This is a genomic window from Micromonospora sp. NPDC048986 (assembly GCF_040649335.1).
Lineage (GTDB): Bacteria > Actinomycetota > Actinomycetes > Mycobacteriales > Micromonosporaceae > Micromonospora > Micromonospora alfalfae.
Genome location: NZ_JBEZFJ010000003.1, coordinates 342,337 through 457,679 on the forward strand (window position 1 = coordinate 342,337; position 115,343 = coordinate 457,679).

General features: G+C 71.2%; 101 protein-coding genes, 1 tRNA gene and 1 other RNA gene (2 of these 103 only partly in view). 33 read left to right on the plus strand and 70 right to left on the minus strand.

The features are described from left to right. Positions 1-64: the start of an aldo/keto reductase gene (locus tag AB0B94_RS09430; protein WP_357270661.1), read on the minus strand. The gene continues 917 nt to the left of window position 1, outside the view; the window shows 64 of its 981 coding nt (coding positions 1-64); the start codon lies at positions 62-64; the stop codon falls past the left edge of the window. A gap of 70 nt (positions 65-134) precedes the next feature. Here AB0B94_RS09430 and mgrA point away from each other — a divergent pair, with 70 nt between their 5' ends. After that, positions 135-1,130: an L-glyceraldehyde 3-phosphate reductase gene (gene mgrA, locus AB0B94_RS09435; protein WP_357270664.1), complete on the plus strand. Its 996-nt coding sequence runs from the start codon at positions 135-137 to the stop codon at positions 1,128-1,130. A 27-nt stretch (positions 1,131-1,157) separates the two neighbouring features. Here mgrA and AB0B94_RS09440 read toward each other — a convergent pair whose 3' ends face one another. Continuing rightward, positions 1,158-2,072 carry a lytic polysaccharide monooxygenase gene (locus AB0B94_RS09440; protein ID WP_357270667.1) on the minus strand — a complete coding sequence of 305 codons (915 nt, stop codon included), beginning with the start codon at positions 2,070-2,072 and terminating at the stop codon, positions 1,158-1,160. 124 nt (positions 2,073-2,196) lie between these two features. Between AB0B94_RS09440 and AB0B94_RS09445 the strand changes: the two genes are divergently transcribed. The 7 genes from AB0B94_RS09445 to AB0B94_RS09475 all read left to right on the plus strand — a co-directional run bounded on the left by AB0B94_RS09445 (position 2,197) and on the right by AB0B94_RS09475 (position 10,029). Next, complete coding sequence (locus tag AB0B94_RS09445) at positions 2,197-2,319, plus strand: 50S ribosomal protein L36 (protein ID WP_030490864.1); 123 nt, start codon at positions 2,197-2,199, stop codon at positions 2,317-2,319. Positions 2,320-3,099: 780 nt separating this feature from the next. Then, on the plus strand, positions 3,100-4,848 hold the full coding sequence (locus tag AB0B94_RS09450) for a carbamoyltransferase N-terminal domain-containing protein (protein WP_357270670.1): 1,749 nt from the start codon (positions 3,100-3,102) through the stop codon (positions 4,846-4,848). Continuing rightward, complete coding sequence (locus AB0B94_RS09455) at positions 4,838-6,163, plus strand: MFS transporter (RefSeq protein WP_357270673.1); 1,326 nt, start codon at positions 4,838-4,840, stop codon at positions 6,161-6,163. The genes AB0B94_RS09450 and AB0B94_RS09455 overlap by 11 nt, the downstream gene beginning before the upstream one ends. Next, positions 6,153-7,373, plus strand: coding sequence for a hypothetical protein (locus AB0B94_RS09460; protein ID WP_357270676.1), 1,221 nt, complete (start codon positions 6,153-6,155; stop codon positions 7,371-7,373). Before AB0B94_RS09455 ends, AB0B94_RS09460 begins: the two co-directional genes overlap by 11 nt. Before the next feature lie 50 nt (positions 7,374-7,423). Beyond that, positions 7,424-8,389 carry a hypothetical protein gene (locus tag AB0B94_RS09465; RefSeq protein ID WP_357270679.1) on the plus strand — a complete coding sequence of 322 codons (966 nt, stop codon included), beginning with the start codon at positions 7,424-7,426 and terminating at the stop codon, positions 8,387-8,389. After that, positions 8,382-9,686 (plus strand): ATP-grasp domain-containing protein, encoded by a 1,305-nt coding sequence (locus AB0B94_RS09470; RefSeq protein ID WP_357270682.1) that lies wholly within the window; start codon positions 8,382-8,384, stop codon positions 9,684-9,686. The genes AB0B94_RS09465 and AB0B94_RS09470 overlap by 8 nt, the downstream gene beginning before the upstream one ends. Before the next feature lie 82 nt (positions 9,687-9,768). Beyond that, positions 9,769-10,029 carry a YciI family protein gene (locus AB0B94_RS09475; protein WP_357270685.1) on the plus strand — a complete coding sequence of 87 codons (261 nt, stop codon included), beginning with the start codon at positions 9,769-9,771 and terminating at the stop codon, positions 10,027-10,029. A gap of 130 nt (positions 10,030-10,159) precedes the next feature. Here AB0B94_RS09475 and AB0B94_RS09480 read toward each other — a convergent pair. Both AB0B94_RS09480 and AB0B94_RS09485 read right to left on the minus strand, forming a co-directional pair. Beyond that, positions 10,160-10,232: transfer RNA gene (locus AB0B94_RS09480), tRNA-Ala, on the minus strand. An 88-nt stretch (positions 10,233-10,320) separates the two neighbouring features. Then, entirely contained in the window at positions 10,321-10,911 is a 591-nt protein-coding gene (locus AB0B94_RS09485) for a YqgE/AlgH family protein (RefSeq protein WP_112582369.1), read from the minus strand. 321 nt (positions 10,912-11,232) lie between these two features. Here AB0B94_RS09485 and mdlC point away from each other — a divergent pair, with 321 nt between their 5' ends. Beyond that, positions 11,233-12,828, plus strand: a complete 1,596-nt coding sequence (mdlC, locus tag AB0B94_RS09490; RefSeq protein WP_357270688.1) for a benzoylformate decarboxylase — start codon at positions 11,233-11,235, stop codon at positions 12,826-12,828. Positions 12,829-12,834: 6 nt separating this feature from the next. On the opposite strand, the gene AB0B94_RS09495 is transcribed toward mdlC, so the two are convergent. The 10 genes from AB0B94_RS09495 to pruA all read right to left on the minus strand — a co-directional run bounded on the left by AB0B94_RS09495 (position 12,835) and on the right by pruA (position 21,620). Next, positions 12,835-13,788: a hypothetical protein gene (locus tag AB0B94_RS09495; protein WP_357270691.1), complete on the minus strand. Its 954-nt coding sequence runs from the start codon at positions 13,786-13,788 to the stop codon at positions 12,835-12,837. Between the two features lie 45 nt (positions 13,789-13,833). Next, positions 13,834-14,343: a hypothetical protein gene (locus AB0B94_RS09500; protein ID WP_357270695.1), complete on the minus strand. Its 510-nt coding sequence runs from the start codon at positions 14,341-14,343 to the stop codon at positions 13,834-13,836. Positions 14,344-14,515: 172 nt separating this feature from the next. Beyond that, entirely contained in the window at positions 14,516-15,193 is a 678-nt protein-coding gene (locus AB0B94_RS09505; RefSeq protein WP_357270698.1) for a hypothetical protein, read from the minus strand. A 68-nt stretch (positions 15,194-15,261) separates the two neighbouring features. After that, positions 15,262-15,637, minus strand: a transfer-messenger RNA (tmRNA) gene (gene ssrA / locus AB0B94_RS09510). Between the two features lie 104 nt (positions 15,638-15,741). Continuing rightward, a complete protein-coding gene (gene smpB, locus AB0B94_RS09515; RefSeq protein WP_357270701.1) occupies positions 15,742-16,221 on the minus strand; it encodes an SsrA-binding protein SmpB in 480 nt (159 codons plus the stop codon). Between the two features lie 149 nt (positions 16,222-16,370). Beyond that, entirely contained in the window at positions 16,371-17,246 is an 876-nt protein-coding gene (ftsX, locus tag AB0B94_RS09520) for a permease-like cell division protein FtsX (RefSeq protein ID WP_091393961.1), read from the minus strand. Between the two features lie 67 nt (positions 17,247-17,313). Beyond that, the gene (gene ftsE / locus AB0B94_RS09525; RefSeq protein ID WP_030331491.1) at positions 17,314-17,994 is read right to left on the minus strand and encodes a cell division ATP-binding protein FtsE; all 681 of its coding nucleotides are present in this window, start codon (positions 17,992-17,994) and stop codon (positions 17,314-17,316) included. 118 nt (positions 17,995-18,112) lie between these two features. Further along, positions 18,113-19,234 carry a peptide chain release factor 2 gene (gene prfB, locus AB0B94_RS09530; protein ID WP_091393964.1) on the minus strand — a complete coding sequence of 374 codons (1,122 nt, stop codon included), beginning with the start codon at positions 19,232-19,234 and terminating at the stop codon, positions 18,113-18,115. A gap of 64 nt (positions 19,235-19,298) precedes the next feature. Then, entirely contained in the window at positions 19,299-19,814 is a 516-nt protein-coding gene (locus AB0B94_RS09535; protein WP_091393967.1) for a PadR family transcriptional regulator, read from the minus strand. A 177-nt stretch (positions 19,815-19,991) separates the two neighbouring features. After that, positions 19,992-21,620, minus strand: a complete 1,629-nt coding sequence (gene pruA / locus AB0B94_RS09540; protein WP_238666588.1) for an L-glutamate gamma-semialdehyde dehydrogenase — start codon at positions 21,618-21,620, stop codon at positions 19,992-19,994. Positions 21,621-21,911: 291 nt separating this feature from the next. Here pruA and AB0B94_RS09545 point away from each other — a divergent pair, with 291 nt between their 5' ends. Further along, positions 21,912-23,054 (plus strand): hypothetical protein, encoded by a 1,143-nt coding sequence (locus AB0B94_RS09545; RefSeq protein WP_357270706.1) that lies wholly within the window; start codon positions 21,912-21,914, stop codon positions 23,052-23,054. A gap of 73 nt (positions 23,055-23,127) precedes the next feature. On the opposite strand, the gene AB0B94_RS09550 is transcribed toward AB0B94_RS09545, so the two are convergent. Then, entirely contained in the window at positions 23,128-23,637 is a 510-nt protein-coding gene (locus tag AB0B94_RS09550; RefSeq protein ID WP_357270709.1) for a hypothetical protein, read from the minus strand. 215 nt (positions 23,638-23,852) lie between these two features. Here AB0B94_RS09550 and AB0B94_RS09555 point away from each other — a divergent pair, with 215 nt between their 5' ends. Beyond that, positions 23,853-24,080: a helix-turn-helix domain-containing protein gene (locus AB0B94_RS09555; protein WP_030490852.1), complete on the plus strand. Its 228-nt coding sequence runs from the start codon at positions 23,853-23,855 to the stop codon at positions 24,078-24,080. 224 nt (positions 24,081-24,304) lie between these two features. Next, on the plus strand, positions 24,305-24,901 hold the full coding sequence (locus tag AB0B94_RS09560; protein WP_357270713.1) for an Rv3235 family protein: 597 nt from the start codon (positions 24,305-24,307) through the stop codon (positions 24,899-24,901). A gap of 104 nt (positions 24,902-25,005) precedes the next feature. Here AB0B94_RS09560 and secA read toward each other — a convergent pair whose 3' ends face one another. Beyond that, positions 25,006-27,933, minus strand: a complete 2,928-nt coding sequence (gene secA, locus AB0B94_RS09565; RefSeq protein WP_357270716.1) for a preprotein translocase subunit SecA — start codon at positions 27,931-27,933, stop codon at positions 25,006-25,008. Positions 27,934-28,101: 168 nt separating this feature from the next. Between secA and AB0B94_RS09570 the strand changes: the two genes are divergently transcribed. Next, entirely contained in the window at positions 28,102-29,253 is a 1,152-nt protein-coding gene (locus AB0B94_RS09570) for a GNAT family N-acetyltransferase (protein WP_357270719.1), read from the plus strand. Beyond that, positions 29,250-30,362 (plus strand): GNAT family N-acetyltransferase, encoded by a 1,113-nt coding sequence (locus AB0B94_RS09575; protein ID WP_357270722.1) that lies wholly within the window; start codon positions 29,250-29,252, stop codon positions 30,360-30,362. The genes AB0B94_RS09570 and AB0B94_RS09575 overlap by 4 nt, the downstream gene beginning before the upstream one ends. Positions 30,363-30,428: 66 nt before the next feature. Here the strand turns inward: AB0B94_RS09575 and raiA are convergent, their stop codons facing one another. From raiA to efeU, 8 genes are all read right to left on the minus strand, one after another. Then, positions 30,429-31,064, minus strand: a complete 636-nt coding sequence (raiA, locus tag AB0B94_RS09580) for a ribosome-associated translation inhibitor RaiA (protein ID WP_196921222.1) — start codon at positions 31,062-31,064, stop codon at positions 30,429-30,431. 245 nt (positions 31,065-31,309) lie between these two features. Next, positions 31,310-31,984 carry a ComF family protein gene (locus AB0B94_RS09585; protein WP_357271029.1) on the minus strand — a complete coding sequence of 225 codons (675 nt, stop codon included), beginning with the start codon at positions 31,982-31,984 and terminating at the stop codon, positions 31,310-31,312. 37 nt (positions 31,985-32,021) lie between these two features. Beyond that, positions 32,022-33,836 (minus strand): LpqB family beta-propeller domain-containing protein, encoded by a 1,815-nt coding sequence (locus AB0B94_RS09590; RefSeq protein ID WP_357270725.1) that lies wholly within the window; start codon positions 33,834-33,836, stop codon positions 32,022-32,024. Further along, a complete protein-coding gene (gene mtrB, locus AB0B94_RS09595) occupies positions 33,833-35,590 on the minus strand; it encodes an MtrAB system histidine kinase MtrB (RefSeq protein ID WP_357270728.1) in 1,758 nt (585 codons plus the stop codon). The genes AB0B94_RS09590 and mtrB overlap by 4 nt, the downstream gene beginning before the upstream one ends. Before the next feature lie 12 nt (positions 35,591-35,602). Beyond that, complete coding sequence (gene mtrA / locus AB0B94_RS09600; RefSeq protein ID WP_030331519.1) at positions 35,603-36,292, minus strand: MtrAB system response regulator MtrA; 690 nt, start codon at positions 36,290-36,292, stop codon at positions 35,603-35,605. A 223-nt stretch (positions 36,293-36,515) separates the two neighbouring features. Then, positions 36,516-37,793: an iron uptake transporter deferrochelatase/peroxidase subunit gene (gene efeB / locus AB0B94_RS09605; RefSeq protein ID WP_357270731.1), complete on the minus strand. Its 1,278-nt coding sequence runs from the start codon at positions 37,791-37,793 to the stop codon at positions 36,516-36,518. Between the two features lie 25 nt (positions 37,794-37,818). Beyond that, entirely contained in the window at positions 37,819-38,952 is a 1,134-nt protein-coding gene (gene efeO, locus AB0B94_RS09610) for an iron uptake system protein EfeO (protein WP_357270734.1), read from the minus strand. A 22-nt stretch (positions 38,953-38,974) separates the two neighbouring features. Beyond that, complete coding sequence (efeU, locus tag AB0B94_RS09615) at positions 38,975-39,874, minus strand: iron uptake transporter permease EfeU (RefSeq protein ID WP_357270737.1); 900 nt, start codon at positions 39,872-39,874, stop codon at positions 38,975-38,977. Between the two features lie 138 nt (positions 39,875-40,012). Between efeU and AB0B94_RS09620 the strand changes: the two genes are divergently transcribed. Beyond that, positions 40,013-40,159, plus strand: coding sequence for a hypothetical protein (locus AB0B94_RS09620; RefSeq protein ID WP_167493764.1), 147 nt, complete (start codon positions 40,013-40,015; stop codon positions 40,157-40,159). A 202-nt stretch (positions 40,160-40,361) separates the two neighbouring features. On the opposite strand, the gene ahcY is transcribed toward AB0B94_RS09620, so the two are convergent. The 13 genes from ahcY to AB0B94_RS09685 all read right to left on the minus strand — a co-directional run bounded on the left by ahcY (position 40,362) and on the right by AB0B94_RS09685 (position 54,822). Continuing rightward, on the minus strand, positions 40,362-41,861 hold the full coding sequence (gene ahcY / locus AB0B94_RS09625) for an adenosylhomocysteinase (protein WP_091394012.1): 1,500 nt from the start codon (positions 41,859-41,861) through the stop codon (positions 40,362-40,364). A gap of 279 nt (positions 41,862-42,140) precedes the next feature. Beyond that, the gene (gene manA / locus AB0B94_RS09630) at positions 42,141-43,304 is read right to left on the minus strand and encodes a mannose-6-phosphate isomerase, class I (protein WP_357270740.1); all 1,164 of its coding nucleotides are present in this window, start codon (positions 43,302-43,304) and stop codon (positions 42,141-42,143) included. Between the two features lie 3 nt (positions 43,305-43,307). Further along, positions 43,308-44,309, minus strand: coding sequence for a cation diffusion facilitator family transporter (locus tag AB0B94_RS09635; RefSeq protein ID WP_357270743.1), 1,002 nt, complete (start codon positions 44,307-44,309; stop codon positions 43,308-43,310). Between the two features lie 67 nt (positions 44,310-44,376). Next, the gene (locus tag AB0B94_RS09640; RefSeq protein WP_091394020.1) at positions 44,377-45,573 is read right to left on the minus strand and encodes an SIS domain-containing protein; all 1,197 of its coding nucleotides are present in this window, start codon (positions 45,571-45,573) and stop codon (positions 44,377-44,379) included. Then, a complete protein-coding gene (locus AB0B94_RS09645) occupies positions 45,570-45,755 on the minus strand; it encodes a Trm112 family protein (RefSeq protein ID WP_091394023.1) in 186 nt (61 codons plus the stop codon). The genes AB0B94_RS09640 and AB0B94_RS09645 overlap by 4 nt, the downstream gene beginning before the upstream one ends. Before the next feature lie 61 nt (positions 45,756-45,816). Beyond that, positions 45,817-47,202 carry a phosphomannomutase/phosphoglucomutase gene (locus AB0B94_RS09650; RefSeq protein ID WP_357270747.1) on the minus strand — a complete coding sequence of 462 codons (1,386 nt, stop codon included), beginning with the start codon at positions 47,200-47,202 and terminating at the stop codon, positions 45,817-45,819. Between the two features lie 69 nt (positions 47,203-47,271). Next, positions 47,272-48,327 carry a hypothetical protein gene (locus tag AB0B94_RS09655; RefSeq protein ID WP_357270750.1) on the minus strand — a complete coding sequence of 352 codons (1,056 nt, stop codon included), beginning with the start codon at positions 48,325-48,327 and terminating at the stop codon, positions 47,272-47,274. A 150-nt stretch (positions 48,328-48,477) separates the two neighbouring features. Next, positions 48,478-49,119, minus strand: coding sequence for an endonuclease V (locus AB0B94_RS09660; protein WP_357270752.1), 642 nt, complete (start codon positions 49,117-49,119; stop codon positions 48,478-48,480). Positions 49,120-49,298: 179 nt separating this feature from the next. Then, a complete protein-coding gene (locus AB0B94_RS09665; RefSeq protein ID WP_357270755.1) occupies positions 49,299-49,547 on the minus strand; it encodes a hypothetical protein in 249 nt (82 codons plus the stop codon). Positions 49,548-49,706: 159 nt separating this feature from the next. Then, positions 49,707-49,991, minus strand: coding sequence for a hypothetical protein (locus AB0B94_RS09670; RefSeq protein WP_357270758.1), 285 nt, complete (start codon positions 49,989-49,991; stop codon positions 49,707-49,709). Positions 49,992-50,016: 25 nt separating this feature from the next. Continuing rightward, positions 50,017-53,961, minus strand: coding sequence for a toxin glutamine deamidase domain-containing protein (locus AB0B94_RS09675; protein WP_357270761.1), 3,945 nt, complete (start codon positions 53,959-53,961; stop codon positions 50,017-50,019). 16 nt (positions 53,962-53,977) lie between these two features. Then, entirely contained in the window at positions 53,978-54,310 is a 333-nt protein-coding gene (locus AB0B94_RS09680) for a hypothetical protein (protein WP_357270764.1), read from the minus strand. Beyond that, on the minus strand, positions 54,307-54,822 hold the full coding sequence (locus AB0B94_RS09685; protein ID WP_357270767.1) for a YbaB/EbfC family nucleoid-associated protein: 516 nt from the start codon (positions 54,820-54,822) through the stop codon (positions 54,307-54,309). Before AB0B94_RS09685 ends, AB0B94_RS09680 begins: the two co-directional genes overlap by 4 nt. Here AB0B94_RS09685 and AB0B94_RS09690 point away from each other — a divergent pair. Continuing rightward, the gene (locus AB0B94_RS09690) at positions 54,808-56,049 is read left to right on the plus strand and encodes an SUKH-3 domain-containing protein (protein WP_357270770.1); all 1,242 of its coding nucleotides are present in this window, start codon (positions 54,808-54,810) and stop codon (positions 56,047-56,049) included. The two genes, AB0B94_RS09685 and AB0B94_RS09690, sit on opposite strands and share 15 nt — an antisense overlap. A gap of 18 nt (positions 56,050-56,067) precedes the next feature. On the opposite strand, the gene AB0B94_RS09695 is transcribed toward AB0B94_RS09690, so the two are convergent. Continuing rightward, positions 56,068-57,507 (minus strand): aldehyde dehydrogenase family protein, encoded by a 1,440-nt coding sequence (locus AB0B94_RS09695; protein ID WP_357270773.1) that lies wholly within the window; start codon positions 57,505-57,507, stop codon positions 56,068-56,070. 142 nt (positions 57,508-57,649) lie between these two features. On the opposite strand from AB0B94_RS09695, the gene AB0B94_RS09700 reads away from it, so the two are divergent. After that, entirely contained in the window at positions 57,650-59,086 is a 1,437-nt protein-coding gene (locus AB0B94_RS09700) for a gamma-aminobutyraldehyde dehydrogenase (protein ID WP_357270776.1), read from the plus strand. 3 nt (positions 59,087-59,089) lie between these two features. After that, positions 59,090-60,361, plus strand: a complete 1,272-nt coding sequence (gabT, locus tag AB0B94_RS09705; protein ID WP_357270779.1) for a 4-aminobutyrate--2-oxoglutarate transaminase — start codon at positions 59,090-59,092, stop codon at positions 60,359-60,361. A 47-nt stretch (positions 60,362-60,408) separates the two neighbouring features. On the opposite strand, the gene AB0B94_RS09710 is transcribed toward gabT, so the two are convergent. From AB0B94_RS09710 to AB0B94_RS09775, 14 genes are all read right to left on the minus strand, one after another. Further along, positions 60,409-61,083, minus strand: a complete 675-nt coding sequence (locus tag AB0B94_RS09710; protein ID WP_112622053.1) for a hypothetical protein — start codon at positions 61,081-61,083, stop codon at positions 60,409-60,411. Between the two features lie 57 nt (positions 61,084-61,140). After that, the gene (locus tag AB0B94_RS09715; RefSeq protein ID WP_357270783.1) at positions 61,141-61,818 is read right to left on the minus strand and encodes a M15 family metallopeptidase; all 678 of its coding nucleotides are present in this window, start codon (positions 61,816-61,818) and stop codon (positions 61,141-61,143) included. Beyond that, positions 61,815-62,945, minus strand: a complete 1,131-nt coding sequence (locus AB0B94_RS09720; RefSeq protein WP_357270786.1) for a D-alanine--D-alanine ligase family protein — start codon at positions 62,943-62,945, stop codon at positions 61,815-61,817. Before AB0B94_RS09720 ends, AB0B94_RS09715 begins: the two co-directional genes overlap by 4 nt. Continuing rightward, the gene (locus AB0B94_RS09725; RefSeq protein ID WP_357270788.1) at positions 62,942-63,952 is read right to left on the minus strand and encodes a pyridoxal-phosphate dependent enzyme; all 1,011 of its coding nucleotides are present in this window, start codon (positions 63,950-63,952) and stop codon (positions 62,942-62,944) included. Before AB0B94_RS09725 ends, AB0B94_RS09720 begins: the two co-directional genes overlap by 4 nt. Before the next feature lie 72 nt (positions 63,953-64,024). Continuing rightward, a complete protein-coding gene (locus AB0B94_RS09730) occupies positions 64,025-65,089 on the minus strand; it encodes a HAMP domain-containing sensor histidine kinase (RefSeq protein WP_357270791.1) in 1,065 nt (354 codons plus the stop codon). Then, a complete protein-coding gene (locus AB0B94_RS09735; RefSeq protein ID WP_357270795.1) occupies positions 65,086-65,751 on the minus strand; it encodes a response regulator transcription factor in 666 nt (221 codons plus the stop codon). Before AB0B94_RS09735 ends, AB0B94_RS09730 begins: the two co-directional genes overlap by 4 nt. 395 nt (positions 65,752-66,146) lie before the next feature. Continuing rightward, positions 66,147-66,959, minus strand: a complete 813-nt coding sequence (locus AB0B94_RS09740; RefSeq protein ID WP_357270798.1) for a DUF559 domain-containing protein — start codon at positions 66,957-66,959, stop codon at positions 66,147-66,149. A 287-nt stretch (positions 66,960-67,246) separates the two neighbouring features. Then, entirely contained in the window at positions 67,247-68,002 is a 756-nt protein-coding gene (locus AB0B94_RS09745; protein WP_357271032.1) for a G5 domain-containing protein, read from the minus strand. Between the two features lie 270 nt (positions 68,003-68,272). After that, on the minus strand, positions 68,273-69,454 hold the full coding sequence (locus AB0B94_RS09750; RefSeq protein WP_357270801.1) for a saccharopine dehydrogenase C-terminal domain-containing protein: 1,182 nt from the start codon (positions 69,452-69,454) through the stop codon (positions 68,273-68,275). After that, entirely contained in the window at positions 69,454-70,920 is a 1,467-nt protein-coding gene (locus AB0B94_RS09755) for an FAD-dependent oxidoreductase (protein ID WP_357270804.1), read from the minus strand. The genes AB0B94_RS09750 and AB0B94_RS09755 overlap by 1 nt, the downstream gene beginning before the upstream one ends. Continuing rightward, positions 70,917-71,732 (minus strand): ABC transporter permease, encoded by an 816-nt coding sequence (locus AB0B94_RS09760; RefSeq protein WP_357270807.1) that lies wholly within the window; start codon positions 71,730-71,732, stop codon positions 70,917-70,919. The genes AB0B94_RS09755 and AB0B94_RS09760 overlap by 4 nt, the downstream gene beginning before the upstream one ends. Then, entirely contained in the window at positions 71,729-72,637 is a 909-nt protein-coding gene (locus tag AB0B94_RS09765) for an ABC transporter permease (protein WP_357270810.1), read from the minus strand. Before AB0B94_RS09765 ends, AB0B94_RS09760 begins: the two co-directional genes overlap by 4 nt. Next, entirely contained in the window at positions 72,634-73,785 is a 1,152-nt protein-coding gene (locus AB0B94_RS09770) for an ABC transporter ATP-binding protein (protein WP_357271035.1), read from the minus strand. Before AB0B94_RS09770 ends, AB0B94_RS09765 begins: the two co-directional genes overlap by 4 nt. A gap of 5 nt (positions 73,786-73,790) precedes the next feature. Continuing rightward, complete coding sequence (locus tag AB0B94_RS09775; protein ID WP_357270813.1) at positions 73,791-74,975, minus strand: spermidine/putrescine ABC transporter substrate-binding protein; 1,185 nt, start codon at positions 74,973-74,975, stop codon at positions 73,791-73,793. Positions 74,976-75,189: 214 nt separating this feature from the next. Between AB0B94_RS09775 and AB0B94_RS09780 the strand changes: the two genes are divergently transcribed. After that, positions 75,190-75,702: an Lrp/AsnC family transcriptional regulator gene (locus tag AB0B94_RS09780; protein WP_091394101.1), complete on the plus strand. Its 513-nt coding sequence runs from the start codon at positions 75,190-75,192 to the stop codon at positions 75,700-75,702. Positions 75,703-76,798: 1,096 nt separating this feature from the next. Beyond that, positions 76,799-78,145 (plus strand): aspartate aminotransferase family protein, encoded by a 1,347-nt coding sequence (locus tag AB0B94_RS09785; protein ID WP_357270816.1) that lies wholly within the window; start codon positions 76,799-76,801, stop codon positions 78,143-78,145. Between the two features lie 129 nt (positions 78,146-78,274). Here the strand turns inward: AB0B94_RS09785 and AB0B94_RS09790 are convergent, their stop codons facing one another. Then, positions 78,275-78,643: a DUF3499 domain-containing protein gene (locus AB0B94_RS09790; RefSeq protein WP_091394110.1), complete on the minus strand. Its 369-nt coding sequence runs from the start codon at positions 78,641-78,643 to the stop codon at positions 78,275-78,277. Between the two features lie 153 nt (positions 78,644-78,796). On the opposite strand from AB0B94_RS09790, the gene AB0B94_RS09795 reads away from it, so the two are divergent. Continuing rightward, positions 78,797-79,246: a metallopeptidase family protein gene (locus tag AB0B94_RS09795; protein WP_238666626.1), complete on the plus strand. Its 450-nt coding sequence runs from the start codon at positions 78,797-78,799 to the stop codon at positions 79,244-79,246. A 149-nt stretch (positions 79,247-79,395) separates the two neighbouring features. Here AB0B94_RS09795 and AB0B94_RS09800 read toward each other — a convergent pair whose 3' ends face one another. From AB0B94_RS09800 to AB0B94_RS09825, 6 genes are all read right to left on the minus strand, one after another. Continuing rightward, the gene (locus AB0B94_RS09800) at positions 79,396-79,653 is read right to left on the minus strand and encodes a WhiB family transcriptional regulator (RefSeq protein WP_007455784.1); all 258 of its coding nucleotides are present in this window, start codon (positions 79,651-79,653) and stop codon (positions 79,396-79,398) included. 458 nt (positions 79,654-80,111) lie between these two features. Beyond that, positions 80,112-80,441 carry a phospholipase gene (locus AB0B94_RS09805; RefSeq protein WP_357270821.1) on the minus strand — a complete coding sequence of 110 codons (330 nt, stop codon included), beginning with the start codon at positions 80,439-80,441 and terminating at the stop codon, positions 80,112-80,114. 20 nt (positions 80,442-80,461) lie between these two features. Then, on the minus strand, positions 80,462-81,856 hold the full coding sequence (locus tag AB0B94_RS09810; protein WP_357270824.1) for a DUF4331 domain-containing protein: 1,395 nt from the start codon (positions 81,854-81,856) through the stop codon (positions 80,462-80,464). A gap of 52 nt (positions 81,857-81,908) precedes the next feature. After that, the gene (locus AB0B94_RS09815) at positions 81,909-82,187 is read right to left on the minus strand and encodes a hypothetical protein (protein ID WP_196921188.1); all 279 of its coding nucleotides are present in this window, start codon (positions 82,185-82,187) and stop codon (positions 81,909-81,911) included. A gap of 162 nt (positions 82,188-82,349) precedes the next feature. Continuing rightward, positions 82,350-84,893, minus strand: coding sequence for a bifunctional FO biosynthesis protein CofGH (locus AB0B94_RS09820; RefSeq protein WP_357270827.1), 2,544 nt, complete (start codon positions 84,891-84,893; stop codon positions 82,350-82,352). A 417-nt stretch (positions 84,894-85,310) separates the two neighbouring features. Continuing rightward, positions 85,311-86,267 (minus strand): hypothetical protein, encoded by a 957-nt coding sequence (locus AB0B94_RS09825; RefSeq protein WP_357270830.1) that lies wholly within the window; start codon positions 86,265-86,267, stop codon positions 85,311-85,313. A gap of 98 nt (positions 86,268-86,365) precedes the next feature. On the opposite strand from AB0B94_RS09825, the gene cofD reads away from it, so the two are divergent. Next, on the plus strand, positions 86,366-87,313 hold the full coding sequence (gene cofD, locus AB0B94_RS09830; protein WP_357270833.1) for a 2-phospho-L-lactate transferase: 948 nt from the start codon (positions 86,366-86,368) through the stop codon (positions 87,311-87,313). Then, on the plus strand, positions 87,310-88,395 hold the full coding sequence (locus AB0B94_RS09835) for a coenzyme F420-0:L-glutamate ligase (protein WP_357270836.1): 1,086 nt from the start codon (positions 87,310-87,312) through the stop codon (positions 88,393-88,395). Before cofD ends, AB0B94_RS09835 begins: the two co-directional genes overlap by 4 nt. Before the next feature lie 30 nt (positions 88,396-88,425). Here AB0B94_RS09835 and AB0B94_RS09840 read toward each other — a convergent pair whose 3' ends face one another. Together AB0B94_RS09840 and AB0B94_RS09845 are read right to left on the minus strand one after the other, a co-directional pair. Continuing rightward, positions 88,426-89,418 carry a winged helix-turn-helix domain-containing protein gene (locus tag AB0B94_RS09840; protein ID WP_357270839.1) on the minus strand — a complete coding sequence of 331 codons (993 nt, stop codon included), beginning with the start codon at positions 89,416-89,418 and terminating at the stop codon, positions 88,426-88,428. Positions 89,419-89,695: 277 nt separating this feature from the next. Further along, positions 89,696-90,742: a hypothetical protein gene (locus AB0B94_RS09845; protein WP_357270842.1), complete on the minus strand. Its 1,047-nt coding sequence runs from the start codon at positions 90,740-90,742 to the stop codon at positions 89,696-89,698. 39 nt (positions 90,743-90,781) lie between these two features. Here AB0B94_RS09845 and AB0B94_RS09850 point away from each other — a divergent pair, with 39 nt between their 5' ends. Continuing rightward, positions 90,782-91,399, plus strand: a complete 618-nt coding sequence (locus tag AB0B94_RS09850; RefSeq protein ID WP_357270845.1) for an NUDIX domain-containing protein — start codon at positions 90,782-90,784, stop codon at positions 91,397-91,399. Here AB0B94_RS09850 and AB0B94_RS09855 read toward each other — a convergent pair. Together AB0B94_RS09855 and AB0B94_RS09860 are read right to left on the minus strand one after the other, a co-directional pair. After that, complete coding sequence (locus tag AB0B94_RS09855) at positions 91,368-92,459, minus strand: sugar phosphate nucleotidyltransferase (protein ID WP_357270848.1); 1,092 nt, start codon at positions 92,457-92,459, stop codon at positions 91,368-91,370. The two genes, AB0B94_RS09850 and AB0B94_RS09855, sit on opposite strands and share 32 nt — an antisense overlap. A 63-nt stretch (positions 92,460-92,522) precedes the next feature. After that, positions 92,523-93,668: a glycosyltransferase family 1 protein gene (locus AB0B94_RS09860; RefSeq protein WP_112582435.1), complete on the minus strand. Its 1,146-nt coding sequence runs from the start codon at positions 93,666-93,668 to the stop codon at positions 92,523-92,525. 154 nt (positions 93,669-93,822) lie between these two features. On the opposite strand from AB0B94_RS09860, the gene AB0B94_RS09865 reads away from it, so the two are divergent. Further along, entirely contained in the window at positions 93,823-94,518 is a 696-nt protein-coding gene (locus AB0B94_RS09865) for a TIGR03089 family protein (RefSeq protein ID WP_357270851.1), read from the plus strand. A gap of 116 nt (positions 94,519-94,634) precedes the next feature. On the opposite strand, the gene AB0B94_RS09870 is transcribed toward AB0B94_RS09865, so the two are convergent. Both AB0B94_RS09870 and AB0B94_RS09875 read right to left on the minus strand, forming a co-directional pair. Continuing rightward, entirely contained in the window at positions 94,635-96,632 is a 1,998-nt protein-coding gene (locus AB0B94_RS09870) for an acetoacetate--CoA ligase (protein WP_357270854.1), read from the minus strand. Between the two features lie 143 nt (positions 96,633-96,775). Continuing rightward, on the minus strand, positions 96,776-97,294 hold the full coding sequence (locus tag AB0B94_RS09875) for a hotdog domain-containing protein (protein WP_091394150.1): 519 nt from the start codon (positions 97,292-97,294) through the stop codon (positions 96,776-96,778). 23 nt (positions 97,295-97,317) lie between these two features. Here AB0B94_RS09875 and AB0B94_RS09880 point away from each other — a divergent pair, with 23 nt between their 5' ends. Then, positions 97,318-97,989 (plus strand): hypothetical protein, encoded by a 672-nt coding sequence (locus AB0B94_RS09880; RefSeq protein ID WP_357270857.1) that lies wholly within the window; start codon positions 97,318-97,320, stop codon positions 97,987-97,989. A gap of 74 nt (positions 97,990-98,063) precedes the next feature. On the opposite strand, the gene AB0B94_RS09885 is transcribed toward AB0B94_RS09880, so the two are convergent. After that, positions 98,064-99,356 carry a multidrug effflux MFS transporter gene (locus AB0B94_RS09885; RefSeq protein ID WP_357270860.1) on the minus strand — a complete coding sequence of 431 codons (1,293 nt, stop codon included), beginning with the start codon at positions 99,354-99,356 and terminating at the stop codon, positions 98,064-98,066. A gap of 307 nt (positions 99,357-99,663) precedes the next feature. Between AB0B94_RS09885 and AB0B94_RS09890 the strand changes: the two genes are divergently transcribed. The 5 genes from AB0B94_RS09890 to AB0B94_RS09910 are packed head-to-tail and all read left to right on the plus strand — an operon-like array spanning position 99,664 to position 103,846. Further along, positions 99,664-100,215 carry an RNA polymerase sigma factor gene (locus tag AB0B94_RS09890; protein WP_238666641.1) on the plus strand — a complete coding sequence of 184 codons (552 nt, stop codon included), beginning with the start codon at positions 99,664-99,666 and terminating at the stop codon, positions 100,213-100,215. Next, on the plus strand, positions 100,212-101,015 hold the full coding sequence (locus AB0B94_RS09895) for a zf-HC2 domain-containing protein (protein ID WP_357270864.1): 804 nt from the start codon (positions 100,212-100,214) through the stop codon (positions 101,013-101,015). The genes AB0B94_RS09890 and AB0B94_RS09895 overlap by 4 nt, the downstream gene beginning before the upstream one ends. Before the next feature lie 34 nt (positions 101,016-101,049). Then, entirely contained in the window at positions 101,050-101,850 is an 801-nt protein-coding gene (locus tag AB0B94_RS09900) for an ABC transporter ATP-binding protein (RefSeq protein ID WP_357271039.1), read from the plus strand. After that, positions 101,847-103,235, plus strand: coding sequence for a hypothetical protein (locus tag AB0B94_RS09905; protein WP_357270867.1), 1,389 nt, complete (start codon positions 101,847-101,849; stop codon positions 103,233-103,235). Before AB0B94_RS09900 ends, AB0B94_RS09905 begins: the two co-directional genes overlap by 4 nt. Further along, positions 103,232-103,846 carry a hypothetical protein gene (locus tag AB0B94_RS09910; protein WP_357270870.1) on the plus strand — a complete coding sequence of 205 codons (615 nt, stop codon included), beginning with the start codon at positions 103,232-103,234 and terminating at the stop codon, positions 103,844-103,846. Before AB0B94_RS09905 ends, AB0B94_RS09910 begins: the two co-directional genes overlap by 4 nt. A gap of 44 nt (positions 103,847-103,890) precedes the next feature. Here AB0B94_RS09910 and AB0B94_RS09915 read toward each other — a convergent pair whose 3' ends face one another. Next, on the minus strand, positions 103,891-105,060 hold the full coding sequence (locus tag AB0B94_RS09915) for an acyl-CoA dehydrogenase family protein (protein WP_357270874.1): 1,170 nt from the start codon (positions 105,058-105,060) through the stop codon (positions 103,891-103,893). Positions 105,061-105,310: 250 nt separating this feature from the next. Here AB0B94_RS09915 and AB0B94_RS09920 point away from each other — a divergent pair, with 250 nt between their 5' ends. Both AB0B94_RS09920 and AB0B94_RS09925 read left to right on the plus strand, forming a co-directional pair. Continuing rightward, positions 105,311-106,738, plus strand: a complete 1,428-nt coding sequence (locus tag AB0B94_RS09920; RefSeq protein ID WP_238666646.1) for a UDP-glucose/GDP-mannose dehydrogenase family protein — start codon at positions 105,311-105,313, stop codon at positions 106,736-106,738. Positions 106,739-106,889: 151 nt separating this feature from the next. After that, positions 106,890-111,785 carry a permease gene (locus AB0B94_RS09925; RefSeq protein ID WP_357270878.1) on the plus strand — a complete coding sequence of 1,632 codons (4,896 nt, stop codon included), beginning with the start codon at positions 106,890-106,892 and terminating at the stop codon, positions 111,783-111,785. A gap of 154 nt (positions 111,786-111,939) precedes the next feature. Here the strand turns inward: AB0B94_RS09925 and purE are convergent, their stop codons facing one another. The 3 genes from purE to AB0B94_RS09940 all read right to left on the minus strand — a co-directional run. Beyond that, positions 111,940-112,431, minus strand: a complete 492-nt coding sequence (gene purE / locus AB0B94_RS09930) for a 5-(carboxyamino)imidazole ribonucleotide mutase (protein WP_357270881.1) — start codon at positions 112,429-112,431, stop codon at positions 111,940-111,942. Between the two features lie 32 nt (positions 112,432-112,463). Beyond that, positions 112,464-113,639, minus strand: coding sequence for a 5-(carboxyamino)imidazole ribonucleotide synthase (locus tag AB0B94_RS09935; RefSeq protein ID WP_357270884.1), 1,176 nt, complete (start codon positions 113,637-113,639; stop codon positions 112,464-112,466). 121 nt (positions 113,640-113,760) lie between these two features. Continuing rightward, positions 113,761-115,343, minus strand: partial view of a thioredoxin domain-containing protein gene (locus tag AB0B94_RS09940; protein WP_357270887.1) — the 3' portion only. 454 nt of this gene lie beyond the right edge of the window; the window shows 1,583 of its 2,037 coding nt (coding positions 455-2,037); its start codon lies beyond the right edge, outside the window; it ends in the stop codon at positions 113,761-113,763.

Consider the following 115,343-nt stretch of genomic DNA (forward strand, 5'->3'; position numbering starts at 1 on the left):
ACTGCCAGGTGCCCAAGCCGATCCTGGACAGCGGTTTGGGGGTGTCGAGCGCAATGAAACGCATGGCGTCGAAACTACCCCGATGTCCCGGTTTCCACGCCCAAGCCGCGCTACTGCGGGCCGGAGCTAGGCTCATGATCGTGACCTACCTCGCTGCGGATGACCGCTACGACACCATGACCTACCGGCGCAGCGGTCGCAGTGGCCTGCGACTGCCTGCCGTTTCGCTCGGCCTGTGGCACAACTTCGGTCCGGACCGCCCGTTCGAACGGCAGCGCGACATCGTCCGCCGCGCCTTCGACCTGGGGGTCACCCACTTCGACCTGGCCAACAACTACGGCCCGCCGCCCGGTTCGGCGGAGGAGAACTTCGGCCGGATGCTCGCCACCGACCTGAAGCCGTACCGGGACGAGTTGGTCATCTCCAGCAAGGCCGGGTACCTGATGTGGCCCGGCCCGTACGGCGAGTGGGGCTCACGCAAGAACCTGATCTCGTCGCTGGACCAGTCGCTGGGCCGGATGGGACTGGACTACGTCGACATCTTCTACTCGCACCGGTTCGACCCGGACACCCCCCTTGAGGAGACGATGGGGGCGCTCGACGCCATCGTCCGCTCCGGCAAGGCGCTCTACGTCGGCATCTCGAACTACAACTCGGAGCAGACCACGCGGGCCGCCGCGATCCTGCGCGAGCTGGGTACGCCGCTGCTGATCAACCAGCCGTCGTACTCGATGCTCAACCGCTGGACCGAGTCCGACGGGCTGCTCGACACGCTGGAGCAGGTGGGTGCGGGCTGCATCGCGTACAGCCCGTTGGCGCAGGGCCTGCTGACCGACCGCTACCTGGGCGGCATCCCGGCCGACTCGCGGGTCCGCACCAGCGTCTTCCTCAACGAGAGCGACCTCAGCGACGAGAAGATGGCCACCATCCGTGGGCTCGGCGCGGTCGCCGAGGCTCGCGGCCAGTCCCTCGCGCAGCTCGCGTTGGCCTGGGCGCTTCGTGACCCGCGGATGACCAGCCTGATCATCGGGGCGAGCAGTGTCGAGCAGTTGGAGACGAACATCGCCGCGCTGGACAACCTCGACTTCACCGCCGACGAGTTGGCCGAGATCGAGCGTCACCTCGGCTGAACGCCGTCGGGTTCCGGGCGGGTCGGGTCACCAGATCCGACGCCGCCCGGCCCGGTGGTTGCGCACCTCGCACTGCCGGCCCGCAGGTGCGGCGGCGCTGCGACGTCGCCGTCCGGCACCGATCAGCAGCAGCGCCAGGACCAGCACGGCGGCGGCACCGGCCAGCACCGGCCAGCGGCCACCGAGGTCGGTCACCGACGCCACCGGCACGCCCGGGTCGGCCGCCGCCGCCACCGCCGACCCGGTGGCGGCCGGCGCACTCGCGGTGGTACGCGGCGCGCCCTTCGGTGCGGCGGCCCTCGTCGGGGTGGCAGCGGCCTTGGCACCACGGAACACCACGTCCGAGCAGGAGTAGTAGGTGTCCGGGGTGTTGGAGTTCTGCCAGATCGTGTAGATCAGGTGTCGGCCGCTGCGGCCCGCCGGCAGCCGACCCGCCAACTGGTACGCCCCGGCCCGCACCGGCGGGTCGGTCAGCGTCAGGAACGGGCGCGATTCCAGATCCGCCCAGGTCAGTTTCTTGCGGGGGTCGTAGGCCGGCGTGGTGACGTAGAGCCGGAAGGTGCCCCGGTGCTCGATGGTGGTCCGGTACCGGAAGGTGAACGTCGCGCCGCTGGTCAGCGTGGTGCTGGGCCAGTCGGTGCGGGGCAGGTCCAGCCCCCGGTACGCGGACAGTCCGCCGCTGCACAGCTCACCGTCCGGGATCCGTTCCCGATCTCGCCCGTTGATCGTTGACACGCGCACGTTGTCCCATTCACGGACCGCCGCGCCCGCCTGGATCGCCGCCCGGCAGGCGCTGGTGGCCGCGTACCGGCCCTCGGGGCCACAGGCCGCCGCGCGACTGACCGGGTCGGTCGGAGCGCCGTGGGCGGCGGCAGGCGTTGCGGCCACTGGCACTGTCGCGGCAGCGACCAGCACCGTGGCGAGGAGTCGGCGTACGGGCATGAGGATGACCTCCGCCCACTGGTACGGCCGGGAGACGGCAAAGGTTCGACGCTGACCGGCCGGGAATCCGGCGGGTGGGTGCGGCGTTTCGATACTCGGAACCGCTAGCACCGAGGAGGCAGACATGAAGGTACGTAGCTCGTTGCGTGCGCTGAAGCAGAAGCCGGGTTCGGTGGTGGTCCGCCGTCGCGGCCGCGTGGTCGTGGTGAACCGCGCCAACCCGCAGTGGAAGAGCCGTCAGGGCTGACCCAGCCCTTACCGGACATCTAGTCGCCAACGCCCTGACCGGGTCCTCCGGTCGGGGCGTTTTGCGTGCCAGGGCATGACCGCCGGCGCGGACAATGAGAAGGGCGATTCTTTTCCGGGAGCGCTTTTCCTGACCCGGACCCGCAGGGTTCGGGTCACCGGTGACGGTGACTCAATCACGCCTGTTCATTGTCGCCGCAACAGCCCTGTGGACCGCTTGGGCAATTGTCGGGTCAGAGAATCTGGCACTCGCGACGCGTTCGGCGCGGCGCAGTTCCGAACCGATTCGGAGTGGGTGCGTCGATTGCAGGATATCGCGTATCCATCGCTCAAGATCCGCTTCGTCCGCCGGCGGACTCCCGGACCCCGCGGCACCCCCGGTCGAAGATAGACGCCAACTGGCCTCATCGCCACTCATTAATCCCCCATGCCCGTCACAGCCGACCTGAGCTGCTCATATGCCGCCCGAGGCACCGCTTTGGCGATCGGGCTCGGCACCAACCCTGGCAGTCGACAGCGCTAAGTTACCAACTCGTAACGCGGGAATTTCAGATGACGGAAAATCCATATCCTATTAGACCGATGGGCATTGCGGAATCTCGGAGAGGGCTCTCGGCAACCCCTTCCTGGTCCGACGCGGCCAACCGTCAACATCGAGCAACGCCACTCCCCATGGCGCAGCTCGGAGGCCTGCTGATCGGCGTCGACAAGGATCGGGGGTTGACTTGCCGACAGAACATCGATAGGAATTTTGAGTCGCCAAAAATGGGGGGAAGCATCTATGCGTATTACGTGCGGAGTAAAGCTCACTCAGAGCGGGGGCGTCGCCCTCTTCCACGACGACGTGTTGGAGTTCAACGTCGAGGCGCAGAAGCTGGAGAACAACCGTCGATACAGCGACGTGGACGATCTCACGCTGATCGCCCGGATCCTGGGCGACTTCGGGTACAAGACCTCCGACGTCGACCAGTGGGCACTGGACGGCTGGGACGGCGCCGTCCACGGGCAGGCCCATCGGCTCAACAACGGCAGCCCGGTCGACGTCCGCCTGGCGCCCTACCGGGAAACCGAGCGGGTGCCGAATCCGGCGCAGCCGGGTCACCGTGGCGAGTTGCCCATCGGCGACGCCACAGTGCCGTACGTCAGTCACGTGCACGTGGCGAGCCACCTCGCCGCCGCGTACAGCACCAGCCCCTTCGCGCGGCGGGGCGAGCCGAGCCTCGTCCTGGTCTGGGACGGCGGCTGCTTCCCCCGGCTCTACGCGGTGGACAAGGACGGCCGCATCGAGCCCGGCGGCGAGGTCTTCCCGCTGATCGGGCACTTCTACTCGATGGCCTCACAGCACTTCGGGCCGTACCGCCGCGACAAGCTGTCCCGCAACGTCGACGACCTCTCGGTGGCCGGGAAGCTGATGGCCTACATCGCCCTCGGCACCGCCCGTGAGCCGATCAAGCAGGTCCTCGGGGAGCTGTTCCACCAGCACTTCGAGGCCAACAGCCCGGCCGTCCGCAAGTACCGCGAGGAGATCATCGGTTGCGGCAGCACCGGCGAGCCCTCGCACGCCTACGTCCACGCCTATCTGGACGACGTCCGTCGGCGCACCGACCAACTGGGCGTCTCCGACGACGACGTGCTCGCCAGCGTGCACGAGTTCATCGAGGAGTTGCTCGTCGAGCGACTGGTCGCCAAGGCCGAGTCCTGGAAGGGCGACGGTCCCTGGAACCTCTGCTTCGCCGGGGGCTGCGCCCTGAACATCAAATGGAACAGCGCCATGCGGTCGCACAAGGCCATCCGCGAGATGTGGGTGCCGCCCTTCCCGGACGACTCGGGTTCGGCCGTCGGCACCGGCGCCATCCTGGTCAGCGGAGAGCAACGGCTGGCGCCGATCTCGTGGAACGTCTTCGCCGGCCCCGACCTCGTGCACAACTCGCACGTCCCGGCGGGCTGGACGGTGGCGCCATGCCGACCGGAGGAACTGGCCCGGCTGCTGCACCGCACCGGTAAGCCGGTGGTGGTCCTGCACGGCCGCGCCGAGCTGGGCCCCCGCGCACTTGGGGCGCGCAGCATCCTCGCCCCGGCGGTGGACCCGGCGATGAAGGACGAACTCAACCGGATGAAGCGTCGGGAGAGCTTCCGGCCGGTCGCACCGATCTGCCTGACCGATCAGGCGCCGACGGTCTTCGACCCCGGCACCCCGGACCCGTACATGCTCTTCGACCACCGGGTGCGCCCCGACTGGGTGGACCGGATCCCGGCGGCGATCCACCTCGACGGGACCGCCCGCTTGCAGACGGTCAGCGCCGAGGACAACCCGATGCTCGCGGCAGTCCTTCGCGAGTACCACAAGTGGAGCGGGATCCCGGTGCTCTGCAACACCAGCGCGAACTACAACGGCCGCAGCTTCTTCCCCGACGTGATGTCGGCGATGGAGTGGGGCCAGGTCGACCTCGTCTGGAGTGAGAACGCGCTGTACCGCAGAGTCACCTCATCGGACGCGTCAGCGAGCGTCACCGGCACCGGTGTCAGCTGACATCCGGCGCCCGCCGGAGGGTACGAACGCCACAGCGCCACCACGCCCCCCGCTGCGGGAGCCGGCGTTCCGTACCCTCTGGCTGGGCGACCTGGCCGCCCGGTCGGCACACCAGATCACCGCCTTCGGGTTGCCCCTGCTGGTGGTGACGTTGCTGGCCGGCACCGGCACCCAGGTGGGGTTGGTCGGCGCGGCCCAGTTCGTGCCGGTGCTGGCGTTCTCCCTACTGGTGGGCACCTGGACCGCCCGTACCTCGCTGCGCTGGATCCTGGTCACCGGCAACGCGGCACGCGGCGTCGTGCTGTTCGGCATCGGGGCCCTGGCCGCCACCGACCGGCTGGTCTTCCCGGCGCTGTTGGTGGGCGCGTTCCTGATCGGCTCGGCGGCGGTGCTGCACGACATCGGGTCCCAGGTCACCGCGCCCCGGTTGCTGGACGGCGACCGGCTGGTCGCCGGCAACGGTCTGTTGCAGGCCACCACGTCGGTGACCCAGATGGCCGGGCCGGCGGCGGCGGGATTCATCGTGCAGTCCGCCGGCGCCTCCTGGGCCGCTGTGGTCACCGGGGCACTGTTCTGCGCGGCGGCGATGGCGATGGCGGCCCTCCCGGCTCGGGTGCTACGGCCGGCGACCGACCGGGGCGACGCGCCGACGATCCGGGCCGGGCTGGCCTACGTCTGGCGGAGCCGACCGATCCGGGACCTGTGCGTGCAGTCGGCCCTCTTCAACCTGCACGAGCAGGCCTTCGCGACGGTCTTCCTGGTGTACGGCGTGCGTACCCTCGGGCTCTCCGGTGGCCTGATCGGCCTGGTCATCGGGCTCGGCAGCGTCGGGGCACTGATCGGCTCCCTCGTCGCCGGGCGGGTCGGTGCCCGCCTGCACCTCGGTCGGGCGCTCACCGTCTCGATCACGGTCGCCGCGCTCGGGTTGCTGCTGGTGCCCGGGCTCGCCGCGGCCGGCACGGCGACAGTGCTGCTCGGCGCGGGCTTCGTGATCAACGGGGCGGCTCTGGCGGTCTACAACGTCCTGGCGGTCACCGTACGGCAGCAGGTCCCCCCTCCCGTACTGCTCGGCGCGGTGACAGCGAGCTACCGCATCGCGGCCTTCGGTTCGCTGCCGGTCGGGGCGCTGATCGGCGGGGTGTTGGCCGACCTGGCCGGGACGACCACGGCGGTGTGGGTGGTGGCCGTCTCGCTCACCGTCTCCTCGCTGCTGCTGTACGCCTCTCCGCTGCGCACCGCGGCCCAGATCTCCGAGGTGCGGGCCCTGGCGGACACGACGACTCGGAAGGAGCGGTTTATCCGGCATGGCGACTGACGTGACCGACGGCATTGGCGCCGTCGACGAGGAGACCTGGTCCCGGCTGGCCGCCGACGCCGAACCCGACGCCGCCCACGGCTACCTGCTGTTCCGCGAACGGCTGGAGCCGGGCAACGCGCTACTGGTCAGCGCCCACGACGGCCGGGGGCCGGTGGCCGCGATCCACGCGGTCACCGCAGTGGCCGGGACGAGCCTGTTCAGCCACCCGTGGAAACTCCTCACCGAGGAGCAGTTCCTCCGCCTCACGCCGGACGACGACGCGACAGCGATCCGTACCGAGCACCGGGCCCTGCTCGGCGCGCTCGGCCCGGACGCACCCGGGTCGGGCGATCTCGCCGACTGGCTCACCACCACCGTCGGAGAGCCGCTCGTCGTCCGGACCTACGACCGCAGTCCCCTGTTCACCGCCCCCGACGTCGACATCACCCGTCGGCGGCAGGCCGGCCGGGAGGTCGTGGCGACCCTCCAGGACCTGGTCCGGCAGGGTCACGCGGGAGCTGTGGTCCTGCCGTACGTGGCCACCGACGACGAGTTGCTGCGTGGCCTGCTGGAGGCCGCCGGCTTCGTCCGGGGCTCGGTCACCGCCGCATCCGCGCTGCATCTGGGCGGCTACCCCACCTACCAGGCGTTCCTGGACGGGCAGAACGCCGAGACGCGCCGCAACTACCGACTGGCCGAGCGCGAGGTGTCCCGGGCCGGGCTCCAGGTCCGCGAGGTGCCGCTGGCCGAGCACGTCGACCGGATCGTGGACCTTGAGGCCCGCACCGGCGAGCGCAACGGCGCGGCACCCAACCGGCCCCAGCTCCGGGCGGCCCGCGCGTACCTGGCGGCGGTGCTCCCCGGGGCGATCCGGGTGGCCGTGGCGGGCCGGTCCGACGCCGAAGTCCTCGCCTGCACAGTGCAGATGTACGGCCGGCACGGCTGCTGCACCCTCGGCTACGGCAGCGACTACGACGTCACCGGTACCAGCGTCGCCTACCACCACCTGGTGTTCGGGCAACCTGTCGAGTCCTGCATCCGGGCCGGCGTGCCCCGGTACCGCCTCGGGTTCGAGGCGTTCGCCCCGAAGTTCCGCCGAGGCGCCCGGGTCGCTAAACGGGAGTTGTGGCTGTGGACGCCCGATGAGCGCCGGCGGGAGTCGTTCGCCAGGCTCCTGCGCTTCCTCGACGAGCGCACCACCGGCCACCTGGCTGCCTACGTCCGCTGATTCCCCTTCATTCCGCGTCGCATCCGACGCACTACCACCGGGAGACCGACATGCCGCTGGCCCCTCGTGCCATGGTGATCTCGCTGCAGAAGACCGGCACCCACCTCATGCAGGGTCTGATGACCAACCTGGGGTACAAGATGGCCGGGGTGCCCCGGCCGACCCCCCGCAACACCCCGGAATTCACCGCCGCGCAGCAACGTCAGATCGCCGCGCTCACCCTGTCGAAGTCCGACTACGACGAGCTGCTGGAGCTGGAGGGCACTGAGGAGTACCACCTCCGCACCCAGGAAGCCTGGTCCGCCCTTGGCTGGCACTGGCAACGCAGACTGGGCCAGCACGTCGTCAACCGGTACGGGCAGACCCGCTTCGACTTCGCCGACTCGGTGATCACCAACCCGCACCTGCCGTACTCCCGGTTCGCGGACACCCCGGCCGGGCTCTGCTGGATCTTTCACGAGCTGGACATCAGCAAGGTGGACGGCTCCTTTTTCGCCGAGTGGGTGGAGACCGCCACCCCGCCGCTGGTCTACAACTACCGCGACCCGCGCGACGCCCTGGTGTCGATGGTCAACTTCCTGGAGGGACGGACCCGCGAGGGGTACGGCAACTTCTACGAGTTCGACATTTTCCACCGCATCCTGACCTCCCTGCCGACCTGGGAGGAAAAGCTCGACTACGCGATGCGGGACACGTCCTTCCTCGGTCGCGACCAGTTCGAGAGGGGGTTGTGGCTGCTCCGCCACCCCGACGTGTGCAAGGTCAGCTACGAGGATCTGGTCGGGGAGCGCGGCGGCGGGTCCCGGCAACGCCAACTCGAGGCAGTGGACCGGTTGCTGAGGCACGTCGGGTCCACAGCGGACGCCGAGGAGGTCGCCGGCAAGGTCTACGACCAGAGTTCCTGGAGTTTCTTCCGGGGCACCACCGGCACCTGGCGGGAGCGGTTCACCAAGCGCAACGAGGCCCGTTTCACCGAGCTGTTCGGCGACATCCTGGAGCAGTACGGCTATGAGTGAGGCCCGCGCCTTCCTGCTGCTCGGCGGCTACCGGGTCATCGCCCGCAACTGGGGCTTCCTCGCCGACCTCGCCGGTCGAGGGCTACGGATCCTGCTGATCACCTCGGAACAGTGGCGGGCCGACACGACGGCCGCCATGGCCCGGGGCGAGGGTCCCGGGACGTACCTCACGGACGCGGCCTTCGTCACCGGCGAGGTCGGCATCGAGGGCAGTTTCACCTCAGGTGTGGTCGCCCACGTCCAGCGCTGGCAGCAGGAGTACGACATCGTCGGGGTCTACGCCGCGGGCGAGATGCTCGTCGAGCAGACCGGGGTCGTGGCGGATGCGCTCGGCCTGCCCGGGCCGGGGGTACGCGCGGCCCGGGTGTGTCGCAACAAGTACCTGCAACGGTTCTACCTGCCGCAGTGGAGCCCCCGACTGGTCGTCGTGCCACCACAGGGGCGCACCGGGCTCGACGTGGGCTCGGTGCGGTTCCCGGTGGTGCTGAAGCCCTCGGGTCGACGGTCGAGTTCCGGGGTCCAGGCGGTGCGCGACCCCGAGGCCCTGCCCGCGCTGCTCACCGGGTACCCGGCGGCCGAGACCCTGCTGGTCGAGGAGTACGTCACCGGCGCCGAGTACTCGGTGGAGGCGGTCGTGCAACACGGTCGGATCGTCTTCGAGTCGGCGACCCAGAAGCGCACCACCGAGGACGACTCGGACTGGTTCGTCGAGATGGCCCACACTGTGCCCGCACCTCCCGGTGGGCAGCACGACAGGCTGCTCGCCGCCAACCGCGACATCGTGGGCCGGCTCGGTCTGGTCGCCGGCATCGTGCACACCGAACTCCGCCTCGACCGGGACGGCCGGCCGGTCCTGATGGAGGTCGCCGCCCGTACTCCCGGCGATGGCATCATGCCGCTCTACCACCTGGCAACCGGTCGGGCGCTGGAGCAGACGATCATGGAGGTGGCGCTCGACGAGCCGGCGGCGCACCCCCCACCCCGGCGCTACGCCCGCCAGGTCTACCTGCCCCAGCCGAGGGGAACGTTGCAGGACGTGAAGCTGCGCTGGCCGGGCGTGGAGCCGCAGTGGGTGCCGGAGGGGCAACCGTGGCCGGTCATCGCACCGGGCGAAGCCGATGACCCGCCCGCCCTGCGGCACGTCATCGTGCTCAAGGAACGCGGGGCACGCCTCGGTGAGCTGCGCGAATCCGGTGACCGAGCTGTGACGTTCCTGATCGACGCCCCGACCCTCGACGACCTCGACGAGTTGGAGCGGCAGGTGAGCGCGGCGATCGACATCATCGTCGATCCCTGACCACCACGTCCACTACTGAACGGTGGTGGCACGCCGGATCGACTAGGGTGCTTCGAAAGATCGCCCCGATGAGGAGGAACCGGTGTTCATCTTGGAGCTGACCTTCGGCGACGACCCCGACCGGCTCGCCGCCCGACCGGCGCACCGGGAGCGGCTCCAGGCCCTGCACCAGGAGGGCCGGCTGGTCATGGCCGGGCCGTTCGCCGACGACTCCGGAGCACTGCTGATCTTCGACGTCCCGGACGCCGAGGCGTTCGCCGCGGTCGTCGCCGAGGACCCCTACTACCGGACCCCCGGGGTGACGATCACCAGCCAGCGGGAGTGGTCACCGATCGTCCGGTAGCGAGGGCTTCGGCGGCGCAGTGGCTGCCACTGTCCGGGTGGCCGGCTGACCCGCCGCTCGTCGTCCGGGGCGAGCCCAGCACAGCAAAACGCCCTGGTCGGATTATCCCGGCCAGGGCGTTTCTCAAGGGTGGAGCCGAGGGGACTCGAACCCCTGACCCCCACACTGCCAGTGTGGTGCGCTACCAGCTGCGCCACGGCCCCTTGCTGTTGTCCCGGTCGCCCGGGCACTGGGAAACTATACACAGACGGGCCCGCATGGTCATCTCGCGGGGTCCCCCGCCGGGCCGGGTCAGTTGAGCGCCACGTCCGGCGGGAAGTGTGCGACGGCCGCCATCATCCCGCCCTGCCGGCGCAGCACCATCGGCCACAGGTCGTCGGGCCGGTCGACGAAGGCGTCCCCGGGCAGCCCGTCCAGCACGAACCAGGACCCGTCGGCGATCTCCTGCTCCAACTGGCCACTGCCCCAGCCGGAGTAGCCGGCGAAGACCCGGATGCCGCCGATGCTCTCCCGCAGCCGCTCCGGGTCGACCGAGAGGTCGATGGTGCCGACCGCCCCGGACACCTGGTGGAAGCCCTTAACCCGGCGCATCGGGTGCCGCATCCGGGCGAGGCAGATGGCCGAGTCGGGCTGCACCGGGCCACCCTCGAAGAGCACCGCCGGGTGGCGGGCGAGGTCGCTCCAGTCACCGAGCACCTCGGCCACCGGCACCTCGGTGGCCCGGTTCAGCACCACACCGAGCGCGCCGCCCGGCTCGTGGGCGACCAGCAGCACCACGGTGCGGTCGAAGTTCGGGTCCTTGAGCGCCGGAGTCGCGACCAGCAGCCGCCCGGTCATCGACTCCATCGCTCGTCCGCCGATCGCCTGGCCCTCTCCCTGCATGCCACACACCCGTCAACCGTGAGCCCGCGCCGGGCGCCGGTCATCGACCGGATCCGCCCGCCGCATCGGGTTCAGCCGCGCTGTCAACGCCATGCCTGGCACCATAGCCTGCGTGCTGGGCGCTGGCTAAGGTCTGACCGGCGGGTGATCGGACAGTTAAGACGAAGGGCCGCCGCACCCGACGGCGGAGCTCCCGGTGATCGACCGATCGGGACCACCGACGGCCGAGAAACGCCCGAAAGGTCCGTCACATCCCGATAGATTCGGCTGATCGGGAGGGCGACCGCGGTTGCCCCTGCCCGCGACACGGAGGCGGGTGCGATGGCAACTGTCCGGGACGCGACGTACGACGTGCTCCGCACCCTCGGTATGACCACTGTCTTCGGCAACCCCGGTTCCACCGAGGAGCCGTTCCTCCAGGACTTCCCCGCCGACTTCCACTACGTCCACGCGCTGCACGAGGCGACGGCCGTCGCGATGGCCGACGGCTACGCCCAGGCCAGCGGAGTGCCCGCCCACGTCAACCTGCACACCGCACCGGGCACCGGCAACGGCATGGGCAACCTGGTCACCGCCTGGCACAACAAGACCCCGCTGATCGTCACCGCCGGCCAGCAGACCCGGGAGATGCTGCTCCTGGAACCCCGGCTGACCAGCCGCCGATCCACCGAGCTTCCGCAGCCCTACGTGAAGTGGGCCTACGAGCCGGCCCGGGCGCAGGACATCCCCGCGGCGATGCTGCGGGCGTACGCGACGGCGGTGCAGCCACCGGCCGGGCCGGTCTTCCTCTCCCTGCCGATGGACGACTGGGCCCAGCCAGCCGACCCGCCGCCCGCGCCGCGAACGGTGGCCACCCGGTTCGCGCCGGACCCGCAGCGGTTGGCGGAGTTCGTCAGGGTGCTGGCCGGCAGCCGCAACCCGGTGCTCGTGTACGGGCCGGGAGTGGACCGCTCCGCGAGCTGGCCGACAGCCGTCGCGCTGGCGGAACGGCTGGCCGCGCCGGTCTGGTCGGCTCCCGCCCCCGAGCGGGCGGTGTTCCCCGAGGACCACCAGCACTTCCGCGGCGTGCTGCCGTACGCGATCGGTCCGCTCGCCGAGGCGCTGCGCGGACACGACACGGTGCTGGTTGTCGGCGCCCCGGTGTTCCGCTACTACCCGTACGTGCCGGGCGGGCACCTGCCCGACGGCGCCCGCCTGCTGCACATCACCGACGACCCCGACGAGGCCGCCCGAGCCCCGGTCGGCGACAGCCTGCTCAGCGACCCGGGGCTGGCCCTGGCCGCGCTGGTCGACGGGGTGCCGCCGAACGACCGGCCGGCACCCACCCGACGGGACGCACTGCCCCCGCCGGAGGTCGGCGCCCCGCTGAGCGCCGACGCCCTGTTCGCCGCGCTGGCCGCGCACTGGCCGACCGACGGCGTGCTGGTCCAGGAGTCACCATCCAACCTGTCCGCGCTACGTCGTCAGCTACGGGTCACCCGCCCGGCGTCGTACTTCACGATGGCCAGCGGCGGCCTCGGCTACGGCCTGCCGGCAGCGATCGGCATCGCGCTGGCCGAGCGGGACACCGGGCGCGGTCGCCCGGTGGTGGCGGTGATCGGCGACGGCTCCTTCCACTATTCGGTGCAGGCGCTCTGGACGGCCGCGCGCCTGGCACTGCCGGTGGTGGTCGTCGTGCCGGTCAACCAGCAGTACGCGATCCTCAAGGCGTTCGCCGAGCTGAAGCACACTCCCGGCGTGCCCGGCCTGGACCTGCCGGGGTTGGACGTCACGGCGATCGCGGCCGGCTACGGCTGTGCCACACAGGTGGTGGAGACCCCCGATCAGTTCGGCGCGGCGCTCTCCGCCGGGCTGCGCGCCGACCGGCCCACCGTGTTGCCGGTGCCGATCAGCACCGACGTGCCCAGCATCCTGTGAACCGGATCAGCGCGGTGCGATCGCCAGCGGAGCGCCGGTGAAGACGTCCAGCACCGGGCGGCTGCCCAGCGGCGTCGCGAGGGTCACGGTGACCGGCTCCAGTTTCAGCATTGCGATGCATTCGCCGGTGGCCCGGGTGACGCCGCCACCGACCACCACGACGTCCGGCCGTTCCCACACCAACGGCGTGATCCCGGTGTCGCACGCGCCGACGCCGAGGCGCACTGTCAGCCGGGCGTCGTCGACGGCGGCCAGGTCCTGGGCCGCCACCAACCCGTCCGGCAGCGGCCGGGCCGGCGTGCTCGGCTCGGGGACGGGGGTGACCGCCGTGGGCGCGACGGCGAGCCGGACCACGGGGGTGGCCAACTCCTTGATGGTGAACAGCCAGGCCGGGACCTGCGCCACGCCCCGACTCGTGCGCACCGGCACGGCGCCCAACGTGACAGCGGTGACGGTGAGCGGGAGGCAGGCGGTCTGCGTGCTGCTGGTGGCCCATCCGTCGGGCCCTGGTTCGACGGTGGGGCCGCCGGGGGTGGGCCGTCCGGGCCGCTTCGGCCGCCCCGGGCAGGGCAGTGGGTCACCCTGGTCGAGCTGCCGGTACGCCTCGGCGGCGCTGACCAACGGCAGCGTCAACCGTCCGTCCGGGAATTGGATCTCGCCGCCGACCCGGGTGGGCGGTATTCCGACCTGCTCGCGGTACCACCCGGCCCGGTAGGCCGCCTCGGTCTCGGGGGTGAAGCCCGGGTCACCGGTGAGCAGTGTCGGCCCCTCCAACGGCACGTAGCCAGTGCGCCAGTCGGGGCCGGGCCGCCACGCCTCGGCGACCTCAGCGGCGCGCTGGTCGAAGGCCTCCGCCCCGTGCGTCGGGTTGGGCGGGCCGCCGGCCGGACCGGCGTCGGTCGCGGCACAGCCGGCCATCAGCAGCAACGGAAGAACGAGCAGCAGGGCAGGCCGATTCATGTACGGTTCGACGCCTCCGCCGACCGGCCGGTTCCCCACCTGAGCTCAGGTCTCGCCGCCCAGATCCGTCTGGTACGCCTCCCAGAGCAGGTCGGCGCCGCGCCGCCGATGCCGGGCCAACCGCCGCAGCAGGTGCCCGGCCCGGTGTCGCAGCTCATCGGGGCGCGTCTCGGGCCGCTCGGCGATCTGCTGAACCGCCAGGATCGCGGCGACGATCGCCACGTGTTCCCGGGTCAGCAGCCGCACCCCGTGGTCCAGCCGCGGCGACTGGGTGAGCAACTCCCGGTAGAGGCCGGTGGGACCTTCGGTCACCCGGACGTGCTCGGCGAAGCCCGTGCGCACCGGACGCAGCCGAAGGAGAACCTCCTCGCGCCAGCACGGGTCGGTGCTGGCGACGGCGACGGCCCGGCCGAAGGCGTGCACGTCACCGGCGAGGCCGGCCGGGCGCGGGGCGCCGGGTAGACCGATGGAATGGGGATCGGCGGGGAGCCCCGCCGGATGCGCGACGCGCGGTCGGGCGACGACTGACGGCTGCTGGACCGGACCGGTGACCATGGCACCTCCCGCGCTGCGGCGCTGCTACCCCATACCGCGATGGTGAGGCTGCCCGGCCCGCCCTGTCCAGGGCCCTGAGCCGTCTCATCTGCCCCGTTGACCCCAGTGACCCCACCAGCCCCGCTGATGCGGCCTCCAGCGCCGCGCAGGCCTGCTGGGAGTACGGCGCGCCTCAGTCGGCCGACTGGCGCTCTGCCAGCCGGCGCAGGCGGTCGGCCACGGCGCGCGCGTCGCCGGCCCGCTCGTCGCCTGCTCGACCCGTGGTGATCGCCTCGGCCAGCGCTCGCAGCTCGGACGGCGGCAGGACGGGCAGCCCCATGCCGCGCAGGGGGATGGTGACCTCCCGGGCGCTCCCCGCAGCGGTCGCGAGGATGGCCCGCGCCTGCGGTCCGCCGGCCGGACCGTCGTCGTCCGCCTCGCGGTACGACACAGCGCCGGCCTCGATCCGGGCGGTGGCGAGGTCGACAGTGCTGGTGCGCAGCGCACCGCGTACCCGCGCCCGGCTGCCGTCCAGCCAGGCGGCCGTGCGGAGCACCCGCAGCACCAGGTAGAGGCCGAGCAGGACGAAGGGCAGGCCACACAGGCCGATGAACGGGCTGGGGCCGGACTGGTTCGGGTCGGCGGAGTCGCGTAGCCCGGGCGGCAGCAGCCCCGGTGGCAGGTCGCGAGCCTCCTCATAGGAGGCGAACGCGTCACCCGGCCCGGTCAGTCGGCGCAACAGCCCGTCGGCGACGAGGGGCAGTGCCACGAACGCCGCGCCGACGGCCGTGAGCAGGACGCCGAACGCCACCGCCACGACGCGCTGGCCGGGCGACGCGCCGACCGACAGGCGCAGCTCCTGGTTGGTCACAGGGGCAGCGTAAGACCCCGCGAACAACGAAGCGCCCCGGCTGGTGGGCCGGGGCGCTTCGTTCGAGGTGGTGGAGGTGCCGGGAATCGAACCCGGGTCCTTCGCCGGTTTGTCAGGGCTTCTCCGAGCGCAGCTCGCTGTGCCTCTACTCGGCCCCACCGCTCACGCGAGCAAGTTGGTGTGACGGGCCCAGTCGCTGATTAATCTCGCCGCACGGACCCCGCGACCGGGTCCGATTGGCCAGCCTCCTAGCTGATGCCGGCTACTGGGACGAAGGCGTTCCCAGGCCGACAGACTTAGCTACTCGCCTCAGGCGGCGAGAGCGAAGTCAGCGCGATTTTGCTTGGCGCTTATAAGTTTCCGACGACCGATTCTCGAGACGACGTCGGCTTCCTCGGCTCGCTTCCCCTGTCGCTGCGTACGAAGTCGAAACCAGTCACCCCCTCGACAGGCCGCCGATGTGGCGGCACTGACAAGACTAACGCCTGGCGCAACAGCTTTCATCCCGAGCCCCGGGCCGGCACGCCGACCCGGACAAACGGGATGAACTAGTCGTCCATCCCCTTGCCGCGTCGACCGGACACCCGGGCGATCTCCCGGTCCGCGTCCCGCTTGGCGAGGTCCTGACGCTTGTCGTACGACTTCTTGCCCTTGGCCAGGGCGATCTCGACCTTGGCCCAGCCGTCCGAGAAGTAGACCTGCAGCGGGACGACCGTGAAACCACCCTCGCGGGTCCTGCCGAGGAGCTTGTCGATCTCAGCCCGGTTGAGCAGCAGCTTGCGGGTACGCCGGGGCTCGTGGTTGGTCCAGGTGCCCTGGGTGTACTCCGGGATGTGCATCGCGTGCAGGAACAACTCGCCGTCACGTTCCTGCGCGAACGCGTCGACAAGTGACGCTCGCCCGGCCCGCAGCGACTTGACCTCGGTGCCGGTCAGCGCCATGCCCGCCTCGTACGTGTCGAAGATGGCGTAGTCGTGACGCGCCTTCTTGTTGGAGGCGACCACCTTGCGCCCCTTTTCCCGTGGCATCGGTGCCACCCCCTCTCCTGGCGTCCGCGGCCGGGCTCACCCCGGCCGGACAACCGATCATGCTACCCGAATCACAAGGACCCTCCCGCGCCGTTTATTTCCGGCTGCGGGAGGGTCCTCGGGAGGCGACGGGACGACCCGTACGGTGCCTAGACCCGCAGGTAGAAGCGCAGGGTGATCCAGGCGGTGCCCGCGCTGACCAGACCACCGACGCCAGCCATCAGCGGGAAGATGAACAGGATGTCGCCCCAGGTGATCGGCGAGAGCAGACCCTGCAACGCGCTCAACGACCCGTCGAAGAGCAGATACTTCGCCGCGACCAGGGCCACCAGGCCGAGCAGTGAACCGATCAGGCCGGCCACCACGGCCTCCAGCACGAACGGCGCCTGGATGAACCAGTTGGACGCGCCGACCAGCTTCATGACCGCCACCTCACGCCGCTTGCTGTACGCGGCCACCTGAATGGTGTTCGCGACCAGCAGCAGGGCGGCGATCGCCATCACGATGGCGGCAGCCAGGGCGATGTTCTGGATCGAGGTGAGGATGTTGAAGATCTTGTCGAGCAGTCGACTCTGGTCGATGATCTCCTCGACGCCAGCAGTGTCCTTGTACTGGTCGTAGACGTTCTTGTACTGCTCCGGGTTGTTCAGCTTGAGCCGGAACGCCTCGGGCAGCTGGTCCGGCTTGACCGCGTTCACCAGGTCCGGCGCGTCCTGGTACATCTCCTTGAAGCGCTTGTACGCCTCGTCCTTGTTGACGTAGAGAACGTCCTTGACCAGGGGGTCGCTGTCGAGCTTGGTCTGGAGGTCGGTGCGCTCCTGCTCGGTCACCTCCTGGGTCAAGAAGATCGAGACTTCGATGTTCTTGTAGTAGAGGTCCTTCATGTCGTCGACCTGGCGGTACATGAGACCGCTGGCGCCGAGCATGGTCAGCGAGACCGCCATCGTGATGATCATCGCGATGGACATGGTCACGTTGCGCCACAGTCCGACCAATACCTCGGACAGGACGTATTTCACGCGCATCGGGATTTCCTCCGGGTCTCCGGCATGAGGTGTTCGTCGTCAGGCTGCGCAGGGGTGGAGCGCCGGCTCACCCGTAGACGCCGCGGGCCTGGTCACGCACGATGCGACCGCTCTCAATCTCAACGACGCGGCGGCGCATCTGGTTCACGATGTTGGAGTCGTGGGTGACCATCACGACGGTCGTGCCGGTGCGATTGATCCGGTCCAGCAGGCGCATGATCTCAATCGAGGTGTCCGGGTCCAGGTTTCCGGTGGGCTCGTCCGCCAGCAGGATCAGCGGACGGTTCACGAACGCCCGGGCGACGGCGACCCGCTGCTGCTCACCACCGGAGAGCTCGTGCGGGTAGCGGTGCTCCTTGCCACCGAGCCCGACCAGCTCCAGCACCTCCGGCACGACCCGGCGGGCAACCGCCTTCGTCTTGCCGATCACCTCGAGGGCGAACGCCACGTTCTCGTAGGCGGTGCGGTTGGGCAGCAGCCGGAAGTCCTGGAAGACGCAGCCGATCGAGCGCCGGAAGTGGGGTCGCTTCCAGGAACGCATCGACGTGACGTCCTTGCCGTTGACGACGACGCGCCCCTTGTTGGGGGCCACCTCGTGCAGCAGCATTTTGATGATCGTGGACTTGCCGGAGCCGGATGGACCGATGAAGAAGACGAACTCGCCCTTCTCGATCGAGACGGACACGTTGTCGAGCGAAGGCCGGGACGCCTTCGGGTACGTCTTCGTCACTTGCTCAAGCTGAATCACGGGTGGTGAGTCTACGCGGTGTAACAACTGAGCCAAGCCCCACGCCCCGCCGATCCGGCACGAGTCGTCGAATCAGGCTCCTACCTGGAGATCGATGACGCGCTCCGCCCGCGCGCCGTCACGCACCGTCGCCGGCGAGCTGACGCTGCTTGCGCCAACGGATGCCAGCCTCGATGAAATCGTCGAGGTCGCCGTCGAAGACCCCGCTCGGATTGCCGGTCTCCTGCTCGGTTCGGAGATCCTTCACCATCTGATACGGGTGCAGGACGTAGGACCGCATCTGGTCGCCCCACGAGCTCGTGCCACCGCTCTTGAGGCCGGCCATCTTCTCTTCCTCCTCCTGGCGCTTGCGCTCCAGCAGCCGGGCCTGGAGCACCCGCAGCGCGGAGGCCTTGTTCTGCAACTGGGACTTCTCGTTCTGGCAGGTCACCACGATGCCGGTCGGGATGTGCGTCAGGCGCACCGCCGAGTCGGTGGTGTTGACGCTCTGCCCACCGGGCCCGGAGGAGCGGTAGACATCGACCCGAACCTCGTTCTCCGGGATGTCGATGTGGTCGGTCTGCTCGGTGACCGGCAGAACCTCGACGCCCGCGAAGCTGGTCTGCCGACGACCCTGGTTGTCGAACGGGCTGATCCGGACCAGCCGGTGCGTGCCCGACTCGACGCTGAGCGTGCCGTACGCGTACGGCACCTTGACCGCGAAGGTGGCCGACTTCAGGCCCGCCTCCTCGGCGTACGAGGTCTCGTAGACCTCGGTGGGGTAGCCGTGCCGCTCCGCCCAGCGCAGGTACATCCGCAGCAGCATCTCGGCGAAGTCCGCGGCATCCACGCCACCCGCGCCGGCCCGGATCGCGACCAGCGCCTCCCGGGAGTCGTACTCGCCGGAGAGCAGGGTGCGGACCTCCATCTCCTGGATGGCCTTGGTCAGCCCGGTGATCTCCGACTCGACCTCGGTCAGCACACCCGGGTCGGCCTCGGCCTCGGCCAGCTCCAACAGCACCTGGGCGTCGTCGAGGCCGGAACGCAGGCTGCCCAGCTTGCTGATCTCGCCGTTGACGTACGACAGCTGCGAGGTCACCTGCTGGGCCTTGGCCTGGTCGTCCCACAGGTCGGGGGCGGAGGCCTCCTGCTCAAGGCGGGCCTTGTCCTCGTGGAGCCGGTCGAGGTTGAGGACGGCCTCGATGTTTCGCAGGGTCGCGTCGAGTTCCTTGAGCTGTTCGGCGTAATCGGCAGCGGTCACGACAGACAAGCGTACTGTGCCGGGAGCGGAGCAGCTCGTTCCCTATGCGCGAACCCGCTGACCGTCACCCGACGGGGGCGGACTTCAACCACGACAGGGCCGCCCGGTGGTAGGCGACGGCGAACTCCAGCGCGCTGGCGTCGTACGTCTCGCCGTCCCGTTTGGCGTTCTTCACCTGCTCCCGGACCTGGGCGAGGGCCTCGGTGTGGTATTCGTTGGCCGAGGCGTACAGGCCCTTCAGCTGGCTGGCGGAGTGCAGGTTGCCGAAAGCCATCCGGAGCGCTATCGGGTTGCGGATGGTGTCGCGCCCCGGGTTCTCCGCGAGCCAGCGGGAAAATGTCCGTTTTCCGCTGGCGGTGAGTGCGTAGGGCTGGCTCATCCGCGGGCCCGGCTTGCCGAGCCGCACGAAACCCCGCTCAGCCAGCACCGGCAACTCGCGGTACACCTGACTGCGGGTCATCGACCAGTACGGCGCCAGACGGCGCTCAGCGGCGGCCATCAACTGACCGCCTGTCATCGGGCCCTCGTGGAGGAGGCCGAGCAGGGCCGCCGCCGTAGGGTTGACTCCGGAATCCGCCATGGCCACTACGCTGCCACTTTGCGCACCCGGCGTCCAGGATTTGCCGGTTTGCCACCCGACAGGACTTCCTAAGTGCACTGTCGGCGGCAGACTGTCCGCTGAGGACTATCGATGGATTGCCACATTCCGGGCGTCCGCCGGCGGCGCCCACGCGCGCCGCCGGCGGGTCGTCGCCGGTCAGCCCATGTGCGGGTACGTGTGGTCGGTCGGCGGCACGAAGGTCTCCTTGATCGTCCGCGGGGAGACCCAGCGGACCAGGTTCAGCCAGGAGCCGGCCTTGTCGTTGGTGCCGCTGGCACGGGCGCCACCGAAGGGCTGCTGCCCGACCACCGCGCCGGTCGGCTTGTCGTTGATGTAGAAGTTGCCGGCCGCGTACCGCATGCGCTCGCCGACCGACTCGACGACCCGACGGTCGGTGGCGAACACCGAGCCGGTCAGCGCGTACGGGGCGATCGACTCCGCCTGCGCGACCACGTCGTCGAAGCGGGCGTCGTCGAACACGTGCACGCCCAGAATCGGCCCGAAGTACTCGGTGGTGAAGGTCTCGTGGGCGGCGTCGCCGCACTCGAAGAGCGTCGGTCGCACGAAGTAGCCGACCGAGTCGTCGGCGGTGCCACCGGCCAGCACCCGGCAGCTGTCGTCACCGGCGATCAGCTCCAGCGCGGCGGTGTGCCGGGCGAACGCCTTGTCGTCGATCACCGCGCCGCCGAAGTTGCCGAAGTCGGCCACGTCACCGTAGGTCAGCGAGTCGGCGGTGGCGGCCAACCGGTCCCGCAGCCCACCCTCCCAGATCGAGCGCGGCACGTAGGCCCGCGAGGCCGCCGAGCACTTCTGGCCCTGGTACTCGTACGCGCCACGGATCAGCGCGGTGTGCAACGCGTCCACGTCTGCGCTGGTGTGCGCGACGACGAAGTCCTTGCCGCCGGTCTCCCCGACCAGGCGGGGGTAGCCCCGGTAACGGGAGATGTTGTCTCCCACGGTTCGCCACAACTGCTGGAACACCTTCGTCGAACCGGTGAAGTGGATGCCGGCCAGATCCGGGTCGGCGAGCACGACATCCGAGACCTCCTCGCCCCGGCCGGTGACCATGTTGATCACGCCGGGCGGCAGGCCGGCGGCCTCGAACAGCCGCATGGTGAAGTGCGCGGCGAACTGCTGGGTCGGCCCCGGCTTCCAGACCACCGTGTTGCCCAGCAGGGCGGGCGCCGACGGGAGGTTGCCGGCGATGGCGGTGAAGTTGAACGGGGTGACCGCGTAGACGAAGCCCTCCAGCGGGCGGTGGTCGAAGCGGTTCCAGACGCCGGGCGAGGACGCCGGCTGCTCCTCGAGCAGGCGACGCGCGAAGTGCACGTTGAACCGCAGGAAGTCGATGAACTCGCACGCCGCGTCGATCTCAGCCTGGATCGCGGTCTTCGACTGGCCGAGCATGGTGGCGGCGTTGAGCGTGTCCCGCCAGGGGCCGGCGAGCAGCTCGGCGGCGCGCAGGAAGATCGCGGCGCGCTCCTCGAACGGCAGCGCCCGCCACATCGGCGCGGCGTCCTTGGCCGCCCTGGTCGCGGCGCGCGCGTCGTCGTGGGTGGCGTGCGCGGTCACCCCCAGCACGTGGGCGTGCTTGTGCGGCTGCACCACGTTGATCGGGTCACCGCCGGCCATCCGCTGCTCACCGCCGATGGTCATCGGCAGGTCGATGCGCTCGGCGGCGAGTTCGGTCAGCCGCCGCTGGAGCCGGTCCCGGTCGGGGCTGCCCGGCTCGTAGTTGCGAACCGGCTCGTTGCGCGGCTCGGGAACGGAGAACACGGCATCCATCAAGGCTCCTGGCGATCTCGACAGCAGTGGCGAAACCGGACCCGCGGGCACCGACCGGATGGCCGGACACCGGACGCCGCACGGGAGGCCGAGCAGCGGCGGGACCTCCCCTGATTCTCCCACGACGGGCCACGCGACCCACCTCCGCCACCGCCCTGCGCCAAGGACCGCCCCACCCCTCCTCCCCTTACCGACCGGTCTCGATCCGTCCCGCCGTCCCGGGGCGACAGCCAGCCCAGCGGGCCCGCGTACCCTGAATGGTCGGTGACCTGCCGCCTCGAAGGGGAGACGATGACCAAGCAGCCCGGCCGCGTCCCGGCCGCTGAGTCGGACGAGCCGGCGGTCGACGCGGCCAGCGCCGGCAGTCGGCCGCTGCCCGCCCCCGGCGCCGCAGTGCTCGCGCTGCTGGCGCTCGGTTGGCTGGCCGCCATGCTCTGGTCCACCCGGGAGGCCATCACCTCGGCGGCGGCCGGGGTGACCGCGATCAGCCTCTCCGCGTTCGCCCTGCCCGGCGTGATCTCGGCCGCGCTGGTGGCCGGGGCGGCCGTCGCACTGGCCGGTGGCAACCTGCTGGCCCGCCGCTACGGCGACTGGGCCACCCTTCGCTTCGCCGGGGCGATCGGCGGCGGAATGCTGGTCGGGCTCGCGGCCGCGGTGGCCATCAACCTCACCTACTTCGACACGTCCACCACCAACGTGATCGCCGGCACCACGGCGGCCGCGGCGATCATCGGGGGCGCGCTGGCCGGCGCGCGAACCGCCCCGGCGGTCGGAGCTGTCATCACCGCCGCGCTGGGCACGCTGATCTTCGTTGTCGCGTTCAGCCGCGCCCGGGACCCGCTGTTCGACCTCTTCGGCTCCGGCGACAGCCAGGAATCGTTGATCAACGCGGCCAAGTGGGTGTCCCGTACCGAATCGCTCGTCGCCGGGCTGCTCGCCGGGCTACTGGCCTTCGGATACCTGACCTGGGCACGGCGTCGAGCCGTCCGCCGCGATCCCGAGGCCCCGGCGCTGCGCTGGCCGGCCTACCTGCTCGCCGGCGCCGGGCCGGGGCTCCTCCTGCTGCTCGCCGAAGTGATCATCAGGGTCGGCGGCCGATCGCTGCTCGACCTTGCCAGCGCGCTCAGTGAGGCGGACGCGGTAGCCCAGACCTCGCTGGGCACCTCGCGGGTGGACAACGGCATCTGGGTGCTCTTCGTGGGGGCGCTCACCGCGCTCATCGCGTTCGGCCGCACGCTCGGCCCGGCCCACAGCGACGACGACGAACCGGCCCACCGCCCGGACCCCGTAGCGGACCAGGTCGACCCGGCGGACGACAAGCCGGGCTACGCCAAGGCGTTCGACGCCGACCCGGCCGAGACGTTCGACGCAGCCGACACGACCGACGCGGAACCCGCGAAGGCTGACCCGGCGAAGGCTGACCCGGCTCGCTGACGCCTGACCGCAGCCCCTGCTTCAGCCCTGGCCGGATGTCCGATTCGGGCTGCTGCCGGGGGTGGCGTCCGGCTCAGTCGGTGGCGCGTAACAGCTGGTCCAGCTCCGTCACGTCGTACCACTCCAGCTCGTGGTCCTCGGCGCCGTCGACGGTGAACTGGGCATCCGGGTCACCAGCCCCCGCCTCGGCCACGACGTCGACCGCCGCGCCGACCTCCTCGGCCGCATCCGCGCCGTCCACGTGGATTGCCGCGACGGCGCCCACCGGCACGGCGTCGGTCAACGTCACAGCGCTGGAGCCCAACTCACCGTCGCCACGCCCGATCGCCGCCGACGGCAGGTCGACTGAGATGACCACGCGACGGCGGGGAGCGGTCGGGTCGGCCCGGAGCAGGTGCAGGGCGTCCTGGGCAGCCCGGGTGAAGGCGACGTACTCCAACTCCTCCTCGTCACCCTCGGCGTACCACTCGCGCAGGGCCGGAGTCACGGCGTGCGCCTGGTCGGCGGTCAGCCCCTCCGCACGCAGCCGGGCCAGCATCGGTACCGTCGCCGGCACGTACACCCGGACAAGCTCGTCGGTCACCTGTCGTCTCCCCGCGTCGTCCACCACCGGCGGACGCCGGCACGGGCGCCGATCATGCCGCACGCCGTGACCGTCATACACCCCGCCTCCGGCCGGAGGAAGTTCCTGGCCGGTGTGTCCCGCGTGGTTGGTCCGCCGCCGAGCCGGTCCGGTGCTGGGCGGCGAGGGCTGTCGGTGGCAAACTGAGCCAAACGACATCAACACCGGGAGTTTCTGTGGAGCCGAGGTTCCTGCTGCTCTCCGACGTGGCCGCCGAGCTCAACGTGTCGGACTCGCAGGTCTACCACATGGTGCGCAGCGGGGAACTGCCGGCGATAAAGATCGGCGGACGCGGCCAGTGGCGCGTCGAGCGCGCTCGACTGGAGGAGTACATAGCGCGCAAATACGACGAGACGGCAGACTGGGTGCAGAGCAACCCGCTGGTCGACCGCGACCCCGAGTAGCGGAAGCCCGAGTCGCTCTCCAGCCCGGCCCCGGGGCATGATCCACTCGGTTTCATGGAAGTCGGGGCGTCAGGGCTGCTGGGATAACGCGATATCAAGGAACCTGCGTCGATCATGCGCCCTGTCGGGCGGCGGAGGCCACGAAGCATTGACCGAGGCCGCTCTGTCGCTCAGAATCGAGCTTGTCGGAGGCAAACGTAGGTAAACGCAAGATCAAAGGGGCCATGATGAGCGGAGCGCGACCCGGTCCTTCCCGACCACCCGTTCGACTGCGCCCCGTTCCGCCCTTCGACCCGCCATACGTCGACGAGACCGACGGGTCGTACTGGCCGGTGGCGACCGACGGTCAACTCGCCCTCGACCTGTTCGCCTCCACCCGGCCCAGCCCGGTCCGGCCGCCGGAGCGGCGAGCAGCCCTGCGCCCGGTGCACAGCCGGTCCATCGCCACCAACCCGGTCGCGTCGTTGCCGCCGTCGACCGCACCGGAAACCACCCGGGCCGCGCACCGCTTCGTCGGCACCTGCCTGGAGGTGGTCAACGGCTACCGCTCGCCGGCCCAGGTGCGAGCGCTGCTCGACCCGGCCCGAGCTGGCGACCTGCTGACCGAACTCGCCCGCGCATCCGGCCGGGCCGGGACATCCCGCCGCCGCGCCGGCCGACCACTGGTCCGGTTGCTACGCCTGCGAGTCTGCGAGCCCCGGGAGGCCGCGGTGGAGGGGGCAGCCGTCCTCACCGGCGCGGCCGGCCGAAGTTGGGCGATGGCACTGCGCCTCGAACATCGCCGGGGCCGCTGGCTCTGCGTTGCCCTGCACGTGCTCTGACCCCACCTGCCCCGCTCGCCGGCGAGGCTCACAAGACACCGACGGGCCCCGGCCTGCTCGGCCGGGACCCGTCGGTCAGACGCTGTCGGTGTAGCTGCTGTTGGTCAGTTGCCGCCGTTGGGGGCGCCGTGGCAGCGCTTGTACTTGCGGCCCGAGCCACACGGGCACGGCGCGTTGCGGGACGGGCCGTTGCTCGCCTCCGCCTGGTTCGGTGCCGGCCGACGGGCGGCGGCCGACGGAACTGCCGGGCCACGCAGCCCGGAAGCCGGCCGCTGCGGCGCTGACGGCGCGCTCTGCCCCGGCGCCGCCGGAGCACCCGGAGCCGGTCGGCCCACACCGAGCGCCGGAGCCTGCTGCTCGGCCTGCTCCACGGCGACAGCGCCCGGGCTGGCCTCACCGTCGATGGTGGGGGCGGAGTATTGCAGCCCCTGCCGACGCGGCGCCTGGTTGAGGCCCTTGGCCCGGATCTCCACCGGCTTGTCGAGCAGGGTGACCTCGTCGGCCCCCTCCTCCGGCTCCGGTTCGGTCACCTGGACGTCGATGTTGTAGAGGAAACCGACGGTCTCCTCCTTGATGCCGTCCATCATGGTGGCGAACATGTCGAAGCCCTCGCGCTGGTATTCCACCACCGGGTCGCGCTGGGCGTACGCCCGGAGGTTGATGCCCTCCTGGAGGTAGTCCATCTCGTAGAGGTGCTCGCGCCACTTGCGGTCGATGACCTGGAGCAGCACCATTCGCTCGAGCTGGCGCACCCCCTCGGTGCCGAGCTGCTCCTCACGCCGGTCGTACGCGGCGTTGGCGTCGTCCTTGAGGCGGGCGACCAGGAAGTCGCCGTCCATGCCGGCCCGGGAGCCACCGGCCTCCTCTTCCAACTCCTCGATCGTCACGCCGACCGGGTAGAGCTGCTTGAGGCTGGACCAGAGCTGCTCAAGGTCCCAGTCTTCGCCGTAGCCGTCGGAGGTGGCACCCCGCACGTACGCCTCGACGGTGTCGTCGATCATGTTGCGGACCTGGTCGGAGAGGTCTTCACCGTTGAGCACCCGGAGCCGCTCGGCGTAGACGACCTGGCGCTGCTTGTTGAGCACCTCGTCGTACTTGAGCACGTTCTTGCGGATCTCGGCGTTCTGGCCCTCGATCTGGGCCTGGGCGCTCTTGATCTGCCGGGTGACCATCTTCGACTCGATGGGCACGTCCTCCGGGATGTTGAAGCGCTCCATCACCGCCTCGACCGCTCCGGCCCGGAAGCGCCGCATCAGCTCGTCCTGGAGGGACAGGTAGAAACGGGACTCGCCCGGGTCGCCCTGCCGGCCGGCGCGACCACGCAGCTGGTTGTCGATCCGCCGGGACTCGTGCCGCTCGGTGCCCAGCACGTAGAGGCCGCCGGCTGCCGAGACCTCGTCCGCCTCGGCGTCGCAGGCCTGCTTCCAGGTGGGAAGGACCTCCTCCATCGCCTTGGCGTACTCTTCCTCGTTCTCCACCGGGTCGAGGCCGCGCTGGCGCAGCTCGTTCGCGGCGAGGAACTCGGCGTTGCCGCCGAGCAGGATGTCGGTGCCGCGACCGGCCATGTTGGTCGCCACCGTGACGGCGCCCTTGCGCCCTGCCTGGGCGACGATCTCGGCCTCCCGGGCGTGGAACTTGGCGTTCAGCACGTTGTGCGGGATGCCGCGGCGGCGCAGTAGCTGGGAGAGGATCTCGGAGTTTTCCACCGAGACGGTGCCCACCAGCACCGGCTGGCCCATCTGGTGCCGCTCGGCGATGTCCTCGATGACGGCGTTGAACTTGGCCTTCTCCGTCTTGTAGATGACGTCCGGCCGGTCCTCGCGAACCATCGGGCGGTGGGTCGGGATGGTCACGACGCCGACCTTGTAGACCTTGTTGAACTCGCTCGCCTCGGTCTGCGCCGTACCGGTCATCCCGGACAGCTTCTCGTAGAGGCGGAAGTAGTTCTGGAGGGTGATGGTGGCAAGGGTCTGGTTCTCCTGCTTGATCTCCACCCCCTCCTTGGCCTCGATCGCCTGGTGCATGCCCTCGTTGTAGCGACGGCCGTGCAGGATGCGACCGGTGAACTCGTCGACGATCAGGACCTCACCGTCGCTGACGATGTAGTCCTTGTCGCGCTTGTAGAGCTCCTTGGCCTTGATGGCGTTGTTGAGGTAGCCGACCAGCGGGGTGTTCACCGACTCGTACAGGTTGTCGATGCCGAGCCGGTCCTCGACCTTGGCGACACCCCGCTCGGTCACCGCGATGGTGCGCTTGGAGTGGTCGACCTCGTAGTCGCCCTCGCCGTCGGTGCCGGGCTGGAGCCTGGCCACCACGCCGGCGAACTCGCCGTACCAGCGGGCGGAGTGCTCGGCCGGGCCGGAGATGATCAGCGGGGTGCGGGCCTCGTCGATCAGGATGGAGTCGACCTCGTCGACCACCGCGAAGTTGTGCCCGCGCTGCACCAGCTCGTCCTTCGACCAGGCCATGTTGTCGCGCAGGTAGTCGAAGCCGAACTCGTTGTTGGTGCCGTAGGTGATGTCGCACTCGTAGGCGGCCTTGTGCTCGCTGGCCGGCCGGTTGGGCAGCACCACGCCGACGGTCAACCCGAGGAACTCGTGCACCCGGCCCATCCACGCCGCGTCACGCTGGGCGAGGTAGTCGTTGACCGTGATCACGTGGACGCCCTTGCCGGAGAGCGCGTTGAGGTAGACGGCCATGACCGAGGTCAGCGTCTTACCCTCACCGGTCTTCATCTCGGCGATGTTGCCGAAGTGCAGCGCCGCGCCGCCCATCACCTGGACGTCGTACGGGCGCTGGCCGAGCACCCTGGCAGCCGCTTCGCGGGCCACCGCGAACGCCTCCGGCAGCAGGTCGTCGAGGGTCTCGCCCTCGTCGAGCCGCTCCCGGAACTGCTCGGTCATGCCGGCCAGCTCCTCGTCGGTGAGGTTGACGTAGTCGTCCTCGATCGAGGTGACGGCGGCGGCGATGGCCTTGAGCCGGCGCACCATGCGGCCCTCGCCCGCGTTAAGGACCTTTTCCAGAATCGACACGGATCAACGCTCCCCTAGACAGTCTCGAACCATCGTAGGCGCTCCATCGGCGCGATGGTCACTGGTGGCGGTGCTCGACCCCGCCGAACCCGACATAACTCGCGTCCTGCACACGCCCCAAACGTTATCCGGTTACGCCGTCGGCGAACGCTACGGCAGGATGCACGGGTGGAGCTCGTGGAGATCATCGAAGACGGCGTGCTGCTGCGGCCCTGGCGAGAAACGGACGCCGAGGCCGTGCACCGAGCCTGCCAGGACCCGGACATTCAGCGTTGGACCACCGTACCGCGCCCGTACCGGCCGGAACACGCCCATGGGTTTGTCACCGAGATGAGCCGGAAGGCCTGGGCCGAGGGCACCGGGGCGCCGTTCGCGGTCTGCGACCCGAGCACCGGGGAACTGCTGGGTTCCAGCGGACTGATCTCGATCGACAAGAACGGCACCGGTGAGGTCGGCTACTGGACGGCGCCCTGGGCGCGTGGTCGGGGCGTGATGGTCCGGGCGACCCGGGCGGTGGCCCGCTGGTCCTTCGACACCCTCGGGCTCCGCCGGCTCATCTGGCAGGCCGAGGTGGGCAACCACGCCTCCCGGCTGGTGGCACTGCGGGCCGGCTTCCGGGTCGACGGCAGGTTGCGGCTGGCCAACCCGGCGCTGCCCGGCGGCGCGGACGGCTGGATCGGCTCGCTGCTGCCCGGAGAGGTACCGGCCGCCGGGTCGACCGGTCCGTCCGGGCCGGGCACCCTCGCCGCCCGGCGGGCCGCCGTCTTCGGCCGTTCGCAGCCCGTCCTGTTCGCCGAGACCGGGACCGGCGAGCTGCGTCTGCGGCCCATGGAGGAGAAGGACCTGGACGCGGTGGTGCAGACCTGCCGGGACCCGGAGAGCATCCGCTGGACGACGGTGCCAGACCCGTACGAGCGCGCCGACGCGCAGGGCTACCAGGCCTACGGCCGGGACGCCTGGGCTCGGGGGGACGCCGGCTGCTTCGTGATCGCCGACTCCGAAGACCGGTACGTGGGGACGCTCGACCTGCGGCTCTCCCCCGCCGACCCGCTGCTGGCCGACGTGGGCTTCATGACCGCCCCGGCGGCCCGTGGCCGGGGTTACCTGCCGGCCGCGCTGGTGGCACTGAGCGCCTGGGGGTTCAGCACGCTGGGCCTGGCGCGGATCGAGTGGAAGGCGAACGTGGGCAACACCTCCTCCCGCCGGGCGGCGGAGAAGGCGGGCTTCCTGATCGAGGGGATCGCCCGGGGCGGCGTGCAGCACCGGGGCGAGAGGGTGGACGTGTGGGTCGGGGCGCTTCTCGCGAAGGATCTGGGATGAGTCTGCGGCCGGTTGTCGAGGCGCACGGGGTACGGCTGCGCCCGTTTCGCCCGGGGGACGCCGCCGACGTGGTCGACGGCTGCGCGGACCCGCTGACTCAACGCTTCGTGTCGAACCTGCCGACCCCGTACACCGGGACCGACGCCCGCTGGTGGATCGAGGTCGGCGCCCCGGCGGCCTGGACCGGCGGCGGCGCGGCGTACGCCGTCGCGGACCCCGCGACCGATCGGGTGCTCGGCGCCGTGGGGCTGAACAACCCGGTGCCCGCCCGGGGTCAGCTGGAGATCGGTTACTGGATGCGTCCGGCGGCGCGCGGTCGCGGGCTGGCCACCGCGGCGACCCGCGCGCTGAGCGAGCACTCGTTCGCCGCCGGGGCGGCCCGACTGGAGCTGCTCACCGAACCGGAGAACGGTCCGAGCCAGCGGGTCGCGCTGGCCGCCGGCTTCCGCTACGAGGGTCTGCGTCGGTCCGCCGGTGCGTCCGGCGACGCGGGCCGGCACGATCTGCTGGCCTGGGTACGCGTCGCCGGTGATCCGTCCGGCCCGGCCGCCCGGCTGCTGCCCGACCTGCCCGGCGGGGTGCTCACCGACCAGGTGGTGGCGCTGCGCCCACTCGGGCCGGACGACGCGGCGCTGATGTACCGGCTGCACAGCCGACCCGAGGTGGTGGCGAACCAGGCGCCACCGGTGCCGCCGACCCGCGAGGCGATCGAGCGGCGTTGTCGTCTCGCGCAGAGCGGCTGGCTGACCGGCGAGATCGCCCGGCTGCTGATTCTGGATGTGGCGAGCGGCGAGCCCGTGGGCAGTTGCGGCTTGTCGTACACGGACGTGGCGGCCGGCGAGGCGTCGGTCGGCTACGCGTTGCTGCCGGACTGGCGCGGCCGGGGGTACGCGACGAGGGCTGTCCGGCTGCTCGCGGACTGGGCGTTCGGTCCGGCCGGTATCGCCCGACTGTCGGCGGGCACGGTGCCGGACAACACCGCGTCACACCGGGTGCTGGAGCGGGTCGGGTTTCAGCGCGAGGGCCTTCAGCGTGGCCGGCTGCCCGGGCTGGCCGGCGCCCGTCTGGACGACCTGACCTTCGCGCTGCTCCCGGCCGACCTGCGTTGACAGATCATGGAGTTGTGGTGGGCGTTCCCCACCACAACTCCATGATCGACACGGATCGGTTACCGGTCAGGTGGCGAGGGAGATGATGCCGTAGTCATACGCGTGGCGCCGGTAGACGACGCTGGGGCGGCCGGACTCCTTGTCCTGGAAGAGGTAGAAGTCGTGGCCGACCAGCTCCATCTCGAACAACGCGTCGTCGATGGTCATCGGCTCGGCCGGGTGCACCTTCTCCCGGGCGATGTGCCACGGCTGGTCGTCGTGCTCCTCTTCGACCCGCTCCGCGACGGCGGTGCCGGCGCGGGCGCCGTCGCTCGGCGCGCTCAGCGCGCTGGGCACCAGGTCCGCGACCGGCAGGCCCGCTGTGGCCTCGGCGACGGAGATCGGCGCGTGCCGGCCACGGTGTACGCGGCGGCGGTCGGCCGCGCGGCGTAGCCGGGTGTCGAGCTTCGCGATGGCCGCGTCGAGCGCGCTGTAGAAGTCGTTCGTGCAGGCTTCGGCCCGAATCACCGGACCTCGGGAAACGCAGGTGATCTCCACCCGCTGGCAGTGGTCGGCCTGGCGCGGATTGCGCTCGTGAAACAGCTCGACATCAACGCGAATAAGTTTGTGGTCGTAGCGTTCGATCTTCGCGAGTTTCTCGGCTACGTGTACCCGGTAATGGTCCGGCACTTCGACGTTTCGGCCCTTGACCACGATGTCCACGTGACCTCCCTTGTTCGGACGGTCTTCGATCCGGTTACCCGGCCGCGCGCCGTGGGGAGACCCGCTGGCGTCGACCGGTTGGTACGGCTACGCCTCCTCTCACCGCCAGGGGCGGTTGGAACGACCTCCTACCCCCGACAGCGAAACGCTAACTCCTGTTTGCCCGGCAGTCACCCCATGTTGCCGAGACGGCCCAGGATTTTTCGCAGCTCATACACCAACGGGTGAAACGGAAACACTATCGGTTACGACTGGTGTCTTTTCTCGGTCGCCGCGAGCACCGCCGCCACACTCGGTGCCCATCCTGTGGCGGTCAGCACCCGGCTCGCGGCGGCGAGTGTCACGCCGGTGGTGACGATGTCGTCGAGCAGCACCACCACCGGCGTCGCGCGCCCGGCACGACCCCGGCCCGGCCCGATCGAGCGGGGCTGGAAGGCCGCCTCGGCCGCCGCCGCGCGCCCGGCGCTGTCAAGGGTGACCGAGTCGGGCCGGGGCGACGCCCGCAGCGCACGGTGCACCCGCACCGCCCAACCGCTGCGGTTGAGCCGGGCCGCGCAGTGCCGGGCAAGCCGGTCGAGGTGGTCCCCGTAGCGGGACCGGGCCGCCGCCGCGGTGTCCGGGACCGGAACCAACGCCAGCGGACGGGCCCCACCAACGGCCGTCGCGACGACCTCGGCGAGCAGCGCGCCGAGCGGGCGGGCAAGCCCGTGTCGGCCGTGCTCCTTGTACGCCAGCAGGGCCTCGCGCAGCGGACCCGCGTACGGGCCGAGGGCGACGCAGGACGGCAGGCCCGGCGGTGCGGGGGTGGGGCGGACCGCCCGTGGCCGCAATGCGCGGAGCGCCACGACACAGGTTGGGCAGACCCCGTGCCGCAGGCCGGGCCGGCGCTCCCGACATCCGGCACAGTCGGCGGGCAGCACCAGGTCGGCGAGGTCCGACCAGAGCCCGCTCACCACGTCAGTAGAGGAAGAACGGCGCTGACGGGTTGCTCGGCCGGACACCGCTCGGCACCGGGGCGATGTCGCGTACCCGGCCGGGTTCGATCCGTTCGAACGGGCTGCTGCGGTAGGCCACCCCGTTCGCCTCGTACATGTACGCCCCGCTGGGCGCCCGCACACTGCGGTTGGTCGGGTACGCGGTCAGGTGGGTGACCTTGGCGCCGAGGTCGGTCCGCAGCGGCGTCTCCAGGGCGCCGTCGACACTGATCTCGTAGATCGCCGGCTGGCCGACCGACCCCGCCACCACCAACTGGTCCTCCCTGCCCCAGTCGACAGCCGTCGGGTTGTTCAGCGAGGTGACCAACTCCCGGGGCGGGCCGACGGAGGCCCCGCCGCCGTCGAGGTTGACCGCGGCGACGTAGAGACGGCCGCCAGCGATGAGCGCCACCCGCTGGCCGTCCAGCGCGGCGGCCACCGCGGTGACCGCGGCGGAGGGCAGGTTGAGCGGCACCGGATACATCCGGGCCGCCTCGTCGAACCGGTAGAGCTGCCCGTCGGCCACCACCAGGCCGCGGCTGGGGCGGTTGTCGACGGTACGCAGCCAGACCGGCCGGCCGATCGAGGAGTACTCGGTGCCGCTGCGGCTGATCACGGAGACCGGGTCGACGCCGGTGCCCACGGCGAGTCGGTACCGGTTCTTGCCGCTGCCGGCGACCACCATCGCGGCGAGGATCCGGCGGTCCTTGGCCAGCCCGAGGCTGGCGGAGACGACGTTACGGTTGGCCTCGGGTGTCAACGGCACGGTGCCGCTGGGCTCGCCGTCGAAGTCGAGTGGGTGGATCGCCCCGTCGTACACGCCGAACCGCTGCGGGCTGGCGGCATACGGATAGAGCACCTGGGAGTCTCGTCGCTCGCCCAGGTCCACCACGGGCTGCGCGTTGTTACGGATCTTCAACTCCAGCTGACCGGTGAGGTCGCCCAACGACCAGGCGATCTGCGTGATCAACTGATCGATCCCGCTCTGGTCGTCACCGGACATGTCCAGGTTGACCTCCCACCGACCGTTGCCGCCGGTGGCGTTGTTGATCAGCTCGGTGCGGTCCGGCAGCCCGACGACTCCCGGGCGCAACCAGTCGGAGGGGCCGCCGACCAGCCACTTCACCACCTCGTTGACCTGCCGCTCGACCGGCACCGCCTGCGGCCGGTAGCGCTGGTCGGGCACCAGGCGGCTGCGGTCCGAACTCCAGAAGTAGATCGTCTCGTCCTGGTAATACTCGCGAAGTGCGGTGTCGCTGAGCAGCAGCACGTTGGGCGGGTTGATGATGTAGAGGCCGGCCCGGTCATCGTTGACGCCACCGTTGAAGGACGCACTGCGGAGGCCGAACTCGTACTCGGTCTCGGTCGCCACCGGTGGCGCCAGGGTGCCATTGGTCCGCAGCACCCCGATCTGCTGCACGGCGATCTTCACGGTAGTGGTCGAGTCGCTGTTGAGGGTGTAGACCGCCTCGCGCAGCCGGACCACGTTCAGCGCGACCTCGCTGCCCTTCTTGTCCTGTAGGCGGGTCTTGTCCTCCGGGGCGATGAACGCCTTGACCCGCTCGTACGCCCGATCCGGTTCGCCGGCGGCGGCGGACAGGAAGTTGCGGACGAACGTCTCGTTGACGCTGCCGCTGGCCGTCCGCGTCGGCGGCTCACTGCCCCGACTGATCACACCGGCCTCGGTCGCGGCGCCGCCCTTGCCGTCCACCCGCACGTCGGATGCCGCCGGAATGCCACAGCCGGCGCCCAGCAGCACCATCACGCCGAGGGTCCCGAGCAGAGTCGGCCGTCTCACGAGCGCACCTCCGTCCGCTGCCCGTCGCCGGCCGGAGCCGGGTCGATCGCCAGTGCCCCGCCGGTGCCGGGCCCGATGGCCAGTGGCCCACCGTCGCGGGGGCCGCCGAACGGCAGGGCGGCGTCGGCCGGCACCAGCCGCAGCGGTGAGGTGGTCAGCCGATCGCCCGCACGGGCCGGCAGGGTGAGCCGGAACTGCGCGCCCTGCCCGGGAGCACCCCACGCCTCCAGCCAGCCGCCGTGCAGCCGTGCGTCCTCCAGGCTGATCGACAGGCCGAGCCCGGTGCCCCCGGTCTGCCGAGCCCGGGACGGGTCCGCCCGCCAGAACCGGTTGAACACCAGCTTCTCCTCGCCCACCTTCAGCCCCACACCGTGGTCGCGGACGGTGATCGCCACGGCGGTCTCGTCGATGCCGAGGGTGATCAGCACCGGGCGGGCCTCGCCGTGCTCGACGGCGTTGCCGACCAGGTTGCGCAACACCCGCTCGACCCGGCGCGGGTCGACCTCGGCGATCACCGGCGTGCCCGGCAGGTCGAGTTCGATGGGTACGCCCACCCGCTCGGCCAGGCCAGCCAGCCGGTCGACCACCCGGTGCACCACCGGCACCAGGTCGGTCGGTTCGGAATCCAGCATGGCGAAGCCCGCGTCGAACCGGCTGATCTCCAGCAGGTCGGTCAGCAGCTCCTCGAATCGGTCCAACTCGGCCTGGAGCAGCTCGGCGCTGCGGGCGACCGCCGGGTCGAACTCGTCGCGCTCAGCGAAGATCAGGTCGGCGGCCATCCGGACCGTGGTCAGCGGGGTACGCAGCTCGTGGGAGACGTCCGAGGTGAAGCGACGCTGCAACCGGGACATCTCTTCCAGGCGCAGGATCTGCCGTTGCAGGTTGGTGGCCATCTGGTTGAACGACGCGGCGAGCAGGGCCAGGTCGTCCTCGCCGTTGACCACCATCCGCTGGTCGAGCAGGCCCGCGGAGAGCCGCTGGGCGGTTCGTGCGGCGACCCGGACCGGGTTTACCACCAGCCGGGTGACCAGCGCCGCGAGCAACCCGAGCAGGATCACCAGCGCGACCCCGGTGGCCACCACGGTGGCGCGGGCGTCGGCGGCGGTAACGTCCTGCCGCCCCAGCGGGACCAGATAGTAAAGCTCGATCTGGCCGAAGCGGGTGGGCACCGGCGAGCCGTAGACAAGGTATTTGGTGGTCTCACCGGTGAGTCGCCCGGTGCGGATCTGACTGGCCACCTTGCCGTCGGCGATCGCGGCTCGCAGCTCGGGGCTGATCAGCGACTGGACGTTGGCCGACGGGGAGGTGCGGGTCTGGATGTCGTTGGGGTAGTCGTCGGCGGTGATCGCCACCACCACCCCGCTGGTCTGCTGGGGGTCGCCGCCGGCCAGGTAGTTGACGGTGCCGTCGATGGTCTCCTGGAGCTGCGCCTCCTGCGGCTGCCCGTAGAAGGAGACCTGCTTGGCCGCGTAGCTGGCACCGCTGGTCACCCGCTGCCGGACGTCGCTGCGAGCGCTGTCGAGCAGGATGGTGGTGATCTTGTCAGCGATCAGGAACGCGAACCCGCCGACCAGCAGGCTGGACGCGACAAGCGTGATGGTCACGACCCGGACCTGGAGCGAGCGGCGCCAGGTCTGGTGGGCCCGACCCACCGCACGAGCGACCCGACCGCTGACCGCACGCCAGAGCTCCCCGCCGGCGCTGGGCCGGCGGGCAGCCGTACTCGGGGAGGGTGGGGGCGGCGAGGTCGACACAGTGCGACCAGGCTATCCGGTCCCTGCCTTGTAGCCCACGCCCCGCACGGTGAGGATGATTTCCGGTCGCTCCGGGTCCGGCTCGATCTTGGCCCGCAACCGCTGGACGTGCACGTTGACCAGACGGGTGTCGGCCGCGTGCCGGTAGCCCCAGACCTGTTCGAGCAGCACCTCGCGGGTGAAGACCTGACGTGGCTTGCGGGCGAGCGCGACCAGCAGGTCGAACTCCAGCGGCGTCAGCTTCACCTCCTCGTCGTTGCGGCTCACCGTGTGCGCCGGAACGTCGATGGTGATCTGGTTGTCCGGCGGCCCGATGGTGAGCATCTCCGGGGCCACGTCCTCGCCTCGGCGCAGTCGGGCCCGCATCCGGGCCACCAGCTCCTTGGGCTTGAACGGCTTGACCACGTAGTCGTCGGCGCCGGACTCCAGGCCGAGCACGACGTCCACGGTGTCGCTCTTCGCGGTCAGCATGACGATGGGCACGCCAGACTCCGCCCGGATCGACCGGGCGACGTCGATACCGCTCATACCGGGGAGCATCAGGTCAAGCAGCACGATATCGGGACGACTGTCGCGAAAGGCGGCCAACGCCCGCTCGCCGTCCGCCACAAAAGAGGGCAGGAAACCCTCACTGCGCAGCACGATGCCGAGCATCTCGGCGAGCGCGGGGTCATCGTCGACCACCAGTACGCGGGCTCTCATGGGATTAATATTGCATCCTCATTCAGTTCGGTGGGACCGGCGTCCGCCGGTAACGCTCCGCGCCGCCGTCAAACCGGTGATCGCGGTCCGCGGCGGCGGCGCCACGGCTACGGTGCCTGGCGCGCGAACGGGCCATCGCCGGGCTGCGACCATGATCCCCCTTTGGCGCCACCTGGCGCTACCGCAGGCTGGGCCGATCCGGTTGTCGCCATCCGGACGGCGGTCAGCCGAACAGCCCACGCCCCCAGTGATCCCCGCCGTCGCGTACCCCGGGAGGGCAGGCGAACACCCCGCTGGAGACGTGTCGCAGGTATTCGTTCATCACGTCGTGCCGAGCCAACTGGGTCTGGATCGGCACGAACTGACGGCGCGGGTCACGCTGGTAGGCGATGAAGAAGAGGCCCGCGTCGAGTCGCCCGAGGCCGTCCGAGCCGTCGACGAAGTTGTAACCCCGGCGCAGCAGCTGAGCGCCGCCGTTCCGACTCGGATGAGCCAACGTGACATGGGCGTGTTCGGCGATCACCGGCTTCCCGTCCGCCCCCCGGGCGGCGAAGTCGGGCTCGTCGAACTCGCCGCTGCGACCCAACGGCGCGCCGCTGCCCTTGGTCCGGCCGACGATTTCCTCCTGCTCAGCGAGGGAGGTCCGGTCCCAGGTCTCCACGAGCATTCGGATCTTGCGGGTCACCAGGTACGAGCCTCCGGTCATCCAGTCCGGCCCGTCGCCCGGCTGCACCCACAACTGGTCGCGCAGCAGGTCGGTGTCCTCGGCCTTGAGGTTAGCCGTGCCGTCCTTGAACCCGAACAGGTTACGCGCGGTGGCCTGCTCCCGGGAGGTCGACGAGGTGCGGCCGAAGCCGAGCTGCGACCAACGGACGCTCACCACGCCCATGCCGAGCCGGGCCAGGTTGCGGATCGCGTGCACCGCCACCTGCGGGTCGTTGGCACAGGCCTGGACGCAGAGGTCGCCGCCGGAGAGCTGCGGCTGCAACGCGTCGCCGGGAAACTTCGGCAGCTCGGCGAGGGCGGCGGGCCGACGGTCGGCGAGGCCGAAGCGGTCGCGCCCGTCGGCGTCGCGGAACAGCGTCGGCCCGAAACCGATGGTGAGGGTGAGCTGCGAGGGAGGCAGTCCGAGTGCTTCACCGGTGTCGTCCGGTGGGGCCTGCGGCATCCCGCCGACCGCACCCAGCACCCCGGCGTCGCGCCCCGCTGTCATCCGGGCGGCGGCGGCCGTCCACTCCTCAAGCAGTTCGACGAGTCGGGCCCGGTCCTTGGTGATCACATCGAAGGCCACGAAGTGCAGCCGGTCCTGCGCCGGGGTGACGATGCCGGCCTGGTGCTCGCCGTGGAACGGCACCGCCCCGGCCGGGTGGTCGCTCGCCGCGGCCGGACCGTGGGAGCCGTTCAGCAGCGCCCCCGCACCGGCCGCCACTCCGGCGACCCCCGCCACCCCGGCGCCGGCCAGGGTGATCGCCCGGCGCCGGGTGAACCTGCTCCCGCTCATCGACTCGACTCTTTCTGCCAGGTGATCACTTGGCGACGGCCGCGGCGACCTTGCTGATCGGCTCGGCGAGCGCGTTGATCCCGTCGGAGAGCTCCTTGAGCTCGGCCTTGCTCAGCGCGGTGTGCAGCTTCCACCCGTCGCCGGCGCGGTGCTTGCCGAGTAGCCCCTCGACGTTGGTGAACTCGGTGTCAAGCTGGGTGACCAGCTCCGGCGAGCGCTGCTGCAACGCGGGCCGCAGGGCGGACACGGCGGCCTTGGAACCTTCGAGGTTGGCGGCGAAGTCCCACAGGTCGGTGTGCGAGTAGCGGTCCTCCTCGCCGGTGATCTTGCCGCTGGCCACCTCGTCGAGCAGTTCCTTGGCACCGTTGGCGAGCTGGAGCGGGGAGAGCTTCTCGGCGTTCGCCTTGGCCACGATCTCCTTGACGTCGACCAGCAGCCGGTCGGCGATGGGGCCGTCCTTGCTGATGTCGCCGGACTGCCAGAGGTCCTTCTCGATCCGGTGGAAGCCGGTGAACTCCATCCCCTCCTCGATGACCTCCTCGCGGCCGTCGATCTTGGGGTCGAGGTCGCCGAAGATCTCGGCGACCGGCTCGATCCGCTCCCAGTAGGTGCGGGCGACCGGGTAGAGCGCCTTGGACTTCGCCACATCGCCGGCCTTGACCGCGGCGACGAACTCCTCGGTCTTGTCCAACAGCGCGGTGGTCTGGCTCTTGACGTAACGCTGGTAGTTGTCGGTGGCGTCACCCAGCGCGGCGTCGGCGGTGAGCGGCTGCGCCGAACCGCTGACCTTGAGCGCGCCCCGGATGCCCTTGCCACTCATCCCCGGCTTGCAGGCCGTCTGGTACGTGCCGGCCGGCAACTCCACGTGCAGCTCGCGGCTCAACCCGGGGGCGATGTTCTCCACCTCACCCATCACCCGGTCACCGTCGGCGTACACGTAGAACTCGGTCACCTTCGCGCCCGAATTGGTGATCTTGAAGGTGGCGGTGCCGGCGCCGAGGTCGGTCGAGCCGACCTCACAGGAGGTGTCGCTGGCCTTGACCACGATCGGTCCGCCGGACGCGGCCGAGCCACCCTTGTCGGAGTCGGAGCAGGCGGCCAGACCGGCCGTCGCCAGCACACCGGCGGCGGCCAGCGCAAAGAACTGGGTGGTACGCATCTGGGCTGTCTCTCCTCGTGGGTCAGGCACGCTGCGGCGCGGACGCCGGCTCGGCCTCGGCGCCGGTGTCGGCCCCGCGCTCGGTGACGGTGGTGGTGGTAGCGGTGGGTGCCGGCTTGGGCCGGGCCGGTCGCAGGAAGAGCAGGAGCACCGGTACGGCGTACGCGACCCAGGCGATCGTCTCCAGCACCGTGGGTGCGGGAGTCACGTTGAACATGCCGGCGAGCAGGGCCGCGTACCAGGTGCTCGGGTCGAGCGCGCCGGTGATGTCGAACGCCAGGTCGTTCAGTCCGGGCAGGACACCGGCCTCCTGGAAGTCGTGCACGCCGTACTTGAGGATGCCGGCGGCGACCAGGATCAGCAGCGCGCCGGTCCAGGTGAAGAACTTGCTGAGGTTGATCCGCAGGGCGCTGGCGTAGAGCAGCACGCCGAGGACCACTGCGGTGACGATGCCGCCGATCAACGCGAGCAGCGGGCCGCTGTCGCCGGCAGCTCCCTGGGCGGCCGAGTAGAAGATCAGCGCGGTCTCCAGGCCCTCGCGGATCACCGCGAGAAAGGCCATGCCGGCGACGGCGAGGGACCCGACGGCCAGCGCCTCGGTGAGCTTGCCCCGCAGTTCGCCACCGATGGTCCGGGCGGCGCGGCGCATCCAGAAGATCATCCAGGTCACGAAGACCACGGCGGCGACCGAGGTGATCGCCTCGAACAACTCACGATCCTCGGATCGGGACAGCAGCGAGGTCGACGTGTACTCGATCAGCCAGCCGAAGAGCACCGAGAGCGCCACAGCCAGGCCGACGCCCGCCCAGACCTGCGGCAGCCGGTCCCGGCGCTGCGACTTCACCAGGAAGGCGACCAGGATGCTGACCACCAGGGTGGCTTCCAGCCCTTCCCGCAGACCGATCAGGTAGGTGGCGAACATCCGGGCTCCGAGTAGGTTAGGCACGCCTTGGCTGACTTAGGGCAGGCATACCTTCCTCCCTGCTCAGGGCCCTCGTCAAGTTGTTCACGACAAGCTCACCCCTGTCTGCGGCGAACCCACTGTGCGAAGATCGGCGCCGTGAGGGGATTCCTGCCGTGGTTGACGGTGCTGGCCGTGGTGCTGCTGCTCAGCGCACTACGCCTGAGGGCGCTGGCCACCCTCGTCTCGCTCGGCTGGCTGGCCTGGTGCATCTGGACCTGGTTCCGCCCCACCCGCCGCACCTAACCCACCCCGCGCCCCGCCCCGCCCCGCCCCCGCCCCGCCGCCCCCGCGATCTTGCACTTTCTGCGGGGGCATATCGCGTCAAAGCCGCAAATCTCCAACCGAAACTGCAAGATCGCGGAAGTGACGGGGGCGCAGCGGGGACGGCCGTGGGGACGACGAACCGGGCCGGCTGCGAACAGCCGACCCGGTTCAGAGACGTCGATCAGTAGCGGTAGTGATCCGGCTTGAACGGACCCTCAGTGGAGACGCCGAGGTAGGCGGCCTGCTCCTTGGTCAGCGTGCTCAGCTTGGCGCCGAGCGCGCCGAGGTGCAGCCGGGCCACCTTCTCGTCCAGGTGCTTGGGCAGCACGTAGACGCCGATCGGGTACTCCTCGGTCTTGGTGAAGAGCTCGATCTGGGCGATCGTCTGGTTGGCGAACGAGTTCGACATCACGAAGCTCGGGTGCCCGGTCGCGTTGCCCAGGTTCAGCAGGCGGCCCTCGGACAGCACGATGATGGCGTGCCCGTCGGCGAAACGCCACAGGTCGACCTGCGGCTTGATGTTGATCCGCTCGACGTCGGACCGCTTGGCCAACCCGGCCATGTCGATCTCGTTGTCGAAGTGGCCGATGTTGCCGACGATGGCCTGGTGCTTCATCCGGGCCATGTGCTCGTTGGTGATCACGTCGAAGCAGCCGGTGGCGGTGATGAAGATGTCGGCCTGCTCGACCACGTCGTCGAGGGTGGCGACCTGGTAACCGTCCATCGCGGCCTGCAACGCGCAGATCGGGTCCACCTCGGTCACCACGACCCGGGCACCCTGGCCACGCAGCGACTCGGCGCAGCCCTTGCCCACGTCGCCGTAGCCCATGACGACCGCCATCTTGCCGCCGATCAGCACGTCGGTGGCGCGGTTGATGCCGTCGATGAGCGAGTGCCGGCAGCCGTACTTGTTGTCGAACTTGCTCTTGGTGACCGAGTCGTTGACGTTGATGGCCGGGAAGAGCAGGGTGCCGGCCCGGTGCATCTCGTAGAGCCGGTGCACGCCGGTGGTGGTCTCCTCGGTCACGCCCTTGATGCCGGCGGAGATCCGGGTCCAGCGCTGGCCGTCCTCGCCGAGCGAGCGGTGCAGCAGCTCGAGGATGACCGCGTACTCCTCGGAGTCGGCGGACTCGACCGGCGGGACCGCCCCGGCCCGCTCGAACTCGGCACCCTTGTGGACGAGCAGGGTGGCGTCGCCGCCGTCGTCGAGGATCATGTTGGGGCCCTGCCCGTCCGGCCAGGCGAGCACCTGCTCGGTGCACCACCAGTACTCCGGCAGGGTCTCGCCCTTCCAGGCGTACACCGGAACCCCGGCCGGAGCCTCGGGGGTGCCGTCCGGGCCGACGACGATCGCCGCGGCGGCGTGGTCCTGGGTGGAGAAGATGTTGCAGGACGCCCAGCGCACCTGCGCGCCGAGCGCGACCAACGTCTCGATCAGGACGGCGGTCTGGATGGTCATGTGCAGGGAGCCGGTGATCCGCGCGCCGGCGAGCGGCTGCGCCTCGGCGAACTCGCGACGGATCGCCATCAGGCCGGGCATCTCGTGCTCGGCGAGCTGAATCTCCTTACGCCCGAACTCGGCGAGCGACAGATCCGCCACCTTGAAGTCGCCGTCGGCGAGCGTGCTCGGCCGGGCCTCGGACGGCGTGCCGCTAGCGGACGCCGGGAGGGTGCTGGTCATGAAAGCTCCTGTCGAACGATGTCTACGCCGACCCTCCACCTTACGCGCGTCGGCGACTGGCGTCAGGCACGGTCCGCGGACAGCGCACGGGGCGGTCGGTGGTGAACGGACCTTCCCGCCCACGTCCCGCCCGCCCCGCGCATCCCCCCGGTTTGGTTCCCCCGCACGTTCTCGGACCGTCGTCACGATAACGCTGCGTACTCATAGAGTCACATTCAGGCAGGGGGACGTCAAGCTATTCCGGGAAAGTCGGACTTGTGTCTTTCACCCGAGCCGGCGTCAGCGCAGCCCGGACGTCGCCACGTACGCCACACCGGCGCCGTCGATCCGCAGCGGCGCTTCCAACGCCGTACCGATCGCCGCCTCGCCGGAGGCCAGCGTCAGCGCGCCGGCACCGTCGTCCACGGTGATCGAACCGCCGGCGCAGAGCACCACCCTGGGTCCGGGCAGCGGCAGCGTCACCGAGGGCACCGCCGCGTCGACCCGCACCCGGTGCAGCGCGAAATCGTCCACCGGCACCGGCCACCAGTCCACGCCCGGACCGACCGGCTGCGCGAGGCGCACCGGATCGTCGAGCACCTCGAAGCGCAGCACCCGCAGCAACTCGTCGACGTCCACCCGCTTCGGGGTCAGGCCGCCACGTAGCACGTTGTCGCTGGCCGCCATGATCTCCACGCCGCAGCCGCTCAGGTAGGCGTGCAGGTTGCCGGCGGGCATCCAGATCGCCTCCCCCGCCTCCAGCCGCAGGTGGTGCAACAGCAGCGCGACCAGCGCACCCGGATCCCCCGGGTACGCCCTGGCCAGCCGGCGGGTCAGCTCCGCGTCCGGGCCGTCGGCCGGCGCCGCCACCACCTCGGCCAGCAGGTCGTGACGCGTGGCGACCGGCCAGCCGAGCAGCGTCCGCACCGCCGTCCGCAACCCCGCCGGCCCGGCCCGCAACGCGGCCACCACCGGCGCCAACGCCGGTACGCCGAACGCGGCGAGCGCCTCGGCCGACTCCGCCGGATCCCGGAAACCGCAGAGCGCCTCGAACGGGGTGAGCGCGACCAGCAACTCCGGCTTGTGGTGCGGGTCGGAGTAGTTTCGCTGCCCCTCGGGGCGCCCCGCCTCCGCCGCGTAGCCGGCCTGCGCCTGTTCGGCGTCCGGGTGGGCCTGCAAGCTCAGCGGAGCGTCGGCGGCGAGCACCTTGAGCAGGAACGGCAGCCGGCTGCCGAACCGCTCGGACACCCGCTGCCCGAGCCACTGCCCTGGTTCGTCCCGCACCAGGTCACACAGGCTCACCCGCAGACCGGCACGATCCACGTGGGCCGGAGCGCCCGGGTGGGCCCCCAACCACAGCTCCGCCTCCGGGCCCGCGCTCGGCACCGATCGCCCCTGCAGGAGGGCGATGGCCGAACGCGAGCCCCAGGCGTAGTCCCGGATCGGGCCGTACAGTGGCTCCACCCGTCAGCCCCCGGGCCGCCCGGCCGGCTCGCCCGACGTGTCCTGCGGCACGGCGGTGTCCGCCGCGGCACCGGTGCCGGCCGCGGCGGCAGCGGCGCTGTAGACGTCCGGCTCCAGATAGATCACCCGGGCGACCGGCACCGCGGCGCGGATCCGCGCCTCGACGGCGTTGATGCCACGGGCCAGGTCGTGGGCGCTCTCCCACTCCGGAACGGCGATCTTGGCGGCCACCATCAGCTCTTCCGGGCCCAGGTAGAGCGTCTTCATGTGGATGATCCGCTCCACCTCGGGGCCGTCGGTGACGGCCCGCTCGATGGCCGCCAGCTCGGACGCCTCGGCGCCCTCACCGAGCAACAGGCTCTTCGTCTCGATGGCCAGCACCACGGCGATGACGACCAGCAGGATGCCGATCATCGCGGTGCCGGCGGCGTCCCACTCGCCGTTGCCGGTGATCAGCGTCATGGTGACGCCGAACAGGGCGAACACCAGACCAACCAGCGCGCCGAAGTCCTCCAGGAGCACCACCGGCAGCTCCGGCGCCTTGGCCCGGCGGATGAAACGCACCCAGGACTGGTTGCCCCGGACGTGGTTGGACTCCTTGATGGCGGTCCGGAAGGAGAACGACTCCATGATGATCGCCGACACCAGCACGACCACCGGCAGCCAGTGCCAGGACTCGATACCGCCCTTGTGATGCCACTTGTGGTACGCCTCGTAGAGCGCGAACAGGCCACCGATGCTGAACAGCACGATGGACACGATGAACGCGTAGATGTAGCGCTCCCGGCCGTACCCGAACGGGTGTTCCGGGGTTGCCGCGCGCTTCGCCCGCTTGCCACCGAGCAGCAGGAGGCCCTGGTTACCGGAGTCGGCGACCGAGTGAACCGCCTCGGCCAGCATCGACGACGAGCCGGAGAGCAGGAACGCGATGAACTTGGTGACGGCGATGCCGATGTTGGCCAGCAGGGCGGCGACAATCGCCTTCGTCCCACCGTTGGCGCTCATGCCACCGCTCCGCTTCGCCGCACGAAGCCGACCGGTCCGCGCATGACGCGCCGCCCCCTACGTTCGTTCACTGGTTCGACAGCTCCTTCATCTCGGTGATGGCCGGAACGGCCATCGGGTCCAACCCGTGTGCCAGCGCAAGGTAGATCGAGGCGAAATCCGGAACGGCGATCAGCGACGCCAGCCGCTCCAGGGCGGAGCCGCCCTCGGCGGTCACCACGTCGCACCGCACGCCACGGCGCTCCGCGAGGGTCTGCACCGCGTCCGCACGGCGCTCCTCGACGGCGAGCGGCTCGTCGGTGTCGTCCTCGGCGTTGAGGCCGCCGTCGCGCAGCAGCACCAGCCGCAGCCGGGTGCCCTCGCCGTCGTCCTCGGCCGGGTCGGCGAAGATGTCCCGCTCCCCCTCGGCCAGGCCGCCGAAGACGCCGTCGAGCAGCCCGACCCGACCCCGCCCGGCCTCACCCAGCGCTCCGGTGACCACCGGGTAGCGGGCGTTGGCCGACAGGGTGTCACCGAACCGGCGGGCCGCCACAGTGGCCAGCGGGGACGAACCCCAGACGATGGGGATCGAACCGGCCAGGCCCAGCGCCAGTGACTTCGCCGGGTTGACGAAGGACTCGGCGGCGGACCGGCAGCGGTCGGCGTCCGCGTCGAGCCGGGCCGCGGTCTCCGCCAGGTCCGCCTCGTTGACCTTCACCAGCCCGAGGGAACGCGCGGCGAGCAGAACCGGCACCGTGAGCGCCCAGAGGCTGGCGCGGGCCGGCGCACGCCGGGGCACCGGGATGAACGGCGCCCGGGCCTGCTCGGCGATCGACTGCAACTGCGAGTCCGGGGCACCCACTGCGACGAGTCGGGCACCACGGCGGTGGGCCGCCTCGGCGGCGCCGAGCGCCTCCGGGCTCCGTCCGGACGCGCTCACCGCGATCACCACGTCGGCGGCGCCCACCCAACCGGGTACGCCAGCGGAGCGGTGCCCGATGATCGGCACCGGGCAGCGTGGCCCGGCGACAGTGGCCAGCACGTCCCCGGTACGCCCGGCGGTGCCGATGCCGGCGATCACGACGGCTCGGGGCCGCCCGTCGTCGGCGAGCACCGCGAGGTTCGCCTCGGCTGCCAGCGCGGCGCTCTCGCGAACCTGCGCACCGGCCGACGCCGTGTGCCGGAGCATGCCGCCCGGGTCGGCCTCGGCCAACGCCTGCGGGTTGTCGAGCAGGGCCTCGTCGGCGTCACGGCGCCCGCTGACCCCGGCCGTACCGTCGATCATGAGGACTGCCCGGGGCCGCCGCGCGCCTCGTCGAGCAGCAGCACCGGCACGTCGTCGCGGACCTCGAAGATCCGGCCGCACTCCGTACAGGTCAACGTCTGCGCCTCGGCGTCATAGGTGAGCGGGGCGTGGTGCGTGTCCGGACAGGCAAGGATCTCGAGCAACTGCGGATCCAGGGCCATGGCGCGGCTCCTTCCACGTGTACGGCTTGACCGACGGCGGTGCCGACCGGCGCAGGCGATCTTATCGGCGAACGCGGTCGAGCACGTCGTCCCGGAGCGAGACCATCCGATCCCGGGTGGGCGCCTCGACGTTGAGTCGCAGCAGTGGTTCGGTGTTGGAGGCGCGCAGGTTGAACCAGGCGCCGTCGAGGAAACGCAGGGTGAGCCCGTCCATCTCGTCGGCCACCGCGTCGGGGTACGCGGCGCGCACCTCGGCCACCGCCGCCGCCTGGTCGGCCACCGTCGAGTTGATCTCGCCGGAGGCGACATAGCGCTCGTACTCACCGGCGAACACGGACAGCGGCAGCGACTGCTCGCCCAGCGCGGCCAACGTGTGCATCGCCGCGAGCATCCCGGTGTCGGCGAACCAGAAGTCCCGGAAGTAGTAGTGCGCGGAGTGCTCGCCGCCGAAGACGGCGTTGGTGCGGGCCATCTCCGCCTTGATGAAGGAGTGCCCCACCCGGGCGACGACCGGCTGCCCACCGTGCTCCCGGATGATCTCCGGGACGGCGCTGGAGGTGATCAGGCCGTGGATCACCGTGGAACCGGGGTGCTTGGCCAACTCACGGGCGGCGACGAGCGCGGTGATCGCCGACGGTGAGACCGGTTCGCCGCGCTCGTCCACCACGAAGCACCTGTCGGCGTCACCGTCGAAGGCCAACCCGATGTCGGCCCCGTGCTCGACCACAGCGCGCTGGAGGTCGACCAGGTTCGCCGGGTCGAGTGGGTTGGCCTCGTGGTTGGGGAAGCTGCCGTCCAACTCGAAGTAGAGCGGCACGATCTCCAGCGGCAGCGGCGACAGGGCCGCGTCGCCCAGCACTGTCGGAACGGTGAAGCCACCCATGCCGTTGCCGGCGTCGACGACCACCTTCAACGGCCGGATGCCCGAGAGGTCGACCAGCTTGCGCAGGTAGCCGGCGTAGTCGGGGAGCAGGTCGCGCCGCTCGGCGGGCCGGGTCGGCGCTCCGGCGGGACGAGCGTCGCCCGAGTCCAGGAGGGCCTGGGCCCGCTCCCGGATCTCGGCCAGGCCGCTCTCCTGGCCGATCGGGCGCGCGCCGGAGCGGCACATCTTGATGCCGTTGTACTGCGCGGGGTTGTGGCTGGCGGTGAACATCGCGCCGGGCAGGTCGAGCGAGCCGGACGCGTAGTAGAGCAGGTCGGTGGAGGCGAGGCCGATCTCGATCACCGAGCGGCCCTCGGCGCGTACACCGGCGGCGAACGCGGCGGCCAGGCCGGGCGAGGTGGCCCGCATGTCGTACCCGACGACGACCGCGTCGCCCGGCTCGTCGGTGGAGTTGAGCAGTTGGGTGAAGGCGGCGCCCAGTGCCTCGGCGGCCCGTTCGTCCCACTGGTCCGGCACCGTCCCACGGACGTCGTACGCCTTCACAATCTGGGACAGATCAGACACGTGTTCCACTCCTTGGCCGCAGGTTAGACACCGATCCTGAGCCTAACGGAGGGCCGGGCCGTACTCCGCTCAGCCGGGGAGGCGGGGAATGAACACGGTGTGGCCGTCACCGTCGGTGGGCGGCTCACCGGGCTTCGGTTGACCGTCGGGCCGACCCGGCATCGGCTGGGTGGCCTCCGGGGCGGGGGCGTCCGGCCGGGCACCGTAAACCCCGCCGACGGCGGGACGCGGTGACGGCACCGCACCACCCCAGGCGGCGGCCGGCGGCTGCTGGCCGTACACCTGACCGGGGCGACCGGGCGCGGGCGGCGCCCCACCCCCGGCGCGGTAGGTGGTGCCGCCGGGGTTGCCCGGCAGGGGGCCGGGCGCGTCGTCGGACGGCTTCCGGTCCTGCCGGGAGCGACGGAACAGCAGCACGATGAGCAGCAGACCGACCGCCACCAGCACGATGCCGAAGTACATCACCGGTGACCCTCCGGACGACTCGGCGGCGGTCGCCGTGGTGTTCGGCGCCGCAGAGACGCCCTGCGCCAGCGGGTTCGTCGCCTCGTCGACGGTCGCCACCTCGGTCGGGCTCGGAGTCGGCGACGGCGTCTTCGACCGCGACGGAGTCGGCGACGGAGTGACCCGCGCTCCGGTCAGCCGCGCCGCGTCGGTGGCGTGACCCAGCGTCTGGCCGGCGGCGCTGATGCCCGCGCCGGTGACCACGAGACGGCCGCCCGGCGCACCCGCCGCGAACGCCACCCGGTAGCGCACCGTGATGCCCTTGCCCTTGCACAGCGTCGGCTTCGACGGTGACGTCTGCGCTGTCGACACGGTGCCGGTGCCGCCGGTGACGGCCACCGGGAACCAGCGTCCGCCCGCGTTGACCTCGACCGTCACCTGTTTCGGCTGGAGACCCTCCAGGCGGAAGCCCAGCGCGGTACGCAACAGGACGCACCCGTCGGTGCGCTTGCGTACCGCGACGTTCACCCCCTGCGCGGAACCACCGGCGGCGAAGCTGCTGGCCGCGCCCACCCGGACCGAGTCCTGATCGGCCAGCGCCGGTGACGCAACGAGCATCACCAGGCCGCCCGCAAGACCGCAGACCGCCGCGAGCCGTGCCACGCGTCGACGCACTGTCATGATTACCTCGCCGTTCTCCCCGGGTGGGGTCCGCGGTCAGGCTACTACCGGCACACCTGTCCCACCGGTCAGTGAGCGCCCCGCATGTGTGCGGCGTTACGGTTTACGGCTCCCCCCGCCGACCTACTGGCCGCCGGGCTGACCAGCCAATCAGCGGGCCTGCTCTGCCTCGGCGAGGGCGTCACGGCACAGCCGGTCGGCGGTACGGGTGGTCTCCGGCAGCCGGTAGCGCGGAGTCAACGCGAGCACCTGCGCCGTCGCGTTCTCCAGGCTCATCCGATGGCCGACGCTCACGAAGACCGGCTTCACCCCGTCGCGGGTCCGCAGCACCCGACCGACCACCTCATCACCGTCACGCAACGACGACCAGGAACCCCGCTCGGCGCACGGCGGATCCCACACCCCCACCAGTGGCGTCTTCGCCACCCCGATCGCTGGCAACCCGGTGACCACCCCCAGATGGCAGGCGAGCCCGAAGCGGCGCGGATGGGCCAGCCCGTGCCCGTCGCAGACCAGCAGGTCAGGGATGGTGGTCAGCCGGTCGAGTGCAGCGAGCAACGCGGGCAACTCACGGAAGGCGAACAACCCCGGCACATAGTCGAACGCGGGTCGTCCCACACCGACAGCGGAGTCCACCACCGCCAGGGTCCGGGCGTCCACCACCGTCACTGCCGCCGCCAGCAAATCACCACCCTCGGCGTACGCGACGTCCAGGCCGGCCACCGTCGCGGGCGCGCTCGGCCCCGGCCCGACCAGGTCCACCAACGGCCGCAACTCCTCCTGTACGGCCACCGCCTCGGCAACACTGCCCGGCCCTGTCGTCCCACTGGCCGCCCCGGCGCTCCTGCCCGTCGCGCCACTCCTGCCCGCCGCGCCACTCCTGCCCGCCGCGCGCGATGATCCACTCGGCTTCACGGAAGTCGGGCTATCCCGCGGCACTGGATGCCCCGACTTCAATGAACCGGAGTCGATCACTCTCGGCCCGACGCGCCGACGCCACCCCCGGCGCCCCTACCGTCCGCGCCGCCCCGGGCGGGCTCACCGTCGGCCCGACCCCTGATCGCACCCAGGCCGAACGCGAACGCAGTGCCGAAGGCGACACTGAAGGCGACGCCACCCTTCGCACCGAAGACAGGAATGCCGATCGCCAGACCGATCAGGATGCCGACCGGCCAGGCCCAGACAGTGGACCTGGCGCTCTGCGTACCGAATCTCGCCATGTGTCGATCTTATTCAGCCCCGCTAGGGCCCCGCCGATCGTCTTTCACGCTCAGGCCAGCCTCGGTAGCCAACTCGCGGGCCGGGCGGAGGCCGGGTCAGCGGCGGCCTGGTCCTGCCGAATCTGGCGTACACCCGACTTGACACTTCGACTTTGCCGCCTATCGGCGGCTCGCGATTGAAGTGACCTCTACGCCCGCCGCTTCAATCTCCGCCCGGACCACAGCCAGCAGATCCCGCACGTCCGAGTCGCCCGGCTCCGCCAGCAGATCGATGTCGAGGCGCCACCCCTGGCTGTCCACGTCGCGCCAAAGCCCAACGCTCGCTGACACCCCTGCGATTGTCCGTTTGACTTCGCCGAACAACTCGTCCCAGTCGTCGCCAAGACGCCCGACTTCATTCAGGCCGAGCGCCGCCCGCAGACGACCCAACGTGGCTCGATCCATCTGCCCGTTTAGATCAATTATCCAACTAGCTGACATTGGGTCCCCCAACAATCCAGTCCGAATCTTGGAAGTGGGACGACACTCCGGTTCCGGCTCGATCCGGCGGACCGGCACCAGGGAAAATCGCCGGTACCACGTCGCGGCCCAGATCACGAGCGTGCCGCTCAGCCCAGTCAAACAGGTTGGGGAAGCACTCTCGCGCCACCTTCTTCGTCACAAAACCGTACCTCGCGTTGACGACACGAAGGCCAGGATATTTCTCGGCCGCGTGTTGCCGCGCCCGCTCCACCATCTCATCCGAGGAAATTTGGAAGTCGTAATCACTTGGCTCTTCCAGGCCCAGCCGGTACATGGCGTCGAACGGCCTACGCAGCGGAAGTGGCGCCCCCTGCGACCAGCCCTGCAAACGCGCCAACGCCTCCGGGGCGTCCACCAACTCGGACTCCGTCGGCATTTGCTTGTGGGGGCCCGAGAAAAATCGAGCCGATGAGCCCTGAAGCCGAATGTCGACAGTTGACGGGTCTAAGCCATCCTCCCGCAACGCATCGAAGAGAGCGACCGTCATTCGTGCGAACTGCTCCCGGGTAGCTCCAAGAGGCGCCGACCTGTCGGCCCAGTCCAGGACGGCATCGGGTGTGATGCCGAGGAACTCGCAATCCTTCGGGTTCAACTGGCGGCCAGATTCATCCGCGGGCAACAGTGGACCGGCAGCCTGCCAGCCGCGGTTGCCCCGCTCTTCTGCTGCGGTCTCCTGGACCGTCTCGAATCGGTTCTGCCCGCTATCGGCATCAGGGGCCGAGCCCGGCCCGTCGAGGAGCAGGTACATCCGGTTGATGTACGGGTCGCCGTGGCCGCCGTCGTCGTGCGTCGGCGGGTGGTCCGGCAGGTCGGGCCGTTCGCTGAACCGGCCCCTGGGGAGCCCGCCGAGCGGCATCGGTCGGCCGTCTCCGCTCAACACCAGCGCGTCGATGCCGACCACGTCAGGGTAGAGAGGCCGGTCCCGGACCACGCCGTTCTGCGGGTCCACGTAGAGCACCGTGCCGTTCTGGTTGAGCGCCACCCAGGCGTGCGAACCGCCGTGCGCCCACTCGGTGACCAGGAACGAGTAACTGCCGTGGCCGCCCAGCAGCAGTTGGTCGTGCAGGTTGCGGTAGCCCCGGTCGGCGGCCTGCCGCGCATGCCCCGGGTCGGTACGGTGACCGGACGTCGGGGCGAGGAGTTGCTGGAAGCGCCCGCCGGTCACGTCCTCCACCCGGCCGGGGCCGCCTGCCTCGCCACGGATGGGGCGTCGGATGTCACCGTCGAGGTAGCCGTCGAAGGTTCGTGGCGCCGACACGCGGGGACGCCCGTGCACCCACGTCTCGAACAGCGACAGTGTGCAGTCCAGGCAGTTGATGCCCCGGGTGGCGTCGGCCGCGGGACCGCCGTCGTTGAGCAGCCCGAACCAGCCGCCCTGCCGGGGGTCGGCGGTGCGGACGACGGCGCCGTCTGGATCGCGGGGCATTTGTCGTTCGACGTCGACCTGGTGCAGGGCGAGCGGTGGCCGGAGCCCTCCGGGCTGCCCGTACGGCCGGGAGTCGTCGATCGGCGGCGGATAGTCGTCGCCGGTGAGCCTGGACGGGCCGGCAGTTTCCACCGCGCCGAGCGCGAGTGCGCCCACGTCCCGGTTGGCGTGTTCGAAGGTGGCGCTGATGTCCACTACCGGCGGGGCCGTGGTGCCGGCCAGCACCGCGTCTGCCAGGTCACGCCATTCGGCGTACGCGCGAGCTTCCTCGTTCGCGGCGCGCTGCCAGCCGTCGGCCCACTGCCGGTTGCCGGCCTGGTGCAGTTGTCGGGCGTAGGTGGCGTACTCGACGGCTCGACGATCGAGTTCCACGGCTCGGGTGCGCAGTCGGGCGGCCTCGGCCTGCCGGCGGTTGTTCTCGAACGCGATCCGCAGCGATTCGTAGTGGTCCTGGTAACGCCGCCGCTCGGCGGCTTCCGCCGCTGCGGCCCACTGCGCGGCGTACGCGTCGTTGGTTTCGGGCTCGCGCACCGATGGGGCGCCGAACGCCGCCACGTCGACGGGGATCGACGCCCTTCCCCGGGCGGGATGCTCGGGCGCTCGCACCGGTGTGGGCGTCTCCCGGGGCGGGACTCGCGCCGGCACGGCGAACCGACCCACGACCGGAGGGGTGGAGGCGACCGGCAGCGGCGCGTTGGTGGTGGTTGGGACGCCGAAGGTGATCGGTGCCGCCGGACCGGGGGTGATCGTCGGTGCGGAGGGGCCGGTCGTCGGAGACCAGGCGGTCGGTCCGTTGGTGGTGGGGTGCGGCGAACTGCCGGGGTGGGACGGCGGCACACCGGTGGCGGCCGGCCCGCCACTCGATTCGAGAGGACCGGTCACGGGCGCGGACGCCGACGAAAGCCTCGGGTCAGCACCCACCGCAGGCCGACTCGGATCAACCACGGCCGAGGTGCTCGGATCGGCTGCCGACGACGACGGGACCGGGTTGGTGGTGACCGCCGAGTGCACGGGGTCGGCCGTGACCGGGTGGGAAACGCCAGCTCTGTCGCCGAACGACCCACCCGTCAACTGTGTCGCCTCGGAGGCGCCTACCGGACGGTTCACCACCTCCACGTCGGACACCGCAGCGACCGGTATCGGTGACGAGGTGTGCGGGTCGGGCGCGACCGGAGATGCCAGCCCGACTCCTCGTGACTGCTCGACAACCGGTGACGTCGCCGCAGCCAACTGGTTCGGCGGCGTGGTGGCGACGCCTTCCGTCGCCTGCACCGGAATGCCGGCAGCCGTGACCGGACCACCCGAAGCCTCACGATCGGCAACCCCCGCGGAACCGCCCCCGGCCGAGGCCGCAGTCGACGAGACCCCGAGCGAGGGAGGTGCTCCCGTGGAGGCCACATCCCCCGCGACAGGCAGCAGGGAGGGGCCCGTGAACGATGCTCCGGCGAGGGCGTTGGCCTGCGCGTCGAGCCGGGCGCGTAGCGCGTGGTCGGTCTGCCCGGTCGCCGAACCGGTGGCCCCGGACGCGGCGGCGCGCGCCACGTCCTCCATCGAGGTCAGGCCCTGACCGGTGGACAGGCTCGCCGCGCTGTCGGCGAGCACCTCGCCGGTCATCTCCCGACCCAGGTGCTCGCCGACCTTCGCCGCTCGCCCGGTCGCGTGCCGGCCCAGGCCGGCCAGCGGCGCCACCGCCCCGCCGGCCAGCCCGCCCACCGCCGAGGCGCCGAGATCGGTCAGGTCCAGGCCGTGGGCCCGCCCGGTGGAGTTCTGGTAAGTCTGGGTGGCCAGGGTGACCCCGGCCTCCTCGGTGGCCTCCTCCAGCCCTCCACGGGCGACCCGCTTGGCGAGCCCGCGTGCGCCACCTCGGGCGACCTCCTTGGCGGCCCGCTCGCCGGCCTCCTTGAGCCCGTGCCTGAGTGACTTGCTGGCCAGTTGGCCCATCAGCCGCTTGAAGATCTGTTGAACCAGCAGTCGCGTCGCGGTGATCGCCGCGCCGGCGGCCGGGGTTGCCGCACCGGCGGTCAACACCGCCGCGACCGCCACTGTGAGTAGTTCGATGACCAGGATGCCCAGCTCGATCCAGACTTCCAGCTTGGCGCCCTCAATGTCGCAACCGCACTCCTCGACCAGTCGGCCCAGGTCGGCCGTGACCGCGAGCAGCACGGGCAGCGGGGCGTCGGCGCCCTCGGCGATCCCCCGCCAGGCCGCCTCGAACGCCGCGTCGACAGCCCCGACGCCGCCGTACCCGTTGTGCACCTCGACGGCGGCCGCGGCGGCGTCGGCGTGCGGCCCGGCGAGCACGGAGGCGACCGCGTACCACTGGTCGGCGACGTCCCAGACGGCCCGCTCGTTGCCCTCCGGCCACTGCACGCCGACCACCCAGTCGAGAGCCTCGTAGATCCAGCCGGGCACGTCCCACGGCGCGTAGTCCAGTGGGTGCGGGATGGGGCTCGGCAGCACGCTCATCTCAGATCGTCGGCTGTCAGCGCCGGTCGGCGGCCCGGCCGACCCGGGCGGCGTTGGCCCCGTCGGTCTGCACGCTCGCGTCGACCGCCTCCACCACGTCACTGCCCAGCTCGGTGAGCCGGCGCCCGACGCCGGCCCAGGCCCGCAGCACTGTCTGCTCGAACCCGCTGTAGTTGCGCTCGAAGGCGGCGCCGATGTCGTCGCGGCCCCAGGGCCGGGCACCGCTGGCGGCCTCGATCGCGCTGCCCTCCGCCACCCGACGGGCCGTCACCGCCTCGCCGGCGAGGGCCAGGTCGGCACCACCCCGGCGGGCCCGGGACGGATCAAGCCAGAGCTGCCCGTCGGTCATGGCTTCGCCTCACCTTTGCCGAGTACGGCGTCGGCCCGACCGAGCAGTGTGGCGTAATCGCCGGTCTTGAGGAAGTCAGTCGCTCCGGAGCCGGCCGGCATGCTCTCCGCGACGAGGTCGCGGGTGGCGTCTGCGGCGGCGGTCGCCGCGGTCCGGATCGTTTCGGTGACCTTTCGGCCGAGCGCGTCAGCGTCGCGATCCCGGTAGATGGCCGGCGTCAGCGCGACCTCGATCAACTGGCCCTGCGCGCCCACTGTCGCCGTCACCTGCCCATCGGCCGACCGGCGGGTCACGCGCAGCGCGGCGAGTCGCGTCTGGAGGGTGTCCAAACCGGATCTGAGCTGCTGGTATTGCCCATAAACGTCGTCGAATCGGGCCCGTAGCTCGCGATTGACGCCCCGGTCTGCCTGTTCGTCCACCGCCGCCCTCCCGTCACCGTCGGTAGAGCGAAACAATACCGGCCGCCATCGATCCGTGTAGTCCGGTAGTTTCAATGCGTGATCGACCGTCAACAGGCCGAGCAGCTCGCGGCCACCTGGGCCCGCCGTGACTCGCAGCGCCTCGGCCACGAGTGCACAGCGATGGTCGACGAGTTCGACCTGGGGTGGGTCATCACGTCCGTCGTGCCCACCGAGGTGCGCACGGTGCCGGGTGACCTGCCGACGACAGTCATCGACAAGCAGACCGGCACGGTCACCACCTGGCCCCGGGTGCCGAGCACTGTGGTGGCGGAGCTGTACCGGCGTAGCCAACCCACCGGGCCGACAGCTCCCCGCACTCTCGACCCGTCGAGCCTGCTGGTCCGGGAAATCCATCGGGGTGCCACCCCGAACACCGCCGCGCACCTGACCATCGGCGGACGGATCTGGACGGCCCAGGGCACGAAGGCCGACGTGCCACTCAACCACCACCCGCTGGTCCGCGACTATCTCGACCAGTTGCCCCCCGGCGAGCTGGTGCGCGGCGGGGCGGCTCACGCCGAGCTGATAGTGGTCTCCGACGTCCTGCACGAGTACGACCACCGGCGCGCCGCCGAGGGCATCGCGCCGATGGGGCGGGCCGAGGCGGCGGCGCTGCTGGAGGGCGCCCGCTTCGAGATCTTCCGGATCCGCGAGCCGGGCGATCCCGCTGGTGGGCCCGCCGAGCGGCCCTGCGACTCGTGCATCGACTTCCTGGTGCGGGCGAACGTCCTGCCGGAGTCCGCTCGCGCCTACACCGAGACCTGGAACGCGCCGAAGGTGCCGGACCCCGATCCTGGGCGGTTCCCGGCGGAGGTCGCGAACGCGCTGGTAGCGGCCGGTTGGCGGCCACACATCGGGGATCAGATCATGGCCGCCGCCGCCGTACGGGACGTCACCTCGGTGCCGGGGCGCAACAATCGGCACGAGGTCTTTCCGGCCGCCGTGGAGGCGCTCACCGCGTTCCCCAGCCTGGTCGGCGCGCGGCGGGGCCGGGGCGAGCAGGTGTGGATCTCCCGCTTCGACATCCGCCCACACACCGTCGCGCACACCGCAGACACTCTCGCGGACTTCGGCGCGGTGCTCGGCGTACGCCTCTTTCCGATCGGCACCGAGCAGCAGGACAGCATCCTGGCGGTGGACGAGCGCGGCCGGGTCTTCGCGCTCGACCAGGCCGGTGAGTGGTTCCTCGGCGACACCATCGACGCCGCGCTGACCACCCTGCTGCTCGGCCGCGCCCCTGCCCGGGTGCACGACGACGGCACGTGGCAGGCCGACTAGCCCGGCAGTGTTGCCGGCCTAGAGCGCGAGGCCGGTGAGCACCATGACCCGGGGCTCGGTGTAGTCGTCCATCGCGCTGCGCAGCCCTTCCCGGCCGACGCCGCTGCCCTTCACCCCGCCGTAGGGCATCTGGTCGGCGCGGTACGACGGCACGTCACCGATGATCACCCCGCCCACCTCCAGCGCGCGGGCAGCGGCGAAGGCGACGTCCAGGCGCCGGGTGAAGACGCCAGCCTGCAAGCCGTACGCCGAGTCGTTCACCGCTGTGAACGCGGCCTGGTCGTCGGCGACCGGGGTGACCACCAGCACCGGCCCGAACACCTCCTCGGCCACCACCTTCGCGTTCGCCGGCACGCCACTGAGGACGGTCGGGGGGTAGGTCGCGCCGTCGCGGAGGCCGCCCACCTCGACGGTGCCGCCGGCGGCGACGGCCTCGGCCACCCACGTCTCGACCCGGCGGGCCGCGTCCTCGGACACCATCGGCCCGACGTCGGTCAGCTCGGACGCGGGGTCTCCGGTCCGCAGCCCCCGCACCGCCGCCACCAGCCGGGGTAGGAAGTCGGTGTGCACTGCGTGGTGCACGTACACCCGCTGGACGGCGATGCACGACTGGCCGGCCTGGTAGTTGGCGAACGTCGCGATGCGCTGCGCGGCGAAGTCCAGGTCCTCGTCGGCGGTCCAGTCCGCACAGAGCACCGCAGCGGCGTTGCCGCCCAACTCCAGCGTCACGTGCTTGTTCGGCGCGGCGCGGCGGATGGCCGCGCCGACCGGCCCGGAGCCGGTGAACGACACCACCGGTAGCCGGGGTTCGGTGACCAGTTCGGCGGCGCGGTCGTTGGGCAGCGGCAGCACCGAGAACATCCCGGCCGGGAGGTCGGTCTCGGCCAGCACTTCGCCGAGCAGCACCGCGGTCAGGGGCGTCGCGGGTGCGGGCTTGACGATGATCGGCGCGCCGACGGCGATGGCCGGCGCCACCTTGTGGGCGACGAGGTTGAGCGGAAAGTTGAACGGCGTGATGCCCAGCACCGGCCCGCGCGGCACCCTGCGGACCAGGGCGATCCGTCCGCCGGCAGCCGGGTCGGTGTCGAGCCGTTGCAACTCGCCGGAGAAGCGGCGGGCCTCCTCGGCGGCCCAGCGGAAGGTCGACACCGCCCGCCCGACCTCGGCGCGGGCCCACTTGAGCGGCTTGCCGTTCTCCGCGGTGATCAGGGCCGCGATCTCGCCCGCGCGCTCGGCGAGCCGCCGGGACACGTGATCGAGGGCCGCCGCGCGGGCGTGCGCGGGCAGGGCCGCGGCCTGCGCGGCCACCCCTGCCGCCGCGGCGACGGCGGCGTCGACCTGGTCGGGCGTGGCGAATGTGGTACGCCCGACCGGGCGGCCGTCGTACGGGTGGTGGACTGCCAACTCACCCTCGCCGGTGGCGGGGCGGGAGGCGACGAAGAAGGCTGCGGGCTCCACGCCGAGCAGAGTAGCCGAGCGACCAGCCGACGGAAACAGTCGCAATAACCCTTGTCTGCCGCGAATTCAGTAGCGAAGATGGCAGAGAGATTGCGATAACCGCCGCAGAATCGCGCCCCCGGCCCCCTCGGAGTGATCCCTCATGAGTGACCAGCAGCAGCTGCGCAACTTCGTCAACGGCTCCTACGTCGACCCGTCCGATGGCGGTTACGCCGACCTTGTCGACCCCTGCACGGGTGAGGTGTTCGCCCAGGCCCCGGTCTCCGGCGCCACCGACGTGGACGCGGCGATGAGCGCCGCCGCCACCGCGTTCGAGAGCTGGCGGGAGGTCACCCCCGCCGAGCGGCAGCGGGCACTGCTCAAGCTCGCCGACGCGGTGGAGGCGCGCGCCGCCGAGCTGGTCGACGCCGAGGTCCGCAACACCGGCAAGCCCCGCCAGCTCACCGCCGAGGAGGAGCTTCCCCCGGCGGTGGACCAGTTCCGATTCTTCGCCGGTGCCGCCCGACTGTTGGAGGGGCGGTCCGCCGGGGAGTACCTGGCCGGGCACACCTCCTACGTGCGGCGTGAGCCGATCGGCGTCTGCGCGCAGGTCACCCCCTGGAACTATCCGCTGATGATGGCGGTCTGGAAGATCGCCCCCGCGCTCGCCGCCGGCAACACCGTGGTGCTCAAGCCGTCGGACACCACGCCGGTGTCGACGCTGCTGCTCGCCGAGATCGCCGCCGAGTTCTTCCCGCCGGGGGTGTTCAACGTGGTCTGCGGCGACCGGGACACCGGTCGTACCCTCGTGTCGCACCCGACCCCGCAGCTGGTGTCGATCACCGGCTCGACCCGCGCGGGCATGGAGGTCGCCGCCGCGGCGGCCCCCGACCTGAAGCGGACCCACCTGGAGTTGGGCGGCAAGGCCCCGGTGGTGGTCTTCGACGACGCGGACGTGGCGGCGGCCGCCGAGGCCATCGCGCTGGGCGGCTACTTCAACGCCGGGCAGGACTGCACGGCGGCCACCCGGGTGCTGGCCGGTCCCGGCGTCCACGACGACTTCGTGGCGGCGCTCGCCGAGCAGGCCCGCAACACGAAGACCGGCGCCCCGGACGACGCCGACGTGCTCTACGGCCCGCTGAACAACGCCAACCAACTCACCCGGGTCAGCGGCTTCGTGGACCGCCTGCCGGACCACGCGGCGATCCAGACCGGCGGGTCCCGGCAGGGCGAACGCGGCTACTTCTACGCGCCGACAGTGGTCTCCGGGCTGCGTCAGGCCGACGAGATCATCCAGGACGAGGTGTTCGGGCCGGTCATCACCGTGCAGCGCTTCACCGACGAGGACGAGGCGGTGCGCTGGGCCAACGGCGTCGACTACGGCCTGTCCGCGTCGGTCTGGACGCGCGACCACGGCCGGGCCATGCGGATGACCCGTCGACTCGACTTCGGCTGCGTCTGGGTCAACACGCACATCCCGTTCGTCTCCGAGATGCCGCACGGTGGCTTCAAGCACTCCGGGCACGGCAAGGACCTCTCGGTCTACAGCCTGGAGGACTACACCCGGATCAAGCACGTCATGCACAACATCGAGGGCTGAACGATGCCGTCGAGCGAAGAGCTGCACAAGCGGCGCGGCGACGCCGTGGCCCGGGGTGTCGGCAGTGTGATCCCGTCCTACGTGGACCACGCGTCCGGCGCGACGATCACCGACGTGGACGGCCGGGAGTGGATCGACTTCGCCGCCGGCATCGCCGTGACCAGCGTGGGCAACTCGGCACCGAAGGTGGTCGAGGCGGTCCGGGCTCAGGTGGAGCGGTTCACCCACACCTGCTTCATGGTCGCGCCGTACGAGTCGTACGTGGCGGTGTCCGAGCAGCTCAACGCGTTGACGCCCGGCGGGTTCACGAAGCGCTCGGCGTTGTTCAACTCCGGCGCGGAGGCGGTGGAGAACGCCGTCAAGGTCGCCCGGCACGCCACCGGGCGGCCGGCGGTAGTGGTGTTCGACCACGCCTACCACGGCAGGACCAACCTGACCATGGCGTTGACAGCGAAGAACATGCCGTACAAGCACCGGTTCGGGCCGTTCGCCGGGGAGATCTACCGGGTGCCGATGTCGTACCCGCTGCGCGACGGCGGGCTCTCCGGCGCGGAGGGGGCGGCCCGGGCGATCGAGATGGTCGAGAAGCAGGTCGGCGCGGAGAACGTCGCCGCGCTGCTCATCGAGCCGATCCAGGGCGAGGGCGGCTTCGTCGTACCCGCGCCGGGTTTCCTGCCCGCGCTGCGGGAGTGGGCGACGGCGGCCGGGGTGGTCTTCGTCGCCGACGAGATCCAGACCGGTTTCTGCCGCACCGGCGACTGGTTCGCCTGTCAGCACGAGGGCGTCGAACCCGACCTGGTGGCAGTGGCCAAGGGCATCGCCGGTGGCCTGCCCCTCGCCGCGGTGACGGGTCGGGCCGAGCTGATGGACGCCGTGCACGTCGGTGGGCTCGGTGGCACCTACGGCGGCAACCCGATCGCCTGCGCCGCCGCCCTGGCCACCATCGAGACAATGCACGAGCTGGACCTGGCCGGTGCGGCCCGACGGATCGAGTCGGTGCTGGTCCCCCGGCTGCGGGCCATCGCCGAGCGGGATCCCCGGGTGGCCGAGCTCCGCGGCCGGGGCGCGATGCTCGCCGTGGAACTGGTGCTGCCGGGCACCCTCACCCCCGACCCGGTCGCCACGGCGGCGATCTCGGCGGCCTGTCACGCCGCCGGCCTACTCACCCTTACCTGCGGCACGTACGGCAACGTGCTGCGCTTCCTGCCCCCGCTGGTGATCTCCGACGAACAGCTCAGCCGGGGCGCGGACCTGCTCGACGCCGCCTTCGGCTGAGCGGCTGAGCGGCGGAGGGGCCCGGTGCACGGGCCCCTCCGCCGAGGTCAGCGAAGCACTTCGACAGTGTTGCGGCGCACCAGGTTCTTGCCCGGCTCGCGGATCTGCTCCATGGCGGCCGAGTTGAGCAACACGCAACTGCCCGACGGGCCGGTCACCGTGACCGTGGTCGCCCGGTTGTTGTCAAGGTTGGTCACCCGCAGCCGGGTGCCCACCGGGAACTGCCCGCTGGTCGCCGCCGGTCCCGCCGCCTCCTCGAAGAAGGTGATCGCCCCGGAGCACGCCGACCGGGGCGCCGGGCCGGGCGCGCCGGGAGACGCGGCGCCCGGACGGACGGTGCCGGGGGCCGGAGCGCCGGCGGGCGGGGCAGCGCCGTCGACGCGTTCCACCACGTTGCGGCGGATCACGTTCTTCCCCGGCTCGCGGACCAGCTCCATGGCCGCCGCGTTGAGCAGCACGCAACTGCCCGACGGGCCGGTCACCGTCACAGTGGCAGCCCGGTTGTTGTCAAGGTTCGTCACCCGCAGCCGGGTACCCACCGGGAACCGGTCGCTGGTCGCGGCCGGCGCCCCGCCCTCAGCGGAGAAGGTGACCGAGCCGGAGCAGACCGACGACCGCGCCGGGGCCGTGTCGGCGAACCCGAAGCTGGTCCCCACCGACACGCCCACCGCGGCGAGCACCGCCACGCTCGCTGCCAGCACGTGCCTGCGCTGCACCCTCATCGCCGTCACTCCCGTCCTCGGTGGTGTCCTTCACTCACCGGTACGGACCGGAGCGTCCTACCGTTCAGCCGGCACGGGTATCGATCGTGCGGCGGCCAGGTCCACCGGCCCGTAGCGGGTGCGCGGAGCACCGGTGATCAGCGCCCAGTAACGGTCGCCGTACGACCAGTGCCACCATTCGGTCGGGTAGTTGACCATCCCCGCGCCACCGAGGGCCTCCACCATGATCTGCCGGTGCCGGCGGGCGGTGCCGCCGATCGCCGGCGCGTCGGTGAAGCAGGCGTCGGCGCTGTCCTCCGGGGTGGCGTCGATGGCAGTGCCCAGGTCCAGTTCCACACCGTCGTCCGTGCAGAGCGTCAGGTCCACCGCGCCGCCCGTGCTGTGCGGGGCCACCTCGACCGGTGCGACGAACTTCGTGGTCTCCCGGTGCAGCCGCTGCGGCGACCAGTCCGGGTGCCGCCGGCGCAGCTCGTCCCGGTAGCCGGTGAAGATGGCCAGTTGCGCCTGGTACGGCCGGTAGCCCTCGACCACCAGCAGGCGCAGCCCACCGGGCAGGGCACGCTGCGCGGCGAGCAGCCGCTCCACGACACCGGCCCGCACCCGGGCGTACGCCCCGGCCGGGTCGGCCGCCCGGCCGTCGAGCCGCAACTCCGGCAGCTCACGCAGGTCCACGAACTCGTCGCCGTCGTCGGCGCTGGGCACCGCCGCCACCCGGGGGTCGGAGAGCAGGATCATCGGATGCTCCCCGCTGCGCTCGCCGGCCGTTCCGCGTGCCGGAGCCGGGCCAACTCGACGAGCCGGTCCACCACCTCCCGGTAGCCGACCCCGACGGCGGCCCACACCTTCGGGTACATCGAGTGCGCGGTGAAGCCGGGCATCGTGTTCAGCTCGTTGACGTACAGCTCACCGGTCGTCTCGTCGTAGAAGAAGTCGACCCGGGCCAGACCCCAACCGCCGATCGCGGCGAACGCGCGCAGCGACAGCTCGCGGACCCGCGCGGTCACCTCGTCCGGCAGCACCGCGGGGACGATCATCGGGTCGGCGTCGCCGAAGTACTTCTGCTGGTAGTCGAACCAGCCGCCGCTGACCTGCACCTCGCCCACCGCCGACGCCTCGGGACGCCAGCCGCCGAGCACCGCGCACTCCAACTCCCGGCCGGCGACGCCCTGCTCGACCATGACGAGTTGGTCGTGGCGGAACGCCTCCGCCACGGCGGCGGCCAGGTCGTCACCCTCGCCGACGCGGGAGATGCCGATCGACGAGCCCATGCTGGCCGGCTTGACGAACAGTGGCCGGCTCAGCCCGGTCACCAGCTTCTCCGGGTCGTCGACAGCCCGGTAGGTGTGCGCATCGAACGACACGTACGGGGTGACGGGGATGCCCTCGGCGCGCAGCGCCCGCTTCATCGCCACCTTGTTCATGCCGACCGCCGAGGCGAGGATGCCGCACCCGACGTACGGGACGTTCAGTGAATCCAGCAGCCCCTGCACCACCCCGTCCTCGCCGTACGGGCCGTGCAGCACCGGGAAGACCACGTCCAGCTCGGCGTGCACAGCGCCGGGGGCGTTGCCGGCGGACACCTGCACGACACCCGGACGCGGACCGGCCCGCAACTCGACTGCCGGACCGGTCACCACCAACTGGTCGTCGATGGCCCGCTCGCCGGCCGGTCGGTCGCGCAACTCGGCCAGCAGCGCGTCGGGCATCAGCCGGAAGCCACCGCCGCGGGTGACGCCGATGGCGACGGTGCGGTAGCCGCCACCGGCGAGCGCCCGGGCCACCCCGAGCGCGGAGGCACAGGAGACCTCGTGCTCCGCCGACGGTCCACCGAACAGGATTCCGATCCGAACCGGCGCGCTCACGCCACCGCCCCTTCCTCAGCCAGGTCGGCGGATCGCGGGGCCATCAAGCGGGCCACCAGCGCCTCCTCCACGTTCCCGCCGGTCAGCACCACGCCGACCGTCCGCTGCCGGTCGGCGTCCGGCGGAAGCCGGAGAGCACCGGCCAGGCCCGCCGCCCCGGACGGCTCGGCGAGCACCTTGAGCTCCGTCAGGATCAGCCGGAACGCCGCGGAGATCTCGTCGTCGTCGACCCGGACGACAGCCCGCAGCGTGTTCCGCACGATGGCGAACGGCAGCTCCCCCACGCAGGACGGCCGCAGCCCATCCGCGATGGTGGGCGTCGGCGATACCGGCACACGTACCCCAGCCGCGAGGCTGCGGGCGAGCGAGTCGCAGCCCACCGGCTCCACGCCGTACACAGCGATGCCGGACCCGGCGGCGGCCAGGCACGCGCCGGCCACCCCGCCACCACCACCCACCGGTACGACAAGCGCGTCCAACGGCGTCCCCGCGCGCTCGGCGTCCTCGATCAGCTCCAGGCTCGCGGTGCCCTGCCCGGCGATCACGTCCGGGTGGTCGTACGCGTCGACGACCGGGTGACCGCTCTCGTCGCTGAGCCGGTTGGCCACCGCCACCCGCTCCTCGACGCTGGTGCCGGCGAACACCACCCGCGCTCCCGCAGCGCGCGCCCGGTCGACCTTCGTCGATGCCGCGTCGACAGGCAGCACCACTGTCGCCGCGAGCCCGTGCTGCCGCGCCGCCAACGCCACCGCCACCGCGTGGTTGCCGGTGCTCTGCGCGATCACCCCGCTGTGGCCGGCCACCGCGAGGCGGCCGACCGCGCGCAGCGCACCCCGCATCTTGTACGAGCCGCCGTTCTGAAGGTTCTCGGCCTTGAGCAGGACCCGCGCCCCGGCAAGCTCGTCGATCACCGGGGAGCGCAGCACGGGGGTACGGACCACACGGCCGGAAAGCCAGCGGCTGGCCTCCTCGACATCGGCCCGGACCTGGCCAACGGTGCGTGTCATGTCTCTCCTTTTCGGGCACACCACAGGCGGGATCCAGCGGTACGTGGACCCCGGTGACTGAGGGTGGAAGTGTCAGGTCAAGGTGGGCAGCCGGACGTCGACCCGTAGGCCGCCGTACTCGGCGGGCCGGGCCGCGATGATGCCGTCGTGGGCCTGGGTGATCGAACGGGCGATGGCCAGGCCCAGGCCGGCCCCACCGCCCTGCGAGGTCCGGTCCCGGGCGAGTCGGCGGAACGGCTCGAACAGACCGGCCACCGCCTCGGCCGGTACGGGCTGGCCGGTGTTCACCACCGACAGCGCGGGCACGCCGCTCACCACGACGGTCAGTGAGCCGCCCGAACGGTTGTACTTGATCCCGTTCTCCACCAGGTTGGTGACCAGACGTTCCAGCAGTACCCGCTCGCCGACGACGACCCGGGGTTCCAGATGGGTCTCCACTGTGATCCCGGCTTCCCGGGCCCGGTCCAGGTATCCGGCCAGCACCGCCTCGACGATCGTGTCCAACCTCTGCGGTATCCGCGATCGGAGGCCCTGGTCGCTCTCGCTGAGCGCGAGCAGGCCCTCGATGAGCCGTTCGTTGCGCTCGTTGGTCTCCAGCAGCTGACTGGTCAGCAGCTCCAACTGCTCGCCGGTGAGCGCCGTGGCCATGCCGACCTCGATGAGCGTCCGCTGCACGGCGAGGGGCGTCCGCAGCTCGTGCGAGGCGTTGGCGGCGAACCGCCGCTGCCCCTCGTACCCGGCGGAGACGCGTTCCATCATCTCGTCGATCGCCCGGGACAACCGGGCCAGCTCGTCGCTGCCCCGGGGCCGAATGCGGTGACCGAGGTTCTGCGGGCCGAGATGCCCGATCGGCCCGGCCAGGTCAGCGACCGGACGCAGGCACCACACGGCGGCGAACCAGAGGCCCACCAGGACGGCCACCGTCACGAGCAGGACAGCCACCAGGGGAAGCATGAACGCACCCGGCCGTACGTTGCCGCACACCGTCGCCAACCCGGGCATGGGCAGATCACAGAACTGCTGCCCCCAGGTCCAGGTGAACCCCGACAGCCACTTTCCCATCGCCGGCAGCACCGGGCCGGCCAGCAGCGCCAGCAGCCCCACCAGCAGCACCCGACGTCGGGGCGTCCAGCTCACGCCGCGCCGCCGATGCGGTAGCCGGCCTTCGGAACGGTGTGGATGATCGCGGGATCACCGAGCTTCTTACGCAGGGTCATCACGGTGACCCGTACGGCGTTGGTGAACGGGTCGGCGAACTCGTCCCAGGCCTGCTCCAGCAACTCCTCGGCGCTGACCACCTGACCGTCCGCGCGCAGCAGCACGTGCAGCACAGCGAACTCTTTCGGGCTCAGCGCGAGGGGGCGGCCGTCCCGGGTAACCAGGTGCCGGCCCACGTCCAACGCCAGGCCGTCCCGGGCGAGCACCGGTGGCAGCGCCGGCGTGGACCGTCGCCCGAGGGCCTGCACCCGGGCCACCAGCTCGGCGAAGGCGAACGGCTTGGTCAGGTAGTCGTCCGCGCCCAGGCCGAGACCCTCCACCCGGTCCCGGATGCCGGCCGCCGCGGTGAGCAGCAGCACCCGGGTGCCGACCTGCGAGTCGGCGATGCTGCGGCACACCTCGTCGCCGGTGTGTCCGGGCATGTCCCGGTCCAGCACCGCGACGTCGTACCGGTTCACCCCGACCCGCTCCAGCGCACCGTCACCGTCGTAGCAGACGTCGACGGCCATCGAGAGACGGCGCAGCCCTTCGGCCACCGTGTCCGCCAACAACCGCTCGTCGTCCGCCACCAGCACCCGCACGTTCTCCCGCTCCCCCAGTTCGGCTTGCCCGGCATACCGTCGCAGGCCCGGGTTAAGGGTTCTGTAAGCACCCGTCGCAGCCATCCTCCACGCGGGTGTCCAGCGGGCAAACCACCGCAAGCCAGTCCCGGTCGACTTCGTGCCCGTGTCACACCACCTGCCCGGTCCGCCCCCACCGACCACGGAGATTGCCATCCAAAGGGTGAGCTGCCTCACAAGAGGCCACACCCCGTGCGCTCGCCCTGAAGTCCAACCCACCCCACCCCACCTCACCCCCACCCCGCCCCGTCGATCTTGCACTTCGTGTTGCCCAAATGCCCCGAAGGTGTTATTCGTCGAGGCAGAAAGTGCAAGATCGACGGGGGCGGGGCGGGGCGGGGCGGGGCGGTGCGGGGTTAGGGGAGGGCGGCCCGGATGGTGGCTTTGATGTGTTGGGGGCGGCGGTAGAGGTCACGATCGGTGAAATAGCGCATCCGCCAACCGGCCGCATCCAGCCAGTTGACCCGTTCGCGGTCGTGCCTGAGTCGGTCGCGGTCCAGGTGCGACAGTCCGTCGTACTCGATGCCGATTCGGTGTTCGCGGTAGCCCAGGTCGAGCCGGTACAGAGGGATGCCATGGCGGTCGGCCACCCATAGTTGCGGCTCCGGCGGGGGCAACCCTCCGTCGATCAGGATCAGTCGCAACTGGCTTTCCTGTCGGCACTCCGCCCGACCGTCCGCCAGCGGTATGAGTTGCCGGGCTTGGCGGACACCACGCAATGCGTTGTGTGCCGCAACCTCGGCCAGCAGGTCATCCTGGGTGACCAAGCCCGACCGGAGCGCGGCGTCGAGCACCGGGAGTGCGTCGAGCCGCCGAACGGCGCGAGCCAGGTCGACTGCACAGCGAGCCGCTGGCACGCAGGGCAGATCTCCAACGAAGACGGGCCGAGCGGGTAGAACCGTCCGGTGGACTACCACCCCGGGCAGACGCGGCTTTTGCACCTCGGCGGGCAACTGGATGTGAATCAGATCGTCGCGCAGCACCCCGAAGCCGTATCGGCGAGCGGCACTCTGCCCCGCCAACATCGCCCCATCGGGTAGCCGGAGCATCAGTGCACGCAGCGTGTCATCGTCGCTGCAGGGTTGGTCGGCGTAGACCCCTCTGCGTACGCGGTGCAATTCCTCGCGGTCGAGCCGACTACGGATCCGACCGACGGTGAGCTGCCGCATGAGTGCGTCAGTACGCCACAACTGAGTAGCCATGGAAGCAAGCTGACCAATCCAGGACCCCATAGAGGTCCCGCGATGACCACCTGTGGAAAACGATCCCCCTTGTGGACAACCCCCAACCCCACCGCCTCCCGTGCTAGCGCCTCACACCGTATTAGTCCCACCCAGAACCCTCACCCCCGCGATCTTGCACTTCCTGTCGTCGATATGCCCGATAGGAAACGAAAATTGAGCACAGAAAGTGCAAGATCGCGGGGGGCTGGGGGTGGGGGGGGTGGGGTTGGGGGTTAGTCGCAGGCTATGCCGTCGCCGTCTCGGTCCAGGTCGTAGATGTCGTTGCCGATGACTCTGATCGGTCCGCTGACGTAGGCGGGGCCGTTGCCACTGCCACCCGCGCAGTCGACGTCGCTGGCGATCGGGACGCAGCCGCTGTAGTTCGGGTCGCACTTCGACGACTGCGGCTTCTTGGTGCCGACCGCCACTACCTGGGTCACCGGCTGCTTCGTCACGGCGGACTTGACCAGCTTCTTGGCGGTCCGCACGCCGTCGGTGGTGGTCACCTCGTAGGTCAGGGTCCGGACCCCGTTCACGCCCTTGGTCCGGACGACCCGCTTACCCTCTGCCAGTGACGAGTCCTTGACGGTCCGCTGGCCGTACCGGATGGTGGCCTGTTCCGTCACTGTCGTCACCTGCACCACCGGCGCGGCTGCCGCCGACGAGGGCGCCGCCGACGAGGGCGCAGTGGCGGGCTCCGACGAGGGCGCGGCGATGGCCGGGGTGTCCTGGGCCGGTTCGCCGGGCGCGGCCAGGATCGGCTGCTGCGGCTGCTCGGCGGCAGTGTCGGTCCTGGTCGGTTCCGGCTCGCCGGTCAACGCGCCGACGATGGCGGTGCCGGTGCAGCAGAGCAGCAGGATCGACAACGTCACCGAGCCGAGGATCACGGCGACCCGGCTGGCGGGAGTTGCCCGGCGGAACCAGTTCGGTCGGGGCGTCTGGCCGAACGACGGCGGGTACGGCGGCCCCGGGTTCTGTGGTGGTTGCATCGTCACGGCGATGAGTGTCGTCGCAAACACAGCCTGCAATATCCACCGTCGCGCTCGTCACCTGCGCCTTTCGCCTCAAGGAAAGATCAGTGGGCGCGTTCGTGGGCGACGAGTCGACAGACGTGGCAACCCTCCAGGCTGGCCGGGCAGGGCCGATCGTGCGGGTGTCAGCACCACCAAAAGCCGCAGATCACCATGCACCGCGTCGACAAGGGATCGGAGGCCCAACGGCGGCGACGGAACTGTCGCGATGCCGTCAGCGCCGCATGCTCACCGCTCCTCCACCGCCCATGGTGACCCGTAACCGGTCAGCAGGTCGAGGAAGGGCATCGGGGGCAGCGCTTCCGGTCCGAGCACTCCGACCCCGGCCCACGCGCCGCTGGCGAGCAACTCCAACGCGACGACCGGGTTGACGGCGGTCTGCCAGACCACCGCCTGGTGCCCGTACTCCCGCATCGACCACTCGTTGTCGACCACGTGGTACAGGTAGACCTCGCGGGGATGCCCGTCCGGGCCGAGACCGCGTACCCAGGTGCCGGCGCAGGTCTTGCCGCGCATCCGGGCACCGAGCGTGGCCGGGTCGGGCAGACTCGCGGCCACCACGTCACGCGGGGACACGTCGACGCCGCGTACCCGCACCGGGGAGACCGCGTCCAGGCCGAGCTTGTGCAGCGTCCTGAGCACCTCGATGAACTCGTCGCCGAGGCCGTACTTGAAGGTGACCCGCCGGGCCTTGACCCAGCGCGGGATGAGCAGCACCTCCTCGTGCTCGACGTTGACGCACTCGACCGGCCCGATCCCCTCCGGAAAGTGGAACACCTCCGGCTCGGAGAACGGTTCGGTGGTGAACCAGCCCCGGTCCCGCTCCCAGATGACCGGCGGGTTGAGGCACTCCTCGATGGTGGTCCAGATGGAGAACGAGGGCGCGAAGGCGTACCCGTCGACGGTGAGGTTCGCCCCGTCCCGGACACCGATCTCGTCGATCTCACTGAACAGTTCGTCGGCGGCGTAACGGGCGAACACGTCGGAGAGGCCGGGCTCGACCCCGATGCCGCACAGCGCCAGCCGACCGGCCGCCGACCAGGTGTCGGCCAGCGCGAACTGTTCGTCGCCGAGCTTCACGCCGGTCTCGACATGCGACAGCGACATCGCCATGTCCAGGTAGTCGGCGCCGGCCGCGAACGCGCCGTTGAAGATCGGCATGACGAACCGCGGGTCGACGGCGTTCAGCACGTGCGTGATCCGGTGCTCCCGGCACAGCGCGGTGATCGCGTCGGCCGAGGAGGCGTCCACCTGGGCGGCGACGAAACGGTCACCGTGCCCGGCGACCGCCCGCTGGGCCCGCACGGGGTCGTGGTCGGCGACCACAATGGTCTCGAAGAAGGTCCGTCGGGCGGCGATGGCTACGGCGGCGGAGCCGACGCCACCGGCGCCGACGAGGAGGACACGCATCAGGAATCAAACCCCAAACCGAAACGATCGAGAGTACGGAGCCAGAGGTCGCGCCGACCCTCACGCGCGTCGGCGCGGGCCAGTGACCAGCGGGTGAGATTGATGCCGACCGCGCGGACGGGTTCCGGCGGGAACGGCAGTGGCTTGCGGCGAACCAGGTCGAGCCCGGTCAGCGGGGTGTTCCCGCCGTCGAGCAGGTCGAGCAGCACCCGGGCCCCGAAGCGGGTGGCCCCGACGCCGAGGCCGGTGTAGCCGGCCGCGTACGCCAGCCGACCGCCGTAGGCGGTGCCGAAGAACGGGCAGAACCGGGTGCAGGTGTCGATGACGCCGCCCCAGCGGTGGCTGAACCGCACGTCGGCGAGCTGCGGGAACGTGGCGAAGAAGTGGCGGGCGAGGGTGGTGAAGGTGGTTGGGCGTTGCTCCAGCTCGGGCGCGACCCGGTTGCCGTAGTGGTAGACCGCGTCGTAACCGCCGAAGAGGATCCGCCCGTCGGTGGTGATCCGGTAGTAGTGGAACTGGTTGGCGGTGTCGGCGAGCCCCTGCCGGTTGCGCCATCCGATGGCGTCACGCTGCGCCGCGGTGAGCGGCTCGGTCATCAGCACGTGGTCGTAGACCGGCACCAGGTACGCCCGCAGCCGGCGCAGCAGCGGCGGGAACGCGTTGGTGGCCAGCACGACCCGGCGCGCCCGTATCGAGCCGGGCAGGCCGGCGGCCCGGGTGTCGACCCGGCCACTGTCGACCGGGTGGGCGGCGGGACCGGTGCCCAGGGTGCTGGCGTTCACCGCCGCGCTGTCGGCGCGCAGGCCGGTGACCCGGGTGTGCTCGTGCACGCGTACGCCGAGGTCGAGGCAGGCGCGGCGCAGCCCCCAGGCAAGCTTCGCCGGGTCCACCATCGCCACCCGGTCGGCGTCGAACATCCCACCCAGGTACGTCGGTGAGTGCACCTCGGCGCGTACCTCGTCCCGGTCGAGCAACCGCACCCGGTGGCCGTACCGGCGGGCCAGGTCCGCGTCGGCGGCCAGCCCGTCAAGTTGGTACGGCTCGACGGCGACGGCCAGTTCACCGGTGCGCTCGAAGTCGCAGTCGATCTCGAACGACGCGACGGTGGCGGCGATGGCGTCCAGGTTGTCCCGGCCGAGGCGTTCCAACTCGCCGACCTCGTCGGGAAACCGGTCGACGCCGTTGGCGAGGCCGTGGGTCAGCGAGGCGGCGCAGAAACCGCCGTTGCGCCCGGACGCGGCCCAACCGCAGGTCCCGGCGTCGACGAGCAGCACGTCCCGGTCCGGGTCCGCCTGTTTCGCCAACAACGCGGCCCACAGTCCGCTGTAACCGCCGCCGATCACCAGCAGGTCGGCGCTGTGCCGACCGCCTAGTGGCGGCAGCGGGTCGGGGCGGTCCGGGCGGTCGAGCCAGTACGGCACGGGTGCCGCGTCGGCCAACGCCCGGCCGGTATGCGGGAGGGTCATGACGGCCCGGACAGCAGCGCGGCGCGGCGGGCCCGTCGACCGCGCAGCGAGCTGAGCCCCACGAGCAGCAGCGCGACCGCGAACATCGCCGTGCCGATGACGTTGACCTGTGGGGGGATGCCACGCTGGGCGGCGCCCCAGACGTACATCGGGAACGTGACAGTGGTGCCGGCGTTGAAGTTGGTGATGATGAAGTCGTCGAAGCTCAGCGAGAAGGCCAGCAGCGCGGCGGCCACGATGCCGGGCAGCACCAGCGGCAGGGTGATCCGCCGGAACGTCTGCCACTCGTTGGCGTAGAGGTCCATGGCGGCCTCCTCCAGCCGCCGGTCCATTCCGGCGAGCCGCGCCTTCACGGTGACCACCACGAACGACACGCAGAACATCACGTGCGCGATCACGATGGTCCAGAAGCCCTGCGGTACGCCCGCCGACACGAACAGGGCCAGCAACGACGTGCCCATCACCAACTCCGGGGTGGCCATCGGCAGGAAGATCAGCACGTTGATCCCGGATCGGCCACGGAAACGGTGCCGGACGAGCGCGAACGCCATCAGGGTGCCGAGCACAGTGGCGACGACCGTGGCGAGGAAACCGATCTGCACGCTGCGGACCACGGCGTCGCACATGTCCGAGCTGGCGCACGGCTGCCGCCAGTTGTCCACTGTGAACTCGTTGAAGTCGTACGACAGCCGGCTCGACGGCCGGTTGAACGACAACGCGGCCACCACCAGGATCGGCAGCGCCAGGTAGCCGAGCACCAGTAACGCCACGATCATCACCCAGCGGTCCGCGAGCCAACGGGAAACCCTCACAGGACCTCCTCCGTGCCGGCTCGACGGAGGTAGCCGAAGACCACCGCGAGAATCGCCGCCATCAGCAGGAACGACAGCGCGGCGCCCTGCGGGTAGTCCAGTCGGACCAGGAACGCCGAGTCGATGACGTTGCCGATCATGTATTCGTTCGGGGTGCCGAGCAGTTCGGCGTTTATGTAGTCGCCGCTCGCCGGGATGAAGAACAGCAGCGTGCCGGCGACCAGACCGGGCATGGACAGCGGCAGCGTCACCCGACGGAACGCCTGCACCGGGCTCGCGTACAGGTCGGTGGCCGCCTCCAGCAACCGGGGGTCCAGCCGCTCCAGGCTCGCGTACAGCGGCAGCACCAGGAACGGCAGGAAGTTGTACGTCAGGCCGAGCACCACAGCGAACGGCGTGGCCAACAGCCGACCGTCCGGGGCGAGCAGGTGCACGTCGCGCAGCAGACCGACGAGCGCGCCGTTGTCCGACAGGATCGTCTTCCAGGCCAGCGTGCGGACCAGGAAGCTGGTGAACATCGGCGCGACGACACAGACCAGCAGCAAATTCTTCCAGCGGCCGGCCTTCTGCGCGATGGCGTACGCCAGTGGGTAGCCCAGCAGCAACGCCAACACCAGGGCCAGCCCGGCGTAACCGAACGAGCGCAGGAACTGCGGCCAGTACGCCTGCAGCACGTCCGGGTAGTTGCTGACCGCCCAGGTCATCGCGTACCCGGTGGAGAGCGAGCCGCTGGGGTCGTACAGGCTGGCCGCCGCCAACTGCACCAGCGGCACACCGAAGAAGATGAGCAGCCAGGCCGCACCGGGCAGCAACAGGAGGTACGGCAGGAGTCGGCGTCGCCCGGACCGGGCTGCCGGTGGCGAGGGCGGCGGGTGCCCCGCTCTGGTGGGGGCCAGCAGGGTCACGACGACGCACCCACCGGCTCGTCCAGCACCGGCGACGTCCGGTCGGTGTCTGCGGCGTCGCGGGGCAGCAGGAACGCGTGCTGCGGATCCCAGTACGCCACCGCCTCGCTGCCGACCGCCACCGGCGTCGACGTCCCACTGTTGGCGGCGAAGACCGACAACTCGGTGCCCCAGCCGGTGCGCAGCAGGTACTGCGTGCTGACTCCCACGTAGGAGGCGTCGGTGACCACTCCGGTGACCTGCTGATGCCCGGCGGGCACCTGGTCGGCGGCGCCGACCAGAATCAGCTTCTCGGGGCGTACCCCCAGGTGAACCGGGCCGTGCTCGGCCCGCGACCGGCCGGCGGGCACCGAGAAGCGCGTGCCGTGCGCCGTCACCGCGACGTCGCCGCCGCTGGCGCTGGTGGCCTCGCCGGCGAGCAGATTGGACTGGCCGAGGAAGTTGGCCACGAAAGCAGTGGCGGGAAACTCGTAGATGTCGGCCGGGGCGCCCAACTGCTCGATCCGGCCGGCGTTCATCACCGCGACGGTGTCGGCCATCGTCATGGCCTCCTCCTGGTCGTGGGTGACGTGCACGAAGGTGATGCCGACATCGGTCTGGATGCGCTTCAGCTCGATCTGCATCTGTCGGCGCAGCTTGAGGTCGAGTGCGCCCAGCGGCTCGTCGAGCAGCAGCACCTGCGGCCGGTTGATCAGGGCGCGGGCCAGCGCGACCCGCTGCTGCTGCCCCCCGGAGAGCTGGGCGGGGCGGCGGTTGCCGTAGCCGTCGAGTTGCACCAGCGACAGCATCCGGGTGACCTCGTCGCCGACCGAGCGGATGCCGCGTCGGCGCAGCCCGAAGGCCACGTTCTCGAAGATGTCGAGGTGCGGGAAGAGCGCGTAGCTCTGGAAGACGGTGTTGACCGGCCGCTTGTAGGGCCGCAGCCGGGCGATGTCCCGGTCACCGAGCAGCACCTGGCCGCTGGTCGGCTCCTCCAGGCCGGCGATCATCCGCAACGTGGTGGTCTTGCCGCAGCCGGACGCGCCGAGCAGCGCGAAGAACGAGCCCTGCTCGATGGTCAGGCTCAGGTCGTCGACAGCTGTGAAGACGCCGAACCGTTTGGTGAGGTTGGCCAGGCGCAGGTCGCCGGCGGGTGTCTCGCGCGCCATCCTCGTCACGCCCCGATGACCTGTTGGAACTTGCCCTCGTACTCCTTCTCCTGCTTCTCGTCCAGGGCCATGAACACCTTGGACTTCGACAGCAGCGCCTCGTCCGGGAAGATCAGCGGGTTGGCGGCCAGCTCGGGGTCGATCTTCTCCATCTCGGCCTGAGCGCCAGTGACCGGGCAGATGTAGTTGACGTAGGCGGCGAGCTTCGCCGCGACCGCCGGCTCGTAGTAGTAGTTGATCAGCGCTTCGGCGTTGCCTTTGTGGGTGGCCTTGTTGGGGACCATCATGTTGTCGCTGTAGAGCATCACGCCGGAGTCCGGCGCGACGAAGCGCACCTTCTCGTCCTCACCGGACAGTTGGATGACGTCGCCGGACCAGCCGATGCACGCGGCGATGTCGCCCTTGGCCAGGTCCGGCGCGTAGTCGTTGCCGGTGAACTTGCGGATCTGCCCGGAGTCGACTGCCTTCTTGAGCTTGTTGAGGGCGTCGTCGAACTGGGCGGCGGTGAAGTTCGCCGGGTCGTGCCCGTTCGACCCGAGCAGCAGGCCCATGGTGTCGCGCATCTCGCTGAGCGCTGTCACCTTGCCCTTGAGGTCGGGGCGGGTGAGCAGTTCGTCGACAGTCCGCAGTTCCTTCGTGACGTTGCCGTTGTAGGCAAGGCCAGCGAGGCCGGACTGCCACGGGATCGAGATCCGGTTCTCGGCGTCGAAGGGGCGGTTGAGCAGCGACGGAAGCAGGTTGGCCTGCACGTTCGGGATTTTCGCCGGGTCCAACTTCTGGATCCAGCCGAGCCGGATCATCCGGGCCGCCATCCAGTCGGTCAGCACGATGATGTCCCGGTCGGTGCTCTGGCAGGCGGCGAGCTGGTTCTGCACCTTGCCGAAGAATTCGTTGTTGTCGTTGATGTCCTCGGTGTAGGTCACCTGGATGCCGGTCTTCGTGATGAACTCGTCGAGGCTCGGTCGCTTGGACTCGTCAGTGTCGTCCACGTCCATGTACTGCGGCCAGTTGGCGAAGGCGAGTTTCTTCTCGGTGCCGGAGAGGTCCTCGCTGACGCAGCCAGCTTCGGTCTGTTGCGCGCCCTTGGTGCCGCAGCCCGCGAGGCTGCCGCCCATGGTGAGCAGGGCGGCCGAACCGAGAGTGCCGGTGAGCAGTCCACGCCGGGAGAGGGGCCGGAGGGGAGTACGCATGACGACTCCTAGGGGGTCATCGTCGGCGGGCGGGACGGGGAGGCACGCCGGCGGGAATGTCGGGAGGGTCAAGTGCCATGGACGACTGATCCTGGCATGAGGTGACCTCCCTTACAAGGGATTCCGTTGCGGGAATAGCGATACACGACGAAATACGCCAGACTACGCGGGGATACACGCGCGACATCACGATTCGGGACATGGGGAGCGGGCAATGACAAACCGGCAGCACGAGAACAGCAATGGCGGTCGACGCGTCGCTGTCCGTGACGGTGCCAATCACGCTCTGCTGGATGACGTGGCCAAGCAGATCATCGAGCAGCTTCAGGAGGACGGCCGTCGCCCGTACGCGACGATCGGCAAGGCTGTGGGGCTGTCCGAGGCGGCGGTCCGCCAGCGGGTGCAGCGGCTGCTCGACTCCGGTGTGATGCAGATCGTGGCGGTGACCGATCCGCTCCAGCTCGGCTTCAACAGGCAGGCGATGATCGGCCTACGTACCGACGGCGACCTGGAAGCGGTCGCGGATCGGCTGGCCGAGCTGGACGAGGTCGACTACGTGGTGATCACCGCCGGGTCGTTCGACCTGCTCACCGAGGTGGTCTGCCGCAACGACGACCACCTGCTGGAGATCCTGCAACGGCTGCGCGCGGTGCCCGGGGTGCTCTCCACCGAGGCGTTCGTCTATCTCAAACTCCGCAAACAGACCTACACCTGGGGTACGGCCTGACGCCGCCACCGTTGTGCTCCACGCAGCGCTCGATCCACGCGGCGCTCGATCCACGCGGCGCTCGATCCACGCGGCGCTTGATCCACGCGGCGCTTGATCCACGCGGTCTTCAGGAAGCCGGGGTGTCGGGACCGCCCCGACGCCCCGGTTTCCGTGAGCCCGAGTGGATCAGTGGCCAGCGACCCCGGCCGCGCCCACCGCGTCACCCGCGCCACCTGACCCACGCCACCCCACCCCCGCGCTCCGACCCGCGTCACCCGACCCGTCACCCTGACCGCGCCGCCCCGACCCCGACCCAACCCCGACGCCCCGACCGCGTCACCCCGGGGACGACCCCCGCCTCCCAGCCCCGGCGCTCGCGCTTGATCCACTCGAGTTCACCAATATCGCGGTGTCAACCACGCCCGAACACCGCGATCTCGGCGATCCGGAGTGGATCGAGCCGGCGGCCGGAGGGAGGCGCTACTACCAGCCGGGCCCTTTGGAGCTGATGTCGCAAACGAATCGGCGGGCCGGCCGACCTCCACGCACAAACCAGCAGACCTGTCGGGCGACGAGCCGGCCGACCCCCACGCACAAACCAGCAGACCTGTCGGGCGACGAGCCGGCCGACCCCCACACACAAACCAGCAGACCTGTCGGGCGACGAGCCGGCCGACCCCCACGCACAAACCAGCAGACCTGTCGGGCGACGAGCCGGCCGACCCCCATACACAGACCAGCAGACCCCCCGGCGACGAGCCGGCCTGTCTGGTCGACGGCGCGAACCCCGGCAGGGCTCGTGGAGCGGCGGCGACAGGGCATCTGTGACAAGGCAGCCGTGACAAGGCAGCCGTGACAGGGCAGCCGTGATGTCGCAAACGATTCAGCTCCAAAGGCGGCCACCAGCGCACCTCGGACTCTCGCGGACCGCCGATCAACCCGGCAACAGTGGTGCGGATTCCGTTGCATCGGCTACAACTCTGCGCTAAATCCGTCGCCAACCGGCCGTGATACCGCCGATAACACTTGCTTCGGAGGTCGGGGCTGTGCGATAACCGTTGGCAGAGCGGCCGGCTTCACCCCTTTGACCGGCCCGACGACCGATGGGGCTGACATGGCCAACGCCACCGACCACCTCTGGATGCACTTCACCCGGATGGCGAGCTACTCCGCCGGTGAGGTGCCGACCATCGTGCGCGGCGAGGGAGCGTACGTGTGGGATGCGCAGGGTCGCCGCTACCTGGACGGGCTCGCCGGACTCTTCGTGGTCAACGCCGGCCACGGCCGCACCGAGCTGGCCGAGGCCGCCGCCAAGCAGGCCGGTGAGCTGGCCTACTTCCCGCTCTGGTCGTACGCGCACCCGAAGGCCATCGAGCTTGCCGAGAGGATCGCCGCGCTCACCCCCGGCGAGCTCAACCGGATCTTCTTCACCACCGGCGGCTCCGAGGCCGTCGAGGCGGCGTGGAAGCTGGCCCGCGCATACTTCAAGCGCACCGGGCAGCCCAACAAGTACAAGGTGATCAGCCGGTACATCGCCTACCACGGCACCTCCATGGGCGCCCTGTCGATCACCGGCCTGCCCGGCATCAAGAGCGACTTCGAGCCACTGGTGCCGGGCGCGATCAAGGTGCCGAACACGAACTTCTACCGGGCGCCCGAGCACGGCGACGACCCCGAGGCGTTCGGCCGGTGGGCCGCCGACGAGATCGGTCGGGCCATCGAGCGGGAAGGGCCGGACACGGTCGCCGCGGTGTTCCTTGAGCCGGTCCAGAACTCCGGCGGATGCTTCCCACCGCCGCCCGGCTACTTCCGGCGGGTACGGGAGATCTGCGACGCGTACGACGTGCTGCTCGTCTCGGACGAGGTGATCTGCTCGTGGGGGCGGTTGGGCGAGTACTTCGGCGCGGTGCGCTACGGATACCAGCCGGACATCATCACCACCGCCAAGGGCATCACTTCCGGCTACGCCCCGCTCGGCGCAATGATCGCCAGCGACCGGCTGATGGAACCCTTCCTCACCGAGACCGGCATGTTCGCCCACGGCGTGACCTTCGGTGGGCACCCTGTCTCCTGCGCGGTGGCCCTGGCCAACCTGGAGGTTTTCGCCCGAGAGGACCTGGTCGGGCACGTACGCGCCAACGAGGACGCCTTCCGGGCCACCCTGGAGAAGCTGCACGACCTGCCGATCGTCGGCGACGTCCGCGGCGACGGCTACTTCTACGGCATTGAACTGGTCAAAGACAAGACCACCCGGGAGACCTTCACCGAGGCCGAGTCGGAGCGCCTGCTGCGCGGCTTCCTCTCGACAGCCCTGTTCCAGGCGGGCCTCTACTGCAGGGCCGACGACCGGGGCGACCCGGTCATCCAACTGGCCCCACCCCTGATCGCCGAGCAGCGGCACTTCGACGAGATCGAGCAGATCCTCCGCACAGTCCTAACCCAAGCTTGGACCAAGCTCTAACCCCAACCGGCACCTTTGTTGATCATGAAGTTATTGCCCGGACACGCCGAGGCGGGTGGCAATAACTTCATGATCAACGCCGAACGGGCGGAGCCGGAGGCCGGGCCGGAGGGCCAGGGCGGGGGCGGGTTAGTGGTTGGGGGGGATTACTCGGAGGTGGCCTCGGCGGCCGGTCTGGTGGGGGTTCTCGGGACGGTTCTGGTCCGGCTCCGGGGGGCGGGGGGCCGGGCGGGCGGCTTCGCGGACCGCTTCGGCCAGCGCGACCAGGTCGTCAGTGGTGGGCGGTGGCGGCTCGAACTCGCCCTCGTGTCGGACGACGTCCCAGCCCCGCGGCGCGGTCAGGCTGCGGGCGTGCGGCTCGCAGAGGTCGTACGTGTGCGGCTCGGCGAACGCCGCCAGCGGCCCCACCACCGCTGTCGACTCGTTGTAGACATAGGTCAATGTGGCGACCGCTTGCCGGGGGCAGCCGTTACGGGAGCAGCGCCGTGGTGACCTCACGTGCGGCAGGGTATCTCCATTACCGGGTCCGGCGCATCGCTTCGCGTTGCGACACGCCCGTCATGGTGATCACAGTCGACCGTCCTGGGCGCGCCGCGCCACTGGAGCGGCGCTGCCGCTGACCAGCCCGGGACGGGCGCTACCCTTTGCCTCATGACGAGCCCGGAACACCGCCGCACCGGCCCCGGCCGGCGTGCGCATCGTGACCGGCACGGGCGCGGCCTGCGCGGACGGCTGGTTCCGGCCACCGTGCCGCTGGCGCGGACCAAGGCCGAGGTCTTCGACGACCTGGTCCTGGACACCGTCGAGACGCTGGAGCGTCGGTTCGCCAAGGAACTGGCCGGGGTCGAGTTCGCGGTTGAGGATGTCCCGCCGGACCTGAACGTCTACGACTCGGACGTACTGGAGGATGGCGAGGTCCCGCTGGCCCGGCTGCTGCCCGGCCGCCCGGGCCGGCAGGAGGTGCCGCCGCGGATAGTGCTGTACCGGCGGCCCCTGGAGTTCCGGGCGATGGACCGTGAGGACCTCGCCGATCTCGTCCATGACGTGATCATCGAACAGGTGGCGAACCTTCTCGGGGTGGACCCGGACGAGCTCGCCTGAGCCAACCCCGGGCGGAGAGTCGGGCGGCCCCCACCGCCTCGACCTCACACCGCTCAGGCCGTCCCCCGCGCTGGACCTGCACCGCCCAGACCTCGAACCGCTCAGGCCGTCCCCCGCGCTGGACCTGCACCGCCCAGACCTCGAACCGCTCAGGCAGCCCGCCGCTTCAACTTGCGCCGCTCCCGCTCGGAGAGCCCACCCCAGATGCCGAACCGCTCGTCGTGACCCAGTGCGTATTCGAGGCACTCGGTCTTGACCTCGCAACGCGAGCAGATCCGCTTCGCCTCGCGGGTCGAGCCGCCCTTCTCGGGAAAGAACGCCTCGGGGTCGGTCTGCGAGCACAACGCCCGCTCCTGCCACTCCGGCGCGTTTCCGAGCAGGTCGGCCACCTCAAGCTGGCCGTCCATCAAATGCCTCCTTGTCGCGCACCGGCGTCATCGCCGCTGCAACCCCCCACGCGAAAGGCGTGCTTGTCCGTCCGGTCCCGTTTTGTTGCGTTCCGTGCGAACAACCCCATTCAAATTACACGCGTGTAATGCGTGCGCCGTCAAGCCAAACTTGATAATGGAGTCGCCCTCCCGACACCCTCGGCCGGCCACTCGGGCCGTCCAGCCTCGCAACCTGCCCTATCGATTCAGACCCCGGCCGAGTAACGCCCTCTCCGGCGAGTTGCCCGACTTTTCTGCCGTGGCGCTTCTCCGACGAGTCGCCGACCGGACGGCACCAGGGACCTCCACCCCTAAGCTGATCTTGGTGGGGGACAGGTTAACGCGGTGCGGCGCAGACTGCCCGTCGAGCTGCGGACAGCACTCGCGCCCCGTCCACAATGTGGACGGGGCGCGGTGGTGAAACCGATGTTCCGGGGTCAGCCGGCGGCCCCGAAACTGCTGCTGGGCCAGGCGAACTCGGCTATCTCTCCACCATGGACAGAGATTGTGCCGGCGGGCGTACGATCGTCCCACCAGACGGTATAAATTCCGCTTGGCAGATCGGGATAGACCGCACTGTGGAACGAACCGTCCCGCACCCGACGCTCCCGCACCGCCGAGTGGACCCGCCGGTCGTCGTCGCGACTGATCTCGATCTCCCGGCCGTGCAGATCCCGACCCGTGTAGACGATCAGGGCGCCGGTGTCGCCGCCCAGATCGAGGATGACGGTCCCGGTCTCCGACGGCCCGTAGGCGTGCTCGTGCATCCAGTTCGCCCTTCGCCCGATCAGGACGCCGCCGACGGGTTGTTGAACCCGTCGTACGGCGTACCCAGGTAGGGGAAGTTTCCGAGGAACGGCGCTGTCACGTCGGCGGCGCTCAGCCCCGGGGTGACGGCGGCGGCCGCCGCGTCCGGTTGGAACGTCTTGTCCACCAGCGGAACGGTGACCCCGGCGATGGCCCGCAACGCGATGCTGACCACGTCGTCGCCGACCCGACGCCCGTTCGGGAACCCGGCCAGATCGCCACCGAGCACCCCGAACCGGTCCGGACGCCTGGTGGGTGGGATCGCCGTGTTCAGTCGCAGCATGTCGGCCTGCACGTCGCCGGTGCTGTTGGTGAAGCCGTCGATCAGCCCGGCCGGCACGCCGGTGAGCAGGATCGCCACCAGGTCGGCCCGGGCCTTCTTCGCCTTGGTGAGCTTGTCCAGGTTGGGAAAGACGTCCGGGTAGAGCGCCGGCAGCAACGCGGCCAGCTCCGGCTGCTCGACGAACTGGGCGAACCGCTTGTCCTCCGACGGCGGCAGCGAATTCCACAGGTCCTTCTTGGACATCGGCACGATGACCTCGTTGAACAGTGGATTGCCCAACCGCGATACCTGGGTGAATGGGCCGGTGCTGGTGTCCGCCCCACCCCGGTCGCCGAGCACCCGCACCTGCCGACGCGACGCCGACGTCCACACCCCGATCACCGACGCCCGATCCGCGGCACCATACCGGTTGGCGCGCCGACGCACCCGCTCCAGCGGCACCTGCACCGCGATGCTGTGCACGTTCATCCGGTCGGTGGCGTTCACCGGCTCACCCTCGGCCTTGAAGATCTTCTTCCCGGCGACGTGCAGTTGCTGGAACGGCCGCAGCGTGCCGAGGTCGAAGATCGCCCCGAGGTCGACGAAGAACCCGTCGGCGCGCTGCCCGGCGAAGACCCGCTCCCCCGTGGAGAGCGAGTAGGTGGCCTGCCGCACCAGGTCGGCGTACTTCGGGGTGGACAGCGGGCCGACGTTGCACGGCGGGCACTGCAGCTTGTGCGCCAGCCGGTGCTCGCGGCCGTCGGCCACCCGGGTCAGGCTGTAGAACTGCCGCCGGTTCCAGGTCCTGCTGTCAAGCGAATCGATCGGGCCGGTGTTGTAGAGAAAACTGTTCGGGTTCGTGATCTCCGTGGTGAATTCGAACCGGTAGGTGACGTCCGGACGACCGTCACCGTCGTTGTCGATATGGATCTCGTAGCGCACGTCGTCACCGAACTCGAAGAAGTTCGGACCCCCGGAGGGGAGTTGCAACGGCACGTAGTTGGCGATCAACGTGACCGTGTCGCGTTTGTCGGGGCTGACGAACGCGTACAGGTCGGAGCTGTCGGCGACCGGATCCTTGGCTATCTCCGGGGCCTCGCGGTGGGAAGACATGACGGACCAACCTCACTGGGCGGGGACAGGATGGCGGGGCGGAGGGGGCGGGTCAGCGCCGGGCGGCGCGCCGCAGCCGGTCCGCCAGGCCGCGGTCGCGTACCTCGATGCGCGTCTCACCGACGAAGACGTCCATCGTTCCCGAGTCGGCGTCCCGCAGATGAACGACGATCGGTTCGTCGGCTCGCCCGGCCGCGCCCGGGGCGTTCTGCGCGGCCGACAGGCCTGGCACTGTGAGCGCGGCGGCGCCGAGGGTGGCGCTGGCCGCGGCGGTCAACGTCTGCCGGCGGGTCAGTCGCGGCCACTGCCGCTTCCGCTGATCACTGGTCATGGGCAACCTTTCCGGCGGTGGCGCGAGCGCGCCCGCGGAGACGGACGGGTCCGGTGCCGTCTCGCGACGCCGCCGGGCCCCTGAGGGGACACCGGCGGCGGTCCTCGCCGCGACCGCCACCGGCATCGCGTGGTACGGCCGGTGGCGGGGAAAGGTTCGACGTCAGGGCCGGGCGTGACCGTACGCAGTCGACCGCTTGCGCGCCGGACGACCGGCGGCCTTCGCGATGGCCCGCAACTGCTCCTCGGTACGCGCCGAACCGTTGTCGGAGCCGGCCATCCGGGAGATCGTCTCCTCCATCAGCGTGCCGCCGAGGTCGTTGCAGCCGCCCTGGAGCATCGCGACGGTGCCCTCGTCGCCGAGCTTCACCCAGGAGCACTGGATGTTGTCGATCCGACCGTGCAGCAGCAGCCGGGACATGGCGTGCACCACCCGGTTCTCCCGCCAGGTCGGCCCGGGTCGGGCGATACCCGCCAGATAGATCGGAGCATTCGTGTGCACGAACGGCAGCGCCACGAACTCGGTGAACCCGCCGGTGCGGTCCTGCACCCCGGCCAACACCCGGAAGTGCGCCAGCCACTGTCCGGGGTGGTCGACGTGGCCGTACATCATCGTGGAGCTGGACCGGATGCCCAGCTCGTGGGCGGTGCTGACCACCTCGACCCAGGCGGCGGCCGGGAGTTTGCCCTTGGTCAGCACCCAGCGCACGTCGTCGTCGAGGATCTCGGCGGCGGTGCCCGGGATGGTGTCCAGCCCGGCCTCGCGCAACTGGAGCAGCCACTCACGGACCGGCACCCCGGCCTTCGCGGCGGCGGTGACGATCTCCATGGGAGAGAACGCGTGCACGTGCATCCCGGGCACCCGGGCCTTGATCGCGCGCACGATGTCGGCGTACCCGGTGACCGGCATCTTCGGGTCGATGCCACCCTGGAGGCACACCTCGCTGGCGCCGAGGGCCCACGCCTGCTCGGCCCGGTCCGCGACCTGTTCGACGGAGAGCCGGTACGCGTCGGCGTCCCGCTCACGCTGCGCGAACGCACAGAACCGGCAGCCCACGTAGCAGACGTTGCTGAAGTTGATGTTGCGGTTGACCACGTAGGTGACGTCGTCGCCGACCGCCGAGCGGCGCACGTCGTCGGCGAGGCGGCACAACTCGTCGAGCGCCGGCCCGTCCGCACCGAACAGCGCCAGCGCGGCATCGGTGTGCCCGGGGTCGAGCAGCGCCGCCGGGTCGTCGGCGGCGAGCCGCAGCCCGGCCGCCAGGTCACGGTCCGCACCACTGCCGGCCGGCGCCACCGGTACGCCCGCCCGGCGGGCTGTCGCCTCCGGGGTGACCTTGCCAGCCACCTCGGACCAGTCGCCGTAGACGCTGTCGAAGTCGCCACGCCGGTCGTCGGTGCGGCCGGTGGTGTCGATCGTGGCGTGCAGGTCGACCCGCCCGCCGAACACCTCCTCCGGCTCCTGCCACGGCCGTCCCTGCGGCATCGCCGACTCGACAGCCATGCCCGTCGCCGGGTCGGCCAGGGCACCGACGTGCGGCAGCAACCGTGGGTCGAGCCACGGGTCACCCGCGCGCACGTACTCGGGGTAGATCGTCAACCGCTCCCGCAACGTGAACCCGGCCAGCTCGCTGTGCCGGGCCAGCTCGTCGATCTGCGGCCAGGGGCGCTCCGGGTTGACGTGGTCGGGGGTGAGCGGGGAGACGCCGCCCCAGTCGTCGATGCCGGCGCGCAGCAGCAGGTCGTACTCGCCGGCGATGAGGTTCGGCGGTGCCTGGATCCGGGCCTTCGGGCCCAGCAGCAACCGGGCCACCGCCACGGTGGCGGCCAGATCGTGCAGCTCCGCGTCCGGCATGCCGCGCATCGCCGTGTCCGGCTTGGCGCGGAAGTTCTGCACGATCACCTCCTGGAGGTGGCCGTACTCCCGGTGGACGCGGCGGATCGCGAACAGCGCCTCCACCCGCTCCGCCGGAGTCTCCCCGATGCCGATCAGGATGCCGGTGGTGAACGGCACCCCGACCCGGCCCGCGTCCTCAAGCACCCGCAACCGGACCGCCGGCTCCTTGTCCGGTGAGCCGAAGTGCGGACCACCCGGCTCGGACCAGAGTCGGGTCGCTGTCGTCTCCAGCATCATGCCCATGCTCGGCGCGACCGGCTTGAGTCGTTGCAGCTCCGACCAGGACAGCACCCCGGGGTTGAGGTGCGGCAGCAGGCCGGTCTCCTCCAGCACCGCCACCGCACAGGCGCGCAGGTAGTCCAGTGTCGAGTCGTAACCGCGTTCGTCCAACCAGGTCCGGGCCGCCGGCCAGCGTTCCTCCGGTCGGTCACCCAGGGTGAACAGCGCCTCCTTGCAGCCCTGCGCGGCACCGGCCCGGGCGATCGCGAGGACCTCGTCGCGGTCCAGGAACGGCGCCGGCAGCCGGTGCGGCACCGTCGCGAACGTGCAGTAGTGGCAGCGGTCCCGGCAGAGCCGGGTCAGCGGAATGAAAACCTTCTTCGAGTACGTGACCACACCCGGCCGCCCGGCGTCCCGCAGCCCGGCGTCGCGGATGCCCCCGGCGAGCCGGAGCAACTCGTCGAGCGCGTCGCCACGAGCGGACAGCAGCGCGGTCGCCTCGTCGACATCCAGCGCCCGCCCGTTCGTAGCCCGGCCCAGGGCCCGCCGCACGCTCGCATCGCTCGGGCCGGAGTGGGTGCGATCAACCATCCACTCACCCTATGCGCAGCCCCACGCCACCCAACCAGTCCCCACCACGCCCGTCCCGGGTGCCGCGCCCCGCCACCGCGCCCGCACCGCGCACCCTGCCACGCCCGTGACACGCGCCCTGCCGCGCCCGTGACGCGCTCGCGCCCGCACCGTGCCGCGTACGCGCCGCGCCCCGCCCCGTCAACCCGCCCTAACCGCAGGGTCCCCACCCCACCCCACCCCACCCCCACCCCCGCGTCGATCAAGGAGTTGTGGTGGGTGACAAAGTGCGTTTTAAGGAGCGAATCCGGCACCACAACTCCATGATCGACGGACCCCAGGTGCCTGCGGCCCGCGATCTTGCAGTTTGTGTCCCGAATTAGGGGACATCTCGCTCTTTTCGACTACCGAAAGTGCAAGATCGGCGCGGTTTTCGGGTCAGCGGGGCTGGTCGGGGTGGTCGTTGGGCTTGATGTGTTGGGTGCGGTCGGTGTCCGGGTCGGCCGGGTGGGAGATGACCTCGGTCGGGTCGGCGGACTGGCGCGGGATCGCCTGAGTTGGGTCGGCCGACGGCGGCTGCCCGAACGGCGGCGGCGCGGCCGGGGACGGCGGCGCCGACTGGGGGGCGGGTTTCGCCGGCGGCGCGGACTGCGGGGCCTGGAACGGCGGCGCGGACTGCGGGTGCGGCGGGGCCGACTGCGGGGCCTGGAACGGGGGCGACTGCTGGCCGTACTGGCCGGCCTGCGGGTAACCACCGGGCTGGCCGGCCTGCGGGTAACCACCAGGCTGACCGGGAGCGGGCCATCCGCCCTGCGGCTGGCCGCCGGGCTGCCCCGGGGCCGGCCAACCGCCCTGCTGCTGCGGCCAGCCCGGCTGGGGCTGGCCGTAGACGCCCGGCTGCGGCTTGGCTCGCGGCACGTAGTAGTGGGCACGCCAGATGGTGTAGACGACCCAGGCGGCGATCGCGAAGATCACCATCCAGGCGAACCGGGTGAGCACACCGAGCAGCGCGTCGAGCACCTCCGCCTCGGCCAGCCGGCCCACCGTCCAGATCAGCATGGTCAGCGTGCCGAACAGGGCGCTGACCGCGTACTCGACGACAGCCGCCTGTGTGATCAGCTTCGCCTTCGCCAACACCGGCGAGATGTGCGTGGCCAACAGCACCGCCAGCAGTGGGAGGCCCACCGCCTCCACTCCGACGAACGCGTAGAAGGCGCTGCCCGCGCGGTCGGTGAAGGAGCTGTAGTCGTTCGGGGCGATGAGCCGGAGCAGGCCCACGAAGAGGAACACGGCGTTGGCGCCAAGCAGCACGAGCGCGGCGAGCTCCCGTAGCGGCTTGGTCAGCTGGCGGGCCTGCGACGCGTCGGCGGACGCGGGCTCGGCTGGGCTGGTCACGAGCTCCCCCTCGGGGCATCAACGGACAGGGCGCACGTGAGCCTAGTCTCCCGGGCCACCCACGGATCGGAGGCGTCACGTGCGCGAGGATGGTCGACATGCGCATCGTGGTTCTGGCTGGCGGCATCGGCGGCGCCCGGTTCCTGCTCGGCGTCCGGGCGTACGCCCGTGACGTCGGCGCGGAGGTGACCGCCGTTGTCAACGTCGGCGACGACCTGTGGTTACACGGGTTGAAGATCTGCCCCGACCTGGACAGCGTCATGTACACGCTCGGCGGGGGCGCCGACCCTGAGCGGGGCTGGGGTCGGGTCGGCGAGAGCTGGACTGTCAAACAGGAGTTGGCCGCGTACGGGGCGGAGCCGACCTGGTTCGGCCTCGGTGACAAGGACATCGCCACCCATCTGGTCCGCAGCACCATGCTCAACGGCGGTTACCCGTTGAGCGCGGTCACCGAGGCGCTGGCCAGCCGCTGGGAGCCGGGCGTACGCCTGTTGCCGGCGACGGACGACCGCCTGGAGACCCATGCCGTGGTGGAGGACGACCAGGGTCAGCGGGCGATCCATTTCCAGGAGTGGTGGGTGCGGTACCGGGCCGACATCCTCACGCACCGTTTCGTGTTCGTGGGCGCGGAGACGGCGAAGCCGGCCCCCGGGGTGCTGGACGCGATCGCCTCGGCCGATCTGGTGCTGGTCGCGCCGAGCAACCCGGTGGTGAGCGTCGCGCCGGTGCTGGCCGTGCCGGGGCTGCGTGCGGCGGTGGCGGACGGCCCGGCGCCGGTGGTGGGTGTCTCCCCGATCATCGGCGGCGCGCCGGTGCGGGGGATGGCCGACCGTTGCCTGGCGGTGCTCGGTACGGAGTGCAGCGCGGCGGGGGTGGGTCGGCTCTACGGCGGCCGGGCGAGCGGCGGCCTGCTCGACGGTTGGCTGGTGGCCGAGGAGGACGCGGGCACCGTGGTGCCCGAGGTGACGGTCCGCGCGGTGCCGCTGCGGATGACGGACGAGGCGGCGACGGCGGCAATGGTCCGCGCCGCGGTGGAGTTGACGTGAGGCTGGAAATTCTGCCGGTGCTCGGCATCGGTCACGTGACCGAGGGTGACGATCTGGCTGCGGTGATCGCGACTGCTGCGCCGTGGTTGCGCAACGGCGATGTGCTGGTGGTGACCAGCAAGATCGTTTCCAAGGCGGAGGGGCGGCTCGTCGACGTGCCGGCGGACGGGCCGGAACGGCTTGCCGCACGCGACGACGTCCTGGCCGGGGAGACCGCCCGGGTGGTCGCCAGTCGGGGGGCGACCCGGATCGTGCAGACCCACCACGGCTTCGTCATGGCCTCGGCGGGGATCGACGCGTCGAACGTGGACAAGACCCAACTGGTGCTGCTGCCGGTCGACCCGGACGCCTCGGCGCGGGCTCTGCGCGAGGCGCTGCGGGAGCGCTACGACCTGGACCTCGCCGTGATCATCAGCGACACGATGGGCCGGCCCTGGCGCAACGGGCTCACCGACGTGGCGCTCGGGGTGGCCGGAATGCCGGCCATCCGCGACCACCGGGGCGAGGTCGACCCGTACGGCAACGAGTTGCAGTTGACCCAGATGGCGGTGGTGGACGAGCTGGCGGGTGCCGGCGAACTGATCAAGGGCAAGTGCGATCAGGTCCCCGTCGCGGTGGTGCGGGGCTACCTGCCGGCCGCCAATCCGGACGACGCCGGTGGCGCGCGGGCGCTGATCCGCGACGCGGCACAGGACCTGTTCTCGCTGGGTACCGCCGAGGCCCACGCCGCGGGGCTCTCCGACGCCGCCACCCTGGCCGACGGTCCCGGCCCGACACCGGCCGACCTGAGCGCTGTGCGACGGGCGATCGACGCGGTCGCCGGGGTGGTCGCCCCCGGCACGGTCTTCACGCTGGTCGACGAGGCCGAGGTACGCGCCGGTCTGGTCGCCGAGATGCCCGGGTGGCCGGACGGCGCCGACCTGCTGCTCGGCTCGGCCCCGACGCCCGTCGAGCCGATGGGTCTGGTCCGCTTCGGCGCCGACCTGCACCGGCTGCGCGTCGCCCTGGCCGCCCAGGGCGTCGGGTCGACACTGTTGCCGCCACCGCCTGGCAGCCCGGCGAGCGCCGCGCTCGCCCTGTAGGACCCCCCTCGGCCGGCACGGATGGCCGGGTCACGCGTCCAGCATGGCCCGGCCCAGCGGGGTCAACGTGTGCAGCACGCTGTTGCGTTCGCGGTGGCTGACCAGCAGACCGGCGTTGCGCAGCACGGTGGCGTGCTGGCTCGCCGCCGCCGGTGAGATGTTGAGCTGGCGGGCGACCTCCCCGGTGGTGCAGCCCTCGTCGCTGGCCTGCAACACCGCCGCTCTGGTGCGGCCCAGCAGCGCGGCGAGTGATTCGCGGGCAGCACCGGAGGCGGCGCTGGCGTCGGCGGAGACCAGCGCGCCCAGCCGGTCCACCGGGTAGACCAGCACCGGTGGCAGCGCCGGGTCGAGCAGTGCGACAGGGGTGGCCGCGCAGAAGAACGACGGCACCAGCAGCAGCCCACGGCCGTCCAGGTGCAGCTCCCGGCTGTGCGGGTAGCTGCGGACCTCAAGCACCCCGCTCTCCCAGCGCATCGTTGGCCGGAGGCTGGTGAGCAGGCCCTCGACGCCGCCGTCGAGCAGCGCCCGCGCCCGCCGGGTGCGGTCCGCCGCGACCGCGGCCTGGATCCGGCTCCAGTACGGGCTGATCGCCAGCGACCGGTACTGCTCCATCGACTCGGCCAGGTGGTGCAGCGCCGACACCTCACCCCGGGCGAGCGCGGCCGCCGAGGAGGGCAGCTGGTTCTCGGCGGCCAGCACGCTCAGGTCCCGCTGCAACAACTGGGCGGGGGTACGGCGGAGCGCGTCCAGCCCGGCCTCGAAGCCCTCGACGCTGGCGTACGGGGTGAGGAAGTCCGGGAAGTAGCCACGCGGCGGGTTCAACGCGAAGAGCAGGCGGAGCTGCTCGGAGGCGGAGTCCTGGCGCAGATCCCTGGCCACGCTGCGCCGCCAGTTGGCTGTCAGCGGATCGCGGGTGCGGCCGCGCAGCACGTGCAGGCTGAGGACCAGCTCCCAGACCGGGTCCGCCGCCGGTGCCACCCGGGTCCGGAGGATGTCCTCCCCAGAAAAGTGGATCTTCAGCATGGAGCGCTCCTGTGTCGCCGGCAGGGGGGCCGGATGACCGTTCGACTCTACCTGGCCGGCACTAATCTCCATCTTTAAGCCTGGACTGAAAAACCTCGACGCCTCCGGGGCGGGTTCGGCATGCTTCCCATGCCCGAACACGGCGCCGCGCGTCCTTGACGCCCGCGCTGCCGGGGCACCGGGACCGGGGAGGCCCCGGTGATCGGACGGCACCACGAGGGTCTGCGGCCCTTGTTCCGCAGAGGTGCCGTCCGGTCATCCCGCCCCCCGCGCCGGCTCAGCCGACCCAGAGCGCGACCCGATGGTCCTCGTCCGTGACGTAGAACGACAGTCCGTCCAGCTCCGCCACCCCCTCCACGTGGTGAAACGGGGCCAGGTCCGCCACCTGCTCCCCGACGAGCCGCCGCCCGTCACCCGCCTCGCCACCGGTGAGCCGGAAGCGGACGTGCCGGGAGGTGACCTCACCCCCGCCCGGATGGTCGTCGAGCAGTACCGACCCCTTGCCCAGCGCGTCGATCGAGCCGATCACGGCCGCGTACCCGCCGTCCGACGTCGGGGTGATCGCGCGGAAGCCGGCCAGCTCCCCCGGTGGAGTGACACCTGTCAACGCGTACGCGCCCAACGCCCGCGGCCACTCCCGCTCGGCACTGAACATGCCCGGCAGACCGGCCACCTCGACCAGGATCGGCTCACCGGCGTCGGTGACCGGAAAACGCAGCCCGAGCAGCACCGTCCCGGCCGGGGTGAACGCCGCAGCCTCCACGTTCAACGGCTGGTCGTCGCTGGCCAACCGGCTCACCCAGCTCTTCTGACGGACGGTCCCCCGGGCCAGCGTCTCCACGATGAACCGTTCCCGCACGCGCTCCCCCGCCGGCAGGAGGGTCAGCGGCGACGCGGCGAGAGCATCGTTCACCGCCCGGTGCAGTCGAAACGAGTTGCGTACCACGTGCACCGGCACCGGCCCGGCCGCCGCGTCGTCCTCACGGAACCGGGCCACGAAGGCGCGCCGAGGTCGCAGCGGGCCAGCCTTCGAGCCGAAGTGGGAGCCGAAGACGTACACCCAGCCGTCGTGGTGGGCGAGCGCCTCACCGTCCTCGGTCCGCCCGTTCTCCACACCGGCATCGGCCCGCACGTGCAGGGCCGTCCACTCCCCGTCGTCACCCTCCAGCAGCAGCGCGAGGCAGCGCTCCACCGGCCCCTCGTCCAGCACCGTCCAGAAGCCCCGCCGGGCACCGTACGCCCGCAGCAGCGCCGCCGACCGCACCGGCAACAGATCGCTGGCCTCGTTACCGGCCACCACGAATTCGACGAGTCGCACTGTCACCGGGCCAGCGTACGGAGCACACGCTCGTACAGTGGCGGGGTGCCCGACACAGTGATTGGCGGCCCGACCGCCCCGACGACCGACCCCGAGGCGTACAGGGCGCTGCACGCCGACGCCACAGCGTTGCTGGAGGGTTGGCAGCCCACCAGCCCGGACGCGGCCGGCGCGCGGGACCGGACCCTCGCGCTGCTCGCCGCCGGCCCGGTCGCGATGAGCCGGCAGCACCGCCCCGGGCATGTCACCGCCAGCGCGTTGGTGCTGGACTCCACCGGCTCCCGGGTGCTGCTCTGCCTGCACGTCAAGTTCGGGCGTTGGGTGCAGCTCGGCGGGCACTGCGAGCCGATCGACCAGAGCCTGGTCGCCGCCGCGCTCCGCGAGGCCACCGAGGAGTCCGGGATCGCCGGCCTGCGCATCGACCCGGTGCCGATCGACGTGGACGTGCACCAGGTGCAGTGTCAGGGCGGCTCGGCGCACCACGACGTCCGGTTCGCGGTGATCGCCCCGCCCTCGGCTGTGGAGCAGGTCAGCGACGAGGCCGAGCAGCTGGGCTGGTTCCCACCGGACCAGCTGCCCGAGCCGCTGGCCGGCGGGACCGCCCACCTGATCGCACCGGGCCTCGCCGCCCTCAGACGTAGCCCTCTTCGCCTCGCTCCTTGAGCTCGTCGACCAGGGCCTTGACGTCCTGCGCCCGGTCGCGCGGGCAGACCAGCACCGCGTCCGGGGTGTCCACAACGATCAGGTCGCGCAGGCCGAGCACGGCCACCAACCGACCCGACTGCGGGACGACAACGAGGTTGCTGCTGTCCCGCAGCAGCACGCCCGGCTTGGCCTCGGTGCCGAGCACCACGTTGCCCGCGTCGTCGGTTGCCAGCACGTCGCCCAGGGTGTGGAAGTCACCGACGTCGTTCCAGCCGAAGTCGCCCGGCACCGTCGCTACCCGACCCGCAGTGGCCGCACCCTCCATCACCGCGTAGTCGACGGAGATCTTCGGCAGGGTCGGCCAGATCGCGCCCAGGACGTCGTCCTGCTCCGGGGTGCCCCAGGCTGCGGCGATCGCGGCGACGCCGGCGTGCAGCGCCGGCTGCTGGCGGGCCAGCTCGGCGAGGAAGACGTCCACCCGCCACACGAACATGCTCGCGTTCCACAGGTGCCGGCCCGAACGGACGTACGCCTCGGCGACCTCGGCGGCCGGCTTCTCCTTGAATTCGGTCACCGGCCGCCACGGCACACCCTCGGTCGGATCGCCGGTTTCCAGGTAGCCGTAGCCGGTCTCGGCACGGGTCGGAGTGATCCCGACGGTCATCAGCATGCCCTGCTCGGCTCCGCGGACCGCCTCCTGGACAGTGCAGACCCAGCTGTCCGGGTCGCGGATCAGGTGGTCGGCCGCGAAGCTGCCCATCACCGCGTCCGGGTCCCGCGCCGAGATCACCGCGGCGGCCAACGCGATCGCCGCGCAGGAATCCCGGGGGGAGGGCTCGACCAGGATGTTCTCCTCCGGCAGCACCGTCAGCTGCCGTGCCACCGCCGCGACGTGCGCGGCACCGGTGACCACAAGGGTCCGATCCGGTGTGGTCAGCGGCGCGAGCCGTTCGACTGTCGCCTGAAGCAGCGAGGCGCTGGTGCCGGTCAGCGGGTGGAGGAACTTGGGATGGCCAGCGCGGGACAACGGCCACAACCTCGTGCCACTGCCACCTGCCGGAATGACCGCATAGAGCATCCGCACATCATGCCCGACGTACCTGCCCAAAGTGGCACGGGTCACCCGCAGTGGTGCGGAGGGTCAGGAACGGGCGCGACTCCACGCCGCGATGTGCACCTCGGCGCTGGACTCCCAGGTGAACTCCTTGGCCCGGTCGAACCCCGCCTTCGCCAGCGACAACCGCCGCTGCTCGTCGTCGAGCAGGGCGGCCAGGTCGGTGCCGATCTGCTCCGGGTCCTCAGAGGTGTACGCGACAGCGTCGCCGCCCACCTCGGGCAGCGAGAGCCGGGGCGTGGTCAGCACCGGGGCGGCGCACGCCATCGCCTCCAGGATCGGCAGCCCGAACCCCTCGCCGTAGGACGGGTAGGCGGCGACCAGGGCACCGCCGAGGAAACCTGGCAGGTCGGCGTAGCGCAGGTAGCCGGGGCGCAGCAGACGCAGGTGCGACGGCACCTCGGCCACCGCCCTGTCGATGTCTTCGTCGTGCCCCTGCCCACCGGCGATCACCAGGGCCGGCGGGTCGACCCGGTCAGCCACCGCCCGCGCCCACCCGCGGATCAGGTTGGGCACGTTCTTCCGGGGCTCCTTGGCACCGAGGAACGCGACGTAGCTGCTGTTGCCCAGCCCCAGACGTGCGCGTACCCGAGCCTTCTCCTCCTCGGTCGGAGCGTGGAAGGCAGCCTGGTCGACGCCGTGGTAGGCCACGTCGATCCGCGTCGGATCGGCGTCGAGCAGCCGGATCAGCTCGTCCCGAGTGGCCTTGCTGGGCACTATCACCCGGTCGGCGCGGCGCAGCGAGGTCTTGATGGCGCTGCGGAAGAAGGTGCGGCGCGACTTGTCGTAATGCTCCGGCTCGGTGAAGAACGTCGCATCGTGCACGGTGACCGTGACCGGACACCCGGCCCGCAGCGGGCAGGTGTAGAAGGGCGAGTGCAGCACCTCTGCGCCCACCTGCTGGGCGAGCAGCGGCAGGCCGGTCTGCTCCCAGGCGAGCCGGGCCGGGCGGTGCGCCACGGCGGCCGGAGCCGGGATGATCTCCGCGCCGGGCAGCATGCGGGTGTACCGCTCCAGATCGGTGCGGAGGCTGACCACCGCCAGCTCCACCCCCGACCCGCACACCTTGCCGAGGGCGCCGAGCAGACCGTCGACGTATCGACCGACACCACCACGGTCGGTGGGGACACTCGTGGCGTCGATGAGCACGCGGGGCGGGCGACCGGCGGTCACGGGGCGACTCCTTGTACTGGCGGGCCTGTGGGGAACAACACTCCGGGGGTAAAGACTACGCCGGGGCGCGGGGCCGACGCTGACTGCGACCCGACGGTACGCCGACTTGTCATCGTCATCGAGTACGGCCCGCACTGGCGTATCGTTCGCGCCGATGGCCGACAACATTGCCCGGGTGTTCGCCGACGCGATCGCGACCGACCCGACCCGACCGCTGCTCACCTGGTACGACGACGCCACCGGCGACCGCACCGAACTCTCCGGCGTCACGTTGGCGAACTGGGTGGCGAAGACCGCCAACCTCCTCGTCGACGAGGTCGGCCTCGCGCCGGGCACCCCGGCCGGCGTGCTGCTGCCGCCACACTGGCAGACCGCTGCGGTGCTGCTGGCCTGCTGGTCGGCCAAGCTCAGCGTCGTCGACACGCCGGGCGACGTGGGGGTGCTCTTCGCCGCCGTCGACCAGTTCGACGAGGCGCAGTCCTGGTCCGCCGACGAGCGGTACGCCCTCGGGTTGGCTCCGCTCGCCGCCCCGCTTCGGCAGGTGCCGCCCGGGTTCGCCGACTACGTCGTCGAGGTACGCGGGCACGGTGACCACTTCACGCCGCAATCCGGCCCCGGCCCCACCGACGCGCACCTGCTGGGTCGCGCCGAGACCCGCGCCACCGAGTTGGGCATCCTGCCCGGCGCCCGGGTCCTCATCGACGCGGCCCGGCACCCCGACCCGGTCGACTGGCTGCTGGCCCCACTGACCCGAGCCGCCACAGTCGTCCTCTGCGCCAACCAGGACCCGGCCCGCCTGGCCGCCAGGCTGACCGCAGAGAAAGTCACCCACCCCCTCCCCCTCCCCTGACCCTCCCCGCCCCACCCCCCCTGCTCCCGCGATCTTGCAGTTTCGGTTGCCGAGATGCGCGGAATGCCCCTTATCTCGCGGCAGAAAGTGCAAGATCGCGGGGGTCAGGGCGAGGGTTAGGGGCGAGGACGGCGTTGGGCGAGGGCGGCGAAGGCGGTCAGCGACTCGGGGTTGACCAGGGCGCCCTTCGCTGCGGCCTGGTCGACCGGGGTGCCGGTGAGGATCTTCTTGACCGGCACCTCCAGCTTCTTCGCCGAGAGGGTGCGGGGCACCGAACGCACCTGGTGGATCTCGTCGGGAACGTGCCGGGGTGAGAGCGCCGTGCGCAGTTCACGGCTGATCTTTGCGCGCATCGGGTCGTCCAACTCCAGACCCTCGGCCAGCACCACGAAGAGCAGCAGCTCACCCGCGCCGCCCTCGTCGTCCTCCAGGTGCACGACTACCGAGTCGAGCACCTCGTCGAGCCCTTCCACCACCGAGTAGAACTCGGCGGTGCCGAGGCGCACCCCACCACGGTTGAGGGTGGCGTCGGACCGGCCGGTGATCACGCAGCCGCCCCGCTCGTTGATGGTGATCCAGTCGCCGTGCCGCCAGACGCCCGGGTAGACGTCGAAGTACGCCTCCGCGTAACGGGTGCCATCCGGGTCGTTCCAGAAGCCCACCGGCATGCTCGGCATCGGTTCGGTGATCACCAGCTCGCCGAGTTCGCCGATGACCGGCGTGCCGTCGGCGGAACGGGCCTCCACCTTGGCGCCCAACGCCCGGCAGGCGATCTCACCGGCGTACACCGGCAGCAGCGGCACCCCGCCGACGAAACCGGTGCACACGTCGGTGCCGCCGGAGAGCGACTGGAGCTGGACGTGGTCGCCGACGGTCTCGTACACCCAGCGGAAGCCCTCGGCGGGCAGCGGCGCACCGGTGGAACCCACGCCACGCAGCGCCGACAGGTCGGCGACCTCCCGGGGGACCAACCCGGCCTTACGGCAGGCCAACAGGTACGGCGCGGAGGTGCCGAAGTACGTCGTCCCGGTCTCCGCCGCCAGCCGCCACAGCCCGCCGAGGTCAGGCTCGGCCGGTCGGCCGGGCTCCGCCCGGACCCCCGGGTTGCCGTCGAAGAGCACGATGGCCGCTCCCACCGCCGGGCCGGAGACCAGGAAGTTCCACATCATCCAGCCGGTGGTGGTGAACCAGAAGAACCGGTCGGCCGGCCCCAGGTCGTGGTGCAGCGCGAGCATCTTCAGGTGCTCCAGCAGGATGCCGCCGTGGCCGTGCACGATCGGCTTCGGCAGCCCTGTGGTGCCCGAGGAGTACAGCACGTAGAGCGGGTGGTCGAACGGCACCGGCGTGAACGTCAACGGCTCGTCGGTGGGCGCGGCCAGCTCGGCCCAGCCCAACGCGCCCTCGGGTGCGGAGCCCGCCGGGTCGAGGTAGCCGATGCTGACGGTGTGGCGCAGCGACGGCAGGGCGGCCCGGATCGCCGCGACCTCGGCACGCCGGTCCACCGGCTTGTCGCCGTACCGGTAGCCGTCCACTGCGACCAGCACCGTCGGTTCGATCTGCTGCCAACGGTCGGTGACGCTACGGGTACCGAACTCGGGGGCGCAGGACGAGAAGATCGCGCCGAGGCTGGCGGTGGCCAGCAACAGGACGTACGTCTCGGCGATGTTCGGGGCGTACGCCGCCACCCGGTCACCGGCGGTGACGCCGAGTCGGCGCAGCCCAGCCGACACCCGGCGGACCTGCTCGCGCAGCTCAGCGGCGGTCAGCGTGACCGGCGCCCGGGTCTGCCCGTGCGCGATGACCACCGGGTCGTCGGCGGCGCGCCCCGGCATCCGCAGCACGTTCTCGGCGTAGTTGAGGGTGGCGTCGGGGAACCAGCGCGCCCCGGGCATCCCCCGCTCGGCCAGGGTGGCTGTCGGCGGGGTGTGCGCGATCACCTCGAAGTGGTCCCAGATCGAGCGCCAGAACCCGTCCAGATCGGTGGTGGACCAGCGCCACAGCGCGTCGTAGTCGGCGAAGTCCAACCCGCGGTGCTCCCGCAGCCAGCGCAGGTAGGCACCGATCCGGGACCGCTGACGTACGTCCGCCGGCGGCGTCCACAGCATGTCACCCACTGCTCCACCCTCCCCCTGGCCCGACACGACACTGTGACTGGGCCGTGGCGCCATCTTGCCCTACCTCGAAGCGCCATTCTGCGCACCGGGTAGGTCGACCGACGCGTGCCCGTCCCACACTCCGACCCGCCACCTCATGTGGGTCAGCCGGCGCGGTGGGCCTGGATGGCACGGCGGCGGGCGAGGCGGTGCGCGCGGCGGATCTCCGCCTCCTTGTACCGGCGCTCGTCCTCCGCCGTCTCCGGCAGCACCGGGCGGACCGCCCGCGGCGCCCCACCCACGTCCACGCCGACGAACACCAGGTACGCGGTGGCCACCCGAACCGGCGCGTCCTCGGCCGAGTCCCACCGTTCGGCGACCACCCGTACGCCCACCTCCATGGAGGTCTGGCCGGTCCAGTTGACCTGGGCGTGCGCGTGCACCAGGTCGCCGACCCGGACCGCCTCGGAGAAGACGATCTCGTCGATCGCCGCGGTCACCGCGGTCCCGCCGCTGTGTCGAGCGGCAGCGGCCCCGGCCACGTCGTCGACGAACTTCATCAGAACCCCGCCGTGCACGGTGCCGTAGAGGTTGACGTCCACCGCGGTCATGATCTTGCTGAGAGTGACGCGCGAGTACGACGTCGGCTTGCCGGTTGGAGCGGCGGAGAGGTGCTCAGTCATGTCGAAAACGGTACGGTGCGCGGATGCGACATCTCTGGAGCTTCCTCGCCGGGCTGGTGGTGGCGCCCATCACCTGGGTGCTGGTCACACTGGGGCAGGACGGGTCGAGCCGGACGGTCGACCGCTGGGTGGAGATCGGCACGTTCAACACCGCCAACCTGATCGAGCCGGCCGTGTACCTCGGTGTCGGCGGTGTCCTGCTGGGCCTGCTCGGCACGCTGCGCTTCTCGCCGTTGGGCCCGCTGGTGGCCGGTGCGCTGCTGGTCACCCCGTACATCGGGATGTTCGTGGCGCCCTTCTCGGTGCGGGACGCGATCCCGCACGAGTGGAAGGTGTTCGGCGACCCGTTGCCGCTGCGACTGCCAGTGGAGAACGGCACGCTCTTCCTGCTCGGCCTGCTGCTGCTGATGGCGACCTTCAGCCAACAGCGTTGGCGGCAGTGGCCGAGCCCGGCGATCGAACCCGCTGCGGCACCCACCCCCGCGTCGGACGGAGGCCCCCGCGACGACGACTTCACGTTGACCGACTGGCCGGCCCCCGCGCCCGCGGAGCGCGACACCACGCCCCTCACTCTGGGTTACCCGGCGGACTCGACGCCGACCGAGCCGCTGCCCCGCCGGGTGGGTGGCGAATCACCCTGGTCCGCCCCACCGCGCGGCCAACCGCGCCCCGAGGACACCACCGAGATCCGCTGATCGTCGGGGCGGGCCGTGAACCGGCCCGCCCCTTTCGTCTCGTCCGGGCCGGTGCAGCGCGACGCTCTTCCGGGCTAGTGCAGCGCGACAGCCAGATCCGGGTCGACGCTGCCGAGGCTGGCACGGGGAACCACGAGGAGCATGACGATCAACGCGGCGGCCATGCCACCCGCTATGACGATCGCCATCGGTACGCTCCCGGTGCCGAACAGACCGGCCAGTGGCGCCGACACCGCGCCGATGCCGAACTGCACCGCGCCGAGCAGCGCCGCAGCGGTGCCGGCGGCCTCGCTGTGCCGGCTCATGGCCAGCGCCGGCGCGTTCGGCAGGGCCAGGCCGGCGGCGGCCAGGACCAGCCACAGTGACGCGAGCAGCGTGCCCAGGCCGCCGACGCCGGTCGCCGCGAACATGATCAGCAGCAGGCCGGCCGCCGTTCCGGCGATCAGGGCGCTGACCAGAATCTGCTGCGGGGTGTAGCGGCGTAGCAGCCGAACGTTGAACTGGGTGGCCCCGATCAGGCCCACCGCGCCGGCCCCGAAGGCGATGCCGAACTGCTGCTCGTCGAGGCCGTACTCCTGCTGGAGCACGAACGACGAACCCGAGACGTACGCGAACAGGGCCGCCATCGCCAGCCCGGCGACCAGCACCAGGCCGACGAACGCCCGGTCGTTGACCAACCCCCGGTAGTCGCGCAGTGTGGCGCGTACCCCGCCGTGCCGCCGACGCGCCACCGGAAGGGTCTCCGGGAGCCGGAGAGCGGCCACGACGATCAGCAGCGCGCCCAGCACCGCCAGCGCCGCGAAGACGCCCCGCCAGTCGGTCCAGCTCAGCAGGCCGCTGCCCAGCGTCGGCGCGAGGATGGGCGCCAGGCCCATGACGAGCATCAGCCGGGAGAAGATCCGGGCGAAGGAGGCCCCGCTGAACAGGTCGCGGACCACTGCCGTCGCGACCACTGTGGCGGCGGCGACGCCGAGCCCCTGGAGTACGCGCAGCCCGCCGAGCACACCGATGTTGGGCGCGAAGACACACAGCACTGACGCCACTATGTGCGCGGCCAGCCCGGCCAGCAGCGGCACCCGCCGCCCGACCACGTCGGAGAGCGGCCCGATCAGCAGTTGGCCCAGCGCGAGGCCGACCAGCGTGCCGGTCAGCGTCAACTGCACAGCGGTCTCGGTGGTCTGCAGGCCCGCCGTGATGGCGGGTAGCGCGGGCAGGTACATGTCGATGGTCAACGGCCCGATCGCGATCAACGCGCCCAGCACGAGGACGAGTTGCGCCCGCTGACGGTTGGTCATCAGGTCGCCGGGCAGCACTTCTTGCGCGACGGCGGTCTCGCGTCCGGTCTTCTCCACCAACTGCTTCATCATCTCGATCTCTCTGCGGGGCGCGTCGTCACGAGCGGCGGCGCGGGGCGTCACCGCGACCGCGTGGACGTGGCGGCACGGTGTGGGATGCCCGACGGTGGGCAGCGTTGGTGTGACGAGGCAGGGTCGTGGCGGGGGCGGCCGGGTGGGGCGATGATCCGAGGGTGATCCTCTCGCTCGGCAACACCTCGGCGGCAGGTGACGTTCCCGGTGTGTGGGGAGTCACCCCGCCCCGCCCACCCCGTCCGGATATGACCGGGGTCACAGCGAGATCAGAACCGGGGCCGGGGTACGCGTCGTCTTGCCTGGTGTGAAACGAAGTCTGGACGGGCTCGACGAGGGTGAACTCCTTCGCCGCGTCGCTCGGGGCGACCGGCGCGCGTTCGACGCGCTGTACCGGCGTACCGCCCCGTGGTTGACAGCGCGACTGCGTCGACGCTGCGCCGACGAGGACGTGGTGGCCGAGGTGTTGCAGGAGACGTACCTGGCGGTCTGGCGGTCGGCCGGCAGCCAGGCTCAGTCCTCCACCTCCGGCAGCGCTGTGGGCTGGTTGTGGACGATCGCCGCGCACCGGCTGATCGACGCGTTCCGCCACCGGGCCCGACGGGAGCGGGTCCCGACGGTGCAGACCTTCGAGACGGTGGCCCCGGCGGCCGAGGACGAGGCGCTGGCCGGCGGGATGGACGCCAACCTGGAGCGTGCCCTGCACGAGCTGCCGGCGGAACTCCGTCAGGTGCTGCGTTCGATGGTCCTCGACGGGTTGACCGCGCGGGAGACCGCTCTGCTGCTCGGCATGCCCGAGGGGACCGTGAAGACCCGGGCCCGACGGGCCCGAATCGCCCTCCGGGAGGCGCTGTCATGACCACTCACCCGACGCCCACCCTGATCTCCCAGTACGCCTCCGGTGCCGCCGGTGTCGACGACACGACCATCTGGGCGGTCGAGGCGCACCTGGAGACCTGCGCCGCCTGCCGAGCGGTGCTCACGGACGCCGTCGACCCGGGCACCCGGGACCTGCTGGACCGGGTGGCCGACGGCATCGCCACCGGCATCGCCACCGGCCCGCCTCCGGTGCCCCGTCGCCGGCTGCTGCGCACCGGGGTCGCCGCCCGGGTGCTGCCCTGGCTGGTCACCGCCACCGGGTTGATGCTGGCCGCGGTCCTGTTCGAGTGGACGTTCAACAGCCTGCCGTCGCTGGTGCTGCTGATCGCGCCGGTGGCGCCGCTGCTGCCGGTGGCCGCGGTCTGGAGCCGGCGCCTCGACCCGGCCTGGGAACTGACGGCCACCATGCCCCGCACCGGCCTGCCGCTGCTGATGCGCCGCACGTTGGCGGTGCTGTCGACGGTCATACCGGTGCTGGCGGTGGCGGGCTGGGTCACCGGTCACTCCCCCGGCCTCTGGTTGCTGCCCGCCCTGGGGTTCACCGCCGGCGCGTTGGCGCTGGGCACCGTGGTGGGGGTCGACCGCGCCGCACTCGCGTTGACAGTCGTCTGGTCCACCGGTGTGGTCGTGCCGAGCCTCGCCGACGGGCGACTGCCGACGGTCCTCAGCGGCGGCAGCCTGCCGGGGTGGGCGCTCGCCACAGTGGCGCTGACGGCCGTCGTACTCGTTCGAGCCTGGCGACGGCCGCACGAACCGCACCGGAACCTTCTGCACCGATGACGAGATCGAGCCACTGCCGAATGGAGAGATCATGATGCGTACGGTCAGCGTGGCCGAGACCGCCCCGTCCACCTACGCCTGGGCGGTGCACGCCGAGAAGTTGCAGGTCCGGGCCGGCCGGCACCTCGCTGTCGACCAGCTCGACCTGAGGTTGGGCACCGGTGTGCACGGGCTGCTCGGCCCCAACGGCGCCGGCAAGACGACGTTGATGCGAGCCCTGGCCACTGTGTTGAAGCCGGCCGGTGGGCGGCTGGCCCTGCTCGGCGGCGAGGTCACCGGCAACGCCGACCTTCGCCGGGTACGCCGCGGCCTGGGCTACCTGCCGCAGCACTTCGGCTTCTACCCGCGCTTCACGGTCCGGGAGTTCGTCGAGTACATCGCCTGGCTCAAGGAGATGCCGAAGGCTGTCATCCCCGGCGCGGTGCAGCGGGCCGTCGAACGGGTGGGCCTGACGGACCGCGCCGACTCCCGGATGAAGACACTGTCCGGCGGGATGCTGCGCCGCGCCGGCATCGCCCAGGCGATCGTCAACGACCCGGCGGTGCTGCTGCTCGACGAGCCGACTGTCGGCCTGGACCCGGAGCAGCGCCTCGACTTCCGCGAGCTGCTGCGGGAGATCGGCCTGGACAGTTGCGTACTCGTCTCCACCCACCTGGTCGAGGACGTCGCGGTGGCCTGCTCCGACGTGGTGCTGATCAGTGAGGGCCGGTTGGTGTGGCAGGGCACCACCGGGCAGTTGACCGAGCAGGGTGGGGCCGGCGACGCCGGTGACAGCGCCGCCGAACGTGGCTACTCGTCGGTGCTGCGCGCCTACCGTGGGCGGGTGTCGGCATGACGGGACGCATCCTCCGCATCGAACTGCGCCGCTCGGCGGCGCTGGGCACCGCCCTGTTGATACTGGTGAGCGGCGCGGCGTTGCTGCTGTCGTCCACCCAGTTCTTCGCGGGGCGCTGGATGCAGCTGGCGGTGACGGCCCGGTCGCTGCTGATGGTGCTGCTGCCGCTCGCGCTGGCCGGTGGGGCGTGGATGGGCCGACGCGACGCGCGCCACCGCGTCAACGAGTTGTTCGCCAGCACCGTGCGGCCGCGGTGGCAGCGCGTCGCCCCGACCGCCGGCGCTCTGGCGGTCTCGGTGGTGACCGCGTACCTCCTGGTCTTCCTCATCGCGGCCGGATGGGTGGTGCCGACGTCGAACTACTTTCCGAGCGCGACGATCGTCGTCGTCGCGGTCGGCATTCCGGCGCTGATCGCCGCTGGTTGGCTGGGCATGGCCGCCGGCCGGGCCGTGCCCCGGGTGATCACCGCGCCGGTCCTCGCCGTGGTCGGCTTCGTCCTGGTGGGGCTGGTGCCGGAGTTGGCCACGTCGCCCGCCACGGGCCCGGGCCTCACGCAACTCCGCCCGGAACCGGCGGCCGTGCTGCTCGTGCCGGCGATCACCGGCCTGGACGACTTCCAGACGATCGCGACGCGGGTCAGCCTGCTCCAGGCGCTGTGGCTGGTGTCCCTCGCCGCGACCGGCCTGCTGCTGCTCGGCGCGGTGCGGCGCCGCGCGATCGCGTTCGCAGTGCTGCCGGCGCTGCTCGGCGTCGCGGTAGCGCTGCCGCTGCTGCCCGTCGGCGGAACCCGCGGGGCGGCTGTCGTCGACCCGGTCGCCATCGAGCTGGTCTGCGACAACGACGGCCCGCAGGTCTGCGTGACGCGGGCACACGCCGGGCTGCTGCCCGCCGTCGTCGGCCCCGCCCGCCAGGCGCTCGACATGATGGCGGCGAAGCTGCCCAACGCACCGGTCCGGGCGGTGGAGACTCAACAGGTCACCTACTGGGCGCGGCTGGACCTGGATGCCGCGCCGGCCCGGCACTCCGCCGACACGATCGTCTTCGACACCCCCACCATCGACCGCGTCGGCCGCGCCGACCTGTCCGGCGACTACTTCCTGCCGTCCCTGCTGGAGGCCGCCTGGCAGCAGGAGTGCGGCGACCAGTCGATTCGGGGCGACGTGTACCGGGCCCGGATGGTCGCCGCCGCCTGGCTGACCGGTCGACCGCCGGCCCCGCAGACCGGATGGGCACCCGAGGAGATGGCGCTGCTGAAGAGCGCGTACCAGTCGCTGGTGAGCCTGCCGGAGGTCGAGCAACGACGTCGGATGGCGGCGGTACGCGAGGGCGTACTGGCCTGCCGGGACGACGAGCTGGTGGCGATCCTGCCGGGAGATCAGCAGTGAGGTGGCTTCAGCTTCACCTGCGCTCCCGCCGGGTGCCCCTCGCCCTGACCACCGCGACCTCGTTGATCGCGCTGACCTGGGCGCTGTCGCTGGCCTACGGCGACTCGACGACCATCAGCGCCCGGACGGCCAGCCTCGTCATCATGCTGGCGGTGGTCGCTGTCGGCACCACCCTCAACGGCGCCGACGACGCGCTGGACCACACGATGGCGGTCAACTGGCCGGTACGCCGTGCCGGGCACCTGCTGCTCGCCGCCGCCGCGATCACCGCGCTGCTGTCCCTCAGCATGATCACCGACACGCGCTACGAACCGTTCGCTCTCATGCTGCGCAACACTGCGGGGCTGCTCGGGCTCACCGCGCTCGGCGCCACGGTGCTGGGTGCCGCACTGGCCTGGATCGCCCCACTGATCTGGACCCTCATCGCGGTGCTGCCGATGATGGGGCCCAGCCGGGATCTGACGATGCAGGTCGCCGGCTGGCTGATCCAACCCGCCGGGACCACCAGCGCCACCGCGTGCGCGGCCATCCTGGCGGTGACGGGTCTGCTCGCGTACGCCCTGCGGGGTTGCCCAGTGCGGCCGGTGAGCGAGACGGCCCCCGACCGGTGACGGGCGCTCCGGTGCTCCGGGATCCCGGAGCACCGGAACCCGACCTAGACGACGTCGGCCAGCAGTTGCCGCGCCATGACGATCCGCTGGACCTGGTTGGTGCCCTCGTAGATCTGGGTGATCTTGGCGTCCCGCATCATCCGCTCGACCGGGTAGTCCCGCGTGTAGCCGTAGCCACCGAGCAACTGCACGGCATCGGTGGTGATCTCCATGGCGGCGTCGGAGGCGAAGCACTTCGCCGCCGCGCCGAAGTAGGTGAGATCCGCGTCGCCACGCTCCGACTTGCCGGCGGCCGCGTACGTGAGCTGCCGGGCCGCCTCGAGCTTCATGCCCATGTCGGCCAGCATGAACTGGATCCCCTGGAACTCGGCGACCGCCTTGCCGAACTGGCGACGCTCCGCCACGTACCCCTTCGCGTAGTCGAGCGCGCCCTGCGCGATCCCGACGGCCTGCGCGGCGATGGTGACCCGGGTGTGGTCCAGGGTCTTCATCGCTGTCGCGAAGCCGGTGCCCTCCGCGCCGATCATCCGGTTGGCTGGGATCCGCACGTTGTCGAGGTAGACCTCGCGGGTGGGCGAGCCCTTGATGCCGAGCTTCTTCTCCGGCGCGCCGAAGCTCACCCCGGCATCGGACTTCTCGACCACGAAGGCCGAGATGCCCCGGGACCGGGCGGACGGGTCGGTGACGGCGAAGACCGTGTAGAACTCGGACACCCCGGCGTTGGTGATCCAGCGCTTCACACCGTTGAGCACCCAGTGATCCCCGTCACGCACCGCCCTGGTGGTCATGGACACCGCGTCGCTGCCCGCCTCCGGCTCGGAGAGGCAGTACGAGAACATCGCGTCACCGGCCGCGACCGGCGTCAGGTAGCGGGTCTTGAGATCGGCGGAACCGGACAACAACAGCGGCATCGTGCCGAGTTTGTTCACCGCCGGGATCAGCGAGGAGGAGGCGCAGGCGCGGGCCACCTCCTCGATGACGATGGCGGTGGCCAGCGCGTCCGCGCCCGCGCCCCCGTACTCCTCGGGGATGTGCGGTGCGTGGAAGTCGGCTGCTCGCAGCGCGTCGTAGGACGCCTTGGGGAACTCCCCCGTCTCGTCGGCCTCCGCGGCGTGCGGCGCGACCTTCGCGGCGCAGACCTCTCGCACGGCTTCCCGGATCGCCTGGTGCTCCTCGGGCAACCGGTAGACGTCGAACGACTCCCCTGCGGCCATCTCGACCCTCCCCTTCACCACTATCATGCGCAGTCTGTGACGACTCCTGACCGCCGACCGCGCAGACTGAAGACTAGCGACTGCAGTTCAGGTGATGTTACCGGCGCGTAGGTATGGGCAGGACGGTGCACCTAACGCGCTCAGCGATGATGGAGATTGAGACAGTGAGCCACCCTCCGGTGCCCCGCCCAGGCGCCGCAGCAGAATGCGACGCGACGACGCGACGCCAGCGCGAGCGGAGAAGACAGGCGTGACGATCCCCTACCCCACCATCCAGCCGACCCCCGCCATCGCCGCGGTGACCCCGCCCTCGGGCGCACCCCGGCCGCGGGTGACGTTCCTAGGGACTGGTTACCTCGGTGCGACGTACGCCATCTGCTACGCCGAACTGGGCTACGAGGTTCTCGGGTTCGACGTCGACGCCGACAAGATCGCGATGCTGAACGCCGGTCAGGTGCCGATCCACGAGCCCGGCCTGGACGAGCTGCTCCGACGCAACCTCGCCGCCGGCCGCCTCCGGTTCAGCACCGACATCGCCGAGACCGCCGAGTTCGGTGACGTGCACTTCATCTGCGTGGGCACCCCGCAGCGGGCCGACGGCATGGGCGCCGACCTGTCGTACGTCGAGGCGTCGGTCACCAGCCTCGCGCAGCACCTGACCCGCAAGGCGTTGATCGTCGGCAAGTCCACCGTGCCGGTCGGCACCGCCGAGTGGGTGGAGCAGCTCGTCGGCAAGCACACCCCGGACGACCTGGACGTCGAGGTCGCGTGGAGCCCCGAGTTCCTCCAGGAGGGCTTCGCCGTCGACGACGTCCTGCGGCCCAACCGGATCGTGGTCGGCGTCAAGAGCGAGTGGGCCAACGGCATGCTCTACGCCGCGCACAAGGGCGTGTTCGACCTGGCCGCCACCGAGGACCGCGAGGTACCCCTCGTGGTTACCGACTTCTCCACCGCCGAGCTGGTCAAGGTCGCCGCGAACGCCTTCCTGGCCACCAAGATCTCCTTCATCAACGCGATGGCCGAGGTCTGCGAGGCCTCCGGTGGCGACGTCACCCAACTGGCCCGCGCGATCGGCTACGACCCGCGCATCGGCAACCGGTTCCTCCAGGCCGGCCTCGGCTTCGGAGGCGCCTGCCTGCCCAAGGACATCCGGGCCTTCCAGGCCCGCGCCCAGGAGCTGGGTGCCGGCGAGGCGCTGCGCTTCCTGCACGAGGTCGACCTGATCAACCTGCGTCGGCGTACCCGGGTGCTCCAGCTCGCCGCGGACCTGCTCGGCCGCCGCTCCGGCCCGGCCGGCCCGGACTTCTCCGGCACCCGGATCGCCGTGCTCGGTGCCACCTTCAAGCCCAACACCGACGACGTCCGCGACGCCCCGGCGCTCGCCGTCGCCGCGCTGCTGCACAAGGCCGGCGCCGACGTGCACGTGTACGACCCGCAGGGCACCGAGAACGCCCGCCGCGCGGTCCCCGAGTTGACCTACGAGAGCAGCATCAACGAGGCGGTCAACGAGGCCGACCTGGTCTGCGTCCTCACCGAGTGGGCCGACTTCCGCAACGCTGATCCGGTCGCCCTCGGCGAGTTGGTGAAGGGTCGCAAGGTTGTCGACGGCCGCAACTGCCTCGACCCGGCACTGTGGGCCCAGGCGGGTTGGGAGTACCGGGGCATGGGTCGCCCCTGACCCAACCGACGCATCACCGGCCGGCAATCGAGCATCTCGGTGGCCGGCCGGTGTCGTTGTTTGCCCCGGACCCGCCGACAAGAGTCGAAATCCGCGCCAGCTTTGGGCATGCTGCGACAGTGGGAGTCCACAGTGCGGGTGGAGGGGTGTCGTGGCGACCTTTCAATGCTCCTCGTGCGGCCGGGAGATCAAGCCGGCCGTCCGATGCCCGCACTGTGGGGCAGATCAACCACAGTGGGTCGAGCACCTGGCCGACATTGAGCGTTCGATAGCGGAGATGAAGGCGCGCGACGCCGCCATCGCCCGCGAGCAGCGCCAGATCGCCGCCAAGATGCAGGCCGCGCTCTTCCAGCGGGACATTCTCGCGCACGCCGGCGAGGAGCGGCTCAAGCAGGCCACCCGGCCACGCCGGGTGCTGCGCCGCCGCCCCGGCCGACGGCCACCGACGGCCACCATGGGAGTGCCACCCCGGGTGCCCCGCCAGGGCACTCCGACCGCCCCGGAGGATCCGCCGCCGCCCCCACCCCGAGCCGCCTGGCTGGATGTGGACGACCCGGAGCACCCGCCGGAGGCGTCCTCGCGCGAGGTGCAGAACATCCCGCTCGGGCTTGGCGCGCTGCTGCTCGGCGTGGCCGCCGTGGTCTTCGCCGCGGTGGCCACCAGCTCGATGGACGCGCTGGCCCGGCTCGGCATCCTGCTCCTGGCCACAGTGCTGATGCTGCTCGCCCCACCGGCGCTGGCCCGGCGCGGGCTCACCTCGACCGCCGAGACCATCGCCGCTGTCGGTCTGCTGCTGGTGCCGCTCGCCGGCAACGCCCTCTGGGCGGTGGACCGGATCGGCGTCGGCGGCGGCTCCGGCACTGTCTTCGCCGGGGTGATCTTCGCGGTCACCGCCGCCGTCGCATTCGGGTACGCCGGTTGGACCGGTCTGCGCGCGCCCCGCTTCGCCACTGTGCTCGCCGCCCAGCCGGTGCTGCCTCTGCTGGCGTACGACCAGATCACCGGCCCGGGCGGCTGGGCCCTGGTGCTGGCCCTTGTCGCCCTCGTCAACCTCGGCCTGGCCCGCTCCGGCGTGACTGTCGAACGCCCCGTCCGGCAGGACCTGCCAGCGCCGGGCACGCCGTCCGCGCCCCGCCAACGCGACGCCGAGAGCCGGCCGGAGGGCGACCCGGAGGAGGCCGCCGAGCTGATCGACGCCAGCGGCGGCTCCGCCGACCCCCAGCCGACCCGCCCGGTGCCCGGCCTGCGTGAGCTGACCTGGTTGCTGCACGCAGTGGCTGTCGCCGTCTCGCTGGCGTACGCGGTCACCGCCCTGCTGCGGGCGCAGACCGTGCCGACAGCGGCCGGCGCCGGGGTGGTGCTGCTGCTGGCTGCCATGATCGGGCTGGCCGGCGCGTTGGTGCTGCGTCGCCCGCCGCTGCCGGACGTCGCGGCCGGCATCGTCACCCTGGCGGTGATCGGTTCGCTCAGCCGGATCGCCTCGGTGGCCCTCCCCGGCCGGGCGCTGCTGCTGATCGCGGCGGTCATCACGGTGACCGGGCTGGCGGTGCGCGCGGTCCCGGAGGCGGCCCGACGTGGCCCACAGTTGGCCTCGGCGGTGGCGCTGACCGTCAGTGGTCTGGTGGTCGCCGGCGGCGCGCTACGTGCCGGGGTGGCACCGGTCCGGGCGGCACTGCCCGCCTGGAACCCCGACCTCAGCCGGTACCCCGGCGAGTTGGCCGCCGCCGTCGGGCCGACGACCTGGCAGCTCGCGGGTGCCGCGTTCCTGCTCACCATCGCGGCGGTGCTGGCCCTGCCCAGCGAGATCCGCCGGGAGTTCGCGGTCGCCGGCGCGGCGCTGACCGCGCTCGCCGTCCCGGCCTCGTTCGGTCTCGGTTGGGCGACGGCACCCTGGCCGATGGTGATCACCGCGATCGGCATCGGGGTCATCGGGCTCTCCGCCCGCACCGACCGAGCCGCTGTGGCGCACGCCATCGGGGCGGCCGTGGTCGGCCTGTTCGGCGCGGGTGCCAGCCTGGTCAGCCCCACCCTCACCGCCGCGGTCCTGATCACCGTGTTCGTGGCCGGCACGCTGGTCACGCTGGCGCCCCGGATCAGGATCGCCTCGGCGGCCTCCGACACGGTCACCGCCTGGGCCGCCGGTGGCGCCGCGTTCGCGCTGCCCGGGGCGGTGGCGGCGTTCGTGGCCGCGACCATGCCGAGCGACCCGACCCCCACCCCGGCGAGCCTGCGCGAGGTGACCGTCCCGATCCTGGCGGCCAGCTTCCTGGCGGTCTGCGTGACACTGGGCTACGCGGCAGTCGTGCAGGTCTCCCAGCGCCACATTCCCGCTCCGCTGTCGCTCGGCACCGGGCTGGGCGCGCTGATGGTCACCGCCGCCGCGTTCGGGGCGCCCGGCGCGACAGTCGCCGACGCCTGGGTGGGTGCGCTCCTGCTGGTCGCGGCGGTGCTGCTCTTCCTGGCCCCCTCCATCGACGCCGGCCGTCGAGCCGACCTCACCCTCGACGGCTCGGACCTGGCCGCCGCAGCGGTCACCACCGCCCTGATCGCCACGCTGGTACGGATCGGAGCGGTGCTCGCCCCGGGCGGGCAGCTGGCGGTGGCCGCCGCCCTGCTGCTGGTGGTCGCCGTGGGCGCCCGCAGCATGCCGGAGGAGTGGCGACGCGGTCCGATCCTCGGCCTCACCGTCGGCGGCGTCCTGATCGGCGTCCTCGCCGGCTGGTCGGCGGTGCGCGGCGGGGTTGGCGTGCTGGCCACCCCCGGAGCGATCTGGAGGGGCGACCTGAGCGACTGGCCGGCGGCCCCCGTCGGCGGTGCCACCTGGCAGGCGCCGGTCGCGCTGGCGCTGCTGGCCCTCGCCGCCGGCATCCTGCTCCCGCCGCCGTGGCGCTGGGACGTGTCCGGTGTGGCGGTGGTGCTCGCCACGATCGGCGCACCGGCCGCATTCGATCTGGCCTGGTGGTCGCCGGTACTCGTCGGCGGAATGGTCGCCACAGTGTTCGGCATGGCCGCGGTGGCAACTGAGGAGGCGCGCGCCGGGCTGTCCCGGGCCACAGTGGCCGGGGTCGTCGCGCTGCACGCCGCCGGAGCCGGACTGGTCCGCCCGTGGACCACGGCCCTGGCGCTGGGCAGCATCGCGCTGATCGGCGTGGTGGTGGCCACGCTGGCCCGCGTCCTCGCCGGTCCACAGGTCGCCGACATCGACACCGAGGGAATGCCGCCGCACCTGGCGCAGATCGGCGGCGCGGCGACAGGTGCCGCCCTGCTGGCCCTCCCCGGTGCGGTGGCTGCGCTCTCCGCCGAGTTCGAACACTCGGCGCAGGTGGTGCTGACCGCCGCGCTGGCCGCTACCAGCCTCGGCCTGGCCGCCGTGGCCGCGGTCCGCCGGCTGGTGCCGCAATATCTGCCCTGGGTCAGCGTGGCGGTGGTCGGCGGGGCCACCATCAGCGCCCTCGCCGCGATCCCCACCGGCCTCGCCGCCGGCGTCTACGCGGCCGCCGCCGCCCTGCTCGGCGTACTGGCCGAGCTGATCCGCGCGGCCACAGTGCCGCCCACCGGCGCGGCCCAGCCGGTCCGGCGCTGGGCGGTACGACTCGACGGCGCCCTACGGCGGTTGCCGGACGACGCGGAGAGTCGGCGGTGGCGGGTCAACCCGGCCGCCGGCGCGTTGGCCGCTGCGGCGTTGCCGACCGCCCTGGCGCTCGCCTCGATCGCCCCCGCGCTGGTCACCGCCCTGGTAGAACCGCACCGCACACTGACCCGGATCTGGCAGGGCCCGCCGCCGGAGCTGCAAACCCCGCCACCGGACGTGGTCAACCCGACCCACGTGCTGACGGCGTTGCTGCTCACCGCGACCGCCGCGCTGGCCGCCACCGGGTTCAGCGGCGGACGGCGTTCCCGGGCCGTGCCGGTGGTGCTGCCCGGGGCGGCCGTCACGCTGCTGATCGCACCCATCGCGCTGGGCCAGGGCTGGCCCGCCAGCACCGTCGCCGCGCTCTCCGTCTTCACCATCGCGATGCTCGGTCTCGCACTGACCCCACCGCCGGCGCTGGTCGAGCGTGCCCGCTCGCTGCGGCTGGCCCGGGTGTTGGTCTTCGCCATCGGTCTGGCCGGTGGCAGCGCCGGGCTCGCCGGCAGCCTGGCGGACCGGCAGATGACACTGTTCACCCTCGGCAGCGCGGTCGGGGTGGGCGCGGTGGCTGCGCTGTTCGGCACCACCCAGCGGGCACGTATCCTCGGCTGGCTGTTCGCCTCACTCATGGCGCAGCTCTTCGTGCTCACCGCCGGCCTGGTCGCCGGTCTGGCGGCGGTCTGGTCGGCATTCGGGGTGCTCGCCGTCGGCGCGGTCCTACAGGTGCTCGCCGCGACACTGCCCCGGCTGCGCCGCCCCGAGGCGCAGCGGGAAGCCTCCACTGTGGAGTGGAGCGGGTATGCTGCCGCGCTGATCGCGTTGGCCCTCGCCTTCGACTCGCCCCGCCACATCGCCGCCCTGCTGGCCGCGTGGGGCGCTGTCCTCGGGGTGGCGGCGACCCGACCCGGTCGCCGGCCGGTGGAACGTCGGATCCTGTTCTGGTCGGTGGTGGTCTGTGAGATCACCGCGTGGTGGATCCTGATGCGCGTCGCCGACGTGGCGTTGCCCGAGGCGTACACGCTGCCGTTCGCCGTGTTGGCCCTCCTCGTCGGAGTCCTGGAGCTGCGCCACCGACCCGACATGAGCAGTTGGGTGGCGTACGGGCCGGCCCTGGTCGCGGCCTTCGTGCCGACGCTGGCGATCGTGCTGGCCACCGAGTCCAGCACGGTGCGGCAGATGCTGCTGCTGCTCGGCGCTGTCGCGGTGCTGATCTTCGGCTCGTCCAGCCGGCAGCAGGCTCCGGTGATCGTCGGCGCGTCGGTCACCGCGATCACGGCGATCCACGCCCTGTTCAGCCTGGGCCCGTGGCTGGCGCTGATCCCGGTGGGCATCCTGCTGCTGGTGCTCGGCGCGAGCAACGAACGCCGCCGCCGCGCCCAGGAACGCCTACAGACAGCCCTACGCGGCATGAGGTAGGTCGGAGGGTCCCTGCGGCGTGGGCGAGTGCGCCGGGTGTACGGGCGCGGATCGCGCTGCCGCCCGCGATCTTGCACTTCCTGTCGCGGCATAAGGGGCAAAAGCCACGAAACACCGACCGAAAGTGCAAGATCGCGGGGTGCAGGGCGGGGGGTTAGCGCAGGGTGGCTTGCAGGGCGGCTTCCTTTGTTGCCACCAGCTTCTCCAGGTCCTGCTGGTAGGTCGCCATCTTGGCGCGCAGGCCCTCGTCGGCGGCACCGAGGATCCGTACGGCGAGCAGGCCGGCGTTGCGGGCATTGCCGATCGACACGGTGGCGACCGGGATCCCGGCCGGCATCTGCACGATGGACAGCAGCGAGTCCATGCCGTCGAGGTGCTTCAGCGGCACCGGCACACCGATCACCGGCAGCGGCGTCACCGAGGCCACCATGCCGGGCAGCGCGGCGGCACCCCCAGCCCCCGCGATGATCACCTTGAGACCCCGGTCGGCGGCGTCGCGCCCGTACTCGATCATCGCGACCGGAGTCCGGTGCGCCGAGATCACCCGGACCTCGTACGCCACGCCGAAGTCGTCCAACACCTCGGCAGCGGCCCGCATTGTCGGCCAGTCCGAGTCACTGCCCATGATCAAGCCAACCGTGCTCACTGCGGCCCTCTCGTCGTTCCCGAAACCGTGGCTCACTCGTGGCCCTCGCGCAGCCAGCGCGCGGCCCGGGCGGCCCGCGCCCGCAGGTCGTCCAGGTCGTCACCGAGCACCGTGACGTGCCCGATCTTGCGGCCGGGTCGCACCTGCTTGCCGTACAGGTGCACCTTGGCACCCGGCTCGGCGGCGAAAAGGTGGTGCAACCGCTCGTCGATCGACATTCCGCCCGGCTCCCCGCCCAGCACGTTCGCCGACACCACCACCGGGGCGGTCAGCGCGGTGTCGCCCATCGGGTAGTCCAGCACGGCCCGCAGGTGCTGCTCGAACTGCGAGGTCCGGGCGCCCTCGATGGTCCAGTGCCCGGAGTTGTGCGGACGCATCGCCAGCTCGTTGACCACGATCGCCGGCCGGCCGGCGTCGTCGCGCACCTCGAACAACTCCACGGCCAGCAGGCCGACCACTCCCAGCGCGGTGGCCAGGTCGATGGCGAGCTGCTGCGCGGAGACCGCCAACTCCTCGTCCAGGCCGGGCGCCGGGGCCAGCACCTCCACGTTGATGCCGTCGCGCTGCACGGTCTCGACCACCGGGTACGCGGCCACCTGACCGAACGGCGAACGGGCCACCTGCACTGCCAGCTCTCGCCGCAGCGGCACCCGCTCCTCGACGATCAGCCGGGTGCCGCCGGCGAGCAGCGTGCTCGCCAACTCGGTGGCCTGGGCGGCGTCGTCGACCATCCAGACGCCCCGGCCGTCGTACCCACCACGGGCCGCCTTGAGCACCACCGGCCAGCCGACCTGCTCGCCGAAGCCGACGAGGTCGGCGGGCTCCCCGACCGGCCGCCAGGCCGGGTTGGGAGCGCCCAGCTCGGTCAGGCGTTCCCGCATCACCTGCTTGTCCTGGGCGTGCAGCAGCGCGTCCGCCGGCGGGTAGAGGGGCACCCCTTCCGCCGCCAGCGTGCGGATGTGCTCGGAGGGCACGTGCTCGTGGTCGAAGGTGACGACGTCGCAGCCCTTGGCGAAGGTGCGCAGCGCGGCCAGGTCGGTGTGGTCGCCGTACTGGACGTCGGCGGCGACCAGCGCCGCGCCGTCGTCGGGGGCTGTCGCGAGCACACGCAGTGACTGGCCGAGGGCGATCGCGGCCTGGTGGGTCATCCGGGCCAACTGGCCGCCACCCACCATGCCGACAACTGGCAGACCGGTACGGGAATCCATAGCGCGGCCAGCCTATCCGGGCCGCCGACGGGCCCACCGCGAGGGCTGGCGACCCGCCTCGCAAGCGCTGGCGGGGCCACCCGGCGGGCGGCGCTGGCGACTACCGGGCGTGGCCGTGCGCTCAGCCCAGCTCGGCTACCAGCTCCTCGACCGAGGTGACCGGCCGCTGGCAGACGAAACCCCGGCAGACGTACGCGGCGGACCGCCCGTCGACCAGCGGACGGTCGGCGAGCAGCGGCACACCCGGCTGGTCCGGACGCCCGGCGACGACCACCGCACCGGGCGGCGCGTGCCGGCGGGCGGCGACCACCAGAGGGTCGCCGGCCGGGTCGTCGGTGACCACTGCGATCTCGTACGGCCCGGAGAGCAACGCCTCCCCGACGGTGGCCGCGTATCCGGCGAACCGGGGGTGCCTACCGACGATCGGCGCGACAGTGCCGAGGGCCGCCTCGGCGGCCTCCCGGTAGCGCGTCTCCCCGGTCAGCGCCGAGTACGCCACCAGCCCGGCGATCAACGCCGACCGGCCGGACGGGGTGGCGTTGTCGGTGGGGTCGGCCGGCCGTGCGACGAGCCGCTCCGCGTCGTCGGCGGTGTCGTAGAAGGCGCCACCGGGCGCGGCGAAGTGCGCGAGTGCGGTGTCCAGCAGCTCGCCGGCCACCGTGAGCCAGCGGCCCTCGCCGCTGAGCTGGTGCAGCGCGCAGAATGCCTCGGCAACGCAGCCGTAGTCCTCCAGGACACCGGCCGGCTCGCCGACCTTGCCGTCCCGGGAGACCCGGCGCAGCCGGCCGTCCACCAGGTGCACGGTGGCCAGGTGCTCGGCGGCCTGGCGCATCGCCCCGTCGGCGACGATGGTGACGCCGTCCATCAGGTTGGCGTCCTCGTCCTGCGGGGACGCGTACACGGCGGCGACCTGCTGGAACTCGGCGATGGCGGTGATCGCCAACCCGTTCCAGGCGGCCACCACCTTGTCGTCGAGGGCCGGCTGGGGGCGGGTGTCCCGGGCGGCGAGGAGCCGCCCGACCACCTGCTGCCAGCGGGCACGCACCTCGGGCGCGGCGTCGTCCACGTCCCGGGCGAGCTTGAGCACGCTCATGCCGTGCTCGAAGGTGCCCTGGTCGGTGACTGTGAACAGGTCGGCGGCGAACCGGCCGTCCTCCTCGCCCAACGCCTCCACGAGCTGGGCGGGCGTCCAGGCGTAGGTGAGCCCCTCGACGCCCTCGGTGTCGGCGTCCAGGGCGGACGCGAACCCCTGCCCCGGGCGGTGCAGCTCGTCGGCGAGGAACCGGGCGGTGTCCCGGGCCACCCGGCGGGCCAGCGGGTCACCGGTGAGTCGCCACAGCTGGGTGTAGACCCGCAGCAGCAGCGCGTTGTCGTAGAGCATCTTCTCGAAGTGCGGCACCGTCCAGTGCGCGTCCACCGAATAGCGGGCGAAGCCGCCGGCGAGCTGGTCGTAGATGCCGCCCCGGGCCATCGCCTCGGCGGTGTGCCGGGTGATCTCCAGGCTGCCCGGGTCGCCGGTGCGCTGGTGGTGACGCAGCAGGAAGAGCAGGTTCATGTGCGGCGGAAACTTCGGGGCGCCGCCGAAACCGCCGTTGGTGCGGTCGTACTCGCCGGCCAGCGTTGCGGCCGCCGCGTCGAGCAGCGGGGCGTCCAGCGGCGCGGTGGGGCCGCCCACGGCCTGCGCGCCGCCGATCGCCTCGACCA

Bases quoted from the DNA above. Each gene is read 5' to 3' on its own strand.
- mtrA (WP_030331519.1), bottom strand. From the start codon at position 36,292: ATGAGAGCCCGCGTACTGGTGGTCGACGATGACCCCGCGCTCGCCGAG.
- AB0B94_RS09800 (WP_007455784.1), bottom strand. From the start codon at position 79,653: ATGGACGGCCAGCTTGAGGTGGCCGACCTGCTCGGAAACGCGCCGGAG.
- AB0B94_RS09875 (WP_091394150.1), bottom strand. From the start codon at position 97,294: ATGACTGAGCACCTCTCCGCCGCTCCAACCGGCAAGCCGACGTCGTAC.
- AB0B94_RS09495 (WP_357270691.1), bottom strand. From the start codon at position 13,788: ATGAATCGGCCTGCCCTGCTGCTCGTTCTTCCGTTGCTGCTGATGGCC.
- AB0B94_RS09855 (WP_357270848.1), bottom strand. From the start codon at position 92,459: ATGCTCTATGCGGTCATTCCGGCAGGTGGCAGTGGCACGAGGTTGTGG.
- AB0B94_RS09815 (WP_196921188.1), bottom strand. From the start codon at position 82,187: ATGACCAGTGATCAGCGGAAGCGGCAGTGGCCGCGACTGACCCGCCGG.
- AB0B94_RS09775 (WP_357270813.1), bottom strand. From the start codon at position 74,975: ATGCGTACTCCCCTCCGGCCCCTCTCCCGGCGTGGACTGCTCACCGGC.
- AB0B94_RS09885 (WP_357270860.1), bottom strand. From the start codon at position 99,356: ATGATGAAGCAGTTGGTGGAGAAGACCGGACGCGAGACCGCCGTCGCG.
- efeU (WP_357270737.1), bottom strand. From the start codon at position 39,874: ATGTTCGCCACCTACCTGATCGGTCTGCGGGAAGGGCTGGAAGCCACC.
- ahcY (WP_091394012.1), bottom strand. From the start codon at position 41,861: ATGACCAGCACCCTCCCGGCGTCCGCTAGCGGCACGCCGTCCGAGGCC.
- ftsX (WP_091393961.1), bottom strand. From the start codon at position 17,246: ATGCGCGTGAAATACGTCCTGTCCGAGGTATTGGTCGGACTGTGGCGC.
- AB0B94_RS09780 (WP_091394101.1), top strand. From the start codon at position 75,190: ATGACAAACCGGCAGCACGAGAACAGCAATGGCGGTCGACGCGTCGCT.
- AB0B94_RS09535 (WP_091393967.1), bottom strand. From the start codon at position 19,814: ATGGCGGATTCCGGAGTCAACCCTACGGCGGCGGCCCTGCTCGGCCTC.
- AB0B94_RS09460 (WP_357270676.1), top strand. From the start codon at position 6,153: ATGGCGACTGACGTGACCGACGGCATTGGCGCCGTCGACGAGGAGACC.
- AB0B94_RS09545 (WP_357270706.1), top strand. From the start codon at position 21,912: ATGACCAAGCAGCCCGGCCGCGTCCCGGCCGCTGAGTCGGACGAGCCG.
- AB0B94_RS09715 (WP_357270783.1), bottom strand. From the start codon at position 61,818: ATGATCCTGCTCTCCGACCCCCGGGTGGCGGCGGTGCCCAGCGCCGAC.
- AB0B94_RS09810 (WP_357270824.1), bottom strand. From the start codon at position 81,856: ATGTCTTCCCACCGCGAGGCCCCGGAGATAGCCAAGGATCCGGTCGCC.
- efeB (WP_357270731.1), bottom strand. From the start codon at position 37,793: ATGAGCGGGAGCAGGTTCACCCGGCGCCGGGCGATCACCCTGGCCGGC.
- AB0B94_RS09645 (WP_091394023.1), bottom strand. From the start codon at position 45,755: ATGGCCCTGGATCCGCAGTTGCTCGAGATCCTTGCCTGTCCGGACACG.
- mdlC (WP_357270688.1), top strand. From the start codon at position 11,233: ATGGCAACTGTCCGGGACGCGACGTACGACGTGCTCCGCACCCTCGGT.
- AB0B94_RS09745 (WP_357271032.1), bottom strand. From the start codon at position 68,002: ATGCAACCACCACAGAACCCGGGGCCGCCGTACCCGCCGTCGTTCGGC.
- efeO (WP_357270734.1), bottom strand. From the start codon at position 38,952: ATGCGTACCACCCAGTTCTTTGCGCTGGCCGCCGCCGGTGTGCTGGCG.
- AB0B94_RS09465 (WP_357270679.1), top strand. From the start codon at position 7,424: ATGCCGCTGGCCCCTCGTGCCATGGTGATCTCGCTGCAGAAGACCGGC.
- AB0B94_RS09470 (WP_357270682.1), top strand. From the start codon at position 8,382: ATGAGTGAGGCCCGCGCCTTCCTGCTGCTCGGCGGCTACCGGGTCATC.
- AB0B94_RS09725 (WP_357270788.1), bottom strand. From the start codon at position 63,952: ATGACACGCACCGTTGGCCAGGTCCGGGCCGATGTCGAGGAGGCCAGC.
- pruA (WP_238666588.1), bottom strand. From the start codon at position 21,620: ATGGATGCCGTGTTCTCCGTTCCCGAGCCGCGCAACGAGCCGGTTCGC.
- AB0B94_RS09755 (WP_357270804.1), bottom strand. From the start codon at position 70,920: ATGACCCTCCCGCATACCGGCCGGGCGTTGGCCGACGCGGCACCCGTG.
- AB0B94_RS09785 (WP_357270816.1), top strand. From the start codon at position 76,799: ATGGCCAACGCCACCGACCACCTCTGGATGCACTTCACCCGGATGGCG.
- AB0B94_RS09665 (WP_357270755.1), bottom strand. From the start codon at position 49,547: ATGGCGAGATTCGGTACGCAGAGCGCCAGGTCCACTGTCTGGGCCTGG.
- AB0B94_RS09640 (WP_091394020.1), bottom strand. From the start codon at position 45,573: ATGATCGACGGTACGGCCGGGGTCAGCGGGCGCCGTGACGCCGACGAG.
- AB0B94_RS09865 (WP_357270851.1), top strand. From the start codon at position 93,823: ATGGCCGACAACATTGCCCGGGTGTTCGCCGACGCGATCGCGACCGAC.
- AB0B94_RS09710 (WP_112622053.1), bottom strand. From the start codon at position 61,083: ATGAGGGTGCAGCGCAGGCACGTGCTGGCAGCGAGCGTGGCGGTGCTC.
- AB0B94_RS09485 (WP_112582369.1), bottom strand. From the start codon at position 10,911: ATGCAGGGAGAGGGCCAGGCGATCGGCGGACGAGCGATGGAGTCGATG.
- AB0B94_RS09895 (WP_357270864.1), top strand. From the start codon at position 100,212: ATGACCACTCACCCGACGCCCACCCTGATCTCCCAGTACGCCTCCGGT.
- mgrA (WP_357270664.1), top strand. From the start codon at position 135: ATGATCGTGACCTACCTCGCTGCGGATGACCGCTACGACACCATGACC.
- AB0B94_RS09445 (WP_030490864.1), top strand. From the start codon at position 2,197: ATGAAGGTACGTAGCTCGTTGCGTGCGCTGAAGCAGAAGCCGGGTTCG.
- AB0B94_RS09500 (WP_357270695.1), bottom strand. From the start codon at position 14,343: ATGGTCACCGGTCCGGTCCAGCAGCCGTCAGTCGTCGCCCGACCGCGC.
- AB0B94_RS09670 (WP_357270758.1), bottom strand. From the start codon at position 49,991: ATGGATCGAGCCACGTTGGGTCGTCTGCGGGCGGCGCTCGGCCTGAAT.
- AB0B94_RS09675 (WP_357270761.1), bottom strand. From the start codon at position 53,961: ATGAGCGTGCTGCCGAGCCCCATCCCGCACCCACTGGACTACGCGCCG.
- AB0B94_RS09750 (WP_357270801.1), bottom strand. From the start codon at position 69,454: ATGCGTGTCCTCCTCGTCGGCGCCGGTGGCGTCGGCTCCGCCGCCGTA.
- gabT (WP_357270779.1), top strand. From the start codon at position 59,090: ATGCCGTCGAGCGAAGAGCTGCACAAGCGGCGCGGCGACGCCGTGGCC.
- AB0B94_RS09575 (WP_357270722.1), top strand. From the start codon at position 29,250: ATGAGTCTGCGGCCGGTTGTCGAGGCGCACGGGGTACGGCTGCGCCCG.
- AB0B94_RS09935 (WP_357270884.1), bottom strand. From the start codon at position 113,639: ATGGATTCCCGTACCGGTCTGCCAGTTGTCGGCATGGTGGGTGGCGGC.
- AB0B94_RS09795 (WP_238666626.1), top strand. From the start codon at position 78,797: ATGACGAGCCCGGAACACCGCCGCACCGGCCCCGGCCGGCGTGCGCAT.
- AB0B94_RS09635 (WP_357270743.1), bottom strand. From the start codon at position 44,309: ATGAGCGCCAACGGTGGGACGAAGGCGATTGTCGCCGCCCTGCTGGCC.
- AB0B94_RS09880 (WP_357270857.1), top strand. From the start codon at position 97,318: ATGCGACATCTCTGGAGCTTCCTCGCCGGGCTGGTGGTGGCGCCCATC.
- AB0B94_RS09915 (WP_357270874.1), bottom strand. From the start codon at position 105,060: ATGGCCGCAGGGGAGTCGTTCGACGTCTACCGGTTGCCCGAGGAGCAC.
- AB0B94_RS09770 (WP_357271035.1), bottom strand. From the start codon at position 73,785: ATGGCGCGCGAGACACCCGCCGGCGACCTGCGCCTGGCCAACCTCACC.
- AB0B94_RS09900 (WP_357271039.1), top strand. From the start codon at position 101,050: ATGCGTACGGTCAGCGTGGCCGAGACCGCCCCGTCCACCTACGCCTGG.
- AB0B94_RS09820 (WP_357270827.1), bottom strand. From the start codon at position 84,893: ATGGTTGATCGCACCCACTCCGGCCCGAGCGATGCGAGCGTGCGGCGG.
- AB0B94_RS09450 (WP_357270670.1), top strand. From the start codon at position 3,100: ATGCGTATTACGTGCGGAGTAAAGCTCACTCAGAGCGGGGGCGTCGCC.
- AB0B94_RS09680 (WP_357270764.1), bottom strand. From the start codon at position 54,310: ATGACCGACGGGCAGCTCTGGCTTGATCCGTCCCGGGCCCGCCGGGGT.
- smpB (WP_357270701.1), bottom strand. From the start codon at position 16,221: ATGCCACGGGAAAAGGGGCGCAAGGTGGTCGCCTCCAACAAGAAGGCG.
- AB0B94_RS09655 (WP_357270750.1), bottom strand. From the start codon at position 48,327: ATGACAGTGCGTCGACGCGTGGCACGGCTCGCGGCGGTCTGCGGTCTT.
- AB0B94_RS09560 (WP_357270713.1), top strand. From the start codon at position 24,305: ATGATGAGCGGAGCGCGACCCGGTCCTTCCCGACCACCCGTTCGACTG.
- AB0B94_RS09700 (WP_357270776.1), top strand. From the start codon at position 57,650: ATGAGTGACCAGCAGCAGCTGCGCAACTTCGTCAACGGCTCCTACGTC.
- AB0B94_RS09840 (WP_357270839.1), bottom strand. From the start codon at position 89,418: ATGCTGAAGATCCACTTTTCTGGGGAGGACATCCTCCGGACCCGGGTG.
- AB0B94_RS09740 (WP_357270798.1), bottom strand. From the start codon at position 66,959: ATGCGGCAGCTCACCGTCGGTCGGATCCGTAGTCGGCTCGACCGCGAG.
- cofD (WP_357270833.1), top strand. From the start codon at position 86,366: ATGCGCATCGTGGTTCTGGCTGGCGGCATCGGCGGCGCCCGGTTCCTG.
- AB0B94_RS09440 (WP_357270667.1), bottom strand. From the start codon at position 2,072: ATGCCCGTACGCCGACTCCTCGCCACGGTGCTGGTCGCTGCCGCGACA.
- AB0B94_RS09905 (WP_357270867.1), top strand. From the start codon at position 101,847: ATGACGGGACGCATCCTCCGCATCGAACTGCGCCGCTCGGCGGCGCTG.
- AB0B94_RS09805 (WP_357270821.1), bottom strand. From the start codon at position 80,441: ATGCACGAGCACGCCTACGGGCCGTCGGAGACCGGGACCGTCATCCTC.